Source organism: Phyllobacterium sp. 628 (assembly GCF_014189505.1).
GTDB lineage: Bacteria > Pseudomonadota > Alphaproteobacteria > Rhizobiales > Rhizobiaceae > Phyllobacterium.
The window spans coordinates 403,701-519,043 of sequence record NZ_CP050303.1 but is presented as its reverse complement, the minus strand read 5'-3'; the positions used below and the strand labels follow the sequence as shown (position 1 = coordinate 519,043).

Genomic DNA, 115,343 nt, shown 5'->3' with positions numbered 1-115,343 from the left:
AGGCGTTCAACGCGTCGGAGGCGATACTTCTGGAGGGCGTTCTGCTTGCAGCGCTGTTCGGGATACTTGTTGCAAGGCCGAAAATTGGATGGGTGAAGATACTCTTCCTGCTTTTCAATCTTCACCTGTTCCTCACGCATCAGCGTTTTGCCTATATGCTTATCCTGCTGGTGCCGCTTGTTATTGCACCGGAGATTGGCGCGCAATTTGCATGGATTTCAGCGCGGAAATGGGCCGAGGCTCCGCGTGACTGGCTGGAGAAACTGGCGGCTTGCTATTTCCGCCCCCTCAGCGCGGCAATTGGGATCGTGCTTGTCGTGGGTGCCATCGTTTTCTCTTTAGTTGGGAAAATTGAACCAAGCCCGAAAACGTCAGCAAAAGGAGCACTGGCTTATGCGGAAGAACACGGCGTAACTGGAAATGTGTTCAATTCCTATGACTTCGGCGGCACTCTGATTTTTCACGGAATCAAGACCTTTATCGATGGCCGCACCGACCAGCTGTTTTTAAACGGTTTCATGAAAAAGAGTATGTTGGCAGGAAGCAGCGCGGGGAAACCCGTGCTGGAAGAGTTGCTGAAGGATCACGCTGTCAAATGGGCTTTGTTGAAGGCTGATGATCAGCGCATTCCGTTCTTCGACGAATTGCCGGATTGGCAGCGCGTTTATGCGGATGCCGATGCTGTTATATATGTCTCGAAACAATAACCTATTGCGGGCGGTGCGGTCTCAAGCAGGAGAGTGAACTCAGATACGCAACGCGTCCCGCAGCGGTGCATTGCTCGCAACTTTGTAATCGAGGTCTTCTTCAATGTGATCGATGTGATGGCGGATGGTATCAGCTGCCTTCTTGCCATCCTGTGCGACAAGTGCATCAAGAATATCTGCGTGTTCGGAACGGGCGCAGCTTGAAGCGCCGGACTGGCCATAGAGCGCAATGACGAGGGACGAGCGCGCAATCAACTCGCGCATGAAACGCTCCAGGATGAGGTTGCCCGCGACCGACGCCAGCATCAAGTGATAGTCGCCAGATGCCTTGATCGCGGCGCGGCGAGCATTCGGACCGCGCTCAGCGAGCAATCGGTCTTCTTCCTGTAAATGTGCCTTGAACATTGCGATATCGGTATCTGTTATCCGTTGTGCCGCGCATTTGGCGATTTCCGATTCAATTACCCGGCGGGACTCGAAGATTTGGCGTGCCTCGTCGGGGCTGGGATAAGCGACGAACGCACCACGATTGCGCTCTATTCGCACCAGCCCTTCAAACGCCAGCATCTGCAGGGAAGCGCGAACGACAGTGCGGCTCACATCGAACAATTCGCCAACTTCGGTTTCAACCAGTTTTGCTCCGGGGGCGAGGCGGCGTTCGACAATGGCGTTGTGAAGGGCATCACGGATGAACTGCGTCCGGTCATCCTGAACATCGTCGCGAAGTGGTACCGTGCTGTCTGCTGGTTTCATTTTATATCCTGCCTTCAAACAGGTTTTAGCGCGATTTGAGCGCAAGGATAGCCCCAATATTGCACACCGTAAGAATTATGGATTGCATACAATTTCATCTTGCATTGAAAACATGAACATAAATTGTGCATTGCAGCATTATGTTCTGAATTCGCGATGGTTGGGCTCGAGGATTGCTGTAGAGATTCCAACGCCTTAGCCAAAAGTCTGATAATTGGCACGATACATGCAGTGTTCCTAACAATCATAAAGGGAACAGTGCATGGGAAAAGCTGCTGAAATCGACATCATATCCGTTTCAAAAATTTACGGAACGACGACTGCTGTCGATACGATCAGTCTAAAAATACCAGCCGGAACGTATTGTTGCCTTTTGGGGCCGTCGGGGTGTGGCAAGACCTCGACATTACGCATGATTGCGGGTCACGAAACCATATCGAGCGGCGATATCCGGCTCGGCAATACTGTGGTGACGGACTTTCCCCCGGCAAAGCGGGGAACCGCCATGATGTTTCAATCCTATGCCCTGTTCCCGCATCTCGATCTTATCGACAATGTTGGTTTCAGTCTGAAGATGAAAGGCGTTGCCAAGGACGAGCGCCGGGCCAAGGCTCTCACCATGTTGAAGCTGATGCAGATGGAGGGCTATGCAACGCGGCGTCCTGCTCAGCTTTCCGGTGGACAACAACAGCGTGTTGCCCTTGCCCGTGCGTTGATTACCGATCCGGAAGCGCTGCTGCTCGATGAGCCGCTCTCAGCGCTTGATCCATTCTTGAAGATCCGGATGCGTGCGGAGCTAAAGAAGCTGCAAACCAGTCTCGGTATCACGTTTGTCCACGTTACACACAGCCAGGAAGAGGCGATGGCGCTGGCTGACCTGATCGTCGTGATGAATGACGGCAGGATTGAACAGGCCGCGCATCCGCGAACTGTGTTTGAAAGGCCGGCAACGGCTTTTGTCGCGCGTTTTATGGGTGAGCACAATGTCATTTCGGGGCGTGTCACGAAGAGCGCGAAAGATGTGGTCACTTTTGATATTCCGGGCGGCATTTCCTTGAGTGCCGCCGGCAAAGCGGAAGTTGGAGCATCAATCGATCTCGGTATCCGGACGGATCGTGTGCGCATCAGCGACAAATCCGCCGCTGGCTTTGGTTTCACCGGCATCGTCTCCAACGTCGAATATCGCGGGGCATCCGTAAAGCTCTCGGTTACTGGCGCTGGTATCGATGATTTCACGGTCATCATCAGTGATCAGGCTTTTTTCGAAAAACCCGTTTCCGTGGGTGAAGCCATTCCGCTCGCCTGGGACAGCAATGACGCCACCATCCTTGGCCGTCTCGACTCTTGAACCAAACAATCAACAAAAGGGGAACTGAACATGACAGACACAACCAACAACAAGTCAGGATTGAATCGCCGTATGTTCCTGAAAACAGGCGCTGCAGCAGCTGGCCTTGTTGCCGGATCAGGCGCCATAACCGGCTTTCCGACTATCTGGGCGCAGAACATCAAGAATGTAACCTTGCGCCAGTTCGGTACAGGCGTGTCGAACCTCAATGATGTGGCCAACAAGGTGAAAGAAGATCTCGGATTCACCTTGCAAATGACAGCGCTGGATTCCGATGCTGTAACCCAGCGTGCAGTTACGCAGCCCGATAGTTACGATATTGCCGACATTGAATACTGGATCGCCAAAAAGGTTTTCCCGGCGGGTGTGATGCAGCCGATGGACGTGGCGAAAATGAAGTATTTCGACAAGATCGCTCCACTGTTTGTCACGGGTAAACTGACGCCTGACAGCAAGATCGCCCAGGGCACCGCCCCTCACACGGTGGGTTTTGTTGAAAGCGCGGATTCGATCAAGTTTGCAAAAGAACCGACCAAGTGGATGACGCTCATCCCGACGATTTATAATGCCGATACACTCGGCATCCGCCCCGATCTGGTTGGGCGCGACATCAACAGCTGGGCGGATATTATGGACCCGGCATTCAAGGGCAAGGCGTCCATTCTCAATATCCCGTCGATCGGGATTATGGATGCGGCCATGATCTGCGAGTCCATGGGCACCATCAAATATGGTGACAAGGGCAACATGACCAAGGCGGAGATCGATCAGACCATCGCCTTCCTTATCAAGGCAAAAACCGATGGTCAGTTCCGCTCATTCTGGAAAACCTTTGATGAGAGCGTGAACCTCATGGCATCGGGTGAAGTGGTTATCCAGTCCATGTGGTCTCCGGCTGTGGCTGCAGTTCGCTCTAAGGGTATTGCCTGCAAATATCAGCCGTTGAAGGAAGGCTATCGCGCCTGGGGCGGCGGCTTGGGTCTCGCCAAGCACCTGAGCGGTATCGAGCTTGATGCGGCCTATGAATATATCAACTGGTATCTCTCGGGCTGGGTTGGCGCCTACCTCAACCGGCAGGGCTATTACTCCGCTGCGCCTGAAACTGCAAAGAAGTTCATGACCGCAGACGAATGGGGTTACTGGATGGAAGGCAAGGCGGCGACAGGTGATATCGTTGCACCTGACGGCAAGGTCATGGAAAAGGTCGGTGCTGTCCGCGATGGCGGCGCCTTCGAGGCGCGCATGGGGGCTGTTGCCTGCTGGAATTCTGTCATGGACGAGGATCGCTACATGGTCCGCAAGTGGAACGAATTTATCGCCGCTTGATGCTTAAGTCTGGCCGTCTTTTCCTCATGCGAGAGGACGGCCAATGCTTCTTTTAAGGAGACAGTCCATGGCAACAGCCGCAGCAGATAACGGATTGACTATCTCAAGCAATAAGTCTGGAAAGCCCGCCGCAAAAACGCGGCGTGGCTTAACCTCGCCAATTGTTTCCTATTTACAGGCAATGCCGCTGGTGCTGATCCTTGGCTTATTCCTGCTGCTGCCCATCCTGACAATCGCAATGGTCAGTTTTTGGGATTATGACTCCGTACGGATTTACCCGGATTTCGTTACGTTCAATTACACCGAGACACTGGGTTCCTGGGTGACGTGGAAGATTTACCTTAACACATTCAAGTTCACCGTAATCGTCTGGCTGCTGACCATGTTTATCGGGTTCTGGGTGGCCTATTTTCTGGCCTTTCACATCCGCTCCACGACAATGCAGATCGTGCTTTTCCTTGTTTGCACAGTGCCATTTCTGACCTCCAACATCATCCGCATGATATCGTGGGTGCCGTTTCTCGGGCGCAATGGCTTGATCAACTCATCGCTCATCCAGCTTGGCATTGTGCCGAAACCCCTTGAGTTCCTGTTATTCTCGGAGTTCGCCGTGGTTCTTGCCATGGTGCATCTTTACACGCTGTTCATGGTGACGCCGATCTTCAACACCCTGATGCGGATCGATCGCTCGTTGGTTGAGGCGGCACGTGATGCAGGGGCATCGGGATTTCAAATCCTGACCAATGTCATCATACCGCTGGCCAAACCCGGCATTGCTATCGGTTCAATTTTCGTGGTCACGCTGGTAATGGGGGATTTTATCACGGTGCGGTTCATGTCGGGCGGGCAGAGTGCTTCCGTCGGCCTGATGATGTCAAACCAGATATCGCTTCTGCAATATCCTGCCGCCGCAGCCAATGCGGTCATTTTGCTGATCGTCGTCCTGTTGATCGTTGCGGCGATCCTGCGGGTCGTCGATATCCGCAAGGAGCTTTGAGATGCACCCGGAAAAGCGCTCCCGCGAGTTCTACGTCCTTGCCTTCTTCTTCACTCTGTTCGTGCTCTTCCTATATGGGCCGCTTTCGACGATCTTCATCCTGTCGTTTCAAGGCCCATCTGGCGGCCTGACCTTTCCTATGAATGGCACCTCGCTGCACTGGTTCCGCAATCTCTTCGAACAACAGGCAGTTGGTGATTTTGGAGGTTCATTCCGCCGGTCGATGGTCCTCGGCCTCATGACCACGACAATTACCGTTATTGTCTCGCTGTTGGCCGGACTGGCGTTTCGGCGAAAGTTCAGGGGCTCGACGTTCCTCTTTTATCTCGCGATTTCCAGCCTTGTCATTCCATCGATCCTCATCAGCCTCGGCATCGGACTGTTCTTTCAGGTTCTTGGCATCAGGCCTGCATGGTGGTCTTCAGGTCTCGGGGCGCATCTCACATGGACGCTGCCCTTCGGTGTCTTGATTATGTTCGCTGTCTTTAACCGCTTCTCTCCTGCCTACGAAGAGGCAGCACGGGATCTTGGCGCGACGCCGTGGCAGACTTTTCGTTATGTCGTCTTGCCGATGATCGCTCCCAGCCTGATCGGCGTTGGCCTTTTCGGGTTCACGCTTTCCTATGACGAGTTTGCCCGCACTTTGATGACCGCCGGTACATTCAACACTCTGCCGCTCGAGATTTATGGCATGACCACCAACGTCACCACGCCGGTTCTCTACGCCCTCGGCACTGTGACCACAGTTTTTTCTTTCTTGATCATTCTTGTTGCCCTGACAGCGATCATCATCGTTGGCCGCCGCCGGGCACGCATTGGATAAACCAGCACATGCGCATTCTCGTCGTTAATCCCAATACAACTGCCAGCATGACCAGCCTGATTGAACGCGCTGCGCAATCTGTCGCTGCTTCCGCAACCACAATTATTGCCAAGACTTCCCGCATGGGCCCGGTGTCCATCGAAGGGTATTACGACGAGGCCTTTGCGCTGCCCGGATTGCTTTTGGAAATTTCGGAGGGCGAGGCGGCCGGTGCAAATGCAGCAATTATTGCTTGCTTCGACGATACCGGTCTGGATGCAGCGCGCGCTATGGCAACGATACCAGTCATCGGCATTTGTGAAGCGGCTGTCGCAATGGCCGGGCTTATCGCACAGCGCTTTTCCATCATCACCACGCTGGAGCGTTCGATTATGCCTGTGAAGGGGCTGGTTCACCGTTATGGAATGGCCGACCGCGCCGTCATCCGTGCTGCCGACATTCCGGTGCTTTCCCTCGACGACCCTGCATCGGACGCGTTGTCAAAGCTGCGCGCGGAAATCGAGAAGGCACTGAGGGAAGATTGTGCCGAAGCAATCGTGCTGGGCTGTGCAGGTATGGCCGACCTTGCTCATCGATTGCAGAATGAATACGGCGTACCCGTTATTGATGGTGTAAGCGCTGCGGTCAAACTTGCTGAGGGTCTCATTGCTCTTGGGCTCAAGACAAGCAAACGCGGTGCCTATGCATCGCCCTTGCCAAAACCATATGTTGGTTTATTGGCTCCCTTTGCGCCTCAACTCTCCAAAACATGACGCTGTCTGATCCTGTTTGAGAATTGATCGCAGGCAATCCGGCTTCGCGAATATCGTATGGTGTCTGTCGTCAAAAGCATGACAGACCTTGATATGATGCGGTAACAAGCACAAATATTAGGTCGTACACTCATAAATCTGGTTGAAATGGTATGAGGCCATTTGTTCGGAGACAAGGAGCAAAGACGAGGGAAATGTGGTTCATTTTTGAGGCTTTGCGACGCAGTAGCCGGACAAATGGACCATATCCTTTGGACGCCGAAACGGCTGCAAGCTGCAGTGTCGAGCCGCTCAGCCGGGGGAAAGGCCCCGTCCGTCGCGCCTCTCCTCGCATCTTCTTGCCGTTTCAGGCGCCATTTCGATCAGATTTATGAGTGTACGACCTAGCAACCCACCTTATTGTCGGCCAGACGATGTATCTATCTTTTGAAGGACGAGCCCATGCCTACTTATGAAAAAAATCCGGACGTTATCGCCAAACTTTCTCCCGAGCAGTTTCGCGTGACCCAGCAGAGTGGCACGGAACGTCCCGGAACCGGCGAATATCTGGACAATAAAAAGCCGGGTATTTATGTCGATATCGTATCCGGCGAGCCGTTGTTTGCCTCTTCCGACAAGTTTGATTCAGGATGCGGCTGGCCCAGTTTTACCAAGCCGATTGAGCCCGCATATGTGAACGAACTGACCGATGACAGCTATGGCATGGTGCGTACCGAGGTACGGTCAAACCACGGTGACAGTCATCTCGGCCACGTTTTCCCTGACGGGCCGATGGATCGTGGCGGGTTGCGCTACTGCATCAACTCGGCATCGCTGCGTTTCGTGCCGCGCGAAAAGATGGCCGATGAAGGATATGCTGACTATATCGATCAAGTGGAGGATATCTGATGGCCGAAGAACGCGCAGTACTTGCCGGTGGGTGTTTCTGGGGTATGCAGGATCTGATCCGGCGCTATGACGGTGTCATCTCGACCCGTGTGGGTTATTCGGGCGGTGATGTGCCGAATGCAACTTACCGCAATCATGGGTCCCATGCTGAGGCTATCGAGATCATCTTTGATCCTGCGAGGATCAGCTACCGCAAGATTCTGGAGTTCTTTTTCCAGATCCACGATCCGTCCACGGCGAACCGCCAGGGCAATGATCTCGGGGTAAGCTACCGCTCGGCAATCTTCTATGAAAACGAAGATCAGAAACATATTGCCGAAGACACCATAGCCGATGTCGATGCATCGGGATTATGGCCGGGAAAAGTGGTCACCGAACTCGCGCCGGTTGGTGACTTTTGGGAAGCGGAACCGGAACATCAGGACTATCTGGAGCGCTATCCCAATGGCTATACCTGCCATTTCATCAGGCCGAACTGGAAGCTTCCTGTCCGGGAAAAATCCGCTGTCTGATTTCCAGTGATTGAATGATCTTCAAGTTGGGGCTTGCGTGAATACAGCTATCCGATGCCTAATTTTTGCGGCCTGTTTCATGCTGCCCGTGGTGGCGCATGCGCAGTGGCAGGCTGTAGAGAACGTGCAAACATATCCGATCACAGGGACGTCGGGTGCTGAACTCTACGCCTCTATTGGTGCACGGGGCCCGATGATCGGCGGCACCACCCGCACCATAGCGCATACGAATTTCAAACTGACGTGGACGCGGAAGTATGAACAGCGAGGTAGTGCCTGTGTGCTTGCCTCGGCACGGCCGAAACTGATCATCACTTACACCTTGCCGAAACCGTCAGGGCAACTGCCGGCTGCCGTTGCCAGGCAATGGGACACATTTATCGCAGGTATCCGTGCCCACGAAGCCGTGCACGGCGCCGACATCAAGGATTTGGTGAAGGCAATCGAGGCCTTTACTGTCGGGCTGTCGGTGCCGGACGATCCCGGCTGCCAGAAGATCAGGGCTGTTATGACAAAACGCCTGTCAGAACTGTCGCTCGAACAACGCCAGAAAAGCCGCGACTTCGATCAAGTCGAACACAGTGAAGGCGGCAATATCCATCGGCTCGTGCTTGAGCTGGTGAATGGCGGATAGAGAAATCTGCCGTCGGCATTGAAACCTATTGATGGTCAAGGCGTTGCATATAGTACACAGCAGCGACGAAACATTGTGCGGTGCGCCATGCAGTCCGCAAGGTGCCTTTAAAATGTCCCAATAGGAGTCGAACTGAGGTGCTGCTGTCATAAGCGTCTAGATACACGCTTTCAAATGACAGCTTCGATTGCACAGACAGGAACCGTATCGGGAAACTATCTGCAATCGATTAATGAATTCTTTAACTGGTGGCCGATTGAGGCCTGCCGGTGATACTGACAGAAGGAGAGAATAATGAAGAAGACTCTTGCGATCGCAGTTGCCGCAACGTCCATGGCTGTTGCCAGCGTGGCGAGTGCCTATGCAGCTGATATCCAGCAGCGGTACGAAGAGCAGGACGTTCGCAATGGTGTGCGTATCGGTTATCTCGATTGCGCTATTGCCGGCGGCGTTGGCTATGTTCTTGGTTCGGCGAAAGAAGTCGACTGCACGTTCCGCTCCACTATGGGTGGTGAACGTTCGGACCACTATACCGGCGCCATCAAGAAGCTCGGTGTTGACCTCGGCTTTACGACACGCAGCCGATTGGTTTGGGCCGTATTCGCACCGACTGCCGGTTATCATCATGGCTCGCTTGCAGGCATCTATCGTGGTGCAACTGCTGAAGCCACTGTTGGCGCCGGTATCGGTACCAACGTTCTGTTCGGCGGCACAGCAGGCTCCATCCATCTGCAGGCAGTCAGCATCACAGGTCAGATCGGCCTGAACATTGCTGCGACCGGCACATCGATGACGCTCGCTTCGGCGGACTAAATTAAGCTCTACCCCCTTTGCCACGGCGAAGGGGGTAGTTCTGTCTGCCCTAAAATCCGATCAATTCCGCTACTGCCGCCGTTAGGCGATGCTTCCATCACGCATTGTTGTTCGTGATGCTGCCACGGGACGCTTCCCGTGCGATTCTGTTCTTGATTACATCCATAAAATTCTGAAAGAGTTGAGGCGGCTTATCACTTGCAGTCGCGCTGTGCACTGTTTTGGCCCATAAAACCGGTGTAATCCGCCCTATCAGATGACTTGCCATCTGGATACCGGCAGTGTTTCGCGCGATAAGCTTGAAGATAAAATTTATACCGGGCATTCCACGTTTTTCCCAATCGTGGATTGCGCGCGAAGATCAGTGAATGAGGTAAGTAATCGTGAATGACGGAACTTTAAAGCAGTCAGATTCTCAGACGTCGCAGCCAGGAAATGCAAAGCAGACTTTCGAGACGACCGGAATTGCGCCTATGGGCCGCCCCAGCCTGGTCACGCGATTTTTCATGGGAATTGTTTCGTGGGCAGAAACGCTCAACCTCAAATATGCAAAATTTGGAAACCCTCCCGTCTATGACAATGCAACGTTTCCCTGGTCCAAGGAGATTGAAAAGGCCTGGCCGGAGATTCGTGCAGAACTGGACCATGTGCTCCTGCGGCAGAGCGAATTGCCAGCCTTTCAGGACATTTCCACGGATGTAAAAACCATCTCCACCGACCAGAACTGGAAGACGTTCTTTCTGATTGGTTTTGGAGTGAAATCCGAGCAGAACATTCGCGCGTGCCCCAGGACGTGGGAAGCCGTGCAGAAGATTCCGAATTTGAAGACCGCCATGTTTTCAATCTTCGAGCCCGGCAAACATTTGCCAGCACATCGCGGGCCTTACAACGGCGTGCTGCGTCTGCATGTCGGCATGATCGTACCGGAACAGTCCGACAGACTAGCCATTCGCGTCAAGGATCAGATCTGCCATTGGCAGGAGGGCAAGGCCTTGATTTTTGATGATGCCTACGAGCATGAGGCATGGAACCACACGGACAAGACGCGCGTCGTGCTTTTCGTGGATTTCGTCAAGCCGTTGAAATTTCCGGCCAGTTTCGTCAACTGGTCCCTTATGAATCTTGCCGTGTTCACGCCGTTCATTCGCGAAGGACTCGACAATCACAAGGAATGGGAAAAACGGTTTTATGCGGAAGCGGAGGCGCTGCGCAATCGTCCCGACAATTGATCCTTCGTTCTTTCCTGCCTCTTATCATGAATTATAATTCATTGCTTGAATTATATTGACATCCTATTTTGTATCCGCTTAGTTAGTCCTGCCAGCAGTCGAGGAGGATCGCTGGCCTTCATAAGGAACAGCGGTCGCCATCCAAGGCGCCATACACCAATGGGAGGGGCTTCGGCCTCGAGGAGGACACTTGCGCACTTTTTTGGGCACGACCGCACTGGCGGTCCTTGCAGCCACACTTTTTGCATCTCCGGCCAAAGCTGAAACGGAAAATCCGTTCCGCTGCAAACCGGGCGAAAAATACGTCATGAACGTCATGGTTTCCGGCGTTGAATACTGGTTCCCCGTCTATGAAATGTTCAAACAGGCGGGCAAGCAACTTGGCTGTGAGACGGCCTATACCGGTACGCCGGAATATGACGTCAACAAGCAGATTGCCAGCTTTGATCAGGCACTGGCGCAGAAGCCAGCCGGTATTCTGGTTCATCCGATGAATTCGGATCCGTTCATCGAGCCAATCAACCGCGCCATCGGCGAGGGCACAGCAGTCGTGACATTCGCGGCCGATTCGCCGCTGTCCAAGCGTATCTCGTTCATCACCTCGGACAACAAGCGCGAAGGCGTTTATGCCGCCGATGCGATTGCCACCAAACTGGGCGGCAAGGGCGAATATGCCGTTCTCGAAAATCCGGGTCAGGACAATCACGACAAGCGCGTGACAGCTTTTGTTGATCGTATGAAAGAAAAATGGCCGGATATGAAGCTTGTTGGCCGGGCCGCGTCCAATCAGGATCCGACCAAGGCCTATCAGGGTCTGATGAGCATCATTCAAGCCAACCCCGGTCTGAACGCAGTCTTTATGCCGGAAGCAAATTCGGCCATCGGTGCGGCGCAGGCCAGTAAAGAGAGCGGCGGCAAGGTTCTCGTCATGTGTGCCGACGTCAATGCCAACATCCTTGACATGATCAAGGCGGGTGAAGTTTTCGGTTCGATCAATCCCAACCAGGGCATGCAGGGCTATATGGGCTTTATGCTGCTCTGGTTCGCCAAGCATCCGGAACTGATTGATCCGATGAATGACGCCAAGCGTGCTGGTTTCAATCCGATGAGCATCCCCTTTGTCGACAATGGCCTCTCTATCGTCACGGCCGACAATGCGGATGATTTCTTCTGGGACAAGTACCTGAAGCGTCGCGGTACCAAAGGTATTGAGGAGTAAGCTTGCAACCGGCTATCCGGGCCCGCAAGGCCCGGATAGCCTTTGCTAAGCAACGGGAGAAACTGCCATGTCGCCTCAACCGGTCCTGAATATCCGCAACGTTACGAAGCATTTCGGTGCTGTGAAGGCGTTGACGAACGTAAATTTCAGCCTGGAGCAAGGTGAAATTCACGCGATCTGTGGTGAGAATGGTGCCGGCAAATCGACGCTTATGAACATTATTGCCGGTGTACTCCAGCCGGACGAGGGAGAAATCCTGGTCGATGGTGTTCCGGTGAAAATCACGTCGCCATCGGCGGCTCAACTGCTCGGCATCGGGCTCGTGCATCAGGAGATCGCGCTCTGTCCGGACGCGAGCGTGGCCGAGAATATATTCATGGCGTCCACCAGCCGCAGGCGTTCCATTCTCATGAATTACCGCAAGCTGGAACGTGAAGCGCAAACTGTCATGAACAAGCTGGCGCCCATCGATGTTCGCCAGAAAGTCGAAGATCTGTCGATTTCCAGCCAGCAGCTTGTCGAGATCGCCAAGGCGCTGACACTGGATTGCCGCGTGCTGATTTTCGATGAACCGACTGCCGCGCTGACCGAAGCGGAAACGCGTATATTGTTCAAGATCATTCGCGATTTGAAGGCTAATGGTATCTCGATCATCTATATCAGCCACCGGATGGCTGAAATCTTCTGCCTCTGCGACCGCGTAACCGTCCTGCGTGATGGCCGCTATGTCTCGACCGAACAGGTTGCCGACGTAACGGCTGACGATGTGGTTCGCCGCATGGTTGGCCGCGATATCACCCAATTATATCCGCCCAAACAGACGGCCGAAGAGACATCAGACGAGATTATCCTCGCAGTTCGCAATCTTGACGATGGCAGCCGGTTTCACGATGTACATCTCGAACTGCACCGGGGTGAAATTCTCGGAATTGGTGGTCTGATCGGCTCGGGGCGGACTGAAATTGCCGAAGGGATTTGCGGGCTGCGAGCCACCACTGATGGGCATGTGCTGTTGAACGGCAAACCGCAAACCATAAAGAGCTATGCCGGAGCGGTGAAAGCCGGAATTGTCTACCTGTCCGAAGACCGCAAGGGTTCGGGCGTCTTTCTTGATCTTTCGATTGCCCAGAATATCTCGGTTCTCAACCTCAAGGCGCTGACCGGACGTCTGGGACTGGTTGATGCGAAAGCTGAAGCCGAGCTTGCCCGCGATTTTTCTGCCCGGCTCGGCGTTCGCATGGGCAACATCGATATGCCGGTATCCTCGCTTAGTGGCGGCAACCAGCAGAAGGTGGCAATTGCCAAGCAACTCGCGGTCCAGCCCAAAGTCATTTTGATGGACGAGCCGACGCGCGGCATCGATGTGGGTGCGAAATCGGAAATTCATCAACTGCTGCGCGAACTGGCACGCTCCGGCATCGGTATCATCGTTATTTCATCGGAACTGCCTGAATTGCTCGGGCTGTGTGACCGGGTGCTTGTTATCCGGGAAGGAACCGTAGCGGGTGAACTTGGTCGGGACGACATGACAGAAGAAGCGATTATCCGACTCGCATCGGGATTGACACAAATACAGGCAGGGCAAACGCCGCATGCATCAGAACATGCTGCCTGAAGAACGAACGGGAGAAAAGAAAATGGCAATCGACACATTGGCTGCGAAGGACATGCGCATCCCGTCATGGAAGCGGCTGGGATCAATGCGCGAAGCCGGATTGATCGCGATCATCCTGGCACTCTGCATTGCCATGAGCTTTGCCTCTCCACACTTTCTCACACTTGGCAATTTCCGCGCCATGCTGATGAGCTTTTCCGTCGAAGGCATTGTTGTTGTCGGCATGACAATTCTGCTCATCGTTGGCGGTATAGACCTTGCTGTGGGGTCGGTTGTCTGTTTCGCCATGGTGCTTTCCGGGTTCCTATTTCTCGCGGGACTTGATCCATGGACTGCTTCTCTCATCGGCATTCTGGCAAGTTCGCTCATTGGCTGCGTCATGGGATTCTTCGTCACGGTGGTGGGGTTGAACCATTTCATCACATCGCTCGCCGGTATGGTCATCGTGCGCGGCCTCTGCCTGATCATTACCAAGGGAACACCGCTCTCGCTCTTTACATTGCCTCCATCATTCAAGGCGATCGGTCAGGGCAGCTTTCACGGCGTACCCTATGTCATCATCATCTTTGTCGCTGTTGTCGTGCTCTTTGATTTCCTGCTTCGGCGCGCCACCGCACTGCGCAAGGTCTTCTATACCGGGAGCAATGAGAAGGCGGCGCTCTATTCGGGGATCAAGACAAAGCAGGTAAAGTTCTGGGTGACGGTGCTTTGCTCGACACTCGCCGGTTTTGCTGGGGTGATCTACATGTCCCGCTTTGGTGCTGCGACGCCAACATTCGGCGCTGGGATGGAGCTGAATATTATTGCTGCAGCGGTTATCGGCGGTGCTTCGCTCAACGGCGGATCAGGCACAATTCTTGGTGCAATCCTCGGTATCGCGCTGCTTTCGGTTGTCACCAGTTCGCTCGTCCTTCTCGACATCTCAGTTTATTGGCAGGACATGATAAAGGGCTGCATCCTGCTCACCGCCGTCTCAATCGACCATTTCCTGCATAAGCGGAAGGCTTCCTGATCATGGCTGTCGTCAATCTCAAACCAAAACATTCTGCGCCCCGCGAGGAAATCGTTATTGCCCGGCAAATGCACCAGGCATTGGTTCTGCATTTTCTGGAGGGGCTTACCCAGGCGCAGATTGCCGATCAGCTGGGCATTTCGCAGCCGACGGTTAATCGTCTGATCAAACGCGGGCGTCAGCTCGGTCTCGTGGAAATCAAGGTCAAGTCACCGGTCGAACCGCTGATCGATATGGAAGAACAACTGCTGGCGCTTGGCGGACTGAGCCGGGTGGTGGTTGTGCCAACTGTATCCGACAATCCGCAAACGGCGCTTCAGGCTGTGGGCGAGGCCGCTGCCCGCCTGCTGCTCGAAGAAATCACGGACGGCGATACGATCTGCATCACCGGCGGCAAGGGCGTGAGTGCAGTTGTGGCCGGGCTGCAAGCGCCGCGCCGCTTCGATGTGGAAGTGATCCCGGCGACAGGCTGCGTACAAGGCAAGCACTATACCGACGTCAATCACGTTTCGACCATGATGGCGGACAAACTGGGTGGCCGTGCCTATCAGATACACGCACCGCTTTTTGCCGACAGTGCGGCGGAGCGCGGTATGCTGATCAATATGCGCTCGGTTGCGGACGTCTTCAAACGGGCACGTGAGGCGAAGATCGCGGTTGTCGGCATCGGCTCGATCCTGACGAATGATTCAAGTTATTACGATCTGCATCCGTCCTCGAGCACGGATCAGGAAGCCATAGAGCGTTCCGGTGCGCGGTGCGAACTGCTCGCCCATCTGCTCGATGATCAGGGGCAGGTTTGCGACTACAGCCTGAACAGCTCACTGGTTTCGCTGACATTGCAGGAATTTGCCTCGATCCCGACCAAAATTGGGCTGGCGAGCGGCCCGAACAAAGCGCGGCCGATCCTCAGCATCATGCGCGGCAATCACCTCGATACACTCGTTACGGACGAAGCAACGGGACAACGCATACTTGACATTGCAGCCACTGAAGGAGGACGGGGATGACCGGCGAACAATTGATATGTACGATCGGCAAAGCCGGGGTAAAGTCCTCCGCTGTCGGGCTTGGCACATGGGCCATCGGCGGCTGGATGTGGGGTGGCACTGACGAGAAGCAGTCAATTGCTGCGATCCAGGCATCGCTGGATGCTGGCGTGACGTTGATCGATACCGCGCCAGCCTATGGCCTCGGGCGGTCTGAAGAGATTGTCGGCAAGGCCCTTGAAGGACGGCGCGACAAGGCGGTGATTGCAACCAAATGCGGGCTTGTCTGGCACACACAAAAGGGCCGCCATTTCTTTGATCAGGATGACAAGCCTGTGCATCGCTACCTCGGACGGGACGCGATTTTTCACGAGGTGGAGGAAAGTCTGAAACGGCTTCGAACTGATTATATCGACCTCTACATCACGCATTGGCAAGACCCGACGACACCAATTGAGGAAACAGTGCGCGCGCTCGAAGATTTGCGCAGTGCGGGAAAAATCCGCGCTATCGGCGCAAGCAATGTCAGTCCGGCGGATCTCAATGCCTATATTGCAACCGGCTCTCTGGATGCGATCCAGGAACGGTTCAGCATGATTGACCGGGAAATCGAGATCGAGTTGCTGCCCTTAACGAAACGAAACAATGTGGCGACGCTGAGCTATTCCTCGCTGGCCTTGGGTTTGCTTTCCGGAATGATTGATCCGGGCCGGGTCTTTTCCGGTGATGATCAGCGCAAGGACAATCCGCGCTTTTCGGTTGGCAACAGGTCGAAAGCCAAGGATTTTGCCGATGCCATTCGGCCTCTGGCCGACAAGCACAAAGCCAGCATTGCCCAGATCGTGATTGCATGGACGCTCGCACAACCGGGTGTGACTTTCGCCCTGTGCGGTGCCCGCAATCCGGAGCAGGCGCTTGAGAATGCCACGGCCGGCACCATCCGGCTTGAGGGGGAAGACCTTTCGGCCATTGACGCGGCCATCGCGGTGAAACTGGCACATATGGACAGGTAACAGGCAGCATCATGAACCGGGAAGAGATATTTGACGGACTTCGTCGAAGTCCGAAGGTGGACGTGTGCGTTGTTGGCGGTGGCATCAACGGCATCAGCGTGTTCCGCGAACTGGCACTGCAAGGCATCAATGTCCTGCTCGTGGAGAAGCACGACTACTGTTCCGGTGCGAGCGCTGCCCTGTCGCGCATGGTGCATGGTGGCCTGCGTTATCTCGAAAACGGCGAATTTGCCCTGGTCAAGGAGTCGCTCGTTGAGCGCGACCGCCTGTTGCGCAATGCCCCGCATCTCGTCGCGCCACTGCCGACAACGGTTCCGGTATTCGATATTTTCTCCGGTTTGGCCAACGGCGTTGTGCGGTTCCTTGGATTGACCCGCAAGCCGAGCCGCCGCGGTGCCATTGCCATCAAGACAGGGCTCAGTATCTATGATTTTCTGACGCGTAAACGTGCCCTGATGCCACGCCATCGTTTTCGTGGCCGGCGGGCCACGCTGGCCAAATGGCCAGCGTTGAATCCTGCAATCAAAAGTTCGGCAACCTATCATGATGCCTGGGTCAGGCAACCTGAACGGATTGGTATCGAACTGTTGCAGGACGGATTATCTGCTGGACCACACGCCCGCGCCTTGAACTACGCCGAGCTTCGCAGGGACGAACGCGGGGCATTCACCATCCATGATCATATCAGCGGTGTGATTGCACTGGTCCAGCCTGCATTCATCATCAACGCGACTGGCGGCTGGATCGATATCGCCAATGCGAGCCTGCTGCCAGAGGAGGCGCGGCAAGAGCCGCTGGTGGGGGGCACCAAGGGTTCGCACCTGATTATTGATAATGCCGAACTTCGTGACGCACTTGATGGTCACATGATCTATTACGAGAATGAGGACGGCCGCATCTGCATCCTCTTTCCCTATCTTGGCAAAGTGCTGGTCGGCTCGACAGATATACGCGTTGATGACCCGGAAACCGTGTCCTGCAGCCCGGATGAACGGGATTACATTCTGCAATCTCTGGCTTTTGTGCTTCCGGGCATTCGCATTCGTCCCGAAGACATTGTCTTCCAGTTTTCCGGCGTGCGGCCGCTTCCCGCCAGCAAGGACAGCTTTACCGGACGTATCCCGCGCGATCATTTTTGCACGATCATCGATCCCGTCGAGGATGGACCGCCAGTCTTGTGCATGATCGGCGGTAAATGGACGACGTTCCGCTCATTTGGTGAACTCGCTGCCGATATGACACTGGAGCGCCTGAAGCAGGTGCGGCGTGTCACCACAATAGCCCGGCCGATTGGCGGCGGCCGGGATTTTCCAGTGAGCTCCAGAGATTGGATTTCGCAAACGGCCGCCACAACAGGCGTCACTCAGGCTCGCATGGCCGAACTGTTCGAGCGGTACGGCACGGATGCGGAGATGATTGCCCGGTTCATCGCAGACGGTAATGATGGGGCATTGCCGCATGCCGGCTATTCTGTTCGGGAGATGCTGTTTCTCATTCGCCACGAAGCCGTGGAACATCTCGACGATCTCCTGTTGCGGCGCACAACGCTGGCAATCAGCGGGCAATTGTCGCTGGATATGACCGAAGCCGTGCTTGATCTCATCGCAAGCGAAAAGCAATGGGCGCCGCCGCTTCGCGCGGCCGAGCGTAAGCGATTTCTTACATTGATGACCGAGCGCCATAGGGTTGGCCTCGACGCACTGACCGCACGGAATGAACAAGGAGTAGAATATGCGAAATAACCATAAAGTCCGGATGAACCGGCTTTTCGGCAATGGCCGCTGTCTTGATGTTGCAATCGACCATGGCGTCTGCAACGAGACATCCTTTCTCACCGGACTTGAGGACATGGAGGGTGTTGTGCAGGCACTCGTGGCTGCTGCACCTGACGCGATCCAGATGAATTACGGTCAGGCTGACCTCTTGCAGGATGTGACCGGCAAGGACAAGCCAGCACTCGTCATGCGGATCGACATGGGCAATCCCTACAATCCCATCCGGCATCGCGATATGTGGGCCGTTCTGCAGAACGAAGCGGAACCGCTGATCGGCGCCATCGCGATGGATGCGGCCTGCGTGGTGGTCAACCTTTTCATGCTTCCCGATGAACCTGATCTTTTCCGCCAGTGCGTTCAAAATATTGCAAGGGTGCGTGCCGATTGCGAGAAATATGGCATGCCGCTGATGATCGAGCCGCTGGTCATGCAGCCAGTCACCGAGCGTGGCGGTTACATGGTCGATGGCGATGCGGATAAGATCGTCACTCTAACCCGGCTTGCGCGCGAAATGGGTGCGGATATCATCAAGGCGGATCCGACGTCGGCGGCCGGAGATTTCCACCGCGTTGTGGAAGCGGCGCGTTGTCCGGTGCTTGTCCGAGGGGGAGGCAAGGAGGATTTGCGGGCAGTTTTCGACAAATCGTCTGCACTGATGCAGCAAGGCGCTGTCGGTATGGTTTATGGCCGCAATATTTATCAGCACGCAAATCCGAGCGCGGTGGTGCGGGGGCTGATGGCCATTATCCATGACAATGCCAGCGGCGAAGATGCCTACGCGATTTATCAGCAAAGCTGAGAATACGAATAGAACCTGAGGAGGGGTTCCGAATGGGAGAATATCTTTTGGGGCTGGATGCCGGCAATACGATCATCAAGGCGGTGATCTTTGACCGGCAAGGCAACGAAATAGCATCGGCTGCCGAAGAAGGGCACAGCAATATGCCGCTGCCGGGGCATGTCGAACGCGGACTTGGCGAGCTTTGGGCAAATGCCAAGCTGGTAATCCGCACCTGCATTGATCAGGCCGGCATTCGGCCGGAGCAGATTGCCGCCATCGGTTGTGCCGGACACGGCAACGGATTGTACACGCTTGACCGGGAGGGCGAGCCGCTGCTCGCGATTCAGTCGCTCGACACGCGCGCCGCGGATCTCGTGGAAAAATGGCAGGCGGAGGGCGTGGGTGATCGTACCTACCCGATTGGCTTGCAACGGCCGTGGCCATCGCAGACACCGACATTGCTGGCATGGATCAAACGGCACCGGCCGGAGACATTTCACAAGATCGGCACGGTTTTCCTGTGCAAGGATTTCATCGTCAATCGCCTTACTGACAAGCGTGTGAGCGATGTCTCGGATATGACCGGTTGCGGCCTGCTTGATGTGACGCAACGCCGGTATGACAGCGCGTTGATGGCGGCCTACGGCCTTGACGACTGTATGGATTTGTTGCCGCCATTGATCGAAAGTGCCGACATTGCCGGAGTGGTGACAGAGAAGGCCGCAACAGAGACTGGTCTTGCCGCCGGAACGCCCGTGGTTGGGGGCTTTTTTCGACGTAATCGCCTCGGCGATTGGATCGGGAGTCACCAAAACCGGTGCGGCCTCGATCATAGTCGGAACCTGGAGTATCAATCAGGTGGTTATCGATCGGCCACGGCTTGATGGCCCCGTCTTCATGTCATCGACCTTCGATCGCGAGCGCTATATGGCAATCGAGTCGAGTGCTACGTCCGCTGCCAATCTGGAATGGCTGGTGCGTGAGTTCTTTCACGAAGAACGTTCCGACGGACGATCACCATTTGATGTTTGCTGCGAACTCGCGGCTACCGTGGAACCGGCCGCGAATGATCCGATCTATCATCCGTTCCTCTATGGGGCGCAACAGGATGGCAATGCGCGGGCAGGGTTCTATGGTATCGCGGGATGGCATACGAAAGGTCACTTGATCCGTGCGTTGCTTGAGGGCGTTGCCTTCGGTCATCGTCAGCATATCGAAACCTTGCGTGCGGCGGGGGCCGGTTTCAGTGAAGCTGTGCTTTCCGGTGGTGGTTCGCGCAGCAAATTCTGGCCGCAAGTTTTTGCGGATGTTCTCGGCGTGCCGGTAACGGTGCCGCGGTCGAGCCAGACCGGCGCATTGGGTGCGGCAATAGCGGCTGGGACAGGTGTCGGCATTTTCCCGGATTTCGAAGCCGGTGCAGCTGCGATGGTCCAAACTGACCGCCATTACCGGCCGGATGCAGCACGTGCTTCTTACTACGCGCGCCGCTATCAGCTTTACCGCGATATTGCCGATGCGATGACGCCGATCTGGCGTCGCATGACGGAAGCCGAAACAGCCGCCGCAGGGGTGGCGGCATGAGCGGAGAAACGCAAGAAACAGCGGTCGATGCGGGCAGCTACGATTTCATTATAATCGGAGCGGGTTCCGCTGGCTGTGTGCTGGCAAACCGGCTGTCGGCTGATCCGAAAAACCGTGTGCTTTTGCTCGAAGCGGGCGGCAGTGACCGTTACCATTGGGTACATGTTCCAATCGGCTATCTCTATTGCATGGGCAATCCGCGAACCGACTGGATGATGAAGACGGCACAGGAACCAGGTCTCAACGGCCGATCATTGCCCTATCCACGCGGGAAGGTCCTCGGCGGCTGTTCGTCCATCAACGGCATGATCTACATGCGCGGGCAAGCGGCTGACTATGATGGCTGGCGGCAAGCGGGAAATACAGGATGGGGCTGGGACGACGTGCTGCCCTATTTCCTGAAGTCCGAGGATAATTATCGTGGTTCATCTGCCCAGCACGGCTCCGGAGGTGAATGGCGGGTTGAACGGCAGCGGCTTTCCTGGCCCATTCTTGATGCATTCCGCGTCGCGGCGGAAGAACTCGGTATTCCCAAGACGGAGGATTTCAACGCTGGCGACAATGAGGGCTCCGGTTATTTCGAAGTCAATCAGCGCGGCGGTGTCCGCTGGAACACGACAAAGGCATTCCTGCGCCCCGCCATGAAGCAGCGCAATCTTCGCGTGCTCACCGGCGCTGAAGTCGAGAAGCTGGAATTGGACGGCAGGCGCGCGGCGCGCATCCGTTATCGCCTGCGTGGTACAACCTATACGGCGGCGGCTGACAGAGAGATCATCCTGTCGGCAGGGGCGATCAACTCCCCGAAAATCCTTGAACTGTCGGGGATTGGCCGCTCCGATGTTCTGCAGAATTCGGGAATTCAGCCGCTGCATGAACTGCAAGGCGTGGGTGAAAACCTGCAGGATCATCTGCAAATCCGCACCGTGTTTCGCATCGAAGGCGCAAAGACACTCAACCAGCTTTACCACAATCTCTTTTCGCGGGCGGGAATGGGGCTGGAATATGCTTTCCGCCGGTCTGGCCCGCTTTCCATGGCCCCGAGCCAGCTCGGTATCTTCGCGAAAAGCGATCCGGCTGTCGCGACGCCTGACCTAGAATATCACGTGCAACCGCTCAGCACGGATCGGCTCGGTGAACCCTTGCATCGCTATCCCGCAGTGACAGTCTCGGTCTGTAATTTGCGGCCCGAGAGCCGGGGCACTGTGCATATCAACGGATCTGACAGCAGCGTCTCACCTGACATAAAGCCAAATTATCTTTCCACAGCGGGCGACAGATTGCTCGCCGCAAGATCAATCCGCCATGCCCGCAACCTCATGGCAACGCGCACGCTCCAAAAATACCGCCCGACCGAGATGCTGCCCGGCCCACAGTTTCAGAGTGATGATGAATTGATCCATCGTGCCGGAGATATTGCGACGACGATCTTTCACCCGGTTGGAACGTGCAAGATGGGCAGTGATAATCTCGCCGTCGTGGATAATGCATTGCGTGTGCATGGGATTGCAGGCCTGCGGGTTGTCGATGCATCCGTCATGCCGAATATCGTTTCCGGGAACACAAACTCGCCGGTTATCATGATTGCTGAAAAGGCAGCCGATCTCATTCTCGCTGGGAGATAGGTTGTGCAAGAAACGGGTTGTATTTGATCGTCAGACTGACAATGTTCATGACAGGTAAAAACACGGAGGCCATGTCATGGGTCAGACAGTGCACCACTACTCTATATTCGAAACGGCTGGGGGGGATTGCGGTATCGCCTGGAACGATGCCGGTATCACGCGGTTCCAGTTGCCAACCAGCAGTGCGGCAGGAACTGAACGTCTTTTGCTGCGCCGTCTGCCACAAGCCGAACAGCACACTCCAACGCCTGATGTGAGCGAGGCGATTGCTGCGGTGAAGCGTTATTTTGACGGGGCAGAGGTGGATTTTTCCAGCCTTAAACTCGATCTCGAAGGGCAGGATGCGTTCTTCAAGGAGGTTTATGCTAGAGCCCGCAAAATTGCTTGGGGTCACACCACCACTTATGGGGCTTTGGCCAAAGAGCTTGGCGCAGGACCGGAAGCTGCAAGGGATGTCGGCCAAGCCATGGCGAAAAACCCGGTAGCTCTGATCATTCCCTGCCACCGCGTTTTGGCAGCAGGCGGCAAGGTCGGTGGTTTTTCCGCACCAGGCGGATCAACTGCCAAGGTGCGGATGCTGGAGTTGGAAGGCGTGCATGTTGGCCCGCCTCCACCCGCCCAGCAGTCGCTGGGTTTTTAAGATCGAGCGGCGCGACGGAATATTCCCTCGCGCCGCTGATATTATGCTGCTGCCTGTGAACGATCACCGCGAAGATCACGATAATTGGCGGCAGGATGCGGAGCTTGCAGGCGCGGACCAGCACCGAACAGTTTTTCGCGCAAGGTGCCGGTGCGGTAATCCTTCTTGTAAACGCCGCGCTTCTGCAACTCCGGCACCAGCAGGTTCACCACATCCTCAAAGCTCTCCGGGGTCACTGCATAGGCAAGATTGAAGCCGTCAACATCGGTGTCCTCGATCCATTCCTGCAGCAGATCAGCGACAGTGGATGGCGAGCCGACGAAGACCGGGCCGAAACCGCCAATCCCAACCCAATCTGCCATTTCGCGGACGGTCCATGTCTTGTTCGGGTCCACGGTGGTGAATGTTTCGACAGCTGATTGTACAGCGTCGGTATAGCGGTGCCGCAAGGTTTCATCCGGTGCGAACTGACCGAAATCGATACCGGTCCAGCCAGAGATGAGGGCGAGGGCGCCTTCATAGGAAACATAATTGCGGTATTCGTCAAACTTGGCTTTGGCCTCGGCGTCGGTTTCGCCGAGAATGACAGTCTGCAGATTGAACGTCAGAATTTCGCGTGGATTGCGCCCGGCCTCAGCGGCCGCTTGGCGAACATTGGCGACATACTTTTTGAGCACTGATTTGGATGGCGCGGCGACGAACACACACTCAGCATTCTGTCCGGCGAAATCCTTGCCGCGCTTGGATGCACCCGCCTGATAAAGCACAGGCGTGCGTTGCGGGGAGGGTTCGCACAGATGAATGCCCGGAACGTTGAAATATTTACCCTCGTGGCGGATTTCATGAACCTTCGTGGGATCGGTGAAAATGCCGCTCTCCCGGTCACGCAGCACCGCATCGTCTTCCCAACTGCCTTCCCAAAGCTTGTAGCAGACCTGCAGATATTCCTCCGCCACATCGTAACGGTCGTCGTGCTTGGCCTGATTGCTCTGCCCGACATTGCGGGCTCCGCTTTCAAGATAGGACGTCACGATGTTCCAGCCCGCACGGCCTTTCGTCAGATGATCCAGTGTCGAAAGCCGACGTGCGAATGTATAGGGATGCTCGAAGGACAGAGACGCCGTGAGACCGAAGCCGAGATGTTCGGTCGCATAGGCCATGGCTGGGATCAGTTGCAACGGATCATTGACCGGCACCTGCGCGGAATGACGGATGGCAGCATCTTTGCTGCCGTTCAGCACGTCATAAATCCCCAAGACATCGGCGATAAACAGGCCGTCAAATTTGCCGCGCTCCAGCGTTTTGGCGAGGTTCACCCAATAATCGAGATCCTTGTAGGTCCACGCCTGATCGCGCGGATGGCGCCACAGCCCGGGCGATTGATGGCCGACGCAATTCATGTCGAAGGCGTTGAGACGAATTTCTCTGGTCATGCACGTAGCTCCGGTCAAAGGGCGCCGTGACGGGGAGGCGCCACGTCATTGAGAAGGTAATTGCCGACCACGTGATATTTCCATCGAACGGGGTCGTGCAGCGTATGGGTACGGGCATTGCGCCAGTGGCGGTCAAGGTTGAGATCAACCTGCGTGGAGCTGGTGCCTGCCAGTTCGAACAGGACATTGGTGGCTTGCAATGCAGCTTCCGTCGTCAGCACCTTGGCACCCGCAACAGCGAGGGATGCTGCGATTACATTCTCATCACTTGGATCAGCTTTCGCTCTGTCGACAAGATTGCCGGAATGGGCGAGCAGCGCCGCCGCCGCGTCAATGCGAATGGAAAGATCGCCAACCCTTGCAATCGTATGCGGATCTTCTGACGCTCGCTCGAGACCGCTGTCCATCCATGGCCGCGATTTCGTGCGGACAAAGTTGATCGTTTCCCGCAAGGCGGCGCGCGCAATTCCAAGATCAACACCCGCATGAATGATCTGGCCGACCGAACCGATGGTGGAAGGACGGTCAAAACCCTTGTGATGCTGGACGACTGCATCAGCATCGACAATGACGTCCGTAATGACGGTGGTGCCGCTGCCGGTAGTCCGCTGACCAAATCCGGCCCAATCATCGACAAGGGTAAGGCCTGGTGTATCGCGCGGAACGAATGACATGGTGATATGGTCTTGCGGATCATTGGCAAAAATTACCACCCAATCCGCAAAGAGCACGCCGGTTGAATAGAATTTCCGGCCGCTGATGCGGTAGCGCGAACCGTCCGGTACAATTCGGGTATTGTAATGCGCGACTGTTTTGGTGCCTTTTTCCGACAGGGCATTGCCGAAGCGATCCCCCAGCAATGCACGGCCAAAGAAGAGGGCCTGTTGCGCGTGCGTCCCATCAACGCGCAAAGCTTCGAGAATATAGAAATGGTTTTGCGGTATCTGGCCGATGGATGGATCGGCCTCTGACAGAATGGCTGTTACTTCAGCCAGCGTTGCGGCCGAAACATCGATGCCGCCAAACTCCTTCGGAACGGTGATGGCGAGCAGACCGGATTGTGCCAGCACTTCCAGTTCCTGATAGGGCAGCCGTCGTTCCCGATCCCGCTCTGCAGCATCCTTGGCAAACTCATCGGCTAAGCGCTTTGCTGTTTCAAGTGCTTTCCGTTCGCTGGCAATGCGGTGTGCATCAGCCGATGGCTTGTCGCCCTGTTCAATACGTTGAAGGGATGCTGTGGTCATGGGTTTCTTCTCTTGAAGGTTGTTCAACGGCAGGCGAAGCCGCGAGCGGGATTTTTCTTTGAATGAGTGGAAGTTGGAAGAAACGAATTTCTATAAATCGGTGCTATCGCGCAAAAGCCGTTGAGGCAGATGATTAACAAGGCGGCCATATCAGAGCGCGAGGCACATCAAAAAGACGGGCCATGCATCACCGCGACAGCCCTTCGCAGAATATCCGTGTGAAACCTCTGTTGAAATGAGGACCGTTTTCCTCAAGGCTCGCCATCCGGGAAAAGTTTAATCTCGATTAAAGCAGTAGAGTAACTACCCTGACAGCCGAATTTCAGGTGCTGGCCGCTTATGAGCGTCGGCACAAATGGGTGTCAGGAGAAATAGAATGAGCGAAATCAGAGATTCCGGACCGGCTATCGGCAGACGCAACCTCCTCAAGGCAAGCCTGGCGGCGGGCGCGACACTCGCGGCAGCAAATGCCGGATTGTTTGCGAGTACCGGTAGCGCTGCGGCCGATGAGGAGATTCCTTCGCTCAAGGGCAAGCGCATTGCGATCAGCGCCACAGGGACAGATCATCACTTCGATCTGACAGCCTATAACGCTCAGATCGATGAAGTGAAGAAGCTGGGCGGCGAGCCCATTGCCGTTGATGCCCAACGCAATGATACGAAACTGGTCTCGCAATTGCAGACGCTGATTGCCCAGCGTCCCGATGCGCTGGTGCAGTTGTTGGGAACGCTGACAGTGGTTGATCCGTGGCTGAAGCGGGCCAAGGATGCCAAAATACCGGTCTTTACCATTGATGTCGGTACGCCCAATTCGCTCAACAACACCACGTCGGATAATTGGCGCATTGGCTCGGACCTCGCTTTGCAGCTGGTATCGGATATTGGCGGTGCTGGCAATATTGTCGTGTTCAACGGTTTCTACGGCGTGGTTCCCTGCGCTATTCGCTACGATCAGTTGAAGGCAGTCATCAAATATTATCCTGAAGTGAAGATCATCGAGCCGGAACTGCGGGACGTTATTCCCAATACTGTGCAAGACGCATTCAGTCAGATTACGGCGATCCTCAACAAATATCCGGAGAAGGGATCGATCAAGGCTATCTGGTCGGCATGGGACATTCCTCAGCTTGGCGCGACGCAGGCGCTGGTGGCTGCTGGCCGCACGGAAATCAGCACTTATGGTGTGGATGGCAGCCCGGAAGTGCTGCAACTGGTTCGCGATCCAAATTCGCCCGCTGCCGGCAATGCTGCCCAGCAACCGGAAGAGATTGGCCGCACAGCGATCCGCAATGTTGCACGCTATCTGGCTGGCCAAAAACTGCCGCGCGAGACCTATGTACCTGCGCTGATCGCCAACAAGAAGAACATCGACGAAGTCACCAAGACCTTGCGTCTTGGTTGATGCGCATGAGCCCGACAATAGACAACAGTAAATTGGCTTTGGCCTTGCGCGGGCTGGTTAAACGCTTCGGCGGTGTCGAAGCGCTGTCGGGGGCAACCCTCGAAGTCGAACGCGGTACGGTGCACGGGCTGATTGGCCAGAACGGTGCGGGGAAGTCTACGCTCATCAAGATTCTGGCTGGGCTTTACCAGCCGGACGAAGGTTCTGTCGAAATTAATGGCGTGCACCACGATCGCTTGACGGCGCATGAGGTGGAAAAACTCGGCATTCACTTCATTCATCAGGATCGTCTGCTGGTGCCGAGTTTCACTGTGGGTGAGTCGCTGTTTCTCGGGCGTGAGCCGCGTCTTGCCGGACTGCCGTTTCTTGATCGAAGGGCGATGCGTAAACAGGCCGAAGACATTCTCGATAAGTATTTCAGCCTGAGACTGCCCCCCAATGTGCTGATCAGTGAGTTGACGACGGCGCAAAAGCAGATCGTACAGATTACCCGTGCCTTGCTTGATAAGCCGTCCATCCTGGTGTTTGACGAGCCAACGGCGGCGCTGGTGCGGCGCGAAGCTGACATTCTGTTTGATCTGATCCGGCGGCTGCGCGCAGACGGCATCACCATCATCTATATTTCGCATTATCTCAATGAGATCGAAGCCCTGTGCGACCGGGCGACGATCCTGCGCAATGGTAAGGACGTGGCAACAGTCGATTCGCGTACGACACCGGCGGCAAAAATAGCATCGCTGATGGTGGCGCGGGATATCGACGAGATGTTCCCGAAGGTAGCGGCCACAATTGGCAAACCTGTGCTGACCACCAAGGCACTCGGCAAGGCGGGCAAGTTTCGCAATGTCTCGTTTGAGGTGCGTCAGGGTGAGATTGTCGGTCTCACTGGCCTGCTTGGATCGGGGGCCAAGGATCTGGTTCGGGTGCTGTTTGGTCTCGAGGCTGCAGATATCGGCGAAATCACCATTGAAGGCGAAAAAGGACGTCCGCGTTCCCCCGTGGCAGCCGTTGCACGGCGACTGGCACTGGTGCCGGAAGACAGGCGGGGTGACGGCGTTGCACTGGGATTGAGCGTTGCCGAGAACACCACGCTCGCCAGTCTCAAGCGCTTTACGACCTTTGGCTTCCTGCAGCGGGATCAAGAATATTCCGAAGTCGACCGCTTGATCGAACAACTTGCCATCAAGACGGATGGCCGGTTTGCGCCAGTCAGAACCTTAAGCGGTGGCAATCAGCAAAAGGTAGCTCTGGCGAAGTGGCTGAGCCGGCAGTCCAGCCTCTACATCCTTGATGAGCCAACTGTCGGCGTCGATATTGGTTCAAAAGTCGAGATCTACAATCTTATCGGAAAGCTGGCTGAGCGCGGCGCAGCAATCCTTGTGCTCTCGAGCGATCTTCCGGAACTCATTGGGATTACAGATCGCATTCTTGTGCTTTATCGCGGAGCCGTCACACGCGAGTTCAAATCTTCCAATACGACGCCGGATGAGGTTCTGGCAGAGGCAACTGGTGCACACGTGTCGCGTCATGGAGAACATAGCCATGTCGGCTGATATCGATACTTTATTACCCTATGAGACGGGCGGTGACATCAGGCGCCGTATCGCCGGTTCGCTGGCCGGCTTTGCTCTGCGTGGGGGCTCGTTGCTGGCCTTTGCCGCATTGCTGGTGTTCTTCTCGGTTGCCGCACCTTTCTTCTTCACCCTTGGCAATATCGGCAATGTGCTTGGGCAGTCCGCCATTCTCGGTGTGCTCGCCATTGGTCTGACGATCGTCATCATCGGTGGTGGAGCCAATGTCGTCAAAGGCGGCATTGATCTTTCGCTCGCTGCCAATCTGGGGTTAAGTGCCGCCGTCTATGCCACGATTATTTCCGCAGGCTATGGCGATGCCGTGGCTGTCGCCGGTGCGCTTGCCACAGGCGCCCTCATCGGCGCCATCAATGCTGCCGCAGTGGTTGTATTCGGCATTGTGCCATTGCTGGCCACGCTTGCGGTCATGAATGTGGTGGCAGGGCTGGAACTCGTGCTGACACAGAACACCGTTGTCTCTGCTTCCTCCGATTTGCTGTCCTTCTTGTCCGCCTATGGACCGTTTGACATTCCTGTACTGGCCTATGTGCTGACAGGCTTTACGGCCATTGCCGCTGCAATCGTGCAATTCACACCATTGGGGCTGCGGCTCTACGCTGTTGGTGCGTTTCCTGAAGCTGCGAGGGCAGCAGGCCTCCCCGTTAAACGCATTGTAGCGGGCAGTTATATCGCCAGTGGTTTGTGCGGCGGACTGGCCGGAATATTGTCGGTCTCGTATCTCAGCGGCTCGACCACGGGCGCCGGTGAAATGCTGCTGCCGGTGGTCGTGACGGCATTGTTGAGTGTTGTTTTTTCACGAAGGCTGGTGCCGACAATTGGCGGCACATTGCTCTCGACTCTGCTGGTCGGGTTCCTGACAAACGGTTTCCAGCTCCTCAATATTTCGAGCACACTGGTCAGCGGCATACAGGGCGTTCTTATTCTTCTGGTTGTGGCCGCTACATCGCTGCAGCGCGGCAAGGGAGCAGTTTGAAATGAGTGTTGTTACCAGCCCTTCACAACGCAGATTTACTGTACGAGATGCTCGCGAGCTTGTTCTTCGGTACGCCGTGATCATCGCGCTTGCCGGTGTCTTCGCCTTTTTCTCCTTGGCTACTTCAACCTTTCTGACTTCAGCAAATCTTGCCAGTATTCTCGTCAATAATTTCACGTTGCTTGCCATTGTCGCGATTGCCATGACTTTTGCCGTATCGGCGGGCGGCATCGATCTTTCGGTGGGAACGGCGGTGGATTTTGCCAGCTTCAGCTTTGTCTCGCTGGTGCTGACGGGATATCCGGTTGGCCTTGCGGCTATTGCAGCAATTGGCAGCGGTGCGCTGGTTGGTCTGATCAATGCCTTGTTGATTGCCGGTGCTGGAATTACGCCATTTCTGGCGACACTTGGGACTTTGTTCATCGGGCGTAGCGCCCAGCAATTGCTGACCAATGGTGGAAATCCCGTCTATCTACCACAGACGGGCGTGCCGCCACTATTCAGTTTCATAGGCCACGGCCATGTGCTGGGTATTCCGGTGCCACTTGTCATCGTTGGCCTGCTCATTCTCGCCGCATCAACGCTTCTGTTTCGCACGCGCTTCGGCCGGGTTGTCTTGGCGATTGGCGTACAGCAGAGTGTTGCGCGTTATTCCGGGCTGCGTGTCCCCGGCCATATCGGGCTCGTCTATGTGATAAGCGGCATTATCGCAGCGCTTGCTGGGATCATTCTGACGTCGACTGTTTCAGTCTACATTCCGAATTCCGGCGGAGCCTTTATGCTCAATGCCATCGGTGCAACCTTCATCGGCACCACGCTCAGCCGGGAAAGCCGGCCCAATGTGCCGGGTACCGTGCTCGGTGTGCTGCTGCTCAGCATTGTCGCCAATGGCCTGCTTCTGACGGGCCTCAGTTTTTATTGGCAACAGGTTGGCACCGGTCTTCTCATATTCATTGTTCTCGCCGCCAGCTTTCTCAACCGGCGCGGACGTAGCGATTGATCCTCCCCTCGATAAAGGTATCCCATGTCTGATCGTTCATCTCTGAAACTCATCCACCCGGCTTCAGCCACCTATGAGGATTTCGCCGCAAGGGCGGTTGTGATCGCTGCAGACCTCGCCAAGTCAGGTGCCGAACGTGACCGTGAAGCGGGTGTGCCGAAAGCCGAGATCAACACATTGCGGCAGGCGGGCTTGCTGACGGCATTGCATCCCAGAGAAATTGGCGGTGGCGGTATCGGCTGGGCTGACGCGTTACGGCTTGTGCGGATCATTTCACGCGGTGAAAGCTCGATTGGACAATTGCTCGGCTATCACTATGTCAACGCCTATGTGCCCTATATTGCCGCTGAGGAAGCCAAAGCTCATGCGCTTGGTGTGGAAACAGTCGAGCAGGGACATTATTGGGGAGCGGTCGTCAATCCGCGCGATGCCGGGCTTACATTGACCCATGCTGAGGGTGGATATCGTCTCAACGGCCGCAAGACATTCAGCACGGCAGCGCGCATTTCCGACCGTATCAATGTCATCGCGCTGCTGGACAACGAGGTTGCCAGTCTGGTTCTCCCGACCGACAGGCCGGGCTATTTCCCCCGCGGATGATTGGGACAATATTGGTCAGCGTCTGTCCGATAGTGGCAGCGTCGAATTCCGTGACTATGTTGTAACAGAGGCGGATTTCCTCGTTCCGCTGGCGGCTCCCGATGCGCTGCTGCCACCGCTCGCTACGTTCAACACGCCATTGATCCAGCTGGTCTTCGTCAACTTCTATCTCGGCACGGCAGAAGGTGCGTTGGCGCAGGCACTGGACTATGTGCGCACCACAACCAAACCGTGGGAAACATCCGGTGTCGCGCGCGCTGCGGACGATCCCTATATTCTGGAACGGTTCGGCGAGTTTTCTGCAACGCTCAAAGCCTCTGCGGCGCTTGCCGACAATGCGGCGTTGGCTGTGCAGGCAGCGCTTGCCAAAGGTCACGCAGTTTCGGCGCAGGAGCGCGGTGAAGCGGCCATCGAAGCTTATCACGCCAAGGTGCACGCCACCCACGTTGCGCTTGAAATCACCTCGCGCATATTCGAACTGATGGGCGCCCGCGCGACCGCCTCACGCTACGGCTTTGATCGCTTCTGGCGCAATGTCCGCACCCACACTTTGCATGATCCGGTTTTCTACAAGGCGCGGGAAGTTGGCAACTTTGTGCTGAATGGCGAGATACCGGCGGTTAGTCTCTACAGCTGAATGAGTGCATGAGGCAGGCTTCGAGATTAGGAAGCTTGCCTCTTCGGTACCTGAGTATTCGCCGCAATCTGGTTTTTGATCGCCTGCGCGATAAACTCGGCATAGCCGGTCACTTCCGGCACGCCCATCAACTCGCCGAATGTACCGCGCGCCAGCGGTCCGCCGATATAGAGTGTTTCGGTGATCGCGCCTTTGATGCCGACGGCCTGACCGGTTCGTGCAGTATGCAGACCTAATCCCACGGGATCGGCGCTGAGCAAACCCTGTTCGAACAACGAACCAATCAATGGGTTGTTTTTTGCTATGGCGGTATGGGCAGGGCCGGTGGTGATGACAATCGCGTCGAAGTGCCCAGTTTCGATATTGCTGCTGCACCGGTGCCGATAACTCACCTTGAACCCTTCATTCAAAGCTGCCGATTGTAACGATGCCGCGATGATTGCAAGTGTACCTTCGCGCGAACGCTGGTCGAGAACCGCCTCAATCTGCGGCGCTATTCGGAACCGGTGCACATCCCATAGGGATCGCAGATGCCGGATCAGTCTTTGCCGTTCACGCGCGGACAGGGCGCTCCAGATGGAAGGCGCCTGATCACGCAGGGCATCGAGCACTGGATGCCAGCTTAGCCCATTATTCGTGGCCTGTTTCAGCGTTTGCCTGATATTGTGCAGAAGCGAACGTGCGGTGACGTCGTTACCGAATGTGCCATAGGCGTCAGATGGCACAGCAGCATGCCCGCGTGATCGATAGCCGTGGCGTGACAGGGCAGTGATCAAACCGCGATGACCGCGCCTGTCGAGTGAAGCAATGATATCGGCAGCCGTAAGGCCGGTGCCAACGACCAGCACCGAATGGTGCGGCTCAATTGTCGCGAGTGCATTTTCGGCATAGGGATCCAACACAAAGCGCTCTTCGCCCATGAGGTATTGCAAAGCGACTGGCACAGACGGCAGTGGATGCGTCGTAGCAAGGGCAATGATATCAGCGCTGATAATATTCCCGTCGCCGAGGACGATGGCGTAGCGCCCATCTGCAGGTGTCAGCCCCAACGCTTTGGCCCTGATGTGCTGGATCTGTCCGGTTTTAAGAAAAGGTTCAACGTGGTCATGGACATAACGTCCGAACACGGAACGTTGCGGAAATTCATCACCCTTGACTGTCCGGGCAAGGCTGTCTTCAGCACTGGCGATATCATGGGCCAGCCACCGGGAAAAATGGTCCGGTTCGGCTGATATCATCGTCATTTTGGCGGCGGGTACGTTGATCCGATGCGCGGGATCAACGCTTGAATAGGCAAGACCGCCACCCAGCTTTTCTCTTGGCTCTATTACGATGATGTCAAGGTTATTGTGTGAAGTCTGCCGTGCCAGATGATAAGCAATCGCTGTTCCAGAGAAGCCGCCGCCAATAATCGTAACGACAGGTCTGCGTGTCACGATTGGCTCGCCCGCAGGGTTGCCGGACGATGATCCCCGGCAACAGTTTCCCCGAATGGGCCCATATTGACCGAGGTCGTGCTTGGCCGGATCGCATGATCTAGCGGCAGATTTGGTAATACGAGTTCGCCGAAGCGATATGCTTCTTCCAGATGCGGGTAGCCCGAGAGAATGAATGTATCGATGCCGATGCGCCGGTACTCATCCATGCGTTCGGCCACCGTTGCCGCATCGCCCACAAGTGCTGTTCCGGCGCCGCCCCGCACGAGCCCGACACCGGCCCAGAGATTTGGACTGACTTCCAGTTGGTCGCGGCGCCCGCCATGCAATTGGCTCATGCGTGACTGGCCAACGGAGTCCATGCGAGCAAAGACCTTTTGCGCGGCAGCAATGGTGTCATCATCAAGCTTGCTGATCAGCTTGTTAGCAGCGGCCCATGCTTCATCATTGGTTTCCCGTACAATCACATGCAGACGAATGCCGAAGCTGACCTTGCGTCCGGCCTTTTCCGCCAGCGCGCTGACACTGTTGATTTTTTCCGCCACCGCAGCCGGCGGTTCGCCCCATGTCAAATACTTGTCGATCTGCTCGGCGGCAACAGCATTGGCCGCTTCCGATGAACCGCCAAAATAGAGCGGTGGATGCGGTGTTTGATGGGGCGGAAACAACAGCCGTCCGTCCTTAATTTTAAAATGCTTGCCCGTAAATTCAACGGTTTCGCCGCGCAGAACCGCCTTGTAGATATCAAGGAACTCCCGGGTGACTTCGTAACGCTCATCATGTGTCAGGAAGATGCCGTCGCCCTTGTTTTCAACCGGGTCGCCGCCCGTCACGACATTGATCAGCAAACGACCTTCTGAAATGCGATCGAGGGTTGCGGTCATGCGCGCGGCAAGTGTTGGAGACTGCAGTCCGGGCCGCACAGCGACGAGAAATCGCAATCGCTCGGTGAGCGGTGCAAGTGCTGAAGCAACAACCCAACTATCTTCGCAACTGCGACCAGTCGGCAGCAGGACTCCATAATAGCCAAGTGCGTCTGCTGCCTGCGCGACCTGCTTCAGATAGGGAAGATCAACGGCCCGGCCACCTTCCGATGTACCGAGGTAGCGGCTGTCGCCATGGGTCGGCAAAAACCATAGAACCTTGATCTTATCGGAAACAGTGATGGTCATGCGGGATATTCCTTGTGCGGTGAACAGCACTTTGCGGCCACAGCGCGTGGCGCAAAAGAGCTTCGCGTAACAGTAAAATGCCAGTCCGTCACTCAGAAGGAATAATATGCTAAGCTTGAAGCTGCGACAGAACAGAATTTTTGAAATGGCAGGTTCAGCGGATAAATTGCGCGGGTGCCGTGCGTGTCGCCGCACTTCCATTTGCTTGGGTCGAAACTGATGGTGGTTTGCGCCGACTAGGCCAGGCGGCACCGTGCGGTTCATAAATTGGCTGGCATATGCCAACTGTTTAGCTTTCTTCACTCTCGTAAAACGTCTGGGTTGAATTGGAAACCTGGAGTTTGAAATGAAGACGTCCTTATTGTCGAGCGTTGCCGTCACTGCAATGCTGATCCTCGGTGGCACTGCCCATGCTGACCTTCTGGTTGGTATTGGTGCTCCTTTGACTGGCCCGAATGCGGCTGTTGGCGCGCAGATTCAAAAGGGAGCTGAGGCTGCCATTGCCGAGATCAATGCCGCAGGTGGTCTCAATGGCGAGAAGATCAAAGTCGTGCTGGGTGACGATGCTTCCGATGCCAAGCAAGGCGTCTCTGTTGCCAACAAGTTTGCTGCTGACGGCGTAAAGTTTGTGATTGGTCACTACAATTCCGGCGTTTCGATACCGGCGTCAGAAGTCTATGCGGAAAATGGCATTGTCGAAGTGACGCCCGGCGCAACCAATCCGGTATTCACCGAACGCGGACTTTGGAACACCTTCCGCACATGCGGCCGTGACGATCAGCAAGGCAGTATTGCCGGTGAATATATTGCCAAGCACTTCAAGAACTCAAAGGTCGCGATCATCCACGACAAGACGCCCTATGGTCAGGGTCTTGCCGATGAAACCCGCAAGACTTTGGAAGCGAAGGGCATCAAGGCAAGCCTTTATGAGGGGGTGAATGTCGGCGACAAAGATTTCTCTGCGCTGATCACCAAGGCAAAACAGGCGGGTATCAACGTTCTTTACTGGGGCGGGTTGCACACCGAGGCTGGTCTGATCATCCGCCAGCTGGCCGACCAGAGCCTGAAGGTTACGTTCATTTCAGGTGATGGTATCGCCAATACGGAACTGGCTGCAATCGCGGGCGACGCCGTTGCAGGAACGTTGAATACGTTTGGCCCGGACCCTCGAAACGATCCGGCCAACGGCAAGCTGGTGGAAAAGTTCCGCGCGGCAGGCTTCGAACCTGAAGCCTATACGCTCTACGCCTATGCCGCTGCACAGACTATTGCAGAAGCTGCGACGGCCGCGAAGTCGAATGATCCTGAAACAGTTGCCAAGACGCTCAAGGAAAAAGGACCCTTCAAGTCGGTTCTGGGCAATATCGCTTTTGATGACAAGGGCGATCCGAAGCTGCCCGGTTACATCATGTACGAGTGGAAGAAGGGCAAGAGCGGCGCATATAGCTACGTCCAGCAATAAGCGCATTTCCTCCCAACTAGCGCTGCAAAATGCCCGGCCATTTGACCGGGCATTTTAGTCAGATTTATGAGTGTACGACCTGGTGACTATTTTGAAGGAGCGCGGGTGCGGCATTCTTGAGCAACGCAACCAATTGGCTTTGCTGATGGGTGGCGGTCTTGTGAAACAGGCGCTCAAGATAGGCCCGTGCGGTACTGTTTTTCAGGCCCGCTTCGGTCGCTGCATCTTTCAGGGAAAAGCCAGCGGCCAGAAGGGTTGCCAGCCGTGCTTCCGATCGCGTCAACTTGAAAATTGCACGTATGTGGTCATCAAACCCATCGGGGTTACCCATGTCGATTTTCTTCATAACAATCATGGCGCAGCGGCCACTCGTTACGCCGGGGAAAGGCGAGTCAAAAACAGGAGCTATTTCAAGCACATAATCAGCGAGATGTCCGGTTTCTGTCGTGGTTTCGATAATCATGCGACAACCGGCGCCGACAAGCCCATTCATATGAAGTCCGCACGCCTCCGCCGTCAATTTTTGGAGTTCACGCAGAATGTGGGGCTGTGCCCTGAGGAATCCTCCGCGCATGGTCAGTTCACCGTGATCCGTATCGAGAAGGATTTCGGCCAGATCATTCATTTCAAGGATGCGCATATCTGCATTGACCAGAATTGCTCCAAATGGCAGCCGGGAAAAGGTGGCCATCAAAGCATTGGCAAGGCGCAATTGCTGGCTGATCTGACTGGCCCGCTCCACATGAGGAACCAGTAAACCAAACAGCTCTGCATCTTTGCTGTCAAAGGCGGTTTGATGGGCGCCGCGCCTGACATCAACGAACATTATACCGTCTGCCGTGTCGCTCAGCTTGCAACACAATCCGTCATACATGTCCTGCGGCTTCATCCATTCATTCCAGAAATCGCTGCGCCGGAATTTCTCAAGATCGAGGAGAATAGTATCAGGCACGATTTTCCCCAGCGGCGTAACCGCCAAAGAATCGAGAAACGGATTGGTCTGAGTGAAATATTCAACATATTTTTGAAAGTAACCGTAATCCGGATTTGCACTGAAAGCCCAGGTTGCCACCTTGTTTGTCGTGTGATTGGTCAGACACGCTGTCGAGCCATCGAACAACTTGCGCAAATTCTGGATCGTTGAATTCCATTGCGCAGGATCATAGGCAGCCTGATAAAACTGGCGAATCAGCTCCGTAACCCGTGCAAGCGTTGGTTCCATCATGCTCAAGTTTCCCTGGTAAATCCTCAAGCCCCACGCCAGAAATAGAGCGTGCGCGGCCAAGTTGCAATCTTTGGTCATTTTTGCCGCCCGGAGGATCCGGGACGGCTGCTATCATTGCGAAAGACGCGATAGCTCCTTGTGAACATTTCCACACATATTGATCTTCAACACTGGTTGCGAGGGATACTCGTATACAAGGATACAAGTTGACATACAATATCGATTTCAGGCATGCCGGAACGAGCATTGGTTGGTGAGAAATATGGATCCGTTGGACAAGTTGACCGGCAGTCGAATTGAAAAGCCGCAGACGGCCGCGGATCACGTCGCTACTACCTTGCGTGAAGCAATTGTGAAGGGATCTGTGGCCGCTGGCACAGCCTTGCGTCAGGACGATCTTGCATCCCGGTTCAGCATCAGCCGAATGCCCATACGCGATGCGTTGCGGATACTGGAAGCGGAAGGACTGGTTTCCATCCACCCAACCCGTGGCGCCTTTGTTGCCAAGATGGATACAACGGAAATTCGCGAGATTTTTACAATTCGCGTGCTGCTTGAAGTCGAGGCTTTGCGTCTGGCATTCCCAAAATTAAGCCGTGATGTATTGGATCAAGCCGATCATGCTTTGAACCGGATTGACGAAGAACGGGATGTAAGCCGCTGGGGCATATTGAATCTGGCATTTCATATGGCGCTTTATCGGGAATGCCGTAATGCGCGGCTGCTGACGCTTATTGAAGCTCAGCACAATGCGGCTGATCGTTATGTCCGGGTTCTTCTATCCGATGCCGAATTTCATACACGCTCAGATACCGAACATCGCGCAATATTGAATGCCTGTAATCAAAACAACGAGGCTCTGGCTTTGCAGCTTCTGGCAAAGCATTTGAATGATGGATGTCAAAAACTCATCAAATCCTTGAAGTAACCCAAGTTCAGGTTTTGAAATCACCGGCTATTTTTCAACCGCCCATACCCGGTGTGAAAATCGCATATGTCATGAGCCAAACCGCTCTGATGGCTGGCATATGACAACTGTTCAGACCCTACCTCTCTCGTGCAAGACGTAATCTCAATCTGAAACTCCGCAAATCATTCAGCGGCGCGCAATTCACCGAGAGAACATTCCATGCCGAAAGTTTCCCAATTCTTCTTCAAGACTGCCACAATCTTCTTCTTGCTTGGCATTGCCATGGGGCTTCATATGGGGATATCGGGAAATCATTCTCCTTATCCCGCCCATGCCCATCTCAATCTACTGGGCTGGGTAAGCAGCGCCATATTCGGTGCGTACTATGCTCTTAACCCTGTTAAAGCCGGAAGCAGGTTGGCTATGGCCCATTTCGCTGTTTATACGATTGGCGTCATTGTCATGATACCAGCGCTGTATCTTCTATATCTCGGTAACACTGCGATGGATGCATTGGTTGGCGTGGGATCCTTCATTATTCTTGGGGGCGTTCTACTCTTTACGGCCGTGGTTTTTTCCAAGGACAGTTAGAGCCTGAAAACCTTGTTTCAGGTTGTAACGAACGATCGCACTGCCTTGAAATATGTCCGGCCGACACGCACCTCACTGCCATCTTTTAAAACAGCAATCAGTGCGGCAAACGGCGCTTGTTTCAATCTGGTAATGCAGTTGCGGCGGACGAGTGCACTGCGGTGAATACGGATGAATTCTGTTGGATCAAGCCGGCGCTCGAGTGAGACAAGGCTTTCATGGTGCAGGTAAAACCGGCCTTCCGTGTGAACGTGAACGTAGTCGCGGTCTGCTTCAATTCGGATAATCTTATCAATGGGAAGCCGCACCGTTTCGCCTTGAGATTTTATCCACAGATCAGCGCTCCGGCTCTCATTTTTACCAAGAGCCTGCCGGAGCGCGGATATCGTTTCCTGCAACTCTGCAACGCGCTGCTCGTTATTCCGGGCGTCGACCGCTGATCGCGCACGCGCAAGAGCAATCTGCAAACGGGCCGGTTCAATGGGCTTGGTTACATAATCAACGGCACTTGCTTCAAAAGCCCGTAGTGCGTGGTGATCAAAAGCCGTAACAAAGATGACGGCAGGTGCATTTTCTCCCAATTGCTCAAGCACGTCGAAACCGTTTCCGCCCGGTATCTGGATATCAAGCAGCATGATATCGGGCGACAGTTCTTGAGCCTTGCGGCAAGCCTGACGAACATCACCGGCTTCGCCTACGCATCGAAAGCCTTGGATCGTTTCCAAAATGCGCAACAGCCGCCGCCGCGCCAGCGGTTCGTCGTCGACGACAAGGACAGACAGTTCGTTCATGCCAACCTCAGCGGCATTGTCAAAGATGCGCGAAACCGCTCCGGTGTTATGTAACCGGCAACGCACGATCCGGCACCCGGAAAACGTGCTTCGATGCGGTGCGCAACGTTTCTGAGACCGATGCCCATGCTTTGTATCGGGCGTAACTTGGGGGTGTCCGAGACATCATTTTCCACGGTAAGGTTCAAGACTTCTCCGATCCGTTTCGCGCGGATGAGAATCTCGACAAAGCCCGGCTTGCTTCCCACACCATGTTTCACAGCATTTTCAATCAGTGGCTGGAGGATGAGGCTCGGAACGAGGGCATTTTCCAGCTCCTGCGTAACATCCACTCGTACTCTCATTCGATCGGAGAATCGCTCGCCCTCGATGTTGAGATATCCTGTCTGCAAAGCAAGTTCATCCCCAAGCCGGACATCATTCATGGGATCAAGCTCCAGGGTTGTCCGAAGGAAAGAGGACAGTGACAGCACCATGCGGCCGGCACCTTTGCTGTTTCCTTCTTCAATCAGGCCCGCAACGGAATTGAGCGTATTGAACAGAAAATGCGGGTTGACCTGATACCGCAAGGCCCGCATTTGGGCTGAAAGCGCTTCTTCGCGGGATGCTGCCAGCCGGCGTTCATTCTCACGCATCTGGCAGGTGTAGAGCACGGACACAAACAGACAGGACCAAGCGAAAAACAGCGACATATCGTAGACGAGCGTATAGCCGAAATCGGTCCAGTTGAATTGGATCGTTTCAGGCAAGGCGCTGACCATATAGACAATATGGTCCATCATCGCATGCAGCGTCGCACCGAATATGGCTAAAACAAAACAGGCGAAGGCTTTGAGTATCAAGTTGATATATCTCAGGCGGAAAAGAATGAGCGCGATAACGGCAGTAATGAGGACGCTGAAAAGTGTGAGGACAAGCTGAGCAAAGATTGAGTTCAGCTGTGATATACCCAGAAACTGAAACAGCGTATTGCTGATCACAAATTCAGCGGTCCAATAGAAAAGTCCGAGACGAAATGTTGTGCGGCGTATGCTGTCGATATACGCACCATAGGTCTCCAAGGCTTTATCATCCATATGTCCCATATTGTTGTTATCTCCCAACAAGTTGTCCCTGTCGATGACCGCTCGTCGGTTAAAATAAGCCGTTCGTCGAAAAGACGATCATTTCATCGATTTGTGATACCGTTTGTCGAAAGGTGAATTCCTGGCTGTTTCGGGTTTGGTATAGCCCAACCCTCACGGCGCTTTCGATTTGGTCTTACCCAACTACAGCACAGCGCTTAGGGGAGGGCATTTTCCTTGGCTCTTAATTGAAGCTTCATGGCATGCGGGATGATTGTGGCGGAACGATCAGAAAAAAATCGGATAATTATTGCAGATGATCATCCCCTGTTTCGTGAAGGGCTGCGCCGGATCGTTCAACGTCTTTATCCCCATGCGGAAATACACGAAGCGGGAACAATGGATGAGTTGCTTGGCTTGGCCCGCAAGGGGAAAACCCCGGATACCTTTATCTTGGATTGGGTTTTCCCCGGGCTCGATCCGGAAAATTCGATCAAGCAGCTTCGGCAGGAATTCAAGCATTCTTCAATCATCATTCTGTCAATGCTTGACGATGCCAAGACGATTGAACTGATCATAGCCATGGGTGCCAACGGCTTTATCAGCAAAGCGGTTCTGCCCAATGAAGTGAGCTCTGCGATCCAAAGTATTGAGGAGGGCGAGTTCGTTATCAAGCGATCATCAACGGCTTCATCGACCCTCAATAGTAATCGAACGGATCTTTCCTTTTTGACGCCGCGGCAGCGTGAGGTGCTTCGTCTGATTACCGAGGGGAAGACCAACAAGGAGATAGCTCGCGATCTTGAGATATCACCTTACACGGTCAGTATCCATGTTTCGGCGCTGTTGCGCATTTTGAGCGTGGGGTCTCGCTCGGCTGCGGCCGCCAAGGCCGCAATTGCTGGTTTTGACGGCAGGCAGTAAACCTGACTACGGCTTCTTCTGAACCAGTTCAATCGTTCTGTTCAATGCCGTTTCGAAGCCTTTGAGCGAGATGGAAAACACGATTTCTTTTTCCGTGTCGCTGGCGAATGCTCCAAGATTCAGGGCTTTCCCTTTGCGAAGGGTTTTCGCTGTTGCATCGGTGAACGTCAGAGGCACAAGGCACCCGGCAGGGATGCAGGTGCGAAAACGTGAGGGCTTCCCGGCAGCATTGTCATCGACGCGGAATGAAACACCCTTGTCCAGATATAATCCGAATGGCAAGGCGAGATTTCCTCTCAGCCCGCCATCTCCAGCAGGCGCAAGCTCCAAGCTGAGGACCCTTTGCCCATTCTTCTGCACTTGTTGTTGTGTCAGGACACATTTTTGTCCTCCATCTTTGACTGCACAGATAACGGCCCAGTCTTCATAAGTCTCTGAAAGGTTTGTTGGCCCGGCAACAGGTTTTGCAACATCGCCCTCAGCGTAAAGAGGGAGTAGTGGCGGCCAAAGCCGCCACTACTCCACAGACCACCCCCCGTATTTTCATCAGAAGCTTACGCCCAGTTTTGCATCCACTGCGTTCTGCGTAAGTCCAGACCCAAACTGGCCATTATAGGAAATGCCCAGCGTTGAATTGCGGCTCAGTTTGAAGTCGATACCGGCTTCGACGATAGCCGTATCCTGAGCTATAGGCACACCGGCAACAGAGAATGCATTGCCCGTGGCAAAAGCGAATGTCGAGTATGGTGTCGTCTCGCCATAAGCGTGCTGCCAGCCAAGCGTTCCCCGTGCCTTGGCATCAATCGATCCCATGGTGAAGAGAGTTGATGCTCTCAAGCCCAGCGTTGTGGATGTTGTGTCCGTTGTATCGCTTTTGCCGGACAGAGCAGCAGCACCGCCTTTTTCCGTGAAGCTGTCTGTCCGCAAGCTCACATGCGCCAGATTGACGAATGGCTCGAGGGCAGCTTTGTTCAGATCGATACGGTATCCCAGCTCGCCAAATACCTGGAAGGTACGGGCGTCATAATCGGCACTCAGGTGTTCCTGAAAACCGGGGAAAGCAACCGTGCGAGCTGTCTCAATCTCATGCCACGTATAGGCCAAACCGGTGCGCAGGGACACTGGTCCCCAATGACCACCACCGTAAACGCCAACATGATAGTTGTTGCTGTTTCCCGACGAAGAGCGGTCATCGACGTCGAATGTTGACCGGCTATATCCGGCCATCACGCCGAGACGCCAGGCATCGGCAATTGCCGCGTCAAAACCCGTGACGAAACCGCCGGTCGACTGATCCAGCTTCCCGGAATTGCCGTTGCCGCTGACCTGATTCCACGAGCCGAAAGCCTGTCCCCATGCCGCCATTTTCGGGGTGTCAGCTGGTGCAATCACTTTGCTGTCCGGGCCGTATCCCAAAACAGGTATGTCCACTGCAGCAACGTCATCGAACGCTGCTCTGATACGATCATTGACGGCATTGCTGATCTGCTGACTGCCATTGATCAGCGCAGTTTTTGAAGAAGCGTGCGCCTCACCTGACAGTTGCTCAAAAGCCTGGCGTGCGTTCTCGGCGTCCAAGACAATAAGGCGGTTATAAAGCGCAAGCGACGGTCCACTTTGAGCAAGCGTGTTAAGGGCCTGCGCGGTGTTCCGCTGATTGCCCGTTTCAACCACTGAAGTAAAAGGTCCGCTTGGGATTGGCTTGCCGGGATTACCTGGATTGCCGGGGTTACCCGGGTTCCCAGGGTTCCCAGGGTTACCTGGATTGCCAGGGTTACCCGGATTGCCAGGGTTACCTACATCCTTGATTGCAATTTTCAGATCAACTTCATTGGTCTTCTGATCGAGCGATACGTCCAGAAAAGCCGATTTGGAAATAGCTCCCGCAAATTGGCCTGAGATACCCTTTTCTGCAGTCAGGATCGTGTACGTCTGGCCATTCTGATAACTCGTTGCAGCATCAAGGGCGTTAACCTCAACGTTCACATTATTTCCGATTTGCGCCACACCGCTGGGACGGAAAAGTCCGATAATTGCATTTGGACCAATGTCTTTGACGACAATCTTATCACTGGTGCCATCGGCTGCGACGTCAGCCTCATAGACTGAGCCATCCATGAACTCCAGTGCACCCATGACAGTGAGTGTTCCGGCCGAGTTGTTTCCCGGAGCAATGCGTGCGTTCGTCTCCAGCGTAACGGAACCCACCGTGCCTGAACCACCGAGACGTCCGAAAAGGGTTGGGTCTCGATCGCTGAATTCATTGTTGGACTGAGTTCCCCAAACCTCAATATCGTTACTGTAGTGGGTAAATTCCGTGCCACTACTGACAGTTTTATATGTGCGCCCTACAACGCCGTCGACAATCAGCGTGCCGCTTTTGACCGCGAATGCTGATTTGCTTTCGTCCCCCGCATCCGGGTCCAGATTGGTTGTGTCTAGATTGCTCTTGATGACAAGTTTCGCATTTTTTCCATCAACATTGACAGTACCGCCACCGCCATTGCCGGTATAAAACTGCGATAGATCACCTGTTACAATTGTTTCGCCGGAATAGGCGTCAATCTGACCGCCGCCGGTCAGCGTATTTGAGAACAGGTAGCCATTGTTCGTATGATTGAAGACCAGCTTGCTGTTGGAAAGAGGGTCATTCACAAGCGTGATAACCGTTTCGGGATTTATCTGACCAGCTGCTTTAGCCTCAGCCAGAACGGTATTTCCGTCGTCGTCTTCTTTAACGCCGCCGCCGATAAAGAGAACACTATCAAGGGCGATCCCGGTTTTGGTCTTTAAAAGACCGCCATCCGAAACAGTTACGAAACCATCTGCCGTCAGCTTGCCATCGATATCGAGCACCGAGCCTTCACCGGCAACGGTTAGAGAGCCCAGTATTCCCAATCCAAAAGATTGGGTTGTTACGAGACCGCCACTTTCGAGGTTGAGATAACCGCCGTTAATTCCAATGCTTGCAGCTTCGAGCTTACCACCATTGGAAACAACGGTACCGCCGTTGCCAAATGAAGCGTTTTGGGTGAACTTCTCGTCAACGTGAAGGACGGATCCCTGTCCCGTCACCTTGCTGAAGGAATTAAGGAAGAGCGATTGTGTCCTGACTTCACCGCCGTCTGCGACTGTCAGCCCACTGTTATTTATCATGCGACCGGTGTTCAGCCACTTGGATCCGCTCCCGCTCACAAGTGCAGCACCACCTTGTCCGCCCAGCGAAACAGTGTTGGTAAGAACCTGTCCCTTGTCCAGAATTGAGATCGGGTCAGTGATAACGTTCGATCCCGACAGGCCTACAAATTCGTCTGCATTGAGAGTGGAACCTTCGCCCCTGACGACCAGAACACCTTCTGTGCCATCAAAAATCGCGCTGCTCAATTGTAAAGAATTGACGTTGACCACGCCGCCGTTTTCAATGACCAGCTTGCCTTTGCCATACGTATTTCCTATGCCGCCTATATAGATGGCGCCATCCGTAAGGTTCCATTCTGCACCGGGCCCCGAGACAGTCACTACACCGGAATAAGGATTCGTACGGCCCCCCCCTTCGCCGATATAGCCGTTCTTGCTGTAAGCCTTGATGCCAGATATCAGCAAATCTGCCTGACTGCCATTGACAGTCCCCACTCTCAGTTCACCGTTAATAGCGCCATTGGTCCCGTTTGCCGATGTCCAGCTATCTGAGCCGGAATCCAGCGTGCAATTAGTGATAGCGCTGCTGCCCGTTCCGGTGGTCTCACATACAGTTTGTGAACGCGCTGCATTGATTTCAGAGTCAATTGCGATTGACGTCAAGAGTGCGAGGACGCCGGCAACACCGACACGACTTAATGATGTCGAACTATGAAGACCATGTTTCGACGCTAAAAATTGCCTGTTAGTTTTCAACGAGCTGCCCCTAGATAAATTCAAGTTCCAGATGTGTGAGACCGGAACTACTCTCCCTCAGAGCAACGCATTCTGAAGTTCGCATCCCGGCTCAATCACTTGAATTATAGCGGGGGCAAAGCAAACCAATCCATTAGTGAAGACGCACTAGTGAGTAGTATGAAGGGGTGATCGTCAGTGTTTATAGGGTGCCTGATACTGCCGCAAATGAGTATGTTTGTGCTGATATTCTCGGCTTTTCATCCAAACAGCAATGCAGGACGTCATAACTAAAACGGGCTGTCACGGTGAAAAATCGGGTCGGTGCGGCGTGCAATCTGTGATGATTCGTTCTGTTAACTGGACGCTTTCTTGAACATACTTGCTTTCTGCGCTGTGACGGCTGAGCGCAATTCGACGGGCCGTATCGGCTTGGAAAGCACGGGTATATCCTCGTCGTTGAGTTCTTCTTTCACGGCTGGCACCGAATGGCCTGTGATGACAATGGCCGGGATTCTCCGCTTGTTGAAGCGTCGGACCTCGGCAATGATATCCGCGCCGGTAGCGCTGCCCCCGAGGTCAAAATCCGTAATGATCAGATCGCACCCGATGCCTTCCGAAAGTGCCGTTCTGGCATCGACATTACATCCCCATTTCCGCAACAGCGTCGCACTGCCGAGTAGCACATCCTCATCATCCTCGATCAAAAGAACGTTCAAACCCTGCAAGGGACTGGCAATGACATATGGCTTGGCGGGCTGGGCAGGAGCTTCCCCCGAAACGATTTCAATCCCGCCGACCGAAACGACTGTGCCTTGATTAAGAGTAGACCGGATATTGATTGTAAGTCCCATAAGAACTGAGAGGCGTTTGACGATGGAGAGGCCAAGCCCTACACCATCAACATTCTTGTTCGTGGAACCGCCTGCACGATAGAACTCGTCATACACCAGCGGAAGGTCCTCGGCGGAAATGCCGGGACCCTGATCGTGAACTTCGATGGTTAGCTTACCCCTACGATGGCGGCACCCGATGAGAACATTTCGGTTGGGGGCGTATTTCAGCGCGTTTGATACGATATTGAGAAGCATCGTGGAAAGCAGAGCGGGGTCGACCAGAACCCTATTGGAACATTTGACCAAAGTCAGGTTGACGTTGGACCATTCGGCGGCCTTGAAATTTTGATGAACAATATCTTCCAGCAATTCATTGATGCTGACTATTTCAGGTTTTGAAACCTGTGTGCCGCTATCCAATGTCGAGATATCAAGCAATGACCGGAAAAGGCGCGATACGCTGTGAAGCGAACGGTCAATATTCTCGACCATTCGCCGCTCATCCGGGCGGAGCCCGGCATCGTGCAAACAGGCGGTGAACAGGCTGATGGCATGGACCGGCTGCCTGAGGTCATGGCTGGCTTGCGCAAGAAAACGTGACTTTGCCACGTTTGCAGCGACCGCTTCCTCGGAAGCCTGCCGGGTTCTGCGCAGCAGCACGTGCGCATAGGCGGGAACGATAACGGCAGTTATGAACAGCGTCGCGAGCAAATCCGGGTTTTTGTAGAGATAGGGGTTGAAACCGGCAATGATCGCCAGCGAAACGAGCGCCATGATCGTTGCCAAGGTAAGATATTGCGAACCAAAGCGCATACCATTACCGACTGTGATCCAGAGGATCAGGGCATACATTGGCAGCGCCATTTCTGAGGCAACGGACATAACAAAAACGATAGAAGAGTAATCCAGCAGCATGGTGGTTACCCGGCGCCGATGACCCGAGTCTGGTTTGTGGGCGATCACCAAAAGCCGTACGATCGATATGACAAAGAAACAGCTCATGTAGAAGACGACGACAGGTACGTATCCCACAGGCTCATCATCAATGATGATCCTGAATGAAAGATAGATGATTGTTATTACTGTGAGATAGAGCCGCACCTTGGCTTGTCCGCGCTCGGTATCATGCAAGGTATTGCCGGTGGGTTCCGATGACAGGGAGTTGCGTAACAAATCGATGAAGCTCAACGCGGACACCTCTATTTATTTTGTCTGAGTGGGCAGCCGATAGATTTAAATCCGGCGTGCGAGTGGTGCAACGCGATTAATCCAAATGGAAGGACGGCGCGGGGACGCATGTTCCGTGCTCGCCTTTGTTCCATCAAAATTATCATTAAAATCTAAGACAAAACCCATCTATGCTTGCGAACCACATAAAGCAGCCTGCAGCAATAGTGATTCTTCACTATATCTATGTCGTTGACCTTATTTAATTTCATACTTTACAGAAGAAACACTTTTTTAATGTTTATCGCAATTGGGGGCTTTATGCGAAATATAGTACTTATCAGCTGCATCGCAATGATGCTGGCTGGCTGTCAGACAGCTCAAGAATCGGCTGTCGAGGCAAAGAACACATGTGATGCGGCTGGTCTGAAGCCGGGGTCAAAACAACATAGGCGTTGTGTAACAGCAAGTTACGACCAAAATCGCCGTCAGTCCAATGAAGCTGGCAATGCGGCTGCGCTGGGTGCTGCAGTGGGCGTGCTTGGTGGTGTCGCATTGGGGGTCGCTGCAGATCGTGGTAGTTATCCCGGCTATTACCGGCGTTGCAGCCCATGGGGTTGTTACTACTAAGGCGACCAAGAATATCAGAAATACTTAGGTAATATGGTATTGCCGAAATAATACTGCGCCCGGCGAAGGACTTTTCTTTGCCGGGCGCAGATTGCTATTCGGCTTAAACAAATGGCTTTGCCAGTTCAAAACGCCGTGGCAAAATTCGCTCCAGATAGGCGCGGCATTGCCCAGATATCTGGTTGGCATCCGGCATCATAAAATCGTCCGGCAAGTGACGCGTTTTTCCGGCGACATTTTCAAGCCGTACCAGTTGCGGGCTCGTCACCCCGTTCCTGTATTGAAGAGCCACAGACCCGCCGCCTTGTGAAGCTGCTTCAACGGCAAATACGCCGGCTTCAAATGCTTCACGCGCATCTGTGGTGTTGATTGTGCCGAGATTGCCGCGCGGCAGATAACCGAACGTATCCACACGGGCCCGGGCACCCGGTATGCCATCCCTGAGAAGCTGCTCGATGGCCATGCCCAATTCACCGCCCGAAAGCCGAATATTGCCATGTGCATCCCGCTCGAGCCGGTCAGCCGGAACAAGGTTTTCGACGACCGCCCGGCCGTCTTCAGCTGTAACGCCTTCAGACATTGCCACGATGCATCGTCCGTGGCGGCTTTGCGCGGCTCGCAGATCATCGAGAAATCTGGCTGCTGAAAATGCCCGTTCCGGAACATAGATGAGGTGAGGGGCGCTATCACCGTCTTGTTGCCATGCAGCAGCTGCCGTCGTCAGAAACCCCGCATGTCTGCCCATCACGATACCGACATAAATTCCGGGAAGGGCGCGGAAATCGAGGTCAATACTGACAAATGCTCCGGCGATGAATTCGGCTGCGGAAATGAAACCCGGCGTGTGATCGCTTTCGACAAGATCGTTGTCGATGGTTTTGGGCGCATGCACAAAGGCAATGTCCTTGCCGCCTGCCTCGGCAAGAATTTGTTGTGTCCCGGCCGTATCGTTACCGCCAATGTTGATGAATGCAGTGGCGCCAACTTCACGCAGGCTCTTGAGGATTTTGTCGCAGTAAGCCGCATCCGGCTTGTCGCGCGTGCTTCCCAAGGCGGCGCTGGGCGTTGCTGCAATAAGGTGGAGTTGCTGTTCCGATAAATCCGAGAGATTGATGAAGTTGCCGTCCCGGATACCGCGTACACCATGTTTGGCGCCCAGCACGCGTGCGCCGGGATAGCGCCTGCGTGCTTCAATGACGGCACCAGCCAGTGTCTGGTTGATAACTGCCGTCGGGCCGCCACCCTGTGCAATCACGAATGTTTCAGTCATGTTTCCCCCTTAGTTATAAAGCCAATACGCGTTACGGTGTCTTGGCTTTCACCCTGTGCATGACATCTGGCTGATGCCATTTCCGGCCATCCCGTTCGATCAGTTCATCAGACGCTTGTGGGCCCATGCTGCCGGGCAAATACGTGTCAGGCTTTGCCGGTGAACCCGCCCAAAGATCAAGGAAGGGTTGGACAGCCGCCCAGCCGGCCTCGATACTGTCGGCACGCTGGAACAGTGTCTGATCGCCTATGAAAAGATCATAGAGCAATGACTCGTAGCCCGTCAGCTTGCCGATATCGAAAAGGTCCGCGTAGTTGAAATCGAGAGAAATCGGCACGGTATCAACGGAAAGTCCTGGCGATTTGATCGATATTTCGATGTGCAGGCCTTCATCGGGCTGCACCTGAATAATCAAGCGGTTGGGAGCCAGATTGCGCTGTGGGCCTGTTCCCTTGAATTGGGCAAACGGCACCTGACGAAATGTGACGACTATCTCAGTATCGCGGGCCGTCATGGCCTTGCCGGTTCTGAGATAGAATGGCACGCCTGCCCAACGCCACGTATCCACATAAAGCTTCAATGCGACGAATGTTTCCGTCGTGCTTCCGGGGGCAACGTCAGGGGTTTCTGCGTAGGCGGGCAGCGCGTTGCCGTTGAGAGGACCAGCGGCATAGCTTCCCCGTACGGAATTCTGAGCAGCATCTTCTGCGGAATAAATCCGCAAAGCTTTCAGAACCTTGCCCTTTTCATCGCGAATGGCTTCGGCATCAAAGCTGTTCGGCGGCTCCATAGCCACCATAGCTAGGAGCTGGAACAGGTGATTGGGCACCATATCCCGCAGAGCACCGGTACCATCATAGAATTTACCACGGCTGCCGACATCCACAATTTCGGCGGCTGATATCTGGACATGATCGATGAAATTGTTGCTCCAGAGTGACTCAATCATCATGTTGGCGAAGCGGGCCGTCATGATGTTCTGGACCGTTTCTTTCCCAAGGAAATGATCTACCCGGTAGATCTGCTTTTCGGAAACATGGTTCAATATTCGGGCATTCAATGCCTTGGCCGATGCGAGATCGGTGCCGAATGGCTTTTCAATGACAATTCGCCGGAACGACGTGTCCGTTTCAGTCAAGAGTCCATGGTCCGAAAGCTTGTCGACAATGTCGCCAAAAAAGCGCGGCTGAACCGCCAGATAAAAGGCGGCGTTCCGGCTGGTATCCGCATTAAGGCGGGCGTCAATCTGGGCGTAGATCGCGTCCTGGGTAAAATCACCCTGGAAGTAAAAAATACGGGAGCGCAGCCTGTGCCAGGCTTCGTCGCTGTAATTTGCCTTGATGTTCGAGCTTGTCAGAAACTCTTCAAGCTTTGTCCGCAACATCTCATCATCGCCCGGCTCCAGACCAATACCCAGAATCGTCAGGCTGTCGTTGACCAGACCGCTCTGCGTCATGTTCAAAATGGTTGGAACGAGAAGGCGGCGGGTCAAATCCCCCGTTGCGCCGAATATGACAAGGGTAACAGGCGGGGCAGGGGCTATATGCGCTTCACTCACAATTGCACCAAATCAACAAAGTGCTTCAGATCCGGGGTTATCTCAAACATGTGGTCTCCATGGATTGATCGAAGAAACGCGTCGATTTTGGCTTGCCGGTAGACATTACGTCCGTTTGGTGTGGTCTGTTTTGAACAAGTCCGGATATTCTCGTGGTTGGCAGCGCAGATACTGGTTTGGCGCCCACGCATGATCGCCAAGTGCAGCGGCCGCATGCCAGGGCCAGCGTGGATCGTAAAGGATAGCCCGTGCCAAACCTATGGCATCAGCCTCACCATTGGCAATGATGGATTCAGCTTGCTGCGGTTCATTGATCAAGCCGACGGCAATTGTCGGTAGTCCCACCTCTGCTTTTATGCGCTGGGCAAAGGGTACCTGATAGCCTGCGGCGAGAGGAATTGTCTGCTGCGGTGAAACCCCGCCGCTGCTGACGTGGATCGCTGTGCACCCGCGTGCCTTCAACGCATGGGAAAAAGCCACAGACCCTTCAATGTCCCATCCATCGGGTACCCAGTCGGTCGCGGAAATCCGGACCCAGACCGGCTTGCGGGCGGGAAATTCTGCACGCACTGCGTCAAAAACTTCGAGCGGAAACCGCATGCGGTTTTCCAGACTTCCACCATATTCATCCTCGCGTTTATTGGCGAGCGGGGACAGGAATTGATGCAGGAGATAGCCATGGGCGGCATGAACCTCGATACCATCAACGCCGATACGCTCCGCACGGCGGGCAGCAGTAACAAACGCAGACCGCACCCGATCAAGGCCCGCGCGGTCAAGCGCCGTGGGAGCGTTATCGCCCGTTGCATGGGGGACGGCCGATGGAGCTTCCGTTTGCCAGCCTCGCGTCTCCGTTGGCGCAATTTGTGTGCCGCCTTCCCACGGTACCCTCGTCGAGGCCTTGCGTCCTGCATGCGCCAGTTGGACTGCAACTGGAATGGGCGAGTATGTCCTGATCGCTTTGATGACCTTGCCCAACGCTGCTTCGTTGGCATCGGAATAGAGCCCCAGATCATCGGGCGAAATCCGGCCTTCTGCTGAGACAGCGGTTGCCTCGGTTATCAAAAGCCCCGCGCCCGAGAGAGCAAGATTTCCCAGATGGATCATATGCCAATCGGCAGCGATGCCATCCGTAGCGGAATATTGGCACATCGGTGCGATGATGATGCGGTTGGCGAGCTCAAGCGAGCCTAAATTAAACGGTTGAAACAGCTGACTCATCTGATGCTCCAATGGTTCAACGACTGAAATTGGATGTTGACCACATCCAGCTCAATCTAACCACAGGCATTTTAGGGGGAACGGCTTCAAATTAGTTTTACTGATCAGAACGGAACCTTATGCGTCCCGAAATATGAGGGATTGATGGGTGCCCGCGCCCGCCATTGTCCCGTCTCCGACGGCCACAGCCACCGATCCCATGGCCCGTGCTGCATCACCGCAGGCGAACACACCCGGCACGGTTGTTTCCTTGAACATGTCGGTCTGTATGAATGGACCCAAAGGTCCGTCTTCAAAAGTGCAACCCAATTGCTCTGCGAGCGGGCTGGCCATGCTTGTTCGTGTCAGCGTGAAAATCCCATCCAGTGCTATAACGCGGCCATCCCTAAGTTTGACATCGGCGCTACCGGAAATGTGTTCGATCATTTCATGCTCGATCGCCACGCCGCGCTTATGCAATTGCGCCAGCTGGCCGCTATCGGGGATGAAGGCACCATTCAGGAAGAATGTCGTCGATCCCCAATCCGGCAGCATTAGCGCGTGATGCATTGACAATGGCGATACCGCGAGAACGCCGATGCGGCCTTTATCCAGTTCATAGCCATGGCAATAGGGGCAATGAAAAATAGTCCTGCCCCAGCGTTCTGCGAGGCCGGGAATGTCGGGTAGATTGTCGATGACACCTGTCGCAAGGATCAGGCGTCTGGATTCGTATGTATGGCCATTTTGCGTTGTGATTACGAAACCGGTTTCTGTTTTCTCCGCCCGCTCGGCTTGAACTTCAACCCATTCCACAGTCGGGTAAGCCATCAGCTGTGCACGGGCATCGGAGACAATCGCACCGGGCGCGCGGCCATCCTGCCCGAGAAAACCATGAGACGTTGCAGCAAAGCGATTGCGGCGCGTTCCGGCATCGATAACCAGAATAGTTTGTCGCGCGCGAGCCAATTGCAAAGCTGCGGCAATGCCGGCGTAATTGCCGCCTACGACGATGACATCATACATTTGAGAAAACTCCGTTATTTCGATACATCATAAGTTACGTGATATTACGGAGTCAATTATCTCGTAACTTTTCTTGTTGCTAGAGGTGTGCCGTGTTATGTCTATGGCGGCGAACAGCAAACGGAAATTTGAAGCAATGAGAAACGACTCCCGTCTTTCGCGCATGCTGCACGTGCTTATCCATATGGACAGGCACAAGGGGGCGGCAACATCAGATATGATTGCCAATATGTTGAACACCAATCCGGTGGTCGTGCGCCGGACAATGGCTGGTCTCAGGGATCAAGGTTATGTGCGTTCTGAAAAGGGGCGCGGTGGCGGTTGGACACTGGCCCGCAAGCTGGAGGATATCAGCCTCCTGGATATCCACCAGGCGCTTGGTGCGCCGCCCATTTTTGCTATCGGATTGACAGAGGATCACCCTGAATGTCTTGTCGAGCAGGCGGTGAATTCTGCGCTCACGGACGCTTTCAAGGAGGCAGAGGCTGTTCTGGTGGCGCGATTTGCTGGCGTAACGCTAGCCGATCTGGCGCGGGATTTCGATCAGCGCTTTGAACAAATTTCGAAGTGCCGATAGGATTTTAAATCGGCTGTTTGCGAACAGTGCGCATGATCATCTGGTAATGCGCCTCGATATAGTCATTCAACTCAGGAATCTTGGTCCCGCAATCCAGTAGCTTGTCTATTGTCAGCGTAAGGGCAGGGCTGATTAGAATGTGACTGACGTGGTGGGCAATCGATGTTTCGAATATGCCGTCGCGAATGCCTTTCTCAAGAATATGCTCAAACATCAACAGAGTTGGTTTGACGAATTCATCGTAGTGATATGCGGTCAGCTCAGGAAAACTGCGGCCATCTGAAATGAGAAAGCGCAGGATTTCGCGCGAGTACGGGTTCACCGTCATATGTTCATATAGCGTATCAAGAAATATGCGCACCAGTTCGTCAGCAGGCCGGTTCTGATGCTGCTTCAAAAACTGTTCTTCGTTGAAGATCGGCTGCGAAAGTTTGCGCACAACGTCGTGAAACAGCTCTTCTTTGTTTTGAAAATAGAGATAGATTGTTCCCTTGGTCACACCTGCACGTTTGGCCACATCTTCGATGCGTGTGGCGGTGTAGCCCCGGTCAACGAATTCATCAAAAGCGGCGTGCAGAATCTCAAGGGGACGCTGTGCCTTGCGGCGTGCGCGAACACCGGAGCTGCTCTCTGCTGTTGTCAGCCTTGACGCATTTTCAATTTCAGCCATCATTTCTTTCCGTAGAACGCAGCGTTGATTTAAAGTGAACTATATTATTGACTGAATGATCAGTCAATAATATACCGGTCACAGGTTTTCATGGATTGGTCAAAGAATGCGATCTGAACGGAACGTCCTCAATTCACCCGCCAAACGCGCCTGGCGGTGGGGCGGAACTCCGCCGGTATTTGCTGCTGCATTGGCGGTTTTGCTGCTGGCCGGTTGCCAGCCCGACAAGGTGGCGGAAAAAACACCAGCAACACCGGTGGAAGCTGTCACAGTGTCTTTTTCTGATTATTCGCAGACGGTTTCCGTGAGTGGCGAGATACGCGCAAAAGTTGACAGCAATCTTTCGTTCCGGGTGAGCGGCAAGGTGGTTGAGCGGTTTGTCGATGTGGGCGATCACGTTGCGGCAGGCGATGTTCTGGCGCGGATAGATCCCGCTCAGCAGCAGGCTGATCTCGCGGCATCGCAAGCCGCCGTACAATCGGCTGAAGCGCAGGTGTTGCAGGCAACGTCAGCATTTGAGCGGCAAAAAACTCTGCTGGCGCAGGGCTTTACCACTCGCAGCGCCTACGATGGTGCAGAAGAGGCGCAGCGCACGGCGCAGGGATCGCTCGATGCCGCCAAGGCGCAGTTGGATACCTCCCGCGAAACGCTGTCCTATACTGAGCTCAAGGCCGATGCGGCTGGCGTCGTCACTGTTCGGAGCATTGAAGTCGGTCAGGTTACGCAAATCGCATCAACAGCATTCACAGTGGCAGTTGATGGCCCGCGTGATGCTATTTTCAATGTCTATGAAGGCCTGGTCACGCACAGCATTGCTAATCAGCAAATTCAGATTGTCCTGTTGGATGATCCCTCGATCACAGCCCAAGGGACGATCCGCGAAGTTTCTCCTACAGTCGATGATGCATCCGGCACAGTGCGTATTAAAGTAACCGTTGAGAATCCGCGCCCGGAAATGACCTTGGGATCGGTTGTGTCGGGAACGGTTAAACTGATGGCGGTCAAAGCGGCTGTGCTTCCATCGTCGGCGCTCACATCTGATAATGGCAAGCCCGCTGTGTGGGTCATTGATCCGCAGACCGGCGCCGTCAGTGTACGCGATGTCACTGTAACGGCTTACGAATCTCTCAATGTTGCAATCGGCGGTGGTCTTCAGGCCGGCGAGAAAGTTGTGACGGCAGGTGGAGCCCGGTTGCGGCCAACCCAGATCGTTGCGATCAAGAACGGGAATGCATCATGAAACGTATTCTTGTTTTCAGTCTAACCTTTGCATGTTTGGGACTAACCCTTGCAGCCTGCCAAAAGGAAGAAAAGGCTGAGCCAGAGGTTGTCCGGCCGGTATTGTCCACCGTCATCAAGACCCAATTGCTACAGGTCCGGGGCTTTGCCGGAAAGGTTGAACCGCGTTTTCAGACACAGCTTGGTTTCCGTACACTGGGGCGTATTGTTCGCCGCGATGTTTCGGTTGGCGACCTTGTTTCGAACGGACAGGAAATCGCAGCGCTTGACCCGCTTGCTCTTGAGCTTGCAGTGCAGGCGTCAGTAGCAAGTTTGTCCTCTGCGAAGGCTCAACTGGTCAATGCTGCTGCGACAGAGGATCGGCAGAAGGCGCTTTTAAGCAAAGACTCATCAACACAGGCTACATTCGATGAAGCGCGTCAGGCTAACGCGGCCGCCAGCGCTGCCGTTGTGCGGGCAGATGCCGATCTAACGAAGGCGCGGGAAGAGCTGGGTTACGCCGTGCTTAAATCTGATTTCGACGGTGTGGTCACGTCTTTGCAGGCGGACGTGGGGCAAACCGTGACGGCAGGTCAGTTGGTTGCCATTGTTGCCCGGCCTGACATTCGCGAAGCGGTCGTCGACATTCCGGAGGCCGTTGCCAGCCCGATCAAAATCGGCAGCAAGTTTGGTGTGTCTTTGCAGATAGATCCGACGATACAGGCTGCCGGTACTGTGCGGGAAATTGCGCCACAGGCCGATGAAGCCACGCGCACACGCCGCACACGCATTACTCTTGAGCAGCCGCCGGAGGGTTTCCGGCTCGGAACCACAGTGACGGCGTACCTGACGACAGCGGCCGACCCGCGCATTCACATTCCGGCAACAGCGATACTCGACAAGGATGGCAAGACATTTGTCTGGCTCATTGACGAAAAGGCAGCGACCGTTGTGACGAAAGAAGTCAAACTGGAGGGCCGGACAGCTTGGGATGCGATTGTGACTGACGGTCTTGCCGATGGCGACCGGATCGCGACGGCCGGAGCACATAGCCTTAACGAAGGCCAGAAAATCAAGATGACGGACGGGAAGCCATTATGAAGAAATTCAACCTTTCAGAATGGGCGCTCGAACATCGTTCTCTCGTCTGGTACTTCATGATCGTTTTCACGATAGCGGGTATTTTCTCCTATCTAAATCTCGGGCGGGAAGAAGACCCCAATTTCACCATCAAGACCGTGGTGATTTCGGCGCAATGGCCGGGTGCTTCAATCGAGGATACAACCACTCAGGTTACCGACAGGATTGAAAAGAAACTCGAAGAGCTTGATACGCTTGATTATACCAAGAGTGTTAGCTCGCCGGGTTCAACGACGATTTTCCTGAACCTTAAGGACACCGTGCGTGGTGACGCGGTCAAACAGACCTGGATCCGCGCCCGTAATCTCATTGGCGATATTCAAGCCGAGTTGCCGCAAGGTGTCGTTGGTCCGTTTTTCAACGATGATTTTGGTGACGTGTACGGAAATGTCTACGGGTTCACATCCGACGGGCTGAGCCAGCGGCAGTTGCGCGATTATGTCGAAGATGTCAGGCGCAAGATCCTGACTGTTCCCGATGTTGGCAAGGTGGAGCTTGTCGGCGCACAGGATGAGGCAATCTATCTGGAATTCTCGCCCAAGCAGGTCGCTGCATTGGGCCTCGATCAGCAGGCTATTATCAGCACCTTGCAGGCCCAGAACGCGATCACACCGTCAGGTGTCATCGAGACCGGGCCTGAGCGGGTCATGATCCGCGTCAATGGCCAGTTTGTCTCTGAAAAGAGCCTTCAAGCCATCAATCTGCGGGTCAATGACCGCTTCTTCCGCTTGAGCGATGTTGCGAAAGTAACGCGCGGCTATCAGGATCCACCGGCAAACTTGTTCCGTGTCAATGGCAAGGAAGCGATTGGTCTTGCCATCGGTATGAAACCGAACGGCAACCTGCTCAAGTTTGGTGAAAAACTGAAAGAGCAGATGAAGCAGATTACGGCTGATCTTCCAGTCGGTGTCGGGGTTCATCTGGTTTCCGATCAGCCGCAAATCGTGGAAGAGGCAGTCTCAGGCTTCACCCGGGCGTTGTTCGAAGCTGTGGCCATCGTTCTCGCGGTCAGTTTTGTCAGTCTGGGAATGCGTGCCGGTTTCGTTGTGGCCTTGGCTATTCCGCTGGTTCTGGCGATCACCTTCATGGTGATGGAATATATGGGCATATCGCTGCAGCGAATTTCGCTCGGCGCTTTGATCATCGCGCTTGGTCTGCTGGTCGATGATGCGATGATCGCTGTGGAGATGATGGTGGCCCGGCTGGAAGCGGGCGACAATCTGCGAAAAGCCGCGACCTACGTCTACACCCACACTGCGTTTCCCATGCTGACGGGAACGCTGGTCACGGTGTCCGGCTTTATTCCGGTAGGTCTCAACAGCAGTGCTGCAGGCGAGTTTACCTATACGCTCTTCGTCGTCATCGCGGTTTCTCTTGTCGTCTCGTGGATTGTGGCGGTTGTTTTCACTCCGTTGCTGGGCGTAACGCTTCTTCCAAAAACGATGAAGAACAAGCATGACAATCCGGGGCGGTTTACCCTTGGCTTTCAACGCGTTCTGCTGCTGTGCATGCGGTTTCGCTGGGTGACCATCGCTGCCACCGTCGGAATTTTCGCCCTTTCCCTCTACGGAATGGGTCATGTTCAGCAGCAGTTTTTTCCCAATTCTGATCGTCATGAATTGGTTGTCGATTGGAATCTGCCGCAGAACGCCTCGATCCTTGAGACCAAGGTCCAAATGGACAAGTTCGAAGCAGAACAGCTTGTTGGTAATCCGGATATTGACCACTGGAGCTCTTATGTCGGGCAGGGCGCCATCCGCTTCCTGCTGTCGTTCGACGTTCAACCGGCAAATCCGTTTTTCGGCCAGACAATTATTGTGACCAAAAGCCTGGAGGCGCGTGATCAGCTGAGGCAGAAATTCCAGGCGTGGCTGAAGGATCAATTCCCCAGCACCGATGCGTTCGTTCATCTTCTCGATATTGGTCCGCCGGTTGGCCGCCCGGTCCAGTACCGCATCAGCGGACCGGATATACAGAAGGTGCGGGATTACGCGCACGACGTGGCCAATCTGATTGCCGAAAACAAATCGCTTGGCGATATCACCTTCGACTGGAACGAACCGTCGCGTGTGATCAAGGTCGATGTGCTGCAGGACAAGGCCCGGCAACTTGGTATCACGTCCGAGTCAATCGCGACGTCGCTGAACTTCGTTGTCGGCGGATCGACAATCACGCAGGTGAGGGATTCCATCTATCTCATCAATGTCATTGTGCGTGCCCGCGCGGATGAACGCGGATCAATCGATCAATTGCGTAATCTGCAGCTCCCGACCAGCAACGGTCAGTCAGTGCCCGCTGCGGCCGTCGCGAATTTCCGCTACGAACTGGAGCAGCCCGTTGTCTGGCGTCGCGCACGGCAGCCCACTGTCACGCTCAAGGCAAGCGTACTTGGTGCGCTGCAGCCAGCCACCGTGGTCACGCAACTGGCGCCAAAGGTAAAAGAGTTCGCCGACAAGCTTCCCCCCGGTTACGGCGTTGTCATTGGCGGTGCTGTGGAAGAAAGCGGTAAGGCGCAGGCTCCGATTGCAGCGGTTGCTCCTTTGATGCTGTTCGCGATGGTAACGCTGCTGATGATCCAGCTGCAGAGTTTCCAACGGCTGTTTCTCGTATTTGCGGTGGCGCCGCTCGCCATTATCGGTGTGGTCGCGGCACTGCTTTCGAGCAATTCGCCACTCGGCTTCGTCGCCCTTCTTGGCGTTCTTGCGCTCATCGGCATCCTGATCCGAAACTCCGTGATCCTTGTGGTTCAGATCGAGGATTTGCGTAAGGAAGGGAAGGACCCGTGGAGCGCCGTCGTTGAAGCAACTGAGCACCGAATGCGGCCGATCATGCTGACGGCGGCAGCGGCCAGTCTCGCGCTCATACCGATTGCCCGGGAAATTTTCTGGGGACCGATGGCTTATGCCATGATGGGCGGTATCATCGTGGGCACAGTGCTGACGCTCCTGTTCCTGCCGGCACTGTATATTGCCTGGTTCCGGATCAAGGCCCCGGACAAGAATTCGCCCAATGCGGAGCCACACGAACCAATTGTTGCACCAAGCTGAGCGGATCATGCGATGACAGATGCGTTGATACAACATCCGTTGCATAATCTGCGTGTGGTCGAGTTTGAGGGGATCGGCCCGGGACCGCTCGCTGGTCGTATGCTGGCCGATCTGGGCGCGCACGTGACGGTCATTGCCCGTCCAGGTTCACAACAAGTCATGCGTGAATTTGGCGACACGGATGACAACCCGCTGCGGCGCAACAAGACTGTCATCACGCTGGATCTCAAAAGTCAGGAAGGCGTCGACAAGGCTTTGGCGTTGATTGCAAATGCGGACGCTTTAATTGAGGCCAACAGGCCGGGTGTCATGGAGCGGCTGGGGTTGGGTCCAGCCCATTGTGCCGAACGCAATCCGCGCCTTGTCTATGGACGTATGACGGGTTGGGGGCAAACCGGGCCTTTGGCCCAGACAGCCGGTCATGATCTCAATTACCTTGCCCTTACCGGGATGCTTTCGCTAGCAGCCCGAACTGGTGAAGCCCCCGTTGTTCCGCCCACAATCATGGGGGACGCCGCTGGAGCCCTTGGTCTCTGCTTTGGATTGATCAGTGCTGTTTTTGACGCGCGCTCATCCGGCATTGGACGGGTTGTTGATGCCGCGATCGTTGACGTGGTTGCGATGCTCGGTGCGATTGTGCAACTGGCGCGCGCCACTGGGCAGATCGATGGACCCGTCCCAAGTCCGTTTCATGACTCGCCATTTTACGACACTTATGCGTGTGCCGATGGCCGCTTCATAACAATCGGAGCACTGGAAACCCAGTTCTATGCGTTATTGCTGAGCAAGCTCGGGTTTCATGACGTCGATCCGGCATCGCAATATGACCGGACACAATGGCCCGCCTTGAAGGCACGCTTCGAGGCATTGTTTGCCAGCCAACCACAGAACTATTGGTCTGCATTGCTTGAGGGCACTGACGTCTGCTTTGCGCCAGTTTTGAGCATCGCAGAAGCTGTTGATCATCCCCACAACCGGGATCGCGCCATCTATCAACACACCGCTTCGGGTTTGATCGAGGCAAGTGCGGCGCCACGCTTCTCGGCTCTGGTGCCCGACAAATAGAAAATCCGGGGCCGATAGGCCCCGGACTTATGCTGTATCCGATATTAGAAGTTGCGCTGGAAGCGGATGACGCCACCAAAAGCATCGTCATTGCCATCATGAGCGAGGGAGTAAGCCTTACGCTCGCCATCGAACTTGGTGTAGTTGATTTCCGGGGTGATCGTGAAGCCAGGAACAATCTGGTAGGCTACGTTCAAAGCAGCAGCAATTGTGCCCTCTTCTTCGTAAGCAACCTGAGCGTTCACGGTTGCCTTGTCGGAAACCTTGGCAGCCAAACCACCCCAGATAGCATAATCACCTTCCCACGTGCCGAACCAGTTACGATTCAGGTTGGTGCTGAAGGACCGGTCGTCGTAGTTGGTCTGGTAAGCGCCCATGACCCAGGCTGTGACCGCATCTGTGATCTTCACGTCCAAGCGAGCCTTGAAGCCCCACTCTTCGACAGCAGAATCGTAACCAGCGATACCCGAGATCTTACCCCAGCTCTGTTCCCACTTCGCACCGATAAGAGCGTGTGGCATGTAATCATCAATGCGATAATCGTAGTTTTGACCATTCAAGTTTTCAGCTTCACCCTGTTCAGCCGCGATGATGGCCGAGAAGCCATTTCCGCCGGTGTAGGTGTAGCTGACCTGATTGCTGGCAAAGCTGTTGTACTGGATCACGTCGTCGTTGATGATATCGCCGGCATAACCGACCCACGAACCGAAGATTTCATCGGCAACACCGATGCGGAAACCGCCGAGTTCGAGGAACGCATTCGGAATGGACGTGTCATTGTTTCCGTTTGTATAGTTGAAACGGGTCTCGATGTATGAACGCAGCGTGCCGAGTTCTGTTTCCGAACGTGCGTCGAAACGGACTGTGGCACGTGTCTGGAAGTTATATGTGCCATCACCGTTCGGATCACTACCGTTGTTGATGTGACCGCCGGTGTACACATTGTCGCCACCCTTAATGTCAGCACGCAGATAGCCGCCGATCTTCAGGCATGTCTCAGTTCCAGGAATGTAGAAGAAGCCGGCACCGTATGCGTCGCAAACTTTCACATACTCGACGGCTTCAGGTTCGGCCACAACGACTGCATCTGCAGCGCGTGCTCCCGATACCACAACAAGTGCGGCAGCGGTGCCGAGAAGAAGACTCTTGATATTCATGTCGATCTCCAGTTACGGATCAATTGTTAAAGCAAGCGTCCCAATGCGCTGTGCCTCACTTATGTCTTACTTTGGTACCCCTTTGGTCAAAGGACATAACTGGTGCTATATTGCTACCAAGTGTGATGTTGCTAATTTGCTACATCTGTGTTTTGCCAAAAATTTCAATCTGACATCTCTTTGTGATCGGCAATCGTTTTCAAACCCCTGCGCGATCTGGCGTTTGGATTAGCAAATCACTTTTTTGTAAGAAGAACGTGAGTTTATCGTTTTATCCGCACGATCGGATCCGGTTAAGCCGGGTAAGTGTTTTTTCTTCGCAGCGGCGCTTTTCCGCAGGAAATGCATCTTGAATTTGGTAGCAAAAAGCCACCAGTTATGTCCTTTGACTACCCAAAAAATTGGATGCAACGTGTATGTGCTCATTCTCGTCAGCGTAGAAGGACTGCTCTTGGCAAGAAGGCAATTGAGTTCAGTTGATCTCCAGTCAATACTCAAAGACCCTGCCTTTCGAAGGCAGGGTCATTTTATTTATACTGGTGAAATGGAACGTTGGGGAATTAGCAGAGACCGAGGTCGGGCCCTAAAGCAAAACTTGCTTTAGGCGTAAAGATCGACAGGAAGTAGGTCGAAATCTTGATTGGCCAAGTGAATATCGAATTGCGCTCTGGCAATATGTGCCGCAACCATATTCTCGAAGACATCGTTGAGGGTGGGCAATATCTCGATCTTGCGCCCGCCGTCTTCGAGCAATCGAACAAGGCCTTCGACCTCAGCGCGTTTCATCAAGCGCCGGATATGGGTTCTGGAAACACCGTAGAGATTCCCGATCTCGTCATAGGGGAAACAGACGAAATTCTCGTTCTCCGGAGCATCGAGTTTTTTCAGCGACATCAGTTTGCAAAGGAGCACGCCGCCGCCATCACTGATGGCAAAAAGCTGAGAACTGTGGAGTTCAGAAAGCATTGAACTGACGTTGAGCAGCGAATGAAGGCTGGAGGCAAAATAGCGCTCCATAAAATCGTCCGGCCCATCAATCAGCTGCTGATACTGCCGCAAGGGAAAAAGCTTGCCGGCGGCGTTGAAGGTAATTCCGATGATTCTCCGGATACCATAAATCAGCTTATTGGTCGGCTGTATCAAATGATTCCGGTGATCGCTTTCGTCTGGTACCCGCGTGACAAGACCGATGTTTTCGAGAAGATCTATCGTCGCTGCCGTCGTGTTCTTACTGCACAATCCCAAAGCAGACGTAATGTTCTGAATGCTTGAAATCGTAGCGCCGTGGTTTCCGTTGGTTCGTGTGAAGTGCAGGGCAAGAACGGACATGCAGATGACTTGCCGCGCGACATTGGCCATCACTTTGTTGGCCATGTAGCGTCCTTCAAAGACACCGACAGCGCCAAGCGCATACTCATTCGCAGCAGCACCAAAATTGGGATTGCGGCGAAGAATAGCCACCCTCTGCAATAACCATTGCGAACGGGTTTCGTGGCTGATGCCGGGAAGCGTCTCTGGCATGCTGCCATTCATGAATGCAATTCCCATTCGATCAATTCTCTATCCGGATTGTTATCGATTGCGAGCCTGCCACTAGTGACAATGTCTTTGTCCACTGTGGGGGGACTAGCAAATTAAATTTGTGTAATCTGTGCGGTTTGGCAGCTTGCTCCAATAACAACTGCGTGAAGTGTGCAAGAGAGGGGGGTAATGGCGCAGATCAAAGAGGATTGTGAGGATCTGCGCCGATAGACGTTAACCGGCTTGTGCCGGGTTCCAGTGATGGCAGATGAGGGCAGGCCGGCGCGTCAAGGCTGGCGTTACTCAATCAAAATGGTGGCTTTAACTGTCTGGGGAATAGGCAGCAATCATCGCATCACACGCGCGTTTCAATTGTTGCTGCGGGCCTTCGATGCCAGCGCTTTGGCTGCAAACCCGGGCACCTTCGACCAACAAAACAAGAGCATCTGTCAATTGTTCCGGCTGTTTTATTCCGGCAGCACGACAAAGATTGATAAGGCGTTCCATATGCGCCTTTTTGGCTTCTATAATCAATTGTAAAGCCGGATGGTTTGCTTCCCTTAACTCGACCGCAGCATTGGCAAGATCACAGCCGCGAGGATCGCTAAAAATGCGTTCAGCTGCTTCTTCGATCCAGCCACGCACCTGACCGATAGGATCATTGGGATGGGCAGCCTCGAGATCACGCCAAATCTGTTCACGACGTGCCGACGTTTTCTTGAGACACTCGCAAATCAGATCATCTTTTGACCCGAAGTGACGATAGAGAGTCATCTTGTTGGAGTCTGCCGCTTCGGCAATCGCATCGACGCCGACACCTTTAATGCCTTGCTGCCGAAAGAGATCAATTGCGCTGGCTATAATTCGATCGCGTGGGGGCAGGCGGGTATTCTCAGATTCAGCTGTCGTAACACCATCGTGAGATGGTGTTTGCGTTTTCCGCATCAGTGCGCTTGACATGAATGTTACCGTCCAGTAACTAGGGGTTGTTACTTACCGGTAACACGCATTTGGTTCTCCTGTCAATTTTTACCAATTGGCTTTTGAACAAGGTCACAAGAAAAACAGATTTAATTTCTTACATGGAGTTGCGGTTCAATGACCGCGGAGAAGGAGTGCATCATGCCACAGACATATGCCGATCTTACTATTGCCGAAGCCCTGTCGGATCCCATGATCAACGCCGTCATGAACGCTGATCACGTGACCCGTAAAGAGTTTGAGCTCCTTATGAAATCTGTGGCCCGCAGAAATTTCCAAAAGGTCGCAGCCGTCGAATGGCAGCGTGCCGCCGCTCCCGATGTGATCCTGGAGCCCGACAATGCGCTCTTATCTGGCACCCGTATTCCAGCCGCTGGCTGCGAAGGTGTGGCGTAACAGAATCGAGACTTTATGCATGCGCGGGTGCTCAACTCGCGCATGCATCGCCATTGAACAGGGTAATAATTTTCAAATCTGACGTCGATTTCGCCTCTTACGATCGACCCGTCTTTTCCAAGATATAGACATCCACTTCGCAGGGTTTGCAGGCTGCTTGCGCTTTTCTCTGCCGTACTACACCCAAGTCTCCTTTAGGATTTTCCGCATGACCGATTGTGAGCGGTTGTCTTGAATTCTATCATTGGGGATTTATGATGGGGAATGCCTTCCGATCCCGCACTCTCTTCAACTGACCCGAGCTTGGACATTCGCGCTAAAATAAACGATGTCCGGACAGTTCTCAAAGTCGATATTATTATCATTGGCGGCGGGCAAGCGGGCCTTTCATCAGCATATCACCTGCATCACCTCGGTTTGAAGGCCTGGAAAAACTATCTGGTGCTGGATAAGTCCGCCAAAGCAGGCGGGGCGTGGCAATATCGCTGGCCATCTCTAACATTAACGACAGTGAACCGGGTTCACGATCTTCCCGGCATGCAGTTTTCCGATGCGGTTGATGTGGGAGCAGAGGTCAAGGCTTCCGTAGCCGTGCCGCAATATTATGCGGCCTATGAGCAGAAATTTGATCTACCGGTTTATCGGCCGCAGACGGTGAAAGTGGTCTGCGAGCGCGACGGGCGTTTTCGCGTTGAGACTGATCAAGGGGTCTTTTCCGCGCGCGGTATCATCAATGCCACCGGCACATGGGAAACACCGTATATTCCGGTCTATCCGGGCGCTGACACGTTTAGAGGTGAGCAGTTGCATACGCGCGATTACCGCACGGCCGATGAATTTGCTGGAAAACATGTCGTCGTCGTGGGTGGCGGAATATCCGCCTTGCAGTTGCTGGATGAAATATCGCGCGTGACATCCACCACGTGGGTCACGCGTCACGAACCACAGTTCCGCAGCAGACCCTTCACTTCTGATGATGGCCGGTTGGCGGTTGCCATGGTGGAAGACCGTGTACGCCGTGGCCTCGTTCCGGGCTCTGTTGTGTCGGTTACGGGCATACCGTGGACGCCGGCGCTGGAAGCTGCACGGGATCGTGGTGTTCTTAAACGCCTGCCAATGTTCGACGAAATATACGAGGAGGGAGTACGTTGGGCGGGCGGCACCGAGAAAAGAGCCGATGTCATTCTCTGGTGCACCGGGTTCCGCAGTTCCCTCGATCATCTGGCGCCGCTGCAAATCCGCGAAGACAATGGCGGTATTCTCATGGCCGGCAAGTTGGCGACGCAGGTAGCCAAAGATCCGCGTATTCATCTGGTCGGTTACGGCACTTCCGCATCGACAATCGGGGCGAATCGCGCCGGTGGTGCGGCTGCCAGGGAACTTGTGACTTATCTGGATTTGATCTGAGCAACCGCCTTTATTTTGCGATGGGTTTTCATATTTGAAGTTCTCGCTGCATCCCTGCATTTCAATAAAGCAAGTCATCTATCATCAAATATCTTTTCAATAGGTCAATAATATTGACCTAAACGATGATCAAGTTGCGCCCGATCTCTGTAATATCCCGCCGACTTGGGAGTCGCGTCGACGATCTAATCATAGACCAGGAGGAGATACTGCTATGAGTTCGCCCAGCCAACCACTGGATGCGCCGGATGACGGCCATCTTGCCCGCAAGCTGAAGAGTCGCCACATCCACATGATAGCCATCGGTGGCGCGATCGGTGTTGGACTGTTTCTGGGTTCGGGCAAGGCTATTTCGACTGCCGGCCCAGGCCTTTTGCTCAGTTACGCCGTCGGCGGCATCGCTGTGTTTTTCATCATGCGCGCGCTGGGCGAGTTGCTGATGCACAGGCCTGTCGCGGGTTCATTTGCCACCTACGCTGAAGAATATGTCAGCCCATTCGCCGGGTTTGTCACCGGCTGGTCCTATTGGTTCATGTGGGTCGTAATCGGGATGGCTGAAATCACCGCCGTTGGTGTCTATATCCACTATTGGCTGCCGGACATTCCACAATGGCTTCCGGCCTTGATCACATTGGCCGTGCTGTACATCGTCAACGTTGTAGCGGTGCGCCTGTTCGGTGAGCTGGAATTCTGGTTTGCGCTCATCAAGGTTGTCACGATCGTGGCGCTTATCCTAGGCGGATTGGCAATCATTGTCTTTCGCATCGGCGAACTGGGACAACAGGCAAGTTTTTCCAATCTGTGGGCACACGATGGCTTTCTGCCCTTTGGCATCATGGGGGCCGTGCTAGCTCTGCAAATGGTGATGTTCGCCTATCAGGGCGTTGAATTGATCGGTGTGACAGCGGGTGAAGCGGAGAATCCGGAGGAGGTGCTTCCGCGCGCCACCAATGGGATTATCTGGCGTATCCTGATTTTCTATCTGGGTGCACTGGCCGTCATCATGGCCCTGTTGCCGTGGAACCAGCTCAATCCGGACGTCAGCCCCTTCGTATACGTGTTCGATAAGCTGGGACTGAGCATCGCTGCTGACGTGATCAACTTTGTGGTTATTACCGCTGCAGCGTCGTCATGCAACAGTGGTATTTTCAGCAATGGCCGCATGCTGTTCACGTTGGCCCGGTCCGGTCAGGCACCGCGCATCTTCGGCAAGGTCAGCCGCAACCATGTGCCGTTTTATGGCATCACCGCATCGGCGGCGGTTATGTCAATCGGTGTTCTCTTGAATTACGTCGTGCCCAAACAGGCCTTTATCTGGATTACCAGTATTTCGCTGGTGGGCAGCTTGTGGACCTGGTCGATCATCATGATTGCGCACCTTGGCTATCGCCGCGCCGTGGCGCAGGGCAAGGCGAAGCGCGTTGACTTCCGTATGCCCGGCGCGCCGGTGGCAAACTGGGTCGTGGTTGCGTTCCTGATTATGGTCGCCGTGTTCCTTGGGTTCGATCCATCAACCCGCGTGGCGCTCTATGTCGCCCCGATCTGGTTCGGTTTGTTGGCAATTGCTTACCAGTTCGTCGGACGCCAGCGAACGCTGGCACTAAACGCGTCCTGATCTTGTATTGCCGTGCCGGTCTGCGGAACTATTCCCGTGGACCGGCAGCCGATCCGATAATTCCTATGCCGGCCTGATGCTTACCTTGTATGCACCAACCTTTGGCGACACACCGGTGATCTGCAATTCGTTGTCCTCAAATTTCATGACGGACGTCGTTACTCTGAACTCCGTGTGCACGAAGACCGGGTTGAGATCACCCTTTTCGGCAAAACGTACGGTTGAAACATCATCATCGCGAAAACTCAGGTAGACGCGCGTGTATTCTTCCACTTCGCGTGAACTTTTGAATACAACATTTGCATCAAAGCGGCAGCGTTCTCCGCGATCCCGGTTGATTTCGAAATGCTCGATAAAATTGGCCATAGCGTCAAAATTGCCGGCTATACCGGAACTATCCTGTTCCATTCATTTTTCCTTTTAATGTTGGTTACAAGCCGGAAGCCAAGTCGTTCAATCGGCATAAAAATTTCCGGCACCATCAAACCCTTCGCCGCAGCTGTGTCAATGACAATGGATGGCGCACGGAGTGATAAGCTGTGGAGCCGACATTGGCCGGGCGTTCGGCTGTACCGCGAACTGAAGTTATACGGCGACGCGGGACCGGACGACCTGATCAAGAATATCCCGTAAATCTGCCGCTGCAGGCGATAATTTTCCTGCGGTGAGCATACGAAGCTCCATCGGCGGTAAGTCCGGAAGGCCAAATTCATGGCCTATATCGCATATACCCGCCGGAATACGATGGCCGGTCCGGATGGATAGGCCATGTCCGGAGCGCAGCGCCGCCCATATACCGGGAAGGCTTGGGGTTGTGAGCGCCATTCGCCAACGGAATCCCTTGCTTTCCAATGTTTGCAGCGCGGTTTGGCGAAACAGGCATGGATGGTCGTTTAGCACGAGTGGCAGTGGCTCGCTGCTTTCAGCCCGGAACAGGTTTTTGCCGCCGAACCATAGCATGGGCCGGGAAGCTATGAGTGTTCCATGTGCATCCGAACTTGCCGGAAAGAATGCGATGGCCGCATCGAGTTGTCCGGTGCGAACTTCTTCTTCCAGCGCATAGTTGCGTCCGGCACGAACCTCAACGTGAATACCCGGATGTTGACGCGAAAATCGCGTGAGAGTGGCTGGCATCACGTCGTCGAAAAAGTCTTGTGGAAGTCCGATCCTGACGGGCGCAGTCGCCACTGTCGTGCCAAGCGAAGCGGTTGCCTCGTCATTCAGCGCGATGATCCGCTGGGCGTAGATGAGCAACGAGTCGCCAGCCTCGGTCAGGACCAGACCGCGCCCGCTGCGGCGAAACAAGACCTGTCCAGCCTGTTGCTCCAGCTTTTTCAACTGCATGCTGACGGCGGATTGGGAGCGTCCAAGTTGTGATGCGGCACGGGCAAAGCTCTTGAGCTCTGTACCCACAACCATTGTGCGCAAGGCATCCATGTCGAACGTGCGGTTCATAGTTTCGAATTCCTGAAGTGTTATTTCCTATCTATTTGATAGTCGAATATCGGATGAATTGCTACTCCTCGCAGAGCAGGCGTCCATCGGGAGATACACATGGATATAGGTTTTATTGGCCTTGGTATTATGGGCCAGCCCATGGCACTCAATCTGGCGCGTGCGGGCACGCCACTTGTGGTCTGGAATCGCTCGGCCGACAAAGCAGAAGCTCTGCGAGCTGAGGGCGCCAAGGTGGCCGAGAATACCGCTGACGTTTTCAAACAGGCACGGATCGTCATTCTCATGATGGTCGATAGCGCCTCGACAGATTTGGTTCTGGGTCGTGGCACGCCGGATTTTGCTGCGAATGTCGGGCAGCACATCGTTGTCAGCATGGGGACTAATTCAGCCGAATATTCGCGTACACTCGAAGCCGATATTCGTGCTGCTGGCGGCAGCTATGTTGAAGCCCCCGTTTCTGGCTCACGCAAACCCGCCGAAGCTGGACAGCTTGTTGGTATGCTGTCGGGCGAACCCGCTACTGTGGAAGAGATACGTCCGCTATTCCAGCCGATGTGCCATCAGACTGTCGTTTGCGGGCCGGTTCCTTCGGCCCTGCTGATGAAGCTTTCGGTCAATCTGTTTCTCGTCACGATGATGACGGGCCTTGCCGAAGCGTTTCATTTCGCCGATCGACACCATATCGATTTGCAGCAATTTGTTGCCGTGCTCGACGCTGGCCCCATGGCGAGCAATGTCTCGCGCATAAGGGCGAACAAACTCCTTGAAGGCGACTTCACCGCTCAAACGTCTATAGCTGACGTCTTCAAGAACAGCCGTCTTATCGCTGCGGCTGCCCGCGAGACCGGTTTGGCCTCGCCACTGCTCGACGCCTGTTACACACTTTACGACGAGGCTTTGGCGCTGGGGCACGGGCCGGAAGACACTGCGGCGGTCATCCGCGCGATCGAAGCCCGTACGGATTCAGGCTTGCACTCGCCGAAAAATTGACATCCTCTCGTTGCTCATCTGAAACAGGATTCGCCAACGGGAAACAGCATGTCGTTCCAGAAAATCGATGATCTCGGCCGTAAGCTTGAAGCACTCGAACACGCGATGGCTATTCTGGGCGCTGATGAGGCGACCCATATGGCTGTCGGGGGAGGAGAAAAGCGTGCCGAGGCAATGGCCTCACTTGCGGGCATGTATCATCGTCAGGCAGCTGCTCCCGAGATCGCCGATTGGATTGCTGTCGCCGAAGGCGAAGCGCTCAGCGATGAGCAGACCGCTGCGGTACGCGAGTTCCGGCGGCAATATACCAACCTGACATGTCTGCCGGCAGAATTCGTCGAACGTCAGACAAACACCCGGATGCGCTGCGAGCAGCTCTGGCGCGATCTTCGTGCCAAGAACGACTGGGCCGGATTTTTGCCCGCACTTGATGGCGTGATTGCCTTGGCGCGTGAAGAAGCCGCCATGCGTGCCGATGTGCTTGGGCTTGACCCCTACGACGCCATGATCGAGCAGCATGATCCGGGTAACCGCGCGGCTGACATCGAACCGGTTTTCACGGAACTGAAAAACTTTCTCAAAGGCTTTGTGCCGGAGGCACTGGCCATTCAGGAAGAACGGTTGGCAAAGCATCCGTTGAAACAGCTTTCAGGTGTTTATCCCATCGACAAACAGCGTGAGCTTGGTCTTGCGATGATGGCTGCGGTCGGCTTCGATCTTGCGCATGGCAGCCTTTCTGTCTCGCATCATCCGTTCTGCGGCGGCGTGCCAAGTGATGTGCGCATTACCACGCGTTACAGAACGACAGAGTTTTTGTCGGCGCTTATGGGTGTTTTGCATGAAACCGGCCATGCGCTGTATGAGCAGAACCTCCCAAAAGCATGGTCGCATTGGCCGTTGGGCAAGGCGCGCGGCATGGCCGTGCACGAGAGCCAAAGCCTGTTTGTTGAAAAGCAGCTCGGCCGCAATCCGGCATTCTGGCAATGGGCCCTTCCGGTTGTTGAAAAGCATCTGGGAGAACCTTGGTCGCTGGAGGATATTCTGCCGCATGTGCACCGCGTCGAGCGTGGCCTGATCCGGGTCGATGCGGATGAAGTAACGTATCCCTTGCATGTTATTTTGCGGTTCGAACTGGAACAGGAATTGATCAGCGGCCGTCTGGACACTGCCGATCTTCCCGAGGCCTGGGACGCAAAAATGCGTGATTATCTCGGTCTTTCCACCATCGACAATCCGGCAGATGGCCCGATGCAAGACGTGCATTGGCCGGCAGGTGCGTTTGGCTATTTCCCCTCATATACCCTTGGCGCCATGATGGCCGCACAGCAATGGACGGCCTTGACGAAGGAATATCCGGCTGCCGATAGTGATCTTGCCAAAGGCAATTTCACAGCAATCAATGACTGGCGCCGGGAAAAGCTGTGGTCGCGGGGTTCTCGCTGGTCCACGCCGGAACTGCTCGAACGCGCCACCGGCGAAAAACTCAACGCCAAGCATTTTATCGGGCATCTGCGCAGCAGGTATGGAGCGGCATAGCGCGTTCAATGCTTGCTGTCATTTTGCAATGAGCGAGATGGGCTGAACAATCAGCCCTTGCTGCGTTGTTTCGAGATAGGCTTCAACGCCGTAGATTGTGCGCAGGCGTTCTGCGGTCAGGACCTCAAGAGGGGAGCCATCGGCAGCGATTTGGCCCTCATGGATCAAGATGAGCCGGCTGCACCAGCGTGCCGCCGAGCCAAGATCATGCAGCGATGCAATGACAGCTGAACCATCGCTCGCAAGCTCGGCGAGGGACTGCATGAGGCCAATTTGATGGGCAGGATCCAGTCCGGACGTTGGCTCGTCAGCCAGCAGAAGAGGGGCGTCCTGCGCCAGAGCACGCGCGATGAGTACCCGTGCCTGTTCGCCGCCGGAAAGGTCGAGGGCGGAGCGATGACGAAACTCTGCAATGTCCATGCGACGTATGGCGTTTTCAATGATTGCCACATCATTCTCATCCAGACCAGCAAACCCGCCCAAATGAGGCGTGCGACCAAGCGCGACCAGTTTCTCCACCGAAATTGCCCAGCCGATTTCGCGATCCTGCGGCAGATAGGCAATGTGCCGTGCACGCTCTTTCGTACTGAGGCGATCAGATAATATTCCTGCGACGGAGATTTCTCCCGTCGATGGCACCAGTCCGAGGACGCTTTTAAGCAATGTGGATTTGCCTGCACCATTCGGGCCGATCAAACCGATGAATTCGCCTTTGCCAATATCGAGCGAAACATCACGCAATACGGATTTGGATCCCAGTGATACATTGAGGTGGGAAAGCTTCAGGAAGCTCATATCAAGGCCCGCCTTGTGCGGAAAACAAGCCACAGAAAGAAGGGTGCACCGACGATAGCAGTCAGGACGCCAAGCTTCAGGTCGCGGCCCGGTGCAATCATGCGCACGAGAACATCCGCTGCCAAAAGCATCGAAGCTCCTCCAAGTGCGCTGACCGGAAGCAGGCGCGAAGGCTGCGATCCCACCAGCGGACGTAAGATGTGTGGAACGATCAATCCGACAAAGCCGATAGCGCCTGCTACGGCGGTCGATGCGCCGACGGAGGCAGCCGTCCCCAGAATGGCGATGAGCTGTACGCGCTTGACGCTGATCCCCATGCTTGCAGCCGCGTCGGGCCCAAGTGTCAGAGCGTCCAACGACCGGCCAAGACTGAAAAGCAATGCCCATCCAACGAGAATGAACGGTGCAGCGAGAGCCACATGCAGCATGGAACGGTCGGTGAGCGACCCCAACATCCAGTAAAGGATTTCCATGGCAGCAAAAGGGTTGGACGACAGATTGAGTGCAAGCGATGTCATGGCGCCGGCGAAACTTGAAACGGCAACACCGGCGAGAATAATGATCAGCGTTCCCGCAGCCCGTCCGGCAAGCGCCTGTACCAGCAGCACAGCGATGACGGCACCGGCGAGTGCCATAAGTGGCAGAGCAAGAGGAAAGACTAGAGACAAGCCACTATAAATGGCAATGACAGCGCCGAGTGATGCTGAAGCGCTGACACCCAGCAAACCGGGCTCCGCCAGCGGATTGCGCAAATAGCCCTGTAAAACAGCACCGGAAAGACCGAGCGTTGCGCCAATCATCAGGCCGAGAAGCGCGCGTGGCAGCCGGATTTCCCGCATGACGAGAACGAGGGCATCACCCTGTCCCGTGAACAATGCATTGAGACTATCCGAAACACTGACGGCTGCAGGCCCCGTCAACAGCGACAATGCGAACATGAGCAGAGTGATCAGTGACAGACCAAGCAACAGCAGGCGAAAATGATCCTTCATTGGCTGATTGCCTGCCTTGCCGATTCCGAAAGCAGTTTCACGGCGTCAGCTGTGAATGGTGCGCCGCATATCCAGTATTTGTCAGAAATGTCGATCAAACTCTTACCCTGCAAAGCTGCGCGAAATGCCGGGTGAACCTGTGCCTCATAGGCAAGTGCTGGCGCAGCATAGGCATTGTGGACTGCGATCAGGTCGGGTTTGGCCATGACAAGCTGCTCCAGAGGTAGCTTCTGTGTGCCCTGCAGGCCAAGCTTTTCACCCATGTTGTTAAGTCCGGCATGATTGACCACATCACCAGCCAGAGTGCCGCTGCCCGACGTGAGCTGATTGGCATAGTAAAGCGCGATGGTCGGCGCATCAGGTGCTTTCGGCCCTATGCCAGCCAATGTAGCATCCATGTCCCGCAGCAATTGTTCGGCCTTTGCATTCTGTCCAAGCAGTGAGCCCATCCGACGCACATTCTTGCGAATGTCATCGAATGAAAATTCCGGCGCGAATTCTTCGACGCGAAACCCAAGCCGTTTCAGAATATCGATTGTTGCCCGTGTCGTGTATGTGCCGCTCAGGATCATGTCCGGTTTCATCAGGAAAATTTCTTCGGCCAGACCATGATTGGTCACAAACTCCCCGGCTTGTTTAGCGAGAACCGATACGGTTTCATCGCTGGCGAGATGCGATACGGAATAAAGCTGTCCGTCAGCCGCCAGAAGCATGGCAAGCTGGTCGGTACACAGGTTTATTGAAACCACTCTTTGAGGTGGGGCAGCCTGGATTGCAGATGTATTGCCAAGCATGGCAGCTAAGGCTGTGAGCCACACCGTACCGGCTATAGCAAACCATCTGCTTCCCCGGCGCATCTTTGGGAGTGCCCTTTTCATCCGCTTTTGATCGCGGAACCAATTCCGCGATCTGGATAGCAACCACATCCGGCAGGGTCAACGATCCCTTTGCTTATTTTGTATATTCCAGTTTCGGATACCAATCCGCGCCGCGGCCTTCGGGGGTGGTATCAAGCACGTTCCACAGCGGCATAAGGTCAGGCGCGCCGCGCGGGTCCTGCCCCGGATCGGCGGTTTCCATACCCAACTCGCCACTCCAGAAATGCCGGATCTTGCCGTCACGCCGGGTGAAGACGTTGTAGGCCGGCATGTCATCATCGTCTTCGCTCACATAGGCGCGGGTATAGTCACCACTGACATCGGAATAGAGCTTGATGTCTCTCCAGCCACGTTCCTTTTTGAATGCCACGAGCCTTTCGATCGGCGAACGTGCGATGACCGCGAAACCGGCTCGCTGTTCGATATCAAGGCTTTCGCCGTTCAATGCGGAGATAAGCGCTGTGCACATGGGACAGGGACGCTGGCGTTGCGGTCCAAACATATAGCTGTAAAGGATAAGCGTCTGTTTTCCGCCGAAAAGATCAGCGAAGCTCGCGGGGCCATTCTCCCCCTCGAAACGATAGTTTTCCTTTACCTCTCCGCCTGGCGGCAGTGCACGGCGTAGTTCGGCCACGCGCTCAATATGGCGGCGCAGTTCGATTTCTTCAGCCAAGAGGGCGTTGCGCGCGCGCCGGTATTCCTCGTTCTCGTTGGGGAAGCGGGTTTGATTCTTGCTTGCCAGTTCTTTCGCAGGTGCGAGTGTTTGATTGCTTGTCATCGTACATCTCCTCACTGTTATGCTGATTGAATGTTGGACTTAGGTCAGGGCGTGAAGCGCTGAGCGAAGCGAATCTGCTCCGGGTGGTGGAAGATCAAGTTCTACCTCTGCATGGGTGCGCTTCCATATGGGCAGGGCAGTTAAAAGCGCCGCGTGGCCGAGCGCGGTCAGCGAGAGTAGCCGGCTGCGACGGTCTGAGGGATCGGCTGCAACGGTTACCAGACCGCGACGTTCCAAAGGTTTCAGATTTGCCGTCAAGGTCGTCCGGTCCATCGCGAGCAGATTGGCGACTGACCCGAGCGATGGCGGCACCGGCCGATTGAGCGACATGAGTAGCGAAAACTGGCCATTGTTCAAATCAGCCGGGCGCAACGCTTCATCAAAGCGGCGCGCCAGAGCGCGCGCTGCGCGCTGAACATGCAGACACAGGCAATGGTCGCGAACGTGGAGTGTGGTCTGAAATGGGACTGTCTGGTCTTTTGACATGCATGTATTGTGTTGATATCAACCTAAATCGTCAAGTATGAAGTTCATGTTGCCCAAGGGAGGTGCACCGCATGAAACTGTATTATTCAAAGAACCTTAATCCGCGTGTCGCCGTCGCGGGTGCCCGGTATCTTGATGCGCCAGTCGAGTATGTACGGATGAGCCCGCGCGATCCGAAATATGAAGAGGCTTTCCAGTCCATCAATCCGAACAGGTTCGTCCCGGTCCTCGTTGAAGAAAAGCACACGCTCTGGGAGGCGGATGCCATTACCTGCCGCCTTTCAGCGCTTGCGGGTTCGGACTTCTGGCGAACCGATGATGAGATGGCGGAAATGATCATGTGGATCAGCTGGTGCACCCACCATCTCAATACAGCAGGCAGTTGCCTTTATTTTTACAAGCTGATCCATCCGACCTTTTCATCCGAGACGGTTGATCCAGCGATCCTTAATGAAGCAATGCTTGATTTCCGGCGTTATGCGGGAATTCTTGACGACCAACTCGCCGGGAAGACATGGCTGGTCGGCGATCGTATTTCCTATGCGGATTTCAGGGTTGCTACATCTCTGCCCTTTGCAGAGGGCGCGGGTCTGCCGCTGGCAGAGTTTCCGAATGTTCAGCGCTGGCATGAACAGCTATGGGCGATTGATGCTTGGCGAAGCCCATTTGATGGGTTGAACTGATAGGCCCTCAATGTTTCACTCGGGCGACGCCCGGGTTCAATTTTGGTCCGATGAAATTTTTTTCCAAAAGGATGTCGATCTGTTGAAAGCTGGTTCGTTGTCTTCATAAGCGAGACAGTTCAGCGGCAATGGTGCCCGAAGCTCGCCTCAGGAGGAATATCAAATGCGTTTCATGTCAATCATCACCACCGCCAACAATGATCCGGCAACCCCCGAGCTTATCGAAGCAATGAACAAGCTCGCTAACCGGGAACTTCAGACCGGACGCATGCTTGATGGCGGCGAATTGATGCCCATCGACAGCGGTGCGCGCATCAACCTGATCAATGGCAAGCTCAACGTCATCGACGGGCCAATGGTCGAAGCCAAGGAAGTCATCGGCGGCTATGTGATTATGGAGTTCAAGAGCAAGGAAGAAGCCGTGGCTTCGGGGCTCGAGTTCCTGCAGCTGCATAAAGATCACCAGCCCGGTTGGGAAGGCACGTGCGAAATTCGCGTGTTGGCTGGCGGTTGAGCCAGAGGACCAACCAAAATGGCAGGCGGCCATGACGGCCGCCGACGCCCACAGCGCAATCCTCGCCGTCTGGCGGGTGGAGCAACCCCGGCTGATCACCAGTCTGGCGAGGATGCTGCGCGATGTGCCGCTGGCAGAAGAGCTAACGCAGGACGCCCTTGTGGCCGCACTCGAACGATGGCCGGAAACCGGTGTTCCGGAAAAGCCCGGTGCCTGGCTGATGATGACCGCAAAGCGCCGTGCGCTGGATCACTTACGCCGTGGTCAAATGCTCAATCGCAAACACGAAATGATCACCTCAGAGATGGAGGAGGAACAGCAGACCATGCCTGATTTCGACTCCGCCCTCGATGACGATATAGGCGACGAGCTGCTGCGGCTTATCTTCACTGCCTGTCATCCGCTATTATCGCGCGAGGCCCGCGCGGCCCTCACATTGCGGATGATCTGCGGCCTGACAACAGAGGAAATTGCCAGAGCTTTTCTGCAACCCGCTGCGACGATTGCTCAACGTATTGTCCGGGCAAAGCGGACACTTTCAGAATCGGGGCTGGCATATGAAACGCCTACCGGCGAGGAACTTGCGCAGCGGCTCGTCTCGGTGCTGGAAGTCATCTATCTCATCTTCAATGAGGGCTATACCGCTACGCGTGGTCAGGACTGGCTCCGCCCGCAACTGTGCAACGAAGCGTTGCGCATGGGCCGCGTCCTTACCTCTATCGCGCCTCATGAAGCCGAAGCCTATGGACTGCTTGCCTTGATGGAAATGAATGCCTCTCGCACAGCGGCACGGACAGATGCGGCGGGTGAACCTATCCTCATGCTTGATCAGAATCGTGCGCGCTGGGATCAGCTACAGATCCGGCGTGGATTACGCGCGCTTGTCCGGGCACGTGAACTCGGCGGTGCGAGGGGTTTCTATGTGTTGCAGGCGGCAATCATCGCCTGTCACGCACAAGCGAAAACTGCCGAGGAAACCGACTGGTCACGCATCGCTGAACTCTATGCGGAATTGATCGAGGTCATGCCTTCACCCATCATCGAGCTCAATCGAGCAGTTGCTGTTGGTATGGCAGAAGGACCGGAAGCAGGTCTGGTCATTGTAAACAACCTGATGGGAGAACCAGCACTCAAGAATTATCATCTGCTGCCCAGTGTTCGAGGTGATTTTCTCTACAAACTCGGCCGCTATGAAGAAGCGAGAGCTGCATTTGAAGCCGCATCGGTGTTGACGGACAATAGGCGCGAATACGACTTTTTAAAGCGGCGCGCTGCGGACGCAGCCAGCGCGGCACCGGTAAAATGACTGGTGGATTTTGTGAACATTGGGCCGGTAACAGCAAACTGTCATGTGCCCGTGTTTCAAATGGACTTGTGCAATTTAGGCTCGTAATGTCACCGCAGAACTATTCGCATGGGGAGCGGTGTTGGCTATCGATCGTGTTGCGCGCAGGTTGGTTGCTATTCTGGCCATCGATATGGTGAGCTATTCACGCCATATGGAGGCTGATGAGGCTTCTACCATTTCACGGATGCGCATTCATCGTCAGGACATTATCGATCCAATCCTGCGTGATCACAATGGCCGTATCGTCAAGACAACCGGTGACGGTTTGCTGGTAGAATTCGGCAGTGTTGTCGATGCTGTTGAGAGCGCGGTGCTCATACAGCGCGGCGTTGCCAATGCGGAAGCAACGGTTCCCAAAGCGCATCGCATCCAGTATCGAGCGGGCATCAACATTGGTGACATTGTCATTGATGGCGATGATATTTTCGGTGATGGCGTCAACATCGCTGCACGCATGGAAGCTTTGGCCGACCCGGGCGGGATTTCCATTACCGCCAATGTGTTCGAACAGGTCGCAGGGAAGGTGGCTTTTACCTTCGAAGATCTTGGCGAACGGCAGGTCAAGAATATCAAGAAGCGCATCCGGGTTTATCGCGTCGTTCTTGAAATAATGGCTGGTGCGAAAGCTGCGCCGCGCGATGAGCCTGCCCCGGGGATTGCGAAACCTGCAATTGCTGTTCTGCCGTTCCAGGATATGAGCGCGGCGAAAGATCAGGAATATTTTGCCGACGGTATCGCTGAAGATATCATCACCGCTCTGGCGCGCAATCAGAGCTTCTTTGTCATCGCCCGCAATTCTTCATTCACGTATCGTGGCGGCGCTGTCGACATAAAACAGGTCGCTGGCGAACTTGGTGTGCGCTACGTGCTTGAAGGCAGCGTTCGCCGCAGCGGCGCACGTGTCCGCATCACTGCTCAATTGATTGACGCAGCAACGGGTAATCATATCTGGGCCGAACAATTCGACCGGCAAGTTGATGATATTTTCGCGGTACAGGATGACATTACGGCAAGTATTGTCGGGGTGGTAACGCCTGAATTGATCGGTGCGGAAATGAAGCGGGCGCGCCGAAAAGATCTTGCCAATCTGGATGCGTGGGATTGTGTGATGCGTGCCAGCTGGCATGCGTGGCGCTGGACGAAAGAAGACAGTGCTATTGCCAAAACACTGGCGCGTCAGGCAATCGCCCTTGATCCCACACTTGCCAGAGCGCGCGTCGTCCACGCGATGTGCGACATTATTGATGTGCTCTACGGCTGGAACGCAGCACCTGCAGAGGCACTTGGCGAAGCATATGAAATGGCTCGGGTTGCCGTCGGGCTCGACGAACGGGATGCGGAAGCACACACTATCCTTGGGGCGGTGTCGTTGTTTCTGCGACGCTTCGACGACACGCAGCGCAGCCTGGAAACTGCCATTGATATCAATCCGAATCTGGCTTTCGCGCGCATGTGGGGTGGCGGGTATTATGCGCTTGCGGGTGATGCCGACAATGCGCGGGAAACGCTGAAAATGGCCATCCGTTTGAGCCCGCGTGATCCTTCCAACTATTGGACCTTTGCCTTTTTCGGCATGGCGGAATTTACCGAGGGACATTATGAGGCCGCAGTCGAGTGGGCGCGCAAAGCGTTGCACATCAACTATAATTTCCCGACCGGACACCGGGTGCTTCTGGCTGCTCTTGGGGAACTTGACGATGCGGATGCCACTCGTACAGCGTTGAACAATCTCTTACGTGTTGCCCCCGAAACATCCATTGCAACGACACGTTCCGGTGTTCCCTGGAAGAAAGCCGAAGACCTCCAGCTCTATCTTGATGCATTGCGGAAAGCAGGATTGCCGGAATGATATGACAAACACGCGAAGAGATGGAATGACGTTAAATATCAAAGATATCTGGCTTGTGATTGCAAGGTGATGGACAGATCGCTGCCGACGTGCTGGACTGCCATGGCTGGCTCGGACATTTTAAATTATACCCAAAAAAGATCGCACTTCCAACTCAACTGCCACAGTAAAGCTGAATTTCCTCCCTACTTCACCATGATCAGACATCGGAAAAAATTTATATGCGTATGAAATATAGCCTGTTGTGCCTCTTTTTGGCAATCGCTCCGTCTGCTCAAGCGCTGGAGCTCAGTGCGCCACCGGTGCTCGCCCCGACGGAGCAACAGGCACAGGCCGCCCACTTGGGCGCTCAGTTTTTATCACGCTTTCACTACAAGCCGATCCCCTTGGACGATGCTTTGGCTGCCAAGGTTGTCAATCAATATATAAAGTCTCTGGACCCGGAGAAGTTTTTCTTCATTCAGGCAGATATTGACGGGTTCACTGCCAAGAGCTCGCAGCTTGACAACGCAATTTTTGACGAAGATTTGAGCATCCCTTTTGGGATTTTCAGTGTGTATCAACAGCGCGTGGTCGAGCGGCTCAATTACGCCCGCGACTTGCTCGCCAAAGGTTTTGATTTCAGCCAGAAGGAAGACTTTGCGTTTATGCGGGACAAGGAGCCTTGGCCGCAATCTGAAGATGAAGCCAAAGACCTCTGGCGCAAGCGCGTGAAGAACGACTGGCTGCGTCTGAAACTCGCGGGCACGGACGACGCTGCAATTCGCGACACACTTTCCAAGCGTTATGAAAACTCCCTGACACGCGTCAGCAAGTACAAGAGCGACGACGTGTTCCAGATTTTCATGGATGCCTATACGACATCCATCGAGCCTCATACGGATTATCTCGGTGCATCGGCATCGTCAGATTTTGATATTTCGATGAAGCTCTCACTGGTGGGCATTGGTGCGGTGCTGCAGGAGAGGGATGAATATACGACTATTCGCGAACTGGTTTCGGGTGGCCCGGCCCAGCTGTCCGGTAAACTGGCCGTAGGTGATCGGATTGTCGGCGTTGCCCAAGGCGAGAAAGGTGCGATGACCGAAGTGGTTGGCACCCGTGTCGATGATGTTGTGAAACTTATTCGTGGCACGAAGGACACCATTGTTCGTCTCGACATCTTGCCAGCCGGTGCGGGGCCGGATGGTACGCATCACATTGTTTCTCTGGTGCGCGACAAGATCAGCCTTGATAAACAGGCTGCCAAGAAGACCATCATGTCGGTAAAGGATGGCGATGCAACGCGTAAGGTCGGTGTCATTACCCTGCCGGCGTTTTACGAGGATTTCGATGCGCGGCGCAAAGGTGACAAGAATTACCGCAGCGCCAGCCGCGATGTTGCCGCTCTTTTGGCTGAGCTGAAAAAGGACAAGGTGGATAGCGTCCTGATGGATCTGCGCAACAATGGCGGCGGTTCTTTGGCTGAGGCGATTGATCTGACGGGTCTTTTTGTCGGCAAGGGTCCCATTGTTCAGGAACGCAATGCCAGTGGCGCGGTGAATGTCGAGAGCGATGATCTGCCGAAGCCGGCCTGGACCGGCCCGATGGCTGTTCTCATCAACCGCGGTTCAGCATCGGCTTCCGAGATCTTCGCTGCAGCCATTCAGGACTATGGTCGTGGTGCCATTATCGGTGAACCAAGCTTTGGCAAAGGGACTGTCCAAAGCATGGTCAGCCTCGATGCGGTTGCCCACAACGATAAGCCGAAATACGGCGATCTGAAAATGACCGTTGCTCAGTTTTTCCGCGTCAATGGCGGTACGACGCAGTTGCGCGGCGTGACCCCCGACGTCAGTTTGCCGACCGCTACCGATACGGAGGCTTTCGGGGAATCGAGTTATGACAATGCGCTGCCGTGGTCACAGGTTAAACCTGCGAATTACGTAGCAAGTGACAAGATCAAGGACGTTGTCGCACAGCTGCAAAGCCGTCACGATGCGCGGGTTGACAAGGATGTGGATTATCAGCGTTTTCTTGAGGATATTGCCGAGCTCAATACACAGCGCAAGAAGCGGGTTATTTCGCTCAATGAAACCGATCGGCGCAATGAGTTGAACACACAGGCGGCACGTCTCAAATCACGCGACAAGATCGACGATGGTGATGATGACGCGGCAGATCTCAATACGCAGGATGACGGTTTGCTTGCCAATGAACGAAGCCTGACTGCCGACCTTGCTGCTGAAAAAGCACGCAAGAGTGCAAAAGATGTATTGCTCAATGAAGCAGTGCATATTCTGGACGATCAGGCCGATCTGTTGAAGACCAACCCCAAGGTTGCTGCACAGAAGCCTGTGGATGCTGCGCCGAAATAACTAAGACCTGGCCGCCACTGATATGGCGGTCTTTTCCAGATCTATACTGAGTAGTCCGGGTGCATGTATTGCATGCACCCGGACTTTGCTGTTTCGAGCAATACCCGGTTATTCCTTCGCCGCAATTTCAGCAGCCATATTTACCTCAGAAAATTTAGCGCAAGCCCCCAGTTGACAAGCGGGCCCAAGTGATATTCTTTTTGTAAAGCGGTTTAGTAAAGCGCTTTACAAAAATGGGAACGAACTTGACCAAAAGAACAATGCCAAGTTTGAAAGATGTTGCTTCCGCTGCCGGGGTGTCGGTGACAACCGTCTCGCGGCTTGTGAACGGCAGCCTTGATCTGCCCTATCATACGAAAAAGCGCATCGAAGATGCGATCAAGTCGCTCAACTATATTCCAAACCCGCATGCGCGCCGTCTCAGCATGGGGCGTTCGGACACAATCGGTCTGGTGGTTCCCGAAATTGCCAATCCGTTCTTCTCGACCTTTGTTGCGGCAGTAGAGCAGGCGGCCGATACGAAGAAGCTTGCCGTCTCGCTCCATGCAACGCTCAACCGCGCGGGTCGTGAAGTGGAATACCTGCAACTGATCGAGCGCAATCACGTCGACGGTTTGATCTTCATCACCAACCACCCGGATGACGGCACTCTTGCCAATCTCATCAACCGTTCGAGTAAAGTCGTCGTCGTCGATGAAGATATTCCGGGATCAAAAGCGCCAAAGCTCTTCTGCGACAATGATCATGGTGGATACCTTGCGGGTGTTCATCTCGCCGAGCATGGGCATATGCATGTGCTTTTCGTCGGTGGCGACGAGCGCATGATCAGTGCCCGGCGCCGTTATGATGGTTTGGCGAGGGCTCTGCGGGAGCGGACGGCTGGTTTGGCCCGGGTGGACCGCTACGCCGGCGAATATACCGTTGATTATGGCCGGGAGGCTGCCCTGCGCTTTCTTGAAGAACGCCATGGGGCCACGGCGATTTTTGCCAGTTCCGATGAAATTGCCATTGGCTTGCTGGAGGTTTTCAAGGATCAGGGTGTGTCGGTTCCTGATGACGTGTCGATGGTTGGCTTCGATGATGTCGGGCCGCTGCACCTCTTTGCGCCGCCATTGACGGTCATTCGTCAGCCCGTCCGGCAGCTTGGCAGCCGGGCTTTGGAACTGCTTCTGGAAACGAATTGGCAAGAGTGGAAACCTTCCGCCTCGGAAGAGCTTTTGCCCGTTGAAATCGTGGTGCGGAACTCCGTTGCTCCGCCCGCGAAATAACAAACAAGTGACGGTAAAAAAATCAACAGAGGATGAGAACATGACTTTGAATACAACAAGAAGAATGATGATCGCGCTGGCAGGTTTCACCGCATTGAGCTGTGTTGTTTCAAGCGCGGTGGCACAGGAGAAAAAGACAATCGCGCTGGTACAGATCAACCAGCAGGCGCTTTTCTTTAACCAGATGAATCAGGGTGCGCAGAAGGCCGCCGATGCTGCCGGTGTGAAGCTGGTAATTTTCAATTCCAACAATGAGCCGACAGCACAGAACAGTGCGATTGAGACCTATATTCAGGAAAAGGTTTCCGGGCTTGCTGTTGTTGCCATTGACGTGAATGGATTGATGCCTGCGGTCAAGCAGGCGGCAGATGCCGGCATTCCGGTTGTAGCCATCGACGCTATCCTGCCGGAAGGTCCGCAGAAGGCGCAGATCGGCGTGGACAATGCCAAAGCCGGCGCTGATATGGGTAAATTCTTTCTCGATTTCGTGAAAGCCAATATGGGCGGCAAGGCGAAGATCGGCGTTGTTGGTGCCTTGAATTCCTACATTCAGAATGTCCGTCAGGAAGGTTTTGAAAAGACGATCAAAGGCACGGACGGTATTGTCATTGCCGGTGTTGTCGACGGACAGAACGTTCAGGACAATGCGTTGTCGGCTGCTGAGAACCTGATCACCGGCAATCCGGACCTGACAGCAATCTATGCGACCGGTGAACCGGCACTGATGGGTGCTATCGCCGCTGTTCAGAGTCAGGGCAAGCAGGACACGATCAAAGTGTTCGGCTGGGATCTGACGGCCGAAGCCATTGCCGGCATCGACGCGGGATTTGTCGCAGCCGTCGTTCAGCAGGACCCGTCTGCGATGGGAGCTGCTGCCGTCAATGCACTGCAGAAAGTATCTGCCGGTCAGGCCGTTGAAAAGAACATCGCTGTGCCGATCACCATTGTTACCAAGGCCAATGTCGATCCATACCGGGCTGTCTTCAAATGATTGAGAACGGCCAGCAAGTATCTGCGGCCGCTCACTCCGGAGGGATTACACCCTCCGGAGATGGGGCATCCGGCAGTACACGTTCGAGTCCGCGTATCTCCCTGCGTGGCATCCGTAAATCTTTTGGCTCGCATCAGGCATTGCGCGGTGTCGATCTGGATATTTTCCCGGGAGAGTGTCTTGGGCTGGTCGGCGACAACGCGGCGGGTAAATCCACGCTGACGAAAATCATCTCGGGAACCTATATTCCCGACGGTGGCACGATGACGATCGAGGGTGAAGAAGTTCGTCTTTCCGGTCCTGCCGATGCGCGCAACAGGCATATCGAAATGGTCTTTCAAGATTTGAGCCTTTGCGATCAGATCGATGTCGTTGGCAATCTCTTTCTGGGCCGCGAGATCAGCAAGGGCATGTTTCTCGACAGCAGAACAATGTTGGCCGAAGCCCGCAAGATGCTGGATTCACTTGAAATCCGCATACCCAAGCTTACAGGCAAGGTAGCGCAACTTTCAGGCGGACAGCGTCAGGCCATTGCTATCGCTCGTGCTGCTTCCTTCAAGCCTAAAGTCCTGATCATGGACGAGCCCACGTCTGCGCTTGCTGTTGCCGAAGTGGAAGCCGTGTTGAATCTGATCAATAGGGTCAAGGTGCAAGGCGTTTCGGTTATTCTTATCACGCATCGTTTGCAGGATCTGTTCCGGGTCTGCGACCGGATCGCTGTCATGTACGAAGGCACGAAAGTCGCCGAGCGGCAGATTGGCGGCACCAATCTTGAAGACCTTGTGAAACTGATTGTCGGTGAAGGAGCCAGACAATGACTGTTTATACAGAACGTGGTCACGGATCGCGCGTCGCCGATTTCTTCGGCGAACATGCGCAGGTTCTCTCGATCGCTATTTTCTTCGCCGCCTGCATGATCTTCTTTTCCATCGGCAGCGAGACGTTTCTCACCTCGGGGAATATCCTCAATATCGTGCGGCAGGCAGCTCCGATTCTGATCGTTGCCATCGCCATGACATTTGTCATCATCACAGGCGGGATCGATCTTTCGGTGGGCTCTCAGGTTGCCCTTATCAATGCGGTTGCTGCCGTCGTTATGGCGATGGGCTATCCGTGGCCGCTCGTTGTCGTCGCGATGATTGTTTTGGGCGGCGGTCTTGGATTTGCCCAAGGCTGGTTCATAGCCTATCAGGGCATTCCGGCGTTCATCGTGACGCTGGCAGGTCTGTCGATCCTGCGCGGTTTTGCCCTCTATCTCACGCAGGGATATTCGATTCCCATTCAGGACGCGCCCGGCTTCTTCGCGCTGGGTCGCGGTGTTGTCGCCGGCTTTCCGGTGCCGGCCATCATCGCAATTGTGATTTCCGTTCTCGGTTATGTCGCGATGAAATCGACAAAGTATGGCCGTCAGGTGGTTGCTGTCGGCTCCAATATGGAAGCGGCGCGGCGTGTCGGCATGCCAGCCAAATGGATCATTGCATCCGTATATGTGATCTCAGGTGTGGCATGTGCTGTGGCCGGGTTGCTGATTGCAGCGCGGTTGGGTTCCGGTTCATCCAATGCCGCTGTTGGTTTTGAATTGCAGGTGATCGCTGCTGTCGTTCTGGGTGGAACATCGCTCATGGGCGGCCGGGGGACAATCATCGGAACGGTTCTTGGCACCTTTACCATTGCGGTCATCGGCAACGGTCTGATCCTCATGCATATCTCGCCGTTCTTCACCCAGATCGTTACCGGCGCGATTATCCTGATTGCCATCTGGCTGAACACCCGGATTTTCACGGCAAACTTCCGCTTCGGCAGGAAGGGCTAAGTGCCATGAGCAACGATCTTTCAGAAACTCATATTCACTCCGGCAAGGTCATGACGGTCAACGGACCCATCGCCTCAGAAAAGCTCGGTATCACATTGATGCACGAGCATATTCTGAACGATTGCCGCTGTTGGTGGCACGCGCCAAAAACACCGGAACGGCAATATCTCGCTGGGGGCTTTGTCTGCATCGAGATATTGGGCGAATTGAAGCAGGACCCCTTCGTCAACAAGCACAACATCACGCTTGATGACGAACCGCTGGCGATCACAGAATTAAGGGCCTTTGCCAATGAAGGCGGCCAGACGGTGGTGGAGCCTACATGCCGGGGTATCGGCCGCAACCCGCTGGCTCTCAGGCGTATCGCCAAGGCGTCAAGCCTCAACGTTGTGATGGGAGCAGGATACTATCTGGGCTCCTCGCATCCCGCTGAAGTTGCGGCAATGACTGTCGAAGATATTGCGACGGAAATCGTTCGCGAGGCCGTGCAAGGCGTTGACGGCACGGATGTGAAAATCGGGCTGATTGGCGAAATCGGCGTGTCTTCAGACTTCACCGCCGAAGAAGAAAAGTCACTACGTGGTGCAGCGCAAGCTCAGGTGCGAACCGGCTTGCCGCTGATGGTGCATCTGCCTGGCTGGTTCAGGCTCGGCCATCGTGTGCTCGATATCGTGGCGCAGGAGGGTGCCAATCTGCGGCATACGGTTCTGTGCCATATGAACCCGTCACATGCTGACTTCACCTATCAAAGTGAGCTTGCCGCGCGGGGTGCATTCCTCGAGTACGATATGATCGGCATGGATTTTTTCTATGCGGATCAGCAGGTGCAATGTCCGAGCGACGAAGACGCAGCACGCGCGATTGTCCGGCTTGCGGATGCCGGTCATCTCAACCGGGTGCTCCTCTCACACGACGTGTTTCTCAAAATGATGCTGACCCGTTACGGCGGCAATGGTTACGCCTATGTCCTGCGTCATTTTCTGCCACGCCTCAAACGCCATGGTCTCGATGAAACGGCTCTCGATCAAATGATGCGAGCCAATCCGCGTGCAGTTTTTGACGCCCGGATTTGACGCAAACTCTTTATCTAGAATTGAAGAAAGAATGGTAAGCCTATGACAAAGAAAGTACTTCTCGTCGGCGAGAGCTGGGTGAGTTCCGCAACGCACTATAAAGGTTTTGATCAGTTCGGCAGTGTCACGTTTCATCTTGGCGCAGAACCTTTGGTTAAAGCACTGGCCGGCAGTGAGTTCGAACTGACCTACATGCCTGCCCACGAAGCGGTTGAGAAATTCCCTTATGAAATGGCTGGGCTGGACGTCTATGACGTCATCATCCTGTCCGATATTGGCGCAAACTCCCTGCTGTTGCCACCGGATGTCTGGCTGCATTCCCGTACCGTTCCCAATCGCCTCAAGCTAATCAAGGCGTGGGTGGAGAAGGGCGGCGCACTCCTGATGGTTGGCGGCTATTTCTCGTTTCAAGGTATCGATGGCAAGGCGCGCTGGCGGCGGACTGCGGTGGAAGACGTGCTGCCGGTAACGTGCCTCCCCTATGACGACCGCGTAGAGATCCCTGAGGGATCAACCGCCAAAATCGAGATGCCTGATCATCCTGTCATGGCCGGATTGGGCGGTGAATGGCCATTGCTTCTCGGCGTCAATGAAGTCGAGGTTCGCGAACGCGACGACGTCGAAGTCATTGCACGGCTGCCGGACGATCAGGGCGGGCATCCGCTGCTGGTCCTCGGACGTTATGGCAAGGGCAACACTGCCGCATGGACATCGGACATCGGCCCGCACTGGCTGTCACCAGCATTCTGCGAATGGGAAGGCTACGGCAAGCTCTGGAAAAATATCCTGAGCTGGCTGACGCGCAGCTAAGGTGAAGTGCCTGACATAACCGGTTGATAAGGCACGCGATCATTCAATCGCGTGCCACATAAAGTGTTCTGGAAAGGGAAAGACATGCAAGCAATATCGGATCGTGAATCCAATGCCGTGCAAGAGATATTCGGTACCAACAAAGTACTCATTGGAATGATCCATTGCCCGGCTTTTCCTGGTTCCCCGAGATATCGGGGCGCTGATATGGACACGATTTATGACGCTTGTATGCGTGATGCCGAAGCCTGTGTCGAAGGCGGTCTGCATGGGCTGGTCATCGAAAATCATGGCGACATTCCCTTCTCGAAACCTGATGATATTGGTCCTGAAACAACCGGCTTTATGTCCGTGGTGACAGACCGTATCGCAAGGGCCATCGGCATTCCGCTTGGCATCAATGTCCTTGCCAATGCACCTATCCCGGCTTTTGCTATTGCCATGGCTGGCGGCGCCAAGTTCATCCGCGTCAATCAATGGGCCAACGCTTATGTCGCCAATGAAGGCTTCATGGAGGGGCGTGCCGCCGAGGCGATGCGCTATCGCTCGATGTTGCGGGCGGAGCACATCAAGGTGTTTGCCGACAGCCATGTCAAACATGGCAGCCACGCAATCGTCGCTGACCGTACGATCGAGGAACTGACGCGCGATCTGGCGTTCTTTGATGCGGACGGCGTCATTGCCACCGGGCAGCGCACAGGCAACAGCGCAACGATGGAAGAGATCGATGAAATCGGTTCTGCAACCCATCTTCCCCTGCTTGTTGGGTCAGGTGTTACCAAGGACAACATTGTAGAAATCCTCAGCCGGACGAATGGCGTGATCGTCGCCTCCTCGCTCAAACATGGTGGTGTCTGGTGGAATGCGGTGGACATTGAACGCGTCAAGGCATTTCGCGCTGCAGCGGAAGCCGGGCTGGAGAACTAATCAAATGGCCGCTGAAAGTCTCTCCGATCGAATCCTTCGCGACAATGCAGCGGTGTTTCAGACGATGCTCGATCATCGTTTCGTCAAGGACATCAAGAACGACACGCTGAGCAAAACCGCGTTCGAGCGTTACCTCGTCTACGAAGGAGCTTTTGTCGATACGGCGATTTCTATCTTCGCCTATGCCGCCGCAACAGCGCAAACCATGGAGCAAAAGCGCTGGCTTATCGCTGTGCTTGATGCATTGGCAAATGAACAGATTAGCTATTTCGAAAGGTCGTTTGCGGGCCGGGGTATTGATCCATCGTCCTTTGATGTGGACATTCCTCCGGTTAAAGCTTTCCGCTCGGGTATGCTTTGCATTGCCAGCGAAGGTGCCTTTCTCGACGTGGTCGCTGCCATGTTCGCTGCAGAATGGATGTATTGGACCTGGTCGAAAGAAGCCTCGGCATGTCACATTAGCGATCCGCTCCTGAAGGAATGGGTCGATCTGCATGTCAGCGCAGGCTTTGCCGAACAGGCACTATGGCTCAAACGCGAGCTTGATCTTGCCGGCGAGGGCGGTCTTCCTGAACCGGCCTGCGCACGGCTAAGCGCAGTCTTCGGCCATGCAATGCAGCTTGAGATCGATTTTCATGATGCGCCATATCTCTGACTTTGCGAAGGTAGACGCATGCGCGCGTATGTGATCGGCAATATCACTATTGATGAAATGATTGTCGTCGATGAGCTTCCGTCATCAGGCGCTTCAATCCTGGGGCAGGTGGGTTCGCACGACCTCGGCGGCAAGGGTACCAATCAGGCGGTGGTTATGGCGCGATGCGGCGTTGCGACAACGCTGGTGGCTCCGGTGGGGAAAGACGCGAGGGCGGATACAATCCGCCATCATCTGCTGACCGAACCTCTTGTCAGCGAGTTGATCGCGATAGACGGCATTTCGAGCGACATGTCTCTCATATTCCGGTTGCCGGGCGGCGAAAACGCCATCGTTACAACAACCGAGTCCGCGCAGAATTTAAGCTACGCCCACATCATGCCGGTTTTGCGGAGTGCAGAGCCCGGTGATCTTGCCATCTTGCAGGGGAATCTTTCGCACCAGACCACGCGCGAAACGCTGCAATTTGCCAAATCGCTTGGGATGACCACGGCATTCAATCCGTCGCCCCTGCGTCCGTTTTTCTCGGACCTATGGCAGTTTGTTGATGTTGTGGTTCTCAATCGCGGCGAAGCGCAGGCTTTGACAGGCACAACAGGTGAAGCGGCTGCGGAATATCTGTTGCGCCAAGGTGTTCAGGATGTTGTTCTGACGCTGGGTGGTGACGGTGCCATGCTGGTAAACAGCCAAGGAACCGTTGCTGTGGCGGCATGTGCCGGCGAAGTTGTCGATACCACAGGCGCTGGGGATACGTTCATGTCTGCCGCTCTGGCATCATCTCTGTTACGCGGTTGCCGCCTTGATCAAAAGGCTCTCGAACATGCGGCACAATCAGCAGCGATCACGGTCTCAAAAGTCGGGACGCGTGCCGCATTTCCCAACTCTTCTGAGCTTGCGGCGATTCTGCAATAGGGCTTCCCCGGACCCTTGAAATAGATTCCCGATACCAAGCGTTTTCACCGTAAAAAAGTGAATTCCGAACGTCCGTTTTTTCTGAAACTGCGCAATCACCATACCATTGGCTGAATTGGTATGTGGCAAAATTGCGGCAGTTGACAAGCCGTTATTTCCCCGACTAGCATTAAATCAAATTGATTGACCTAAAGGGACGGAACGCCAACAATCCAAAAATGGGGAATAGACATGACCGCAGTTTCGAATGCCGTAACACGCCGACTCTCGCCTGCCGCTCGATTGACCCGACTTTTCCCTGCCACCACTCTTGGCCTGGCACTCATTGCTTCCACTTCATTGATAAGTGTGAGCACCGCTTCCGCTGAAGCACTCCTCACCATGCACATCGAAGAACAGACAAGCTGGGTGCAGAATTTCAACCCGTTTGATGTTGGCGGCCGCCGCCAGAGCACGTTGGATTTCATTTATGAGCCGCTGGTAATTTTCAATGAACTGGATGGCGGCAAACCCGTCTATCGTCTGGCGACAGCATTCAAATTTGCCGACGACCTAAAGTCGATCACTTACACCATTCGTGACGGCGTAAAGTGGTCGGACGGCAAACCGCTCACCGCATTTGACGTCAAATTTACCATCGACCTGATGCGCAAGAACCCGGCGCTGGATTTTGTCGGTGTAGCCGACAGTGTTGCTTCGGTCGAAGCCCCATCGGCAACGGAAGTCAAAATGACCCTCAAAGATGTCGATACGCATTTTCCGGAATCACTGTCCGACCTGCCTGTTGTGCCGGAACATATCTGGAAAGACATCGCTGATCCGCTCACCTTCAAGAATGAAAAGCCGGTTGGTTCCGGGCCGATGACGGAAATCCGCCGCTTTACCCCGCAGGTTTACGAGCAATGTCGCAATCCGAATTATTGGGATGCTGCCTCGTTGAAAGTCGATTGCCTGAAACTGCTGCAAATTTCCGGTAACGACCAGATGCTGGCAACGCTGCCGGAAGGCCAGATGGACTGGTTCGGTTCATTCCTCCCCGAAATCGACAAGACCTATGTTTCACTTGATGAGAAGCATAATCATTATTGGCAGCCGCCGGCTGAAACAGTCGCATTCCAGATGAATTTGAAGACGACAAAACCTGGAAATGCCGCCGCGTTCAATGACATTGCATTCCGCCGTGCAGTCAGCCTGGTCATGGATAGAACCGCCATGGTTGATATTGCCGGGTTCGGCTATCCCGTTGTCAATCTGCATGCGAGCGGTCTTCCCCCGCGTTTTGAAGGCTGGCGCAATCCGGAAGCCGAAAAAGCCCAGAATGAGTGGATGACTTATGACGTCGACAAGGCAAACAAACTGCTTGACGATGCGGGCTATAAGAAGGGCGCCGATGGCTTCCGCACAACGCCAAAGGGCGAGCCGATCGCCTTTTCAATCATGGCTCCGAACGGCTGGACGGACTGGATCGATGCGGTGCAAATCGTTGCAGAAGGTCTGCGTAAGGCGGGGATCAATGCTTCCGTTGCGACACCGGAGTATGAACAATGGGGCAAGCAGATTGTTGAGGGGAATTTCGATACGCTGATCAACTCGCGTGCCGATGGCCCCACGCCCTTCCGTGGTTATTATCAGTCACTGTCAACCGCGTTTGGCGGCCGTATCACTGGCGCGCCGTCACGGTATTCCAATCCCGATCTCGATAAAGCTTTCAACGACTACCGCAAGGCTACGAGCGACGACGCTCGCAAGACGATCTTTAATCAGGTCCAACTGATTGTTGCTGATAATTTCCCGGTCGTGCCGCTTTTCAACGGCCCGACCTGGTATCAATATTCCACCAAGCGGTTTACGGGCTGGGTTTCAAAAGAAGACCCGGCAATGAACCCCGAAGACCATGAAAACAACCGGATGCGGCTCATCCATCTTTTGCGCCTGCGTCCAACAGATGAAAAGGCTGGCGGAGATGCGGGCTGATGCGGCTTCCCCTGCACCGGCTCGCCATTTACGGCGTAGCGTTTCTGTTTGCTATCGTCGTCAATTTTCTTGTTCCCCGGCTGATGCCGGGGAGTCCGGTCGATGGGATGATCGCACAGCTTGGTCCGCGCGCCACACCTGCGGCCATTGAAGCGATCAAGGCCCGTTTCGGCGTGGTTGAGCAACCAATATGGGAACAGTTCTTTGACTATCTGAAAGGGCTCGCCACGCTCGATCTCGGGGTGTCGGTGAAATACTATCCGCAAACGGTGGTTGAAGTGCTTGGTCGTTCGGCGGGGTGGACCGCGTTTCTGGTCATCACAGCGATCGTATTTTCGCTTTGCATCGGCGTTACTCTGGGCGCGGTGGCAGCCTGGCGCCGGGGCGGGCGGTTCGATTCATTCATCTCGCCCTTTTCCATTATGATGATTGCGGTTCCTCCGGTTGTCATCGCGGTGGCTACCCTCTTCACGTTCGGCGTGGCGCTTCGGTGGTTTCCGGTGGGATACGCGTACAATCCCAATCTCGATCCGGGGCTGAATTTCACATTCTTTGGCAGTGTGTTCCTGCATGTGATCATGCCAGTGCTGACGCTGTCGCCCTATCTCATTGGCGAGTTTCAAACCACGATGCGCACGAGCATGATCTCCGTGCTGGGCGAGGACTATGTCACCATGGGCCGCGCCAAGGGATTGAGCGAGACCGCCGTCATGTTTGGTTATGCTGCCCGCAACGCCATGCTCCCTGTCCTGACCAATCTTGCTCTGATGCTTGGTGCCGTGTTCGGTGGGTCGATCGTCACTGAAATAGTCTTTAATTATCCTGGCCTTGGCCTCACGCTCTACACTGCAAGTGTAGCGCGGGATTACCCGGTTATTCAGGGGCAGCTCCTGCTTATGACACTGGCAACGCTCGGCGCCAACCTTCTGGTCGATCTCATCTATGGCGTTATCGACCCCCGTATTGGGGAGACACGCGCATGAACTCCGGAATAAAACTCTTGCTGCGGCAAAAGAAGGCAGTCGTCGGCTTGGTGATTGTCATCGCGCTTTGCCTGATGGCGCTGTTCGCTCCCATCATCGCACCCAACGATCCGGCCGCCCGTGTTGGGCGCTCGCATCAGCCGCCTACAATCGAGCATGTGATGGGCACAACCAAGATGGGCCGTGATGTCTTCAGCCAGTTTGTCTGGGGAGCCCGGTCATCCCTCGCGGTCGGTTTTGCCACGGGCATATTCATCACCGTGCTTGGCACCTTGATTGGTCTCGCTGGCGGCTATTTTGGCGGCCGCATTGATAACACGCTTGATCTGCTGACCAATGCAGTTCTGGTTATTCCCAATATACCGCTCCTGATCTTGCTAGCCTCGTTTGCCGGCACTGTTGGCCCGATTGCCATCATGACGATCATTGCCTTCACTTCATGGCCATGGGGTGCCCGCATGACACGCTCGCAAACGCTGGCTTTACGCAATCGTGAATTTGTCGTCGCTGCCCGCATGGTTGGAGAGCCCAACTGGCGGATTGTCTTTGTCGAAATCCTGCCCAATCTCTTGCCACTGATCGCACTCAATCTGGTCGGCAGTATCATCTATGCCATTGTCGCCCAGACGACGCTGGAATATCTTGGCTTTGGCGATCCCCTGAATGTGACGTGGGGCACCATGCTGTACAACGCCCAGAATTCATCGGCTATTATCGTCGGCGCATGGTGGGACATTGCGGTGCCCTGTGCTGGCATCGTGCTTGTCGGGCTTGGCCTTTCGCTTCTCAATTTCACCTTTGACGAAATCGCCAATCCGCAATTGCGCTCCGGTCCGGCATTACGCCGCTGGTTGCGGCTCAACCGTTTGCGCATGCGCAGTCTGGAGGCGGGACAATGAGTGATGCGCTTCTGCAGGTTCGCAATCTCAGTGTGGATTACCTCCTCGACAAAGGTGTTTTCAACGCGGTGAAGGACGTGTCCTTCGACATCGGCCGGGGCGAGTTGTTTGGTCTGGCCGGTGAATCCGGTCGCGGCAAAAGCACGATTGCCTATGCAATCACGCGGCTCGCCAAGCCACCCGCATGGGTGGCCGGAGGCGAGATATTGCTCGACGGGCAGGATCTGCTCAGAATGCCGGAACGAGCGCTGCAAAGTGTTCGCTGGCGGCGCATTGGCATGGTGTTTCAAAGCGCCATGAATTCGCTGAATCCGCTCATGCGCGTCGAGGCCCAGTTCTATGATGTTCTGCATCGCCATACCGGAGCCTCGCGTGAAAAATCGCGAGCACGGGCTGAAGAGATGTTTCGGCTTGTCGGCATTCCTGTCGACCGGCTCTCGAACTATCCGTACCAATTCAGTGGCGGCATGCGGCAGCGCATCGTCATCGCCATCTGTCTCGCGCTCAGTCCTGAATTGATCATCATGGATGAGCCGACAACGGCATTGGATGTGGTGGTTCAGCGGGAAATTCTGGAGCAGGTGGTTGATCTGCAAAAGAGCCATGGTTTCTCAGTGCTGTTTATCACCCACGACCTGCATCTGATGGCCCAGATTTGCCACCGTATCGGGGTCATGCTGAAGGGGGAACTGGTGGAGGTCGGGGAAGTGCGTCAGGTGAGCCGTGCGCCTGTTCATGATTACACGCGGCGATTGTGGAGCGCGATTCCGAGCTTGCCATCGATTGAACACAGGGAAGAGAGCCCAGCATGAATGCGATCCCCGATCTGACACAGGCAAAAACCGTCAACGCGTCGCCTGTGATTGCGCTCGACGGAATCACACGATCCTTTGGTCTGGTTCAGGCTCTGCGCGGTGTCTCCTTTTCGCTGGTTCCCGGCCGGGCGCTGGCGCTTGTGGGCGAGTCCGGTTGCGGGAAAACCACCTGTGCCCGTATCATTGCCCGCATGGATCAGCCAACATCGGGCGACATGCTTTTCCGTGGTGCCAATGTTACCGCGACGGGATCTGCGGCACAGGAGCGGGCCTACCGCCGAGCGGTGCAGATGGTCTTTCAGGATCCCTTTGCTTCGCTCAATCCGGTTTTCTCGATAGCACACCATCTGGTCAGACCGCTGAAACTGCATGGCCATGTCAAGGGCCGCTCGGGGGCTGCCGATGGCGTGGATGCACTGCTGGAAAGCGTCGGGCTTGATCCCATTTTGACGGCGCACAAATTCCCGCACGAATTGTCCGGCGGGCAGCGGCAGCGGGTGAATATTGCCCGTGCGCTGGCCGTGCAACCGGAAGTACTGATTGCGGACGAACCCACATCGATGCTGGATGTCTCGATCCGGCTGGGGATTCTCGAATTGCTTTCGCGGATCAAGCGCGAGCGCAATCTGGCGCTGCTCTATATTACGCACGATATCGCAATGGCTGCTCACGTGGCAGAGGAAATTGTGGTGATGTTTGCCGGGCAGATGGTTGAGTGGGGCGATACCAATGCGGTGATCACCGATCCGCGCCATCCCTACACGAAGCTTTTGCTTTCCGCCGTGCCGGATCCGTACCAGCCGTTTGTGCCGGGTGAAAGTGCGCGGTTCCTGGCGCATGCCGAAGAAATCCGCCGGCTTTCCCGGCCCGCATCCGATGGGGTTGAAAAGGTTGGTCCCAACCATTTCGTCCGCCAACCGGGCGATGCCGGTTGATTGAACTCGGGGAGGAAACACAATGGATCTGCTTGTCAGGCTTTATGCTCTTGAATCCAAGCCGGAGCTCGACCAGCGGCTGGCCGATGCGGGCATTTTGGTCCGCCGGGTGCTTGCGCCAGAACTCGGCATCGTCACGGATTGGATCAAGCAGGAGTTTGGCCCCGGCTGGGCCAGCGAAGCCACGATTGCATGCTCACGCCAACCGCCATCCTGTTTCATTGCTGTGAGAGACGGAAAGCCCGTCGGCTTTGCCTGTTACGATGCAATTGCCCGTGGCTTCTTCGGACCAACGGGCGTGAGCGAAGCCTTTAGAGGCGCTGGTGTGGGTCATAGCCTGTTGCTTGCCTGTCTTCTCGATATGCGCACGCAAGGCTACGGATACGCTGCAATCGGTGATGTCGGGCCCATCGATTTCTATGTCCGTGCCGTCGGCGCCACGCCGATTGCCGATTCCACGCCCGGCATTTTTGCCGGTTTGCTCAGATATCCCGATTGAACCCCCGAAAGATCATCCATGACATCGCAACGCGCATTCCTGCTGGCAACCACGTGGCACCCGGCGACAGAAAATGAACCGCTTTCCTATTCGCTGACGCTGACAAATCTTTCGAACGAACCCATCAGCGACTTCAGACTTTGCGTCAGTGGTCCGGGACGCATTGATGCATCCTCGACGGTGGAAGGAGGAACGCTTGCCGCCAAGCTCTCCAACCATTCACAGCTTGCTCCGCCGGATGGTTTCGTGCTGCAGCCAAAGTCTTCGTGGACCATCACCGCACGCGGCTTGAGCTATCCTCTGCGTCATTGGACTGACGGTGCCAATGCAGCCTATCTCGCACTCGTCGATGGTTCGACTGCAATGGTGGCCGTAGAAGCAACCCGTTCTGCTGGCGACAATGGACCGTTGAAGCGTGGCGCGGAGATTTATCCGGTTCCAGCACATGTTGAAGTTCCGTTGTCGGTGGTGCCATGGCCGCATACGGTCGCAATTTCAGGCCGCCGCGCTGTGCCGCAAGGTTTGGCCCTGTTGCCGGAAGGCGATGATGCCGATGCTGTCGCGAAAACATTTGGCGGACTTGTGCAGGCCTTATTCCCCGTTGAAGGAATTGCGCGATCCGTGGCGGAAGGCGGCCTGCCGGTGAAGATTGCCATTGCAGATGGTTTTAAACCGGAGGCCTATGCGATCCGCTTTTCGAGCGATCCAGTTCATCTTAGTGCCAGCACGCGCTCGGGGCTTCTGTACGGTCTGATCACACTTGGTCAAATCCTGCGTGGTGCACGGCATTATCCTCAAACCTTCCTGTTCCCTCTTGAAGGCGAAATCCGCGATGAACCGTCCATGCGCTGGCGCGGCACGCACCTCGACGTAGCGCGGCAATTCTATGGTTCGGCCGAGATCAGCCAATTTCTGCATATTCTTGCATGGAACAAACTCAACCGGTTCCATTGGCACCTTTCGGACGATGAGGCGTGGCGCGTGGAGATTGATGCCTATCCCGAACTTGTCTCAGTAGGCGCATGGCGCGGACATGGTTTGCCGATCCCGCCACTGCTGGGATCTGGTCCGCAACCCACAGGTGGCTATTACACCAAGACGGCGGTGCGTGAGATTGTTGCTCTTGCCGGTGACCTGGGAATTGATGTCGTGCCTGAAATCGATATGCCCGGCCATTGCTATGCGGTGCTGCAATCGCTGCCATGGTTGCGCGATCCGCAGGAAACCGGCGCGTATTTCTCCATTCAGGATTTTCCCAACAATTGCCTGAATCCGGCACGTGACGAAACCTACGAGTTTGTTGAAACGCTGCTGGACGAGTTGCTTGAGCTGTTTCCCTCGCAAACAATCCATGTTGGCGCAGATGAGGTTCCCGCCGATGCCTGGACCGGTTCGCCGCAGGCAAAGGCACGTCTTGCCGAACTGGGCGGCGATACATCTGCCGTTCTTCAGGCTGATTTCCTGCGGCGTGTGCAGGCATCTCTCACGGCGCGGGGTCGCATGACCGGCGCATGGCAGGAAGCAGCGGTTGGCGGTGGCATCGATAAGGCGCACTGCTATCTCAACGGCTGGCACACCGTAGAGATCTGCGCGGAGCTGGCAACTGAGGGCTACGACATCGTCGTCTGTCCGGGCCAGGTTTACTATCTCGACATGGCCAATAGCCCGGACTGGTCGGAGCCGGGTGCTGGATGGGCCGGCTGGTCGGAGCCGGAAAAGCTTTATAATTTCGATCCCGTGGAAGGCTGGAGCACAACACAGAAGAAGCGCTTCCTTGGTGTTCAGACCTGTATATGGTCCGAGCCGATGACCGATCGCGGTGTGTTCGACCGGCTGGTTTTCCCGCGCATTTCCGCTCTGGCCGAAACTGGATGGACGCAGCCGGAAGCCAAATCCTGGGAACGATTTAAGGCATTGGCCGGATTGATGCCGGTTCTCTATGGGTCAACGGCACCGCCTTTTTAACGTCATGCCCAATTTGAGTTCAGTGTGATTATTTTTTGGTCGCATCTTGTGCAAAAAATGTTGCGGTTATGGTCATCTCAATCGCAACGTTCTTCCCAGGTGTCTGAAAGTATTAGGTAAAATTTCTCTGCGACATCCCGTCATATCCGGTTTTTCAACTCTTCTTTGGGTTTGTCTTTTTACGACAAATTTCCATCTTCATTGCTCTTAATCCGACATTTTTGAAGACTTATCAGCTTGTCTTTTCATCAGCGGTTTTCCACAGGGAAGCTGGAAAAGTTCTGTTCTTCCGCGCTTGCACGAAATTGGCACGATAAATGCATATCTGAAAGTTAGCCGTAGCTGGCAAACCATTTTGCGCAGGAAATCCCAAGTTTACCTGATGCTGCACCACAAAACAGGGAAGGTTTAAAATGACAAAATATAAGCTCGAGTACATTTGGCTGGATGGATATACACCGGTTCCAAATCTCCGCGGAAAAACCCAGATCAAGGAATTCGACAGTTTTCCGGAACTCGAGCAGCTTCCTCTGTGGGGCTTTGATGGCAGCTCGACAATGCAGGCCGAGGGCAGAAGCTCCGATTGCGTATTGAAGCCGGTTGCGATTTATCCTGACAGTGAGCGCACAAACGGCGCTCTGGTCATGTGCGAAGTCATGATGCCTGATGGCAAGACCCCGCATCCGTCAAACACCCGCGCAACCATTCTCGATGACGAGAATGCATGGTTCGGTTTCGAACAGGAATATTTCTTCTACAAGAATGGCCGCCCGCTAGGCTTCCCGGATGCCGGTTATCCAGCGCCCCAGGGCCCTTATTATACCGGCGTTGGCTATAGCAATGTCGGCGATGTTGCGCGCAAGATCGTTGAAGAACATCTCGACATTTGCCTCGCTGCCGGTCTGAACCACGAAGGCATCAATGCCGAAGTGGCAAAAGGTCAGTGGGAATTCCAGATTTTCGGCAAGGGTTCACGTAAAGCCGCCGACGAAATCTGGCTGGCTCGTTACCTGTTGCAGCGCCTGACAGAAAAGTACGGCATCGACGTTGAATATCATTGCAAGCCGCTCGGCGACACCGACTGGAACGGCTCAGGCATGCACGCCAACTTCTCCACTGGCTATATGCGTGAGACTGGCGGCAAGGAATATTTCGAAGCACTGATGGGCGCTTTCGAAGAAGCACGCGCAGATCATATCGCTGTTTACGGTCCGGACAATCACATGCGTCTGACCGGCAAGCATGAAACTCAGTCCATTCATGCTTTCAGCTATGGCATTGCTGATCGCGGCGCGTCGATCCGCGTCCCGCATAGCTTCGTCAACAACGGCTATCGCGGCTATCTGGAAGACCGCCGTCCAAATTCACAGGGCGACCCATACCAGATCGCTTCGCAGATTTTGAAGACGATTGCGTCTGTTCCGTTCGATACCGATATCTCGGTAGCAGCGTAAGACTGATTTTTACGGCGAGGGCTTTGTTGCCCTCGCCGTAATTGTTTATGCGGTCAATAATTGATCGAGCATCTTAAAGTATTGGCTGGTTGCAGAAGCTTCTTCTTCGATGCCGCAAACGCGAGGCGTGGCTCTCCCGGCACGTCAGATTTGCACGAAATGCCCTTTGCTCACTTCTTTGTAGTCACGCACCGGCGGCACATATCCGACCGGGCGAACGGGGCTTTTCAGCTCATTAACAGCAACATTCCGTTTCATTGAGCGTCGCGCGGGATCAGGGACAGGTACGGCGGCCATCAATGTCTTGGTATAGGCGTGCTGCGGACTGTCGAACACCGCTGCACGCGGGCCAATTTCCACAATCTCACCCAGATACATGACGGCAACACGATGGCTGACGCGCTCCACCACCGCCATATCATGTGAAATAAACAGAAACGCCAGATTGAAATTTTCCTGGAGATCAAGAAGCAGGTTGACGACCTGTGCCTTGATGGAAACATCCAGCGCCGACACAGACTCATCTGCCACGATGACTTTCGGATCGAGAGAAAGAGCGCGGGCAATGGCAATGCGTTGCCGCTGGCCGCCGGAAAATTCATGCGGGTAGCGTCTCAGCATGTCAGCGCTCAGACCAACCCGTTCCAACAGGTCCACGGCCTTGTCTTGCGCCTGTTTGTGGGTGCCGAGTTTGTGGACAATGAACGGTTCGGAAATGGTGGCACCGACGCTCATACGCGGGTTGAGGCTGGCAAACGGGTCTTGAAAGATCATCTGGATGCTTTTGCGCATATTGCGCAAGGCTGTCGGGTCCAGCGTCAACACATTGTAACCGTCGAGAACAACCTCGCCACTGGTGGGTTGCACCAGCCGCGTGATCGAGCGGCCAGTTGTCGATTTTCCGCAACCGGACTCTCCGACAAGCGACAGCGTCTCTCCCTGTGCGAGATCGAACGAAATGTTTTCCACGGCGTGAATGGCGCCGGATTTGCGTCCAAACAGACCGGAGCGGATATCAAAGCGCGTAGTCAGATTTTTGACCTCAAGGATCGGTGTCTTGCGTTTATCCACCGTGTCGGCAACCTCAGTTGGTATGCTCGATTGACCGGTCTTGATGTCAACGATAGGAAATCGCAACGGCCAATGCTGATCCATCATCGAGCCAAGGCGCGGTACAGCGGAAAGCAAAGCGCGCGTATAGGGGTGTTGACCCCGATGGAACACGTCATCGGTTGAGCCACTTTCGACGGCTTCACCGCGGTACATGACGATTGTTCGATCCGCGACTTCGGCAACCACACCCATATCGTGCGTGATGAAGAGCACGGCCATACCTTCCTCTTCCTGCAGCACTTTTATCAAGTCAAGAATTTGGCCTTGAATTGTCACATCAAGCGCCGTGGTTGGCTCGTCGGCAATCAGCAGCTTCGGCCGGCTGGCAAGCGCCATGGCAATCATCACGCGCTGGCGCATGCCGCCGGAGAACTGGTGCGGATATTCGTCGAAACGAGAAGACGCGTTGGGAATGCGCACTTTCTCCAGCAGGCGGATCGTCTCGGCGCGCGCCTCGACGGGCGAAAGGCTGCTGTGACAGGTCAGTGCTTCGGATATTTGCCGTCCGATCGTGAATATCGGATTGAGGCTGGTCATGGGTTCCTGAAAGATCATCGCGACATCATTGCCGCGTACATCCCGCATCTGTCTGTCGGAGAGTTGCAGGAGATTTTTTCCATTCAAGCTGATCTTGCCTTCGATGCGGCTTGTCGCCTTGGCCAGCAGCCGCATGATGGAAAGGGACGTGACACTTTTTCCCGAGCCGGACTCACCTACAATCGCAACGGTCTCGCCCGGCATAACGTCGAAGGAGACATCGCGCACGACACTTTTCCATTCACCGTCGACAAGAAATGAAGTCGTCAATCCTTCAACGGAAAGAATGGGTTTCATACCGGCAATATCGGGAACTGGATTGCTAGCCGTCATAGGGTTTGCCATTGTTCTGCTACCGTCCGATCGCATAGGCTTGCATCAGCCGGGGCGTGGCAGCCGCACGCAAAAACCCACTTGGTTCACGTCGGGCTGCGGTCAGGCGGCCAACTGTCCAAGGATCGGCGGGAGTGATGTCATGACCTTTCAGCCGCAGGGCTTCCAGCACGTCTTTGCCGACACTGGTTTCGACGGTGATGTTTCCCGGTTCGCTTGTACGCGGATAGAACGAACTGGGGAAATGCGCGGTGTGAAATAGCGGGCTATCGATCGCTTCCTGAAGATTGAGCCCGTGATGAACATGCCGCAGAAAGAACGGCAATTGCCATTGATCCTGCTGATCCCCGCCGGGTGTACCGAAAGCCATGGTGGGCCTGCCTTCGAAAAGCGCCAGGGTGGGTGTGAGGGTTGTACGCGGCCGTTTGCCGGGGGCAAGCGACGTTGGCAATCCCTCCTGCAGCCAGAACATCTGAGCACGGGAATTCAGGCAGAAGCCAAGTCCCGGAATAATCGGTGATGATTGCAGCCAGCCGCCGGATGGCGTGACGGAAACCATGTTTCCTTCACGATCGATCACATCGATATGCACGGTGTCGCCGCGCTTTTCCGACAGGTGCGACATTGTCGGCTCGTACACAACACCGCTGCTCATACCGCCTAACATCTGCATGGTCAGATCATACTGCGCTTCGAAACCCGGAATTTTGCCGGGCTGAAGCGTTTTCGAGGCGGTCGAGCCCATAAGCTTGCGCCGCTCATGGTTGTAGGTGTCCGAAAGCAGGTGATCGATTGGAATATTGGAAAAATTGGGATCGCCGTAATAGACCTCCCGATCCGCATAGCTCAACTTCATTGCTTCCACGACCGTATGAATGAATTCAGCACCATTCGGGTCCATGGCCGCTATATCGAAGCCTTTCAGCAGAGCGAGCGATTGCAGCAATGCCGGACCCTGACCCCATGGCCCGGTCTTGGCGACGGTCCAGCCATGATAGTCATAGGTTTGCGGCGTTTCGATTGTGGCACGCCAGTTCGCCATGTCATCGGCGGTCAACACGGCCTTGTGACGTTGACCACTGGCATCCATGACTTCAGCGAATTTGACGTAATTAGCAATCGCTTCAGCAACAAAGCCGCGATAGAAGGCATCGCGCGCGGCGTCGATCTGGTCTTCACGCACCTTCTTGCTTTCAGATTGCGCGACGATCTTTTTCCACGTTTCTGCCAATACAGGATTTTTGAAATTGCTGTGCGGTGCTGGTGCTATCCCTCCGGGCAGCCACGTCTCAAACGATGTAGGCCATTCCTTGCGGAAGAATTCGCCGAGCCCGCTGATTGTCGCAGCTACGCGCGGCAACATGGGATGACCATTCTCAGCGTAGTAGATGGCCGGCTCCAGAATATCGCGGACAGACAGCGTGCCATAGTCGCGCAGCATCAGCATCCAGCCATCGAAGGCACCGGGTATCACTGTCGCGAGCAGCCCGTCACCGGGAATGAGATCAAGTCCTTCGCGTTTGTAATGATCGATGGTTGCACCTGCGGGTGCCGGTCCCTGCGCACAGATGACCTCTACCTTGTCGTTCTTCTTTGAATAGATGATAGCGGGCATGTCGCCGCCTGCGCCATTCAGATGTGGTTCCACCACTTGGAGGACCATGCCGGTTGCCACAGCGGCGTCGAAGGCATTGCCGCCTTTTTCCAGGATGCTCATGCCCACTGCTGTGGCGATCCAATGGGTTGAGGTGACAACACCAAATGTTCCAAGAATTTCCGGGCGGGTTGTGAAGGCAGTCATTGCTATATCCTTTTGAATGTCATGCTTCGCGCGGATCGAGGGCGTCACGCAAACCATCGCCGAGCAGATTGAAACCGATTACGACCAGAAAGATTGCAGCACCCGGCCACATGGCCATCCAAGGTGCCTGCGACAGGAAGTTTTTGGCCACGTTGAGCATCGAGCCCCAACTTGGAGAAGGCGGTTGTTGACCCAGACCTAGAAACGACAGGCTGGCTTCGGCAATGATCGCCGTAGCAATTGTCAGGCTGGCCTGTACCAGCAGCGGCGAGAAAACGTTTGGCAAGATGTAACGGGTGATGATCCGGTAGTGACCGAGGCCGACGGACCGTGCGCCTTCCACATAATCTTCGGTCTTCACCGTAAGCACCTGACCACGCGTAAGCCGCACGAACAGCGGCATGGCGGAAAAGCCGATTGCGATCATCGCGTTGACGAGGCTCGGTCCGAGAAACGCCGCAAGGGCGATGGCTGTGATGAGGAATGGCATGGCCAGAAAGGCTTCGGTGATACGCGAAATGATCATGTCGATCCATCCGCCGAAATAGCCGGAGATAAGGCCAAGCGGTACGCCGATTGCCACCGCGATACCCACCGAAAATACACCGGCCATGAGCGAGGCTCTCGCGCCCCAAATCATGCGCGAAAGGATATCGCGGCCGATATCATCGGTTCCCAGCCAATGGGCGGCGGATGGTGCCTTGCGGATTGCGGACCAGTTGGTCGCCAGTGGATCAGCCAGCGGCAGCAACGGCGCGATAATCGCAAGCACAATAAAGAATGTGATAATGACAAGACCGACGAGGGCGCTCTTGTTGGCTTTGAGTTTTTTCCATGCCCGGTTTTGAGCGCGTGTTGGTGGCGCGTTCTGAATGACTTGCTGCATCGTCATAGCGCCGCCCTCATTCTTGGATTGAGCAGGATGTAAAGCACATCAGCAACCAGATTCATCAGGATAAATCCTGCTCCGGTGCATAGAACCACGCCCTGAACAACGGCGTAGTCGCGGTTGAAAACGGCATCGACAATGAGTTTACCGAAGCCCGGAATGGTGAAGATTTGCTCGGTGAGAACCGCGCCCGCCAGCAACTCGCCGAAGAGCAGCGCTGTGAGCGTAATAATCGGCAGAAGCGCGTTGCGAAAACTGTGTTCGAGAATAACAGCCCGTTCGGAAACGCCCTTCGCCCGGGCAGTGCGGATATAGTCGGCACTCAGCACGGTCAGCATTGACGAGCGGGTGTGGCGCATCAGGGTTGCCGCCAGTGCCAGTCCGATAACAAAGGCCGGCATGAGCATGGTTTGCAGCGAACGCAGCGGGTTGCTGAAGAAGGGTTCATAACCGGATGCCGGAAGCAGGCCCAGTTTAACCGAAACAAGCAGGATGAGCATGATCCCCATCCAGAAGTTGGGAACTGACAGGCCGGAGAGAGCGACGATATTGGCGATGTAATCGACCATCGTGTTCTTTTTAACTGCGGCCAGAATGCCGATAGGCACACCAATGGCGAGAGCAAACGCCATAGCCATGACAGCCAATTGAATCGTGACCGGGAGCTTTTGCGCAATCAGCGTGAGCACAGGCTGATTGGTTCGCAGGGATATGCCAAGATCGCCTCGAAGAACGCCTCCGACCCAGTAGAAATACTGATAGATGATTGGATCGTTCAGCCGGTATTTGTCGCGTAGAAATTCCAGAACCTGCGGATCCCGCTCTTCTCCGGCCATTGCGAGTATGGGGTCACCCGGCAAAAGCTTTTGCAGGGAAAACGCAAAGATCGATATGATGATCAACGTCGGTATGGCCAGCAACAGCCGTTTTCCAATATAGGTGTACATCGTTTGCAATCCTGACGTGCAACCCGTCAGCGAAAGTGCAGTTATGCACCTTCGCCGGGGCTGTTTGATTAGCTTTTCTTGACACCTTGCAGACGGATCATCCCATCGGGTGAGGGAATAAAGCCGGTTACATTCTTCTTGAGCGCCCATATCCATGCCTGATGGCCGAGATAGATGATGGGCAAATCATCATTGAGGATCTGCGCTGCGGCATCGTATTTCTGCTTCCGCACCGCATTATCCGTGGATTTCCGTGCATCATTGAGCAGAGTATCCACTTCCGGATTACAATATTTGGTGTCGTTGATACCGCCCTTGCAGGTTACGAACTGATGCAGATTGCCATCGGGATCGACACGCCCGGACCAATCGGAGCGGCCCAACTGATAGTTGCCAGCAGTCTGCTCAGACAGCAGCGTGGCGAATTCGGTTGTCTTCAGCTTGACGTTGAATCCTGCTTCCGCAACCATCGACTGGATGATCTGCATCATCTGCATTTGCACCGGATTGTTGGCTATCTGAAGGTCGATATCCAATGTCTCGTGGCCGGCTTCTTTCATCAGAGCTTTGGCTTTGTCGATATCGCGGGCGGGTACCGGAATATCCTTATCAAACCATGGGCTGTTTGGTGGAAACGGCTGATTGCCGGCTACGGAAGTTCCTTCATAGACGACCTGATTGACGGCATCACGGTCGATAGCCAGGGAGAAAGCCTGGCGCAGTCTCTTGTCCTTGCCGAACGGGTTGTCGGCACGCGGACCGTTGGCGATGTTCGTGTAAAGCGCCATGTAACCCACGCCGATTGCATCGGCATAGGTCAGTTTGGCGTCGTTCTTCACTGCGGCAGCGTCGGTCGCCGCGAGCCGCTCCAACATGTCCAGATCACCGGCTTGCAGGTTGGCGAGGCGCACGGTGGAATCCGGAATGGGCAGGAAGGTTACCTTATCGATGAATATGTTTGCGGCGTTCCAGTAATGCGGGAATTTTTCCAGAACGATCCGATCCTGCTGAACGCGTTCAACGAACTTGAACGGTCCTGAACACACCGGCTTGTTGCCGAAATTCGCGCCGAGTTCTGCCGCTGCTTTGGGCGAAACCATCATGCCTGCCCGGTCGGTGAGCTGTGCCAGCAAGGATGAATCAGGCGCTTTCAGCGTAAATTTCACCTGGTAATCGCTGGTGGCTTCGACTTTTGCCACCGAGGCAAGTTCGCTTTTCCGGCGTGACTCGGGCAGTGTCTGCGAGCGTTGGATATTGGCAACAACAGCTGCTGCGTTGAATGGCGTTTCATCATGAAAAACGACATTTTGGCGCAGGTTCATCGTCAGTTCAGAGCCGTCATCTGACCATTTCCAGTCCGTGGCCAATTGCGGCACGATCTCCAGCGACGGATTGACGTCAACGAGTTTGTCGCAGAGCGAGGTATAAACGATACGCCCGACAAAGGTTCGTGACTGTGCAGGGTCGAGGACGTCTGCGTCATCCTGCAAACCAATGCGCAATTCAGCTGCGGATACGGGGATAGTCAGCAGGACGCTGGCAAGTAGGGTCGCCAGAAGTTGTACCTTCTTCATTCAATTATTCTCCTCATTTGAGAGCGGATAAATATGCTCGATTGTTCCCTATTGTGATGGCCGGTTGTTTCCCGGTCCTTGTCGTGATGGTTGCTTCAGGATGCTTCGCTGAGGAACCCCGCTTCGACCGTGTCCATTGATGTCAGGCGGATGAGCCATTCCTGCAGTATCAGCAAATGCTGACGCATCGCTTCGCCTGCCTTTTGGGGATCGCGCGCTTCTATGGCGTCAATAATTGCCAGATGGTAGGCGTGGGATTTTGATCCTGAATTATTGCCGCTGCGTGCGCGTTCACGGATAATCTGCCAGGCTTCGTCCTGACGTATTCTGTTTATGACATCAAAGATGGTCAGAAAAAATTGGTTCCCCGCACTCTGGGCAATCTGCCGGTGCAATGCTCCATCCCAGAGTTCATGCGAATCCGCATCCTGGCTTTCACGCGATTTCTCCGCCAGTTCCCGCATGCGGGCAATTTCGGAAGCCTTGGCGCGCATCGCCGCCAGCTGTGCCAATTGAGGTTCAATTCTTAAGCGAACCTCCATGATTTCCATAAAGTTTGTACCCGCAATGATGGTACCGACGTGGTCGCCCCAACCATCCGGCTGGCGTCCGGCAAATGTGCCAGCACCCTGCCGCCGCCAAACCTGTCCTTCAGCTTCAAGCACTTCCAGTGCACGGCGGACCGAGCGGCGGCTGACGCCAAATGCTTCCGACAGAGCGCGCTCAGTCGGCAGCTTCCCGTCTTTCTCGAACTCTTCAGAGGCCAAGAGAATACGCAGCCGGTCAAGCGCGTAGTTCGAGTTTTCCTGGGATTGATTGTTTGCCATAGGAGTAATGGTCCGAACCAATTGCGATATTGGTTCAATCGACGGCATTTTTCGACGCGCGTCAAGGTTGTATTTTAAGCAAATTGCATTTTGCTCAATTTATAAGCATGGCGGCGATGATTTGACTGCTTCGGGCATGGATCGCAGTGATCGCTCGATCCTCACAGACCTGATGCGATATGGTCGATTGCAACCAAAGATAAGACTATGTTCGTTGCAGATGAACTTGTAAGGGTTGAATTCAAACGCGCAGTGGATACTGACGCGAGGGGGCAGCAGAGTCAGAAATAAAGGGCGGACGTGCATCACGAAGTTTCATTAATTGCGACAGTCGCGGTCAGTTTTGTATTCGCAGCCGTGTTCGGTTATCTGGCTGACCGGTTGCGCCTGCCGCCATTGGTCGGATATCTCGTTGCGGGTATCCTTATCGGGCCCATTACACCCGGCTTTATCGCCGATGCTGCACTTGCCGGTCAGCTTGCGGAAATGGGTGTTATCCTTCTGATGTTCGGTGTCGGGCTGCACTTCTCCGCGTCTGAGCTCCTGGCCGTGCGCGGCATTGCCATTCCTGGTGCTATTGTCCAGATTGTTCTGGCCACGTTGCTAGGCGTGGGCCTTGCTTCGCTATGGGGATGGGGGATTGGGGCCGGTCTCGTCTTTGGCCTCAGCCTTTCTGTCGCCAGCACCGTGGTTCTGCTGAAGGCGCTTGAGGAGCGTAATCAGGTAAATTCGGCCAACGGCCGTGTGGCTGTGGGTTGGCTCATTGTTGAAGATCTTGCCATGGTGCTGGCACTCGTGCTGCTACCGGCATTGGCCGAGATTTTGGGCGCACATCCGGCCGCAGGCACTGCGATTGGCGCAGCGGCAGGTGGTATGCCCATCGCGCTTACGATTGCCATGACATTGCTCAAGGTCGCGGCATTTGCCGTCATGGCAATTTTTCTCGGACCGAAAGTGGTTCCCTGGCTTCTCACGCTGGTGGCGCGTACAGGTTCGCCAGAACTTTTCACCCTCTCTGTTCTTGCGATTGCCCTGGGTATTGCCTTTGGCGCCACGGAGTTTTTTGGAGTATCTTTTGCGCTCGGTGCCTTTTTTGCCGGTGTCGTCATGAGTGAGTCAAATCTCAGTCATCGTGCTGCGGCTGACTCCTTGCCACTGCAGAATGCGTTCTCGGTGCTGTTCTTTATTTCGGTCGGAATGCTGTTTGATCCTTCCATTCTTCTGCGCGAACCAATCGCAGTGATGGCTGCTCTTGCGCTCATCATTTTTGGAAAATCGGTCATCGCATCCCTGATTGTTCTCGTATTGCGGTTTCCGGTGGGGATGAGCCTGAGCGTGGCGGCGAGTTTGGCGCAGATTGGCGAATTTTCCTTTATTCTGGCAGGACTTGGTGTTTCGCTTGGCCTTCTGCCAAAGGAGGGGCAGGACATCATCTTGGCTGGCGCTATCCTTTCGATCACCCTTAACCCGCTTGTCTTCATGGCTGCGGAAGCCTTGGAAAAAGGGCTTCACTATAAATGGCCGTCATTTGCGACCGGTTATGGCAGGCGGAGACATGATGTGCTGGTGCGGGAGCTTGGTGATATCCGGGCGATCAATGATGAGCGCAACAGGCAACATCAGCTTAAGATGCAGCAATTGATCGATACCTTCCCGTTGTTCGCACAGGTCGACGAACATTCGCAGGAAGAACTTCTATTGTTGTTCCGGCCGAAATCCGCGTCGCCAGGTGAACGCGTTGTCCGTGTGGGCGATCGTGGGGACGGGATGTACTTCATCGCTTCGGGTGTAGTGGAAGTCGAATTGGAAGACGAAAACGTTCGTCTCGAAGCGGGAGCTTTTTTCGGTGAGATGGCGTTGTTGACGGGTGGACGCCGCACGGCGGATGTCATTGCCATCGATTTTTGCGAGTTTCTGGTGCTCGAACGCCGGGATTTCAATGTGTTCATGTCGCGTCATCCCGCCTTGCGGACTGCGGTCAGCAACATGGCGCGCGAGCGGACGGAAATGAACGTCCTGCGCCGGTCGCGGGATCAATCGTCCTGATCAGCCGCCCCACATTGGTTGTGCGGCGGCTGATTGGGTTCGCGTTTAACGGCGCGGAAGCAGTTTTTGTACTTCATCCGCCGCGTTGTTGAGCGCCTCTTCCGGTGTTGCCGACTGTTCCACGACGCGTGACAGATTATCGACAATCGTCTGGGTAACCTTCACACCGTTCGATCCGGGAAATGCATACCAGGGTATCATCCGGTTCATTTGGTTCAAACCGGCCTGGAACAGCGGGTTCTGTTTGTAAAAGTCAGCCAGATATTCCGGGGACTTTGCTGCGAGTTCATTATTCGGCACATAGCCCGTGCCCGGAACCACGACAGATGCGCCGTAAGGACCGGCGGCAAACTTTGCGAACTTCCATGCCGCCGCCTGTTTGGCCGCGTCTTTGGTCAGGATGACGACAGCATTGCCGCCCGTTGGCAGATGACCCTTTTCGGGGTTGAGAAGCGGCAATGGTCCGGTGCGCAGATCAAACTTGCTGCCGACATTCTTGATGGTGTTGCGCAAAGCGCCTGTAGTCTGAAATGTAAAACCGACCTTACCGGCTACGAAGGCTTGTTCGCCTGCCTGCTTGGTCAGAACCGGCATTCCGCCTTCCTTCACCAGGCGACTAACCAGATTGAAGGCGGCTACGCCTTCGGGACCGTTGAACGCAACCTTCTTTTCATCAGGAGAAAGCATGGTGCCACCGGCGCCGAACAGAAGTGCCGAGAACATCCAGTCGTCACCCTGCCAGCGGAAGTCGATACCATCATTGCCGTTTCCGAGCGCCTTGACCTTTGCGCCGAGCGCAATGACTTCGTCCCAAGTTTTTGGCGGCTGATCCGGATTGCCACCCGCTTGCCGGATGAGATCGGCGTTGTAATACATGATTGGATTTGAGGTGGCGAAGGCAAGTCCAACCTGTTGATTGCCAACCTGAGCGAGGCGAAGGATATTGTCGCTGAAGCCTTGGGCCGCCATGTCGGTTTCTTTGGCGATCAACGGCTTCATGTCGACGTTCACGCCGCGCTCGGCAATCATGCGCAAGCGGTTAAGGCCGATAAAGGTTAGATCGGGCATTTCGGACGTTCCGGCCTGACGAAGGATCGTCTGGATACCTTCTTCGTAAGTGGCCGACGGGCTAACGAAACTGATCTTGATATCAGGATTTTCCTCCATGAATTTCTTGGAGATCGTGTCCATCACATCCTTGAAGAAACCCGGCATGGGGTAATGCACGTTCAGCGTTGTTTCTGCCAATGCAGGTGCGCAGAACGTGGTGGCGATTGCGGCAGCCGCAATCGTCTTTCGGAAGAAGCTCATTGTTATCTCCTGGTCTTGGGAAAGGTCAGCCTTTGAGGCCGGTGAGAGTTATGCCTTCGATGAAACGCCGTTGTGCGAGCAGAAATGCTGCGACAAGCGGCAGGGTAATGATGAGGGTCGCAGCCATCAGCGCTCCGTAATCGTCGCCAGCTTCCGCAGCCCGGAAAAACAGCAGGCCGAGCGGCGGTGTCGCCCGTTCGGTTCCGGTGATCACGATGAGAGGCCAGAACAGGTCATTCCAGTGCGCGACGACCGAAAAAATCGCAAAGGCGGTTACCGCCGGCCAAGCATTGGGAACGATGACGCGATTGACAATCGCGAGCTCGGACATGCCATCAAGCCGGGCAGCAGCGATCAGATCGTCTGGCATAGCCCGGAAGAATTGCAGAAACAGAAATATGCCGAAGACGGATATGAAGAAGGGAGCTGACAGCGCAAAATAGCTGTTGAGCATGCCGACCTTGTTGAGTGCGACATAGATCGGCAGCGCAGTCGCATGGATTGGAATGAGGAGCCCGAGCATGACAAGTGTCATCATGGTCTGCGCTGCGCGAAATTTCAGCTTTGCCATGGCGTAGGCGCAGGGTATCGCAATGACCACCTGAAAGAAGAAGATGAGTGCGCAAACGATCAACCCGTTGAGCAGGAGTTGGCCCATGGGCACGCGTGAGAAAGCCTTGGCGAGATTTTCCCACAGAGCCCAGTGTTGCGGCAGCAATGTCAGCGAGGAAGAGAAGATTTCCTCACGTGATTTTGCAGCGGTTGAAATCATCCAGATATAGGGCGCAAGGAAAAGCAAAGCTCCGGCTGATAGAACTGCGAGCCTTAAGTTGCGCATGGAAAACAATGGGATGCGTCTCATGTGTAATGCACTCGTTTGTCAAGAACGCGGTATTGCACCAACATCAGGACGATCAGGAATGCCAGGAAAATGACGGTCATTGCCGAGGCATAACCTACCCGCAAAAAGACGAACCCTTCCTGATAGATCGTCCAGAGGAGGACCTCCGAGCTTTTGTTCGGGCCACCCTCTGTCAGTGTCTTGACGGTCTCGAACACTTTCACAGCGTTGATGACGCTGATTGTGGTGACGAACAGGGTTGTTGGTCCCAGCATGGGCCACGTTACCAGACGAAAGCGCTCCCAGCTGCTTTTGGCACCATCCACTTCGGCTGCAGCGTAAAGGTCGCGCGGGATTGCGGTCAGACCCGCCAAAAACAGGACCATATTGAAACTGACGGACTGCCAGATGCCGATAATCGCCAGGCTTAAAAGCACTGTGCTGCTGCTGCCAAGCCAGTTTGGGCCTGCAATGCCGACCATGGAAAGCATGGCATTGACCGGACCGATTGTTGGATGAAGCAGATACTGAAATACGGTTGCCATAGCGACCAGCAGCGAAGCGACAGGCAGGAAATAGACTGTGCGGAAGAATGCCCGGCCGCGTGTTTCGCCTTCAATCAGCAGGGCGACACCAAGCCCGATGAACACGGAAAATGGCGTGACGATTGCCGTGTAGATGGCAGTATTCTTGAGTGAGATCAGGAATGTCCGGTCACCAAACAGTTCAATGTAATTGTCGAGCCCGATAAACTGGAAGTCATCATAGCCAAGTTCGTAATTTGTCAGACTGAAAATGAAAACCGCAAGTGTCGGCAGCAGGATCAGAACGATGATGAGAGTGATGGCCGGGGCGGCAAGCTGCCATGCAACCCGTTCCTCGCGTTTGGCGGCACGGATTGCCGCTTGTCTTGCAACAGACCGGTTGTCCGGAAGAAGGCTGGTCGTCGCTATCTCACGCATCAACCGCAATCCTTGTCGGCGTGCGCATGGGAACACGAAGTCCATCCTGCCCAAAGATAAGACAAGCATCCTTGTCAATCTGCAGGGTAACCGGTGCTCCGGCTGCAAGATGCGCAATGTCGGCAGGCACAGCTTTGACAACAAGATCATCTTCGGTGCCTGCCACATGGGTAGCAACGAGCACTTCGGAGCCAAGGAATTCCAACCGCGAGATGGTCGCCGCTATGCCCTTTGCGCTGGCGGAGCGCAGCTTTATGCGTTCGGGCCTGATTGCCAGCTGAATCGGCGTGCCGACTGGTCCGGTAACGCCTTCCGCCACAGTTTTGCCAGCCAGAATGACTGCGCCGTTCTCGGACGTGATGGCGTTGATGATATTGATACGGGGACTGCCGACGAATTTGGCAACTTCAATATGGCGCGGATCATCATAGATACTTGCCGGTGAATCGAACTGCAGCACCTTGCCGCCCATCATCACGGCAACACGGTCAGCCATGCTGAGTGCTTCGGATTGGTCATGGGTAACGTATATGGTGGGAACGCCAGCCCGCCGATGCAGATCAACAATCTCGGCACGCGTGTGCACGCGCAGATTGGCATCAAGATTGGAAAGCGGTTCGTCCATCAGGAAGACACCGGGTTGCCGCACGAGCGCCCGGGCCAGAGCGACACGCTGCCGCTGGCCGCCGGACATCTGTCCCGGCTTGCGGTCAAGGAGATGGTCGATCTGTAGGCTTGTTGCGGTGGTCAGTACTTGCTGTTTGATGCCGGCCTGTGCAGTGCGTCTGCCCGAGACGAAGCGGCCAAGGAATGGCATGCGCTGCAAGGTGGAAAGATTGCGCATGGCGAGTGGAACGGCAATATTTTGCTCGGCAGTCAGATGCGGATACAGCGCATAGGATTGGAAAACCATCGCCACATTGCGATCAGCGGGATGGATAGCTGTGATCTCGCGGTCACCCATCCAGATGCTGCCGGTATCGCCGTGGTCGAGACCAGCAGCAATGCGCAGCAAGGTGCTTTTTCCGCAGCCCGACGGGCCGACCAAGGCAATAAACTCTCCTTCTTCGGCTTCAATACTGACATCGTTCAGGATGCTGTTCGCGCCGTAGGATTTGGAAATATTCCTGAGGGCGAACGCACTCATGCGGTTATCTCCGCCGGCTGCGCCTTGGGTGCACGCGGATAGACTTCTTCAATGACATCATCGAGCACGAAACGAGAGAGGGCATCGATCTCTACGATCTCGCTTTTTACCCTGTCAGTCAGGGTGTGAATCGCGGCACCAAGAATACGCTCGCCGGGCATATCACGTTCCATATCGCCGACTGTAAAGGAGGATGCTGGCGCCCAGACAAGCCCGGTATTGTTGTGTGTGCCTTGCCAGCCGCGATGCAGATGCCCACTGGCATGCAGCGCGACCTCATATTCTTCAAAAAGATCAAGAAGCCTCTTGCGCGGAGTAGGGCGAACGCTCCAATAGCCGGTTTCGCCTTCATCAGCCGCATCGACAAAAAGCGGCTTGTGCGCAAAGATAGCAATCTGGCGCGTCTCCGCTTCGCCAAGGGCATCTTCAAGCCAGTCGAACTGCTCTTCTTCTTCCAGACTGTCATTGCCCAGAATGAGGCTATTGAGTCCGATGAGCCGCCATTTATCCGTGTCATAGGTCCAACGGTCCGGTCCCAC

98 protein-coding genes and 3 pseudogenes (2 of these 101 cut by a window edge) are annotated in these 115,343 nt (G+C 54.8%); 64 read left to right on the top strand and 37 right to left on the bottom strand.

The window, feature by feature from the left end:
* Positions 1-707 carry the 3' portion of a hypothetical protein gene (locus tag HB779_RS24900; protein ID WP_188346578.1) on the top strand. Its footprint begins 799 nt before the window's first position, so 707 of the gene's 1,506 nt are visible here — the last part of the coding sequence; its start codon lies beyond the left edge, outside the window; it ends in the stop codon at positions 705-707.
* A 39-nt stretch (positions 708-746) separates the two neighbouring features.
* Here HB779_RS24900 and HB779_RS24895 read toward each other — a convergent pair whose 3' ends face one another.
* Positions 747-1,460 (bottom strand): GntR family transcriptional regulator, encoded by a 714-nt coding sequence (locus HB779_RS24895; RefSeq protein ID WP_188346577.1) that lies wholly within the window; start codon positions 1,458-1,460, stop codon positions 747-749.
* Positions 1,461-1,722: 262 nt separating this feature from the next.
* On the opposite strand from HB779_RS24895, the gene HB779_RS24890 reads away from it, so the two are divergent.
* The 20 genes and pseudogenes from HB779_RS24890 (at position 1,723) to HB779_RS24795 (ending at position 23,029) form a co-directional block, all read left to right on the top strand.
* The gene (locus HB779_RS24890) at positions 1,723-2,808 is read left to right on the top strand and encodes an ABC transporter ATP-binding protein (RefSeq protein ID WP_188346576.1); all 1,086 of its coding nucleotides are present in this window, start codon (positions 1,723-1,725) and stop codon (positions 2,806-2,808) included.
* A gap of 30 nt (positions 2,809-2,838) precedes the next feature.
* Entirely contained in the window at positions 2,839-4,134 is a 1,296-nt protein-coding gene (locus HB779_RS24885; RefSeq protein ID WP_188346575.1) for a PotD/PotF family extracellular solute-binding protein, read from the top strand.
* Between the two features lie 67 nt (positions 4,135-4,201).
* The gene (locus HB779_RS24880; RefSeq protein ID WP_188346574.1) at positions 4,202-5,131 is read left to right on the top strand and encodes an ABC transporter permease; all 930 of its coding nucleotides are present in this window, start codon (positions 4,202-4,204) and stop codon (positions 5,129-5,131) included.
* A 1-nt stretch (position 5,132) separates the two neighbouring features.
* Entirely contained in the window at positions 5,133-5,954 is an 822-nt protein-coding gene (locus HB779_RS24875) for an ABC transporter permease (RefSeq protein ID WP_188346573.1), read from the top strand.
* Positions 5,955-5,962: 8 nt separating this feature from the next.
* Positions 5,963-6,706 carry an aspartate/glutamate racemase family protein gene (locus tag HB779_RS24870; protein WP_188346572.1) on the top strand — a complete coding sequence of 248 codons (744 nt, stop codon included), beginning with the start codon at positions 5,963-5,965 and terminating at the stop codon, positions 6,704-6,706.
* A 441-nt stretch (positions 6,707-7,147) separates the two neighbouring features.
* Positions 7,148-7,594, top strand: coding sequence for a peptide-methionine (R)-S-oxide reductase MsrB (gene msrB / locus HB779_RS24865; RefSeq protein WP_188346571.1), 447 nt, complete (start codon positions 7,148-7,150; stop codon positions 7,592-7,594).
* Positions 7,594-8,106 carry a peptide-methionine (S)-S-oxide reductase MsrA gene (gene msrA, locus HB779_RS24860; RefSeq protein WP_188346570.1) on the top strand — a complete coding sequence of 171 codons (513 nt, stop codon included), beginning with the start codon at positions 7,594-7,596 and terminating at the stop codon, positions 8,104-8,106. The genes msrB and msrA overlap by 1 nt, the downstream gene beginning before the upstream one ends.
* A 79-nt stretch (positions 8,107-8,185) precedes the next feature.
* Positions 8,186-8,740: a DUF922 domain-containing Zn-dependent protease gene (locus tag HB779_RS24855; protein WP_188346924.1), complete on the top strand. Its 555-nt coding sequence runs from the start codon at positions 8,186-8,188 to the stop codon at positions 8,738-8,740.
* 294 nt (positions 8,741-9,034) lie between these two features.
* Entirely contained in the window at positions 9,035-9,553 is a 519-nt protein-coding gene (locus HB779_RS24850; RefSeq protein WP_188346569.1) for a DUF992 domain-containing protein, read from the top strand.
* Between the two features lie 473 nt (positions 9,554-10,026).
* A complete protein-coding gene (locus HB779_RS24845) occupies positions 10,027-10,782 on the top strand; it encodes an aspartyl/asparaginyl beta-hydroxylase domain-containing protein (protein ID WP_188346568.1) in 756 nt (251 codons plus the stop codon).
* 190 nt (positions 10,783-10,972) lie between these two features.
* Positions 10,973-12,001, top strand: coding sequence for a substrate-binding domain-containing protein (locus HB779_RS24840; RefSeq protein ID WP_188346567.1), 1,029 nt, complete (start codon positions 10,973-10,975; stop codon positions 11,999-12,001).
* 67 nt (positions 12,002-12,068) lie between these two features.
* Entirely contained in the window at positions 12,069-13,616 is a 1,548-nt protein-coding gene (locus tag HB779_RS24835; RefSeq protein WP_188346566.1) for a sugar ABC transporter ATP-binding protein, read from the top strand.
* A 22-nt stretch (positions 13,617-13,638) separates the two neighbouring features.
* On the top strand, positions 13,639-14,628 hold the full coding sequence (locus HB779_RS24830; protein ID WP_188346565.1) for an ABC transporter permease: 990 nt from the start codon (positions 13,639-13,641) through the stop codon (positions 14,626-14,628).
* 2 nt (positions 14,629-14,630) lie between these two features.
* Positions 14,631-15,638, top strand: a complete 1,008-nt coding sequence (locus HB779_RS24825; RefSeq protein ID WP_188346564.1) for a sugar-binding transcriptional regulator — start codon at positions 14,631-14,633, stop codon at positions 15,636-15,638.
* Entirely contained in the window at positions 15,635-16,630 is a 996-nt protein-coding gene (locus tag HB779_RS24820) for an aldo/keto reductase (protein ID WP_188346563.1), read from the top strand. The genes HB779_RS24825 and HB779_RS24820 overlap by 4 nt, the downstream gene beginning before the upstream one ends.
* Positions 16,631-16,641: 11 nt before the next feature.
* Positions 16,642-18,389: pseudogene (locus HB779_RS24815) on the top strand (FAD-dependent oxidoreductase).
* Positions 18,362-19,204 (top strand): class I fructose-bisphosphate aldolase, encoded by an 843-nt coding sequence (locus HB779_RS24810; protein ID WP_188346562.1) that lies wholly within the window; start codon positions 18,362-18,364, stop codon positions 19,202-19,204. The pseudogene HB779_RS24815 and the gene HB779_RS24810 overlap by 28 nt, the downstream one beginning before the upstream one ends.
* A gap of 32 nt (positions 19,205-19,236) precedes the next feature.
* Positions 19,237-20,767 (top strand): annotated as a pseudogene (locus tag HB779_RS24805) (FGGY-family carbohydrate kinase).
* A complete protein-coding gene (locus tag HB779_RS24800; protein ID WP_188346561.1) occupies positions 20,764-22,389 on the top strand; it encodes a GMC family oxidoreductase in 1,626 nt (541 codons plus the stop codon). The pseudogene HB779_RS24805 and the gene HB779_RS24800 overlap by 4 nt, the downstream one beginning before the upstream one ends.
* 76 nt (positions 22,390-22,465) lie before the next feature.
* Entirely contained in the window at positions 22,466-23,029 is a 564-nt protein-coding gene (locus HB779_RS24795) for a methylated-DNA--[protein]-cysteine S-methyltransferase (RefSeq protein ID WP_188346560.1), read from the top strand.
* Between the two features lie 41 nt (positions 23,030-23,070).
* On the opposite strand, the gene HB779_RS24790 is transcribed toward HB779_RS24795, so the two are convergent.
* Positions 23,071-24,462: an LLM class flavin-dependent oxidoreductase gene (locus HB779_RS24790; RefSeq protein ID WP_188346559.1), complete on the bottom strand. Its 1,392-nt coding sequence runs from the start codon at positions 24,460-24,462 to the stop codon at positions 23,071-23,073.
* A gap of 14 nt (positions 24,463-24,476) precedes the next feature.
* The gene (locus HB779_RS24785; protein WP_188346558.1) at positions 24,477-25,706 is read right to left on the bottom strand and encodes an SfnB family sulfur acquisition oxidoreductase; all 1,230 of its coding nucleotides are present in this window, start codon (positions 25,704-25,706) and stop codon (positions 24,477-24,479) included.
* A 376-nt stretch (positions 25,707-26,082) separates the two neighbouring features.
* On the opposite strand from HB779_RS24785, the gene HB779_RS24780 reads away from it, so the two are divergent.
* The 5 genes and pseudogenes from HB779_RS24780 (at position 26,083) to HB779_RS24760 (ending at position 31,910) form a co-directional block, all read left to right on the top strand.
* Positions 26,083-27,108: a sugar ABC transporter substrate-binding protein gene (locus HB779_RS24780; RefSeq protein ID WP_188346557.1), complete on the top strand. Its 1,026-nt coding sequence runs from the start codon at positions 26,083-26,085 to the stop codon at positions 27,106-27,108.
* A gap of 5 nt (positions 27,109-27,113) precedes the next feature.
* Positions 27,114-28,661, top strand: a complete 1,548-nt coding sequence (locus HB779_RS24775) for a sugar ABC transporter ATP-binding protein (RefSeq protein WP_244642904.1) — start codon at positions 27,114-27,116, stop codon at positions 28,659-28,661.
* A complete protein-coding gene (locus tag HB779_RS24770; protein WP_188346555.1) occupies positions 28,651-29,673 on the top strand; it encodes an ABC transporter permease in 1,023 nt (340 codons plus the stop codon). Before HB779_RS24775 ends, HB779_RS24770 begins: the two co-directional genes overlap by 11 nt.
* 1 nt (position 29,674) lies before the next feature.
* Positions 29,675-30,673 carry an ABC transporter permease gene (locus HB779_RS24765; protein ID WP_188346554.1) on the top strand — a complete coding sequence of 333 codons (999 nt, stop codon included), beginning with the start codon at positions 29,675-29,677 and terminating at the stop codon, positions 30,671-30,673.
* A gap of 24 nt (positions 30,674-30,697) precedes the next feature.
* A pseudogene (locus tag HB779_RS24760) lies at positions 30,698-31,910 on the top strand (acyl-CoA dehydrogenase family protein).
* Positions 31,911-31,936: 26 nt separating this feature from the next.
* Here the strand turns inward: HB779_RS24760 and HB779_RS24755 are convergent.
* Both HB779_RS24755 and ssuD read right to left on the bottom strand, forming a co-directional pair.
* Entirely contained in the window at positions 31,937-33,346 is a 1,410-nt protein-coding gene (locus HB779_RS24755) for an FAD/NAD(P)-binding protein (RefSeq protein ID WP_188346553.1), read from the bottom strand.
* Positions 33,343-34,518 (bottom strand): FMNH2-dependent alkanesulfonate monooxygenase, encoded by a 1,176-nt coding sequence (gene ssuD, locus HB779_RS24750; protein WP_188346552.1) that lies wholly within the window; start codon positions 34,516-34,518, stop codon positions 33,343-33,345. Before ssuD ends, HB779_RS24755 begins: the two co-directional genes overlap by 4 nt.
* Before the next feature lie 346 nt (positions 34,519-34,864).
* On the opposite strand from ssuD, the gene HB779_RS24745 reads away from it, so the two are divergent.
* On the top strand, positions 34,865-35,980 hold the full coding sequence (locus HB779_RS24745) for a branched-chain amino acid ABC transporter substrate-binding protein (protein ID WP_188346551.1): 1,116 nt from the start codon (positions 34,865-34,867) through the stop codon (positions 35,978-35,980).
* Positions 35,981-36,044: 64 nt separating this feature from the next.
* Here HB779_RS24745 and HB779_RS24740 read toward each other — a convergent pair whose 3' ends face one another.
* Positions 36,045-37,205, bottom strand: a complete 1,161-nt coding sequence (locus HB779_RS24740) for a hypothetical protein (protein ID WP_188346550.1) — start codon at positions 37,203-37,205, stop codon at positions 36,045-36,047.
* A gap of 157 nt (positions 37,206-37,362) precedes the next feature.
* On the opposite strand from HB779_RS24740, the gene HB779_RS24735 reads away from it, so the two are divergent.
* Both HB779_RS24735 and HB779_RS24730 read left to right on the top strand, forming a co-directional pair.
* A complete protein-coding gene (locus HB779_RS24735; protein ID WP_244642902.1) occupies positions 37,363-38,133 on the top strand; it encodes a GntR family transcriptional regulator in 771 nt (256 codons plus the stop codon).
* Between the two features lie 201 nt (positions 38,134-38,334).
* Complete coding sequence (locus HB779_RS24730) at positions 38,335-38,706, top strand: hypothetical protein (RefSeq protein ID WP_188346549.1); 372 nt, start codon at positions 38,335-38,337, stop codon at positions 38,704-38,706.
* Between the two features lie 17 nt (positions 38,707-38,723).
* On the opposite strand, the gene HB779_RS24725 is transcribed toward HB779_RS24730, so the two are convergent.
* Positions 38,724-39,497 carry a LytTR family DNA-binding domain-containing protein gene (locus HB779_RS24725; protein ID WP_188346548.1) on the bottom strand — a complete coding sequence of 258 codons (774 nt, stop codon included), beginning with the start codon at positions 39,495-39,497 and terminating at the stop codon, positions 38,724-38,726.
* The gene (locus tag HB779_RS24720) at positions 39,494-40,582 is read right to left on the bottom strand and encodes a sensor histidine kinase (protein WP_244642899.1); all 1,089 of its coding nucleotides are present in this window, start codon (positions 40,580-40,582) and stop codon (positions 39,494-39,496) included. The genes HB779_RS24725 and HB779_RS24720 overlap by 4 nt, the downstream gene beginning before the upstream one ends.
* 249 nt (positions 40,583-40,831) lie before the next feature.
* Between HB779_RS24720 and HB779_RS24715 the strand changes: the two genes are divergently transcribed.
* Positions 40,832-41,485 (top strand): response regulator transcription factor, encoded by a 654-nt coding sequence (locus tag HB779_RS24715; RefSeq protein ID WP_188346547.1) that lies wholly within the window; start codon positions 40,832-40,834, stop codon positions 41,483-41,485.
* A gap of 6 nt (positions 41,486-41,491) precedes the next feature.
* Here HB779_RS24715 and HB779_RS24710 read toward each other — a convergent pair whose 3' ends face one another.
* The 3 genes from HB779_RS24710 to HB779_RS24700 all read right to left on the bottom strand — a co-directional run bounded on the left by HB779_RS24710 (position 41,492) and on the right by HB779_RS24700 (position 47,382).
* On the bottom strand, positions 41,492-41,845 hold the full coding sequence (locus HB779_RS24710) for an invasion associated locus B family protein (RefSeq protein ID WP_244642896.1): 354 nt from the start codon (positions 41,843-41,845) through the stop codon (positions 41,492-41,494).
* A gap of 186 nt (positions 41,846-42,031) precedes the next feature.
* Positions 42,032-45,118 carry an autotransporter domain-containing protein gene (locus HB779_RS24705; RefSeq protein ID WP_188346546.1) on the bottom strand — a complete coding sequence of 1,029 codons (3,087 nt, stop codon included), beginning with the start codon at positions 45,116-45,118 and terminating at the stop codon, positions 42,032-42,034.
* Between the two features lie 596 nt (positions 45,119-45,714).
* Entirely contained in the window at positions 45,715-47,382 is a 1,668-nt protein-coding gene (locus HB779_RS24700) for a hybrid sensor histidine kinase/response regulator (protein WP_188346545.1), read from the bottom strand.
* A gap of 300 nt (positions 47,383-47,682) precedes the next feature.
* On the opposite strand from HB779_RS24700, the gene HB779_RS24695 reads away from it, so the two are divergent.
* On the top strand, positions 47,683-47,991 hold the full coding sequence (locus HB779_RS24695) for a hypothetical protein (protein ID WP_188346544.1): 309 nt from the start codon (positions 47,683-47,685) through the stop codon (positions 47,989-47,991).
* A 103-nt stretch (positions 47,992-48,094) separates the two neighbouring features.
* On the opposite strand, the gene HB779_RS24690 is transcribed toward HB779_RS24695, so the two are convergent.
* The 4 genes from HB779_RS24690 to HB779_RS24675 form a co-directional block, all read right to left on the bottom strand.
* Entirely contained in the window at positions 48,095-49,261 is a 1,167-nt protein-coding gene (locus tag HB779_RS24690; protein WP_188346543.1) for a diphosphate--fructose-6-phosphate 1-phosphotransferase, read from the bottom strand.
* 31 nt (positions 49,262-49,292) lie between these two features.
* Entirely contained in the window at positions 49,293-50,819 is a 1,527-nt protein-coding gene (zwf, locus tag HB779_RS24685; RefSeq protein WP_188346542.1) for a glucose-6-phosphate dehydrogenase, read from the bottom strand.
* Between the two features lie 105 nt (positions 50,820-50,924).
* A complete protein-coding gene (locus HB779_RS24680) occupies positions 50,925-52,040 on the bottom strand; it encodes an NADH:flavin oxidoreductase/NADH oxidase (protein WP_188346541.1) in 1,116 nt (371 codons plus the stop codon).
* 117 nt (positions 52,041-52,157) lie between these two features.
* Positions 52,158-53,045, bottom strand: a complete 888-nt coding sequence (locus HB779_RS24675) for an NAD(P)/FAD-dependent oxidoreductase (protein WP_188346540.1) — start codon at positions 53,043-53,045, stop codon at positions 52,158-52,160.
* A 136-nt stretch (positions 53,046-53,181) separates the two neighbouring features.
* On the opposite strand from HB779_RS24675, the gene HB779_RS24670 reads away from it, so the two are divergent.
* Positions 53,182-53,622 (top strand): Rrf2 family transcriptional regulator, encoded by a 441-nt coding sequence (locus HB779_RS24670; protein WP_188346539.1) that lies wholly within the window; start codon positions 53,182-53,184, stop codon positions 53,620-53,622.
* Positions 53,623-53,626: 4 nt separating this feature from the next.
* On the opposite strand, the gene HB779_RS24665 is transcribed toward HB779_RS24670, so the two are convergent.
* Positions 53,627-54,292 carry a TetR/AcrR family transcriptional regulator gene (locus HB779_RS24665; protein WP_188346538.1) on the bottom strand — a complete coding sequence of 222 codons (666 nt, stop codon included), beginning with the start codon at positions 54,290-54,292 and terminating at the stop codon, positions 53,627-53,629.
* Between the two features lie 106 nt (positions 54,293-54,398).
* Here HB779_RS24665 and HB779_RS24660 point away from each other — a divergent pair, with 106 nt between their 5' ends.
* The 4 genes from HB779_RS24660 to HB779_RS24645 are packed head-to-tail and all read left to right on the top strand — an operon-like array spanning position 54,399 to position 60,762.
* Positions 54,399-55,532 carry an efflux RND transporter periplasmic adaptor subunit gene (locus tag HB779_RS24660; protein WP_188346537.1) on the top strand — a complete coding sequence of 378 codons (1,134 nt, stop codon included), beginning with the start codon at positions 54,399-54,401 and terminating at the stop codon, positions 55,530-55,532.
* A complete protein-coding gene (locus HB779_RS24655; protein WP_188346536.1) occupies positions 55,529-56,611 on the top strand; it encodes an efflux RND transporter periplasmic adaptor subunit in 1,083 nt (360 codons plus the stop codon). The genes HB779_RS24660 and HB779_RS24655 overlap by 4 nt, the downstream gene beginning before the upstream one ends.
* Positions 56,608-59,697, top strand: a complete 3,090-nt coding sequence (locus tag HB779_RS24650) for an efflux RND transporter permease subunit (protein WP_188346535.1) — start codon at positions 56,608-56,610, stop codon at positions 59,695-59,697. Before HB779_RS24655 ends, HB779_RS24650 begins: the two co-directional genes overlap by 4 nt.
* 12 nt (positions 59,698-59,709) lie before the next feature.
* Positions 59,710-60,762 (top strand): CaiB/BaiF CoA-transferase family protein, encoded by a 1,053-nt coding sequence (locus HB779_RS24645; protein WP_188346534.1) that lies wholly within the window; start codon positions 59,710-59,712, stop codon positions 60,760-60,762.
* 44 nt (positions 60,763-60,806) lie between these two features.
* On the opposite strand, the gene HB779_RS24640 is transcribed toward HB779_RS24645, so the two are convergent.
* The 3 genes from HB779_RS24640 to HB779_RS24630 form a co-directional block, all read right to left on the bottom strand.
* Positions 60,807-61,919, bottom strand: a complete 1,113-nt coding sequence (locus tag HB779_RS24640; protein ID WP_188346533.1) for a porin — start codon at positions 61,917-61,919, stop codon at positions 60,807-60,809.
* A 600-nt stretch (positions 61,920-62,519) separates the two neighbouring features.
* Positions 62,520-63,452, bottom strand: a complete 933-nt coding sequence (locus HB779_RS24635) for a hypothetical protein (RefSeq protein ID WP_188346532.1) — start codon at positions 63,450-63,452, stop codon at positions 62,520-62,522.
* A gap of 309 nt (positions 63,453-63,761) precedes the next feature.
* Positions 63,762-64,400 carry a TetR/AcrR family transcriptional regulator gene (locus HB779_RS24630; RefSeq protein WP_188346531.1) on the bottom strand — a complete coding sequence of 213 codons (639 nt, stop codon included), beginning with the start codon at positions 64,398-64,400 and terminating at the stop codon, positions 63,762-63,764.
* Positions 64,401-64,562: 162 nt separating this feature from the next.
* Between HB779_RS24630 and HB779_RS24625 the strand changes: the two genes are divergently transcribed.
* The 3 genes from HB779_RS24625 (at position 64,563) to HB779_RS24615 (ending at position 67,839) form a co-directional block, all read left to right on the top strand.
* Entirely contained in the window at positions 64,563-64,817 is a 255-nt protein-coding gene (locus HB779_RS24625) for a hypothetical protein (RefSeq protein ID WP_188346530.1), read from the top strand.
* 264 nt (positions 64,818-65,081) lie between these two features.
* On the top strand, positions 65,082-66,224 hold the full coding sequence (locus HB779_RS24620; RefSeq protein ID WP_188346529.1) for an NAD(P)-binding domain-containing protein: 1,143 nt from the start codon (positions 65,082-65,084) through the stop codon (positions 66,222-66,224).
* A gap of 214 nt (positions 66,225-66,438) precedes the next feature.
* The gene (locus HB779_RS24615) at positions 66,439-67,839 is read left to right on the top strand and encodes an amino acid permease (protein WP_188346528.1); all 1,401 of its coding nucleotides are present in this window, start codon (positions 66,439-66,441) and stop codon (positions 67,837-67,839) included.
* A gap of 63 nt (positions 67,840-67,902) precedes the next feature.
* On the opposite strand, the gene HB779_RS24610 is transcribed toward HB779_RS24615, so the two are convergent.
* Complete coding sequence (locus HB779_RS24610; protein WP_188346527.1) at positions 67,903-68,247, bottom strand: hypothetical protein; 345 nt, start codon at positions 68,245-68,247, stop codon at positions 67,903-67,905.
* A 177-nt stretch (positions 68,248-68,424) separates the two neighbouring features.
* Positions 68,425-69,294, bottom strand: coding sequence for a LysR substrate-binding domain-containing protein (locus HB779_RS24605; RefSeq protein WP_188346526.1), 870 nt, complete (start codon positions 69,292-69,294; stop codon positions 68,425-68,427).
* Between the two features lie 99 nt (positions 69,295-69,393).
* On the opposite strand from HB779_RS24605, the gene HB779_RS24600 reads away from it, so the two are divergent.
* The gene (locus HB779_RS24600) at positions 69,394-70,287 is read left to right on the top strand and encodes an NAD(P)-dependent oxidoreductase (protein ID WP_188346525.1); all 894 of its coding nucleotides are present in this window, start codon (positions 69,394-69,396) and stop codon (positions 70,285-70,287) included.
* Positions 70,288-70,335: 48 nt separating this feature from the next.
* Positions 70,336-71,823 carry a carboxypeptidase M32 gene (locus tag HB779_RS24595; RefSeq protein ID WP_188346524.1) on the top strand — a complete coding sequence of 496 codons (1,488 nt, stop codon included), beginning with the start codon at positions 70,336-70,338 and terminating at the stop codon, positions 71,821-71,823.
* Positions 71,824-71,841: 18 nt separating this feature from the next.
* Here the strand turns inward: HB779_RS24595 and HB779_RS24590 are convergent, their stop codons facing one another.
* The 5 genes from HB779_RS24590 to HB779_RS24570 form a co-directional block, all read right to left on the bottom strand.
* The gene (locus tag HB779_RS24590; RefSeq protein WP_188346523.1) at positions 71,842-72,618 is read right to left on the bottom strand and encodes an ABC transporter ATP-binding protein; all 777 of its coding nucleotides are present in this window, start codon (positions 72,616-72,618) and stop codon (positions 71,842-71,844) included.
* Positions 72,615-73,610 carry an iron ABC transporter permease gene (locus HB779_RS24585; protein ID WP_188346522.1) on the bottom strand — a complete coding sequence of 332 codons (996 nt, stop codon included), beginning with the start codon at positions 73,608-73,610 and terminating at the stop codon, positions 72,615-72,617. The genes HB779_RS24590 and HB779_RS24585 overlap by 4 nt, the downstream gene beginning before the upstream one ends.
* Positions 73,607-74,467 carry an ABC transporter substrate-binding protein gene (locus HB779_RS24580; protein WP_371823962.1) on the bottom strand — a complete coding sequence of 287 codons (861 nt, stop codon included), beginning with the start codon at positions 74,465-74,467 and terminating at the stop codon, positions 73,607-73,609. The genes HB779_RS24585 and HB779_RS24580 overlap by 4 nt, the downstream gene beginning before the upstream one ends.
* Before the next feature lie 94 nt (positions 74,468-74,561).
* Entirely contained in the window at positions 74,562-75,266 is a 705-nt protein-coding gene (locus tag HB779_RS24575) for a DUF899 family protein (RefSeq protein ID WP_188346520.1), read from the bottom strand.
* A gap of 39 nt (positions 75,267-75,305) precedes the next feature.
* Positions 75,306-75,752, bottom strand: a complete 447-nt coding sequence (locus tag HB779_RS24570) for a MarR family winged helix-turn-helix transcriptional regulator (protein ID WP_188346519.1) — start codon at positions 75,750-75,752, stop codon at positions 75,306-75,308.
* A gap of 71 nt (positions 75,753-75,823) precedes the next feature.
* Between HB779_RS24570 and HB779_RS24565 the strand changes: the two genes are divergently transcribed.
* The 22 genes from HB779_RS24565 (at position 75,824) to HB779_RS24460 (ending at position 100,476) form a co-directional block, all read left to right on the top strand.
* Positions 75,824-76,435 carry a glutathione S-transferase family protein gene (locus HB779_RS24565; RefSeq protein ID WP_188346518.1) on the top strand — a complete coding sequence of 204 codons (612 nt, stop codon included), beginning with the start codon at positions 75,824-75,826 and terminating at the stop codon, positions 76,433-76,435.
* Positions 76,436-76,598: 163 nt separating this feature from the next.
* Positions 76,599-76,949, top strand: coding sequence for a YciI family protein (locus HB779_RS24560; protein ID WP_188346517.1), 351 nt, complete (start codon positions 76,599-76,601; stop codon positions 76,947-76,949).
* Positions 76,950-76,980: 31 nt separating this feature from the next.
* Positions 76,981-78,255, top strand: coding sequence for an RNA polymerase sigma factor (locus HB779_RS24555; protein WP_188346516.1), 1,275 nt, complete (start codon positions 76,981-76,983; stop codon positions 78,253-78,255).
* Between the two features lie 121 nt (positions 78,256-78,376).
* Complete coding sequence (locus HB779_RS24550; RefSeq protein WP_188346515.1) at positions 78,377-80,146, top strand: adenylate/guanylate cyclase domain-containing protein; 1,770 nt, start codon at positions 78,377-78,379, stop codon at positions 80,144-80,146.
* A 221-nt stretch (positions 80,147-80,367) separates the two neighbouring features.
* A complete protein-coding gene (locus HB779_RS24545) occupies positions 80,368-82,503 on the top strand; it encodes a carboxy terminal-processing peptidase (protein WP_188346514.1) in 2,136 nt (711 codons plus the stop codon).
* Between the two features lie 245 nt (positions 82,504-82,748).
* Positions 82,749-83,771 (top strand): LacI family DNA-binding transcriptional regulator, encoded by a 1,023-nt coding sequence (locus HB779_RS24540; RefSeq protein ID WP_188346513.1) that lies wholly within the window; start codon positions 82,749-82,751, stop codon positions 83,769-83,771.
* 40 nt (positions 83,772-83,811) lie between these two features.
* On the top strand, positions 83,812-84,762 hold the full coding sequence (locus HB779_RS24535) for a substrate-binding domain-containing protein (RefSeq protein ID WP_188346512.1): 951 nt from the start codon (positions 83,812-83,814) through the stop codon (positions 84,760-84,762).
* Positions 84,759-85,580 carry an ATP-binding cassette domain-containing protein gene (locus HB779_RS24530; protein WP_188346511.1) on the top strand — a complete coding sequence of 274 codons (822 nt, stop codon included), beginning with the start codon at positions 84,759-84,761 and terminating at the stop codon, positions 85,578-85,580. Before HB779_RS24535 ends, HB779_RS24530 begins: the two co-directional genes overlap by 4 nt.
* Positions 85,577-86,575: an ABC transporter permease gene (locus HB779_RS24525; RefSeq protein ID WP_188346510.1), complete on the top strand. Its 999-nt coding sequence runs from the start codon at positions 85,577-85,579 to the stop codon at positions 86,573-86,575. Before HB779_RS24530 ends, HB779_RS24525 begins: the two co-directional genes overlap by 4 nt.
* 5 nt (positions 86,576-86,580) lie before the next feature.
* Positions 86,581-87,648, top strand: a complete 1,068-nt coding sequence (locus HB779_RS24520) for a phosphotriesterase (RefSeq protein ID WP_188346509.1) — start codon at positions 86,581-86,583, stop codon at positions 87,646-87,648.
* Between the two features lie 42 nt (positions 87,649-87,690).
* A complete protein-coding gene (locus tag HB779_RS24515; protein WP_188346508.1) occupies positions 87,691-88,458 on the top strand; it encodes a glutamine amidotransferase in 768 nt (255 codons plus the stop codon).
* Between the two features lie 84 nt (positions 88,459-88,542).
* Positions 88,543-89,385 carry a BtpA/SgcQ family protein gene (locus HB779_RS24510; protein WP_188346507.1) on the top strand — a complete coding sequence of 281 codons (843 nt, stop codon included), beginning with the start codon at positions 88,543-88,545 and terminating at the stop codon, positions 89,383-89,385.
* Between the two features lie 4 nt (positions 89,386-89,389).
* Positions 89,390-90,040, top strand: a complete 651-nt coding sequence (locus tag HB779_RS24505; protein ID WP_188346506.1) for a TenA family protein — start codon at positions 89,390-89,392, stop codon at positions 90,038-90,040.
* 18 nt (positions 90,041-90,058) lie between these two features.
* Positions 90,059-90,952 (top strand): ribokinase, encoded by an 894-nt coding sequence (locus HB779_RS24500; protein ID WP_188346505.1) that lies wholly within the window; start codon positions 90,059-90,061, stop codon positions 90,950-90,952.
* Between the two features lie 231 nt (positions 90,953-91,183).
* Positions 91,184-92,926, top strand: coding sequence for an ABC transporter substrate-binding protein (locus HB779_RS24495; RefSeq protein ID WP_188346504.1), 1,743 nt, complete (start codon positions 91,184-91,186; stop codon positions 92,924-92,926).
* Positions 92,926-93,909: an ABC transporter permease gene (locus HB779_RS24490; protein WP_188346503.1), complete on the top strand. Its 984-nt coding sequence runs from the start codon at positions 92,926-92,928 to the stop codon at positions 93,907-93,909. The genes HB779_RS24495 and HB779_RS24490 overlap by 1 nt, the downstream gene beginning before the upstream one ends.
* Entirely contained in the window at positions 93,906-94,808 is a 903-nt protein-coding gene (locus HB779_RS24485; RefSeq protein ID WP_188346502.1) for an ABC transporter permease, read from the top strand. Before HB779_RS24490 ends, HB779_RS24485 begins: the two co-directional genes overlap by 4 nt.
* Positions 94,805-95,620, top strand: coding sequence for an ABC transporter ATP-binding protein (locus HB779_RS24480; protein ID WP_188346501.1), 816 nt, complete (start codon positions 94,805-94,807; stop codon positions 95,618-95,620). Before HB779_RS24485 ends, HB779_RS24480 begins: the two co-directional genes overlap by 4 nt.
* Positions 95,617-96,558, top strand: a complete 942-nt coding sequence (locus HB779_RS24475; RefSeq protein WP_188346500.1) for an ABC transporter ATP-binding protein — start codon at positions 95,617-95,619, stop codon at positions 96,556-96,558. Before HB779_RS24480 ends, HB779_RS24475 begins: the two co-directional genes overlap by 4 nt.
* Positions 96,559-96,580: 22 nt before the next feature.
* Positions 96,581-97,057 carry a GNAT family N-acetyltransferase gene (locus HB779_RS24470; RefSeq protein ID WP_188346499.1) on the top strand — a complete coding sequence of 159 codons (477 nt, stop codon included), beginning with the start codon at positions 96,581-96,583 and terminating at the stop codon, positions 97,055-97,057.
* A gap of 18 nt (positions 97,058-97,075) precedes the next feature.
* A complete protein-coding gene (locus HB779_RS24465; protein WP_188346498.1) occupies positions 97,076-99,022 on the top strand; it encodes a beta-N-acetylhexosaminidase in 1,947 nt (648 codons plus the stop codon).
* Between the two features lie 413 nt (positions 99,023-99,435).
* Positions 99,436-100,476, top strand: coding sequence for a glutamine synthetase beta-grasp domain-containing protein (locus HB779_RS24460; protein WP_188346497.1), 1,041 nt, complete (start codon positions 99,436-99,438; stop codon positions 100,474-100,476).
* Between the two features lie 144 nt (positions 100,477-100,620).
* On the opposite strand, the gene HB779_RS24455 is transcribed toward HB779_RS24460, so the two are convergent.
* From HB779_RS24455 to HB779_RS24430, 6 genes are all read right to left on the bottom strand, one after another.
* Positions 100,621-102,459, bottom strand: a complete 1,839-nt coding sequence (locus HB779_RS24455) for an ABC transporter ATP-binding protein (protein ID WP_244642889.1) — start codon at positions 102,457-102,459, stop codon at positions 100,621-100,623.
* A gap of 19 nt (positions 102,460-102,478) precedes the next feature.
* On the bottom strand, positions 102,479-104,260 hold the full coding sequence (locus HB779_RS24450; RefSeq protein WP_188346496.1) for a gamma-glutamyltransferase family protein: 1,782 nt from the start codon (positions 104,258-104,260) through the stop codon (positions 102,479-102,481).
* 19 nt (positions 104,261-104,279) lie between these two features.
* Entirely contained in the window at positions 104,280-105,152 is an 873-nt protein-coding gene (locus HB779_RS24445; RefSeq protein WP_188346495.1) for an ABC transporter permease, read from the bottom strand.
* The gene (locus HB779_RS24440; RefSeq protein WP_188346494.1) at positions 105,149-106,096 is read right to left on the bottom strand and encodes an ABC transporter permease; all 948 of its coding nucleotides are present in this window, start codon (positions 106,094-106,096) and stop codon (positions 105,149-105,151) included. Before HB779_RS24440 ends, HB779_RS24445 begins: the two co-directional genes overlap by 4 nt.
* A 68-nt stretch (positions 106,097-106,164) precedes the next feature.
* Positions 106,165-107,670, bottom strand: coding sequence for an ABC transporter substrate-binding protein (locus tag HB779_RS24435; RefSeq protein ID WP_188346493.1), 1,506 nt, complete (start codon positions 107,668-107,670; stop codon positions 106,165-106,167).
* A gap of 95 nt (positions 107,671-107,765) precedes the next feature.
* Positions 107,766-108,497: a FadR/GntR family transcriptional regulator gene (locus HB779_RS24430; protein WP_188346492.1), complete on the bottom strand. Its 732-nt coding sequence runs from the start codon at positions 108,495-108,497 to the stop codon at positions 107,766-107,768.
* Positions 108,498-108,797: 300 nt separating this feature from the next.
* On the opposite strand from HB779_RS24430, the gene HB779_RS24425 reads away from it, so the two are divergent.
* Complete coding sequence (locus HB779_RS24425) at positions 108,798-110,543, top strand: cation:proton antiporter (protein WP_188346491.1); 1,746 nt, start codon at positions 108,798-108,800, stop codon at positions 110,541-110,543.
* Positions 110,544-110,588: 45 nt separating this feature from the next.
* On the opposite strand, the gene HB779_RS24420 is transcribed toward HB779_RS24425, so the two are convergent.
* The 5 genes in view from HB779_RS24420 to HB779_RS24400 are tightly spaced (at most 25 nt apart) and all read right to left on the bottom strand, a layout consistent with a single transcriptional unit that may run on beyond the window.
* Positions 110,589-111,854 carry an ABC transporter substrate-binding protein gene (locus tag HB779_RS24420; RefSeq protein ID WP_188346490.1) on the bottom strand — a complete coding sequence of 422 codons (1,266 nt, stop codon included), beginning with the start codon at positions 111,852-111,854 and terminating at the stop codon, positions 110,589-110,591.
* 25 nt (positions 111,855-111,879) lie between these two features.
* On the bottom strand, positions 111,880-112,716 hold the full coding sequence (locus HB779_RS24415) for a carbohydrate ABC transporter permease (protein WP_371823961.1): 837 nt from the start codon (positions 112,714-112,716) through the stop codon (positions 111,880-111,882).
* Positions 112,713-113,657, bottom strand: coding sequence for a carbohydrate ABC transporter permease (locus HB779_RS24410; protein ID WP_188346489.1), 945 nt, complete (start codon positions 113,655-113,657; stop codon positions 112,713-112,715). The genes HB779_RS24415 and HB779_RS24410 overlap by 4 nt, the downstream gene beginning before the upstream one ends.
* On the bottom strand, positions 113,650-114,804 hold the full coding sequence (locus HB779_RS24405) for an ABC transporter ATP-binding protein (protein WP_188346488.1): 1,155 nt from the start codon (positions 114,802-114,804) through the stop codon (positions 113,650-113,652). The genes HB779_RS24410 and HB779_RS24405 overlap by 8 nt, the downstream gene beginning before the upstream one ends.
* On the bottom strand, positions 114,801-115,343 hold the 3' portion of the coding sequence (locus tag HB779_RS24400) for a metallophosphoesterase (protein WP_188346487.1). 294 nt of this gene lie beyond the right edge of the window; 543 of the gene's 837 nt are visible here — the last part of the coding sequence; its start codon lies off the right edge, out of view; it ends in the stop codon at positions 114,801-114,803. Before HB779_RS24400 ends, HB779_RS24405 begins: the two co-directional genes overlap by 4 nt.

What these genes read in the sequence shown, in the direction of transcription:
- HB779_RS24895 (WP_188346577.1), bottom strand. Translation starts at nt 1,460, where the DNA reads ATGAAACCAGCAGACAGCACGGTACCACTTCGCGACGATGTTCAGGAT.
- HB779_RS24890 (WP_188346576.1), top strand. Translation starts at nt 1,723, where the DNA reads ATGGGAAAAGCTGCTGAAATCGACATCATATCCGTTTCAAAAATTTAC.
- HB779_RS24885 (WP_188346575.1), top strand. Translation starts at nt 2,839, where the DNA reads ATGACAGACACAACCAACAACAAGTCAGGATTGAATCGCCGTATGTTC.
- HB779_RS24880 (WP_188346574.1), top strand. Translation starts at nt 4,202, where the DNA reads ATGGCAACAGCCGCAGCAGATAACGGATTGACTATCTCAAGCAATAAG.
- HB779_RS24875 (WP_188346573.1), top strand. Translation starts at nt 5,133, where the DNA reads ATGCACCCGGAAAAGCGCTCCCGCGAGTTCTACGTCCTTGCCTTCTTC.
- HB779_RS24870 (WP_188346572.1), top strand. Translation starts at nt 5,963, where the DNA reads ATGCGCATTCTCGTCGTTAATCCCAATACAACTGCCAGCATGACCAGC.
- msrB (WP_188346571.1), top strand. Translation starts at nt 7,148, where the DNA reads ATGCCTACTTATGAAAAAAATCCGGACGTTATCGCCAAACTTTCTCCC.
- msrA (WP_188346570.1), top strand. Translation starts at nt 7,594, where the DNA reads ATGGCCGAAGAACGCGCAGTACTTGCCGGTGGGTGTTTCTGGGGTATG.
- HB779_RS24855 (WP_188346924.1), top strand. Translation starts at nt 8,186, where the DNA reads ATGCTGCCCGTGGTGGCGCATGCGCAGTGGCAGGCTGTAGAGAACGTG.
- HB779_RS24850 (WP_188346569.1), top strand. Translation starts at nt 9,035, where the DNA reads ATGAAGAAGACTCTTGCGATCGCAGTTGCCGCAACGTCCATGGCTGTT.
- HB779_RS24845 (WP_188346568.1), top strand. Translation starts at nt 10,027, where the DNA reads ATGGGCCGCCCCAGCCTGGTCACGCGATTTTTCATGGGAATTGTTTCG.
- HB779_RS24835 (WP_188346566.1), top strand. Translation starts at nt 12,069, where the DNA reads ATGTCGCCTCAACCGGTCCTGAATATCCGCAACGTTACGAAGCATTTC.
- HB779_RS24830 (WP_188346565.1), top strand. Translation starts at nt 13,639, where the DNA reads ATGGCAATCGACACATTGGCTGCGAAGGACATGCGCATCCCGTCATGG.
- HB779_RS24825 (WP_188346564.1), top strand. Translation starts at nt 14,631, where the DNA reads ATGGCTGTCGTCAATCTCAAACCAAAACATTCTGCGCCCCGCGAGGAA.
- HB779_RS24820 (WP_188346563.1), top strand. Translation starts at nt 15,635, where the DNA reads ATGACCGGCGAACAATTGATATGTACGATCGGCAAAGCCGGGGTAAAG.
- HB779_RS24810 (WP_188346562.1), top strand. Translation starts at nt 18,362, where the DNA reads ATGCGAAATAACCATAAAGTCCGGATGAACCGGCTTTTCGGCAATGGC.
- HB779_RS24800 (WP_188346561.1), top strand. Translation starts at nt 20,764, where the DNA reads ATGAGCGGAGAAACGCAAGAAACAGCGGTCGATGCGGGCAGCTACGAT.
- HB779_RS24795 (WP_188346560.1), top strand. Translation starts at nt 22,466, where the DNA reads ATGGGTCAGACAGTGCACCACTACTCTATATTCGAAACGGCTGGGGGG.
- HB779_RS24790 (WP_188346559.1), bottom strand. Translation starts at nt 24,462, where the DNA reads ATGACCAGAGAAATTCGTCTCAACGCCTTCGACATGAATTGCGTCGGC.
- HB779_RS24785 (WP_188346558.1), bottom strand. Translation starts at nt 25,706, where the DNA reads ATGACCACAGCATCCCTTCAACGTATTGAACAGGGCGACAAGCCATCG.
- HB779_RS24780 (WP_188346557.1), top strand. Translation starts at nt 26,083, where the DNA reads ATGAGCGAAATCAGAGATTCCGGACCGGCTATCGGCAGACGCAACCTC.
- HB779_RS24775 (WP_244642904.1), top strand. Translation starts at nt 27,114, where the DNA reads ATGAGCCCGACAATAGACAACAGTAAATTGGCTTTGGCCTTGCGCGGG.
- HB779_RS24770 (WP_188346555.1), top strand. Translation starts at nt 28,651, where the DNA reads ATGTCGGCTGATATCGATACTTTATTACCCTATGAGACGGGCGGTGAC.
- HB779_RS24765 (WP_188346554.1), top strand. Translation starts at nt 29,675, where the DNA reads ATGAGTGTTGTTACCAGCCCTTCACAACGCAGATTTACTGTACGAGAT.
- ssuD (WP_188346552.1), bottom strand. Translation starts at nt 34,518, where the DNA reads ATGACCATCACTGTTTCCGATAAGATCAAGGTTCTATGGTTTTTGCCG.
- HB779_RS24745 (WP_188346551.1), top strand. Translation starts at nt 34,865, where the DNA reads ATGAAGACGTCCTTATTGTCGAGCGTTGCCGTCACTGCAATGCTGATC.
- HB779_RS24740 (WP_188346550.1), bottom strand. Translation starts at nt 37,205, where the DNA reads ATGATGGAACCAACGCTTGCACGGGTTACGGAGCTGATTCGCCAGTTT.
- HB779_RS24730 (WP_188346549.1), top strand. Translation starts at nt 38,335, where the DNA reads ATGCCGAAAGTTTCCCAATTCTTCTTCAAGACTGCCACAATCTTCTTC.
- HB779_RS24725 (WP_188346548.1), bottom strand. Translation starts at nt 39,497, where the DNA reads ATGAACGAACTGTCTGTCCTTGTCGTCGACGACGAACCGCTGGCGCGG.
- HB779_RS24720 (WP_244642899.1), bottom strand. Translation starts at nt 40,582, where the DNA reads ATGGGACATATGGATGATAAAGCCTTGGAGACCTATGGTGCGTATATC.
- HB779_RS24715 (WP_188346547.1), top strand. Translation starts at nt 40,832, where the DNA reads ATGATTGTGGCGGAACGATCAGAAAAAAATCGGATAATTATTGCAGAT.
- HB779_RS24695 (WP_188346544.1), top strand. Translation starts at nt 47,683, where the DNA reads ATGCGAAATATAGTACTTATCAGCTGCATCGCAATGATGCTGGCTGGC.
- HB779_RS24690 (WP_188346543.1), bottom strand. Translation starts at nt 49,261, where the DNA reads ATGACTGAAACATTCGTGATTGCACAGGGTGGCGGCCCGACGGCAGTT.
- HB779_RS24680 (WP_188346541.1), bottom strand. Translation starts at nt 52,040, where the DNA reads ATGAGTCAGCTGTTTCAACCGTTTAATTTAGGCTCGCTTGAGCTCGCC.
- HB779_RS24675 (WP_188346540.1), bottom strand. Translation starts at nt 53,045, where the DNA reads ATGTATGATGTCATCGTCGTAGGCGGCAATTACGCCGGCATTGCCGCA.
- HB779_RS24670 (WP_188346539.1), top strand. Translation starts at nt 53,182, where the DNA reads ATGAGAAACGACTCCCGTCTTTCGCGCATGCTGCACGTGCTTATCCAT.
- HB779_RS24665 (WP_188346538.1), bottom strand. Translation starts at nt 54,292, where the DNA reads ATGGCTGAAATTGAAAATGCGTCAAGGCTGACAACAGCAGAGAGCAGC.
- HB779_RS24660 (WP_188346537.1), top strand. Translation starts at nt 54,399, where the DNA reads ATGCGATCTGAACGGAACGTCCTCAATTCACCCGCCAAACGCGCCTGG.
- HB779_RS24655 (WP_188346536.1), top strand. Translation starts at nt 55,529, where the DNA reads ATGAAACGTATTCTTGTTTTCAGTCTAACCTTTGCATGTTTGGGACTA.
- HB779_RS24650 (WP_188346535.1), top strand. Translation starts at nt 56,608, where the DNA reads ATGAAGAAATTCAACCTTTCAGAATGGGCGCTCGAACATCGTTCTCTC.
- HB779_RS24645 (WP_188346534.1), top strand. Translation starts at nt 59,710, where the DNA reads ATGACAGATGCGTTGATACAACATCCGTTGCATAATCTGCGTGTGGTC.
- HB779_RS24640 (WP_188346533.1), bottom strand. Translation starts at nt 61,919, where the DNA reads ATGAATATCAAGAGTCTTCTTCTCGGCACCGCTGCCGCACTTGTTGTG.
- HB779_RS24635 (WP_188346532.1), bottom strand. Translation starts at nt 63,452, where the DNA reads ATGAATGGCAGCATGCCAGAGACGCTTCCCGGCATCAGCCACGAAACC.
- HB779_RS24630 (WP_188346531.1), bottom strand. Translation starts at nt 64,400, where the DNA reads ATGTCAAGCGCACTGATGCGGAAAACGCAAACACCATCTCACGATGGT.
- HB779_RS24625 (WP_188346530.1), top strand. Translation starts at nt 64,563, where the DNA reads ATGCCACAGACATATGCCGATCTTACTATTGCCGAAGCCCTGTCGGAT.
- HB779_RS24620 (WP_188346529.1), top strand. Translation starts at nt 65,082, where the DNA reads ATGCCTTCCGATCCCGCACTCTCTTCAACTGACCCGAGCTTGGACATT.
- HB779_RS24615 (WP_188346528.1), top strand. Translation starts at nt 66,439, where the DNA reads ATGAGTTCGCCCAGCCAACCACTGGATGCGCCGGATGACGGCCATCTT.
- HB779_RS24610 (WP_188346527.1), bottom strand. Translation starts at nt 68,247, where the DNA reads ATGGAACAGGATAGTTCCGGTATAGCCGGCAATTTTGACGCTATGGCC.
- HB779_RS24605 (WP_188346526.1), bottom strand. Translation starts at nt 69,294, where the DNA reads ATGAACCGCACGTTCGACATGGATGCCTTGCGCACAATGGTTGTGGGT.
- HB779_RS24600 (WP_188346525.1), top strand. Translation starts at nt 69,394, where the DNA reads ATGGATATAGGTTTTATTGGCCTTGGTATTATGGGCCAGCCCATGGCA.
- HB779_RS24595 (WP_188346524.1), top strand. Translation starts at nt 70,336, where the DNA reads ATGTCGTTCCAGAAAATCGATGATCTCGGCCGTAAGCTTGAAGCACTC.
- HB779_RS24590 (WP_188346523.1), bottom strand. Translation starts at nt 72,618, where the DNA reads ATGAGCTTCCTGAAGCTTTCCCACCTCAATGTATCACTGGGATCCAAA.
- HB779_RS24585 (WP_188346522.1), bottom strand. Translation starts at nt 73,610, where the DNA reads ATGAAGGATCATTTTCGCCTGCTGTTGCTTGGTCTGTCACTGATCACT.
- HB779_RS24580 (WP_371823962.1), bottom strand. Translation starts at nt 74,467, where the DNA reads ATGCGCCGGGGAAGCAGATGGTTTGCTATAGCCGGTACGGTGTGGCTC.
- HB779_RS24575 (WP_188346520.1), bottom strand. Translation starts at nt 75,266, where the DNA reads ATGACAAGCAATCAAACACTCGCACCTGCGAAAGAACTGGCAAGCAAG.
- HB779_RS24570 (WP_188346519.1), bottom strand. Translation starts at nt 75,752, where the DNA reads ATGTCAAAAGACCAGACAGTCCCATTTCAGACCACACTCCACGTTCGC.
- HB779_RS24565 (WP_188346518.1), top strand. Translation starts at nt 75,824, where the DNA reads ATGAAACTGTATTATTCAAAGAACCTTAATCCGCGTGTCGCCGTCGCG.
- HB779_RS24560 (WP_188346517.1), top strand. Translation starts at nt 76,599, where the DNA reads ATGCGTTTCATGTCAATCATCACCACCGCCAACAATGATCCGGCAACC.
- HB779_RS24555 (WP_188346516.1), top strand. Translation starts at nt 76,981, where the DNA reads ATGACGGCCGCCGACGCCCACAGCGCAATCCTCGCCGTCTGGCGGGTG.
- HB779_RS24545 (WP_188346514.1), top strand. Translation starts at nt 80,368, where the DNA reads ATGCGTATGAAATATAGCCTGTTGTGCCTCTTTTTGGCAATCGCTCCG.
- HB779_RS24535 (WP_188346512.1), top strand. Translation starts at nt 83,812, where the DNA reads ATGACTTTGAATACAACAAGAAGAATGATGATCGCGCTGGCAGGTTTC.
- HB779_RS24530 (WP_188346511.1), top strand. Translation starts at nt 84,759, where the DNA reads ATGATTGAGAACGGCCAGCAAGTATCTGCGGCCGCTCACTCCGGAGGG.
- HB779_RS24525 (WP_188346510.1), top strand. Translation starts at nt 85,577, where the DNA reads ATGACTGTTTATACAGAACGTGGTCACGGATCGCGCGTCGCCGATTTC.
- HB779_RS24520 (WP_188346509.1), top strand. Translation starts at nt 86,581, where the DNA reads ATGAGCAACGATCTTTCAGAAACTCATATTCACTCCGGCAAGGTCATG.
- HB779_RS24515 (WP_188346508.1), top strand. Translation starts at nt 87,691, where the DNA reads ATGACAAAGAAAGTACTTCTCGTCGGCGAGAGCTGGGTGAGTTCCGCA.
- HB779_RS24510 (WP_188346507.1), top strand. Translation starts at nt 88,543, where the DNA reads ATGCAAGCAATATCGGATCGTGAATCCAATGCCGTGCAAGAGATATTC.
- HB779_RS24505 (WP_188346506.1), top strand. Translation starts at nt 89,390, where the DNA reads ATGGCCGCTGAAAGTCTCTCCGATCGAATCCTTCGCGACAATGCAGCG.
- HB779_RS24500 (WP_188346505.1), top strand. Translation starts at nt 90,059, where the DNA reads ATGCGCGCGTATGTGATCGGCAATATCACTATTGATGAAATGATTGTC.
- HB779_RS24495 (WP_188346504.1), top strand. Translation starts at nt 91,184, where the DNA reads ATGACCGCAGTTTCGAATGCCGTAACACGCCGACTCTCGCCTGCCGCT.
- HB779_RS24490 (WP_188346503.1), top strand. Translation starts at nt 92,926, where the DNA reads ATGCGGCTTCCCCTGCACCGGCTCGCCATTTACGGCGTAGCGTTTCTG.
- HB779_RS24485 (WP_188346502.1), top strand. Translation starts at nt 93,906, where the DNA reads ATGAACTCCGGAATAAAACTCTTGCTGCGGCAAAAGAAGGCAGTCGTC.
- HB779_RS24480 (WP_188346501.1), top strand. Translation starts at nt 94,805, where the DNA reads ATGAGTGATGCGCTTCTGCAGGTTCGCAATCTCAGTGTGGATTACCTC.
- HB779_RS24475 (WP_188346500.1), top strand. Translation starts at nt 95,617, where the DNA reads ATGAATGCGATCCCCGATCTGACACAGGCAAAAACCGTCAACGCGTCG.
- HB779_RS24470 (WP_188346499.1), top strand. Translation starts at nt 96,581, where the DNA reads ATGGATCTGCTTGTCAGGCTTTATGCTCTTGAATCCAAGCCGGAGCTC.
- HB779_RS24465 (WP_188346498.1), top strand. Translation starts at nt 97,076, where the DNA reads ATGACATCGCAACGCGCATTCCTGCTGGCAACCACGTGGCACCCGGCG.
- HB779_RS24460 (WP_188346497.1), top strand. Translation starts at nt 99,436, where the DNA reads ATGACAAAATATAAGCTCGAGTACATTTGGCTGGATGGATATACACCG.
- HB779_RS24455 (WP_244642889.1), bottom strand. Translation starts at nt 102,459, where the DNA reads ATGACGGCTAGCAATCCAGTTCCCGATATTGCCGGTATGAAACCCATT.
- HB779_RS24450 (WP_188346496.1), bottom strand. Translation starts at nt 104,260, where the DNA reads ATGACTGCCTTCACAACCCGCCCGGAAATTCTTGGAACATTTGGTGTT.
- HB779_RS24445 (WP_188346495.1), bottom strand. Translation starts at nt 105,152, where the DNA reads ATGACGATGCAGCAAGTCATTCAGAACGCGCCACCAACACGCGCTCAA.
- HB779_RS24440 (WP_188346494.1), bottom strand. Translation starts at nt 106,096, where the DNA reads ATGTACACCTATATTGGAAAACGGCTGTTGCTGGCCATACCGACGTTG.
- HB779_RS24435 (WP_188346493.1), bottom strand. Translation starts at nt 107,670, where the DNA reads ATGAAGAAGGTACAACTTCTGGCGACCCTACTTGCCAGCGTCCTGCTG.
- HB779_RS24430 (WP_188346492.1), bottom strand. Translation starts at nt 108,497, where the DNA reads ATGGCAAACAATCAATCCCAGGAAAACTCGAACTACGCGCTTGACCGG.
- HB779_RS24420 (WP_188346490.1), bottom strand. Translation starts at nt 111,854, where the DNA reads ATGAGCTTCTTCCGAAAGACGATTGCGGCTGCCGCAATCGCCACCACG.
- HB779_RS24415 (WP_371823961.1), bottom strand. Translation starts at nt 112,716, where the DNA reads ATGAGACGCATCCCATTGTTTTCCATGCGCAACTTAAGGCTCGCAGTT.
- HB779_RS24410 (WP_188346489.1), bottom strand. Translation starts at nt 113,657, where the DNA reads ATGCGTGAGATAGCGACGACCAGCCTTCTTCCGGACAACCGGTCTGTT.
- HB779_RS24405 (WP_188346488.1), bottom strand. Translation starts at nt 114,804, where the DNA reads ATGAGTGCGTTCGCCCTCAGGAATATTTCCAAATCCTACGGCGCGAAC.